The 114,002-nt window shown below is 70.6% G+C and carries 105 protein-coding genes and 2 riboswitches (2 of these 107 only partly in view); of the genes, 41 read left to right on the top strand and 64 right to left on the bottom strand.

All coding sequences use genetic code 11. The annotated features are described in order from the left end of the window. A protein-coding gene (gene ileS / locus OG302_RS30360; protein ID WP_371529678.1) for an isoleucine--tRNA ligase crosses the window boundary here: on the top strand, window positions 1-1,872 show its 3' portion. 1,278 nt of this gene lie to the left of the window's left edge; only the last 1,872 of its 3,150 coding nucleotides appear in the window; its start codon lies beyond the left edge, outside the window; its stop codon occupies window positions 1,870-1,872. Window positions 1,873-2,077: 205 nt separating this feature from the next. Here ileS and OG302_RS30355 read toward each other — a convergent pair whose 3' ends face one another. From OG302_RS30355 to rsmH, 16 genes are all read right to left on the bottom strand, one after another. After that, a complete protein-coding gene (locus OG302_RS30355) occupies window positions 2,078-3,175 on the bottom strand; it encodes a DivIVA domain-containing protein (RefSeq protein WP_371529677.1) in 1,098 nt (365 codons plus the stop codon). A gap of 46 nt (window positions 3,176-3,221) precedes the next feature. Next, window positions 3,222-3,506, bottom strand: coding sequence for a YggT family protein (locus OG302_RS30350; RefSeq protein WP_249590439.1), 285 nt, complete (start codon window positions 3,504-3,506; stop codon window positions 3,222-3,224). 70 nt (window positions 3,507-3,576) lie between these two features. Beyond that, window positions 3,577-4,221: a cell division protein SepF gene (locus tag OG302_RS30345; protein ID WP_371529676.1), complete on the bottom strand. Its 645-nt coding sequence runs from the start codon at window positions 4,219-4,221 to the stop codon at window positions 3,577-3,579. A 124-nt stretch (window positions 4,222-4,345) separates the two neighbouring features. Beyond that, window positions 4,346-5,065, bottom strand: coding sequence for a YggS family pyridoxal phosphate-dependent enzyme (locus tag OG302_RS30340; protein ID WP_371529675.1), 720 nt, complete (start codon window positions 5,063-5,065; stop codon window positions 4,346-4,348). A 6-nt stretch (window positions 5,066-5,071) separates the two neighbouring features. Continuing rightward, window positions 5,072-5,782 carry a peptidoglycan editing factor PgeF gene (pgeF, locus tag OG302_RS30335; RefSeq protein WP_371529674.1) on the bottom strand — a complete coding sequence of 237 codons (711 nt, stop codon included), beginning with the start codon at window positions 5,780-5,782 and terminating at the stop codon, window positions 5,072-5,074. A 17-nt stretch (window positions 5,783-5,799) separates the two neighbouring features. Continuing rightward, complete coding sequence (ftsZ, locus tag OG302_RS30330) at window positions 5,800-7,020, bottom strand: cell division protein FtsZ (RefSeq protein WP_371529673.1); 1,221 nt, start codon at window positions 7,018-7,020, stop codon at window positions 5,800-5,802. 274 nt (window positions 7,021-7,294) lie between these two features. After that, window positions 7,295-8,092, bottom strand: a complete 798-nt coding sequence (locus tag OG302_RS30325) for a cell division protein FtsQ/DivIB (RefSeq protein WP_371529672.1) — start codon at window positions 8,090-8,092, stop codon at window positions 7,295-7,297. A gap of 32 nt (window positions 8,093-8,124) precedes the next feature. Then, window positions 8,125-9,219: an undecaprenyldiphospho-muramoylpentapeptide beta-N-acetylglucosaminyltransferase gene (gene murG, locus OG302_RS30320; protein ID WP_160504531.1), complete on the bottom strand. Its 1,095-nt coding sequence runs from the start codon at window positions 9,217-9,219 to the stop codon at window positions 8,125-8,127. A gap of 6 nt (window positions 9,220-9,225) precedes the next feature. Then, a complete protein-coding gene (gene ftsW, locus OG302_RS30315) occupies window positions 9,226-10,548 on the bottom strand; it encodes a putative lipid II flippase FtsW (protein WP_371529671.1) in 1,323 nt (440 codons plus the stop codon). 80 nt (window positions 10,549-10,628) lie between these two features. Next, window positions 10,629-12,062: a UDP-N-acetylmuramoyl-L-alanine--D-glutamate ligase gene (gene murD, locus OG302_RS30310; RefSeq protein ID WP_371529670.1), complete on the bottom strand. Its 1,434-nt coding sequence runs from the start codon at window positions 12,060-12,062 to the stop codon at window positions 10,629-10,631. Further along, on the bottom strand, window positions 12,044-13,114 hold the full coding sequence (gene mraY / locus OG302_RS30305; RefSeq protein WP_249590431.1) for a phospho-N-acetylmuramoyl-pentapeptide-transferase: 1,071 nt from the start codon (window positions 13,112-13,114) through the stop codon (window positions 12,044-12,046). The genes murD and mraY overlap by 19 nt, the downstream gene beginning before the upstream one ends. Further along, the gene (gene murF, locus OG302_RS30300) at window positions 13,111-14,523 is read right to left on the bottom strand and encodes a UDP-N-acetylmuramoyl-tripeptide--D-alanyl-D-alanine ligase (RefSeq protein ID WP_371529669.1); all 1,413 of its coding nucleotides are present in this window, start codon (window positions 14,521-14,523) and stop codon (window positions 13,111-13,113) included. Before murF ends, mraY begins: the two co-directional genes overlap by 4 nt. A 4-nt stretch (window positions 14,524-14,527) precedes the next feature. Then, window positions 14,528-16,180: a UDP-N-acetylmuramoyl-L-alanyl-D-glutamate--2,6-diaminopimelate ligase gene (locus OG302_RS30295; protein WP_371529668.1), complete on the bottom strand. Its 1,653-nt coding sequence runs from the start codon at window positions 16,178-16,180 to the stop codon at window positions 14,528-14,530. Between the two features lie 34 nt (window positions 16,181-16,214). Then, window positions 16,215-18,179 (bottom strand): peptidoglycan D,D-transpeptidase FtsI family protein, encoded by a 1,965-nt coding sequence (locus OG302_RS30290; protein ID WP_371529667.1) that lies wholly within the window; start codon window positions 18,177-18,179, stop codon window positions 16,215-16,217. Between the two features lie 5 nt (window positions 18,180-18,184). Further along, window positions 18,185-18,739, bottom strand: a complete 555-nt coding sequence (locus OG302_RS30285; protein WP_371529666.1) for a septum formation initiator family protein — start codon at window positions 18,737-18,739, stop codon at window positions 18,185-18,187. Between the two features lie 48 nt (window positions 18,740-18,787). Further along, entirely contained in the window at window positions 18,788-19,744 is a 957-nt protein-coding gene (gene rsmH, locus OG302_RS30280) for a 16S rRNA (cytosine(1402)-N(4))-methyltransferase RsmH (protein ID WP_371529665.1), read from the bottom strand. A 359-nt stretch (window positions 19,745-20,103) separates the two neighbouring features. Between rsmH and OG302_RS30275 the strand changes: the two genes are divergently transcribed. From OG302_RS30275 to OG302_RS30260, 4 genes are all read left to right on the top strand, one after another. Continuing rightward, window positions 20,104-20,724 carry a beta-class carbonic anhydrase gene (locus OG302_RS30275; protein ID WP_371529664.1) on the top strand — a complete coding sequence of 207 codons (621 nt, stop codon included), beginning with the start codon at window positions 20,104-20,106 and terminating at the stop codon, window positions 20,722-20,724. A gap of 227 nt (window positions 20,725-20,951) precedes the next feature. After that, window positions 20,952-21,971, top strand: a complete 1,020-nt coding sequence (locus OG302_RS30270) for a MoxR family ATPase (protein ID WP_361826904.1) — start codon at window positions 20,952-20,954, stop codon at window positions 21,969-21,971. Beyond that, window positions 21,971-23,338, top strand: coding sequence for a DUF58 domain-containing protein (locus tag OG302_RS30265; protein WP_371529663.1), 1,368 nt, complete (start codon window positions 21,971-21,973; stop codon window positions 23,336-23,338). The genes OG302_RS30270 and OG302_RS30265 overlap by 1 nt, the downstream gene beginning before the upstream one ends. 73 nt (window positions 23,339-23,411) lie before the next feature. Continuing rightward, complete coding sequence (locus OG302_RS30260) at window positions 23,412-25,850, top strand: DUF3488 and DUF4129 domain-containing transglutaminase family protein (protein WP_371529662.1); 2,439 nt, start codon at window positions 23,412-23,414, stop codon at window positions 25,848-25,850. An 84-nt stretch (window positions 25,851-25,934) separates the two neighbouring features. Here the strand turns inward: OG302_RS30260 and OG302_RS30255 are convergent, their stop codons facing one another. From OG302_RS30255 to OG302_RS30245, 3 genes are all read right to left on the bottom strand, one after another. After that, window positions 25,935-26,345 (bottom strand): DUF3040 domain-containing protein, encoded by a 411-nt coding sequence (locus OG302_RS30255; protein ID WP_361826913.1) that lies wholly within the window; start codon window positions 26,343-26,345, stop codon window positions 25,935-25,937. 274 nt (window positions 26,346-26,619) lie between these two features. After that, the gene (locus OG302_RS30250) at window positions 26,620-27,396 is read right to left on the bottom strand and encodes a class I SAM-dependent methyltransferase (RefSeq protein WP_371529661.1); all 777 of its coding nucleotides are present in this window, start codon (window positions 27,394-27,396) and stop codon (window positions 26,620-26,622) included. 127 nt (window positions 27,397-27,523) lie between these two features. Next, on the bottom strand, window positions 27,524-28,060 hold the full coding sequence (locus tag OG302_RS30245; RefSeq protein WP_371529660.1) for an SAV_6107 family HEPN domain-containing protein: 537 nt from the start codon (window positions 28,058-28,060) through the stop codon (window positions 27,524-27,526). Between the two features lie 163 nt (window positions 28,061-28,223). Here OG302_RS30245 and OG302_RS30240 point away from each other — a divergent pair, with 163 nt between their 5' ends. The 5 genes from OG302_RS30240 (at window position 28,224) to OG302_RS30220 (ending at window position 34,348) form a co-directional block, all read left to right on the top strand. Beyond that, window positions 28,224-29,057: an ATP-binding cassette domain-containing protein gene (locus OG302_RS30240; RefSeq protein ID WP_371529659.1), complete on the top strand. Its 834-nt coding sequence runs from the start codon at window positions 28,224-28,226 to the stop codon at window positions 29,055-29,057. Continuing rightward, a complete protein-coding gene (locus OG302_RS30235; protein ID WP_371529658.1) occupies window positions 29,029-31,113 on the top strand; it encodes a YhgE/Pip family protein in 2,085 nt (694 codons plus the stop codon). Before OG302_RS30240 ends, OG302_RS30235 begins: the two co-directional genes overlap by 29 nt. Before the next feature lie 50 nt (window positions 31,114-31,163). Continuing rightward, window positions 31,164-31,781 (top strand): TetR/AcrR family transcriptional regulator, encoded by a 618-nt coding sequence (locus tag OG302_RS30230; RefSeq protein WP_371529657.1) that lies wholly within the window; start codon window positions 31,164-31,166, stop codon window positions 31,779-31,781. A gap of 380 nt (window positions 31,782-32,161) precedes the next feature. Then, window positions 32,162-32,776 (top strand): DUF4126 domain-containing protein, encoded by a 615-nt coding sequence (locus tag OG302_RS30225; RefSeq protein ID WP_361826931.1) that lies wholly within the window; start codon window positions 32,162-32,164, stop codon window positions 32,774-32,776. 45 nt (window positions 32,777-32,821) lie between these two features. Beyond that, the gene (locus OG302_RS30220) at window positions 32,822-34,348 is read left to right on the top strand and encodes a phytoene desaturase family protein (protein WP_371529656.1); all 1,527 of its coding nucleotides are present in this window, start codon (window positions 32,822-32,824) and stop codon (window positions 34,346-34,348) included. Between the two features lie 40 nt (window positions 34,349-34,388). On the opposite strand, the gene OG302_RS30215 is transcribed toward OG302_RS30220, so the two are convergent. From OG302_RS30215 to OG302_RS30195, 5 genes are all read right to left on the bottom strand, one after another. Further along, the gene (locus tag OG302_RS30215) at window positions 34,389-35,264 is read right to left on the bottom strand and encodes a hypothetical protein (protein WP_371529655.1); all 876 of its coding nucleotides are present in this window, start codon (window positions 35,262-35,264) and stop codon (window positions 34,389-34,391) included. A 45-nt stretch (window positions 35,265-35,309) separates the two neighbouring features. Further along, complete coding sequence (gene metF, locus OG302_RS30210; RefSeq protein ID WP_361826940.1) at window positions 35,310-36,230, bottom strand: methylenetetrahydrofolate reductase [NAD(P)H]; 921 nt, start codon at window positions 36,228-36,230, stop codon at window positions 35,310-35,312. A gap of 89 nt (window positions 36,231-36,319) precedes the next feature. Then, complete coding sequence (gene thiE / locus OG302_RS30205) at window positions 36,320-36,970, bottom strand: thiamine phosphate synthase (protein WP_371529654.1); 651 nt, start codon at window positions 36,968-36,970, stop codon at window positions 36,320-36,322. Window positions 36,971-37,087: 117 nt separating this feature from the next. Continuing rightward, entirely contained in the window at window positions 37,088-37,453 is a 366-nt protein-coding gene (locus OG302_RS30200; protein ID WP_249590410.1) for an Rv2175c family DNA-binding protein, read from the bottom strand. A gap of 79 nt (window positions 37,454-37,532) precedes the next feature. Next, on the bottom strand, window positions 37,533-38,699 hold the full coding sequence (locus tag OG302_RS30195; RefSeq protein WP_371750279.1) for an NAD(P)/FAD-dependent oxidoreductase: 1,167 nt from the start codon (window positions 38,697-38,699) through the stop codon (window positions 37,533-37,535). Between the two features lie 184 nt (window positions 38,700-38,883). Then, window positions 38,884-38,996: riboswitch (TPP riboswitch) on the top strand. Between OG302_RS30195 and thiO the strand changes: the two genes are divergently transcribed. The 6 genes from thiO (at window position 38,994) to OG302_RS30165 (ending at window position 44,886) form a co-directional block, all read left to right on the top strand. Further along, window positions 38,994-40,184 (top strand): glycine oxidase ThiO, encoded by a 1,191-nt coding sequence (gene thiO, locus OG302_RS30190; RefSeq protein WP_371529653.1) that lies wholly within the window; start codon window positions 38,994-38,996, stop codon window positions 40,182-40,184. Its footprint overlaps the riboswitch before it by 3 nt. Beyond that, window positions 40,181-40,399 carry a sulfur carrier protein ThiS gene (gene thiS / locus OG302_RS30185; protein WP_371529652.1) on the top strand — a complete coding sequence of 73 codons (219 nt, stop codon included), beginning with the start codon at window positions 40,181-40,183 and terminating at the stop codon, window positions 40,397-40,399. The genes thiO and thiS overlap by 4 nt, the downstream gene beginning before the upstream one ends. A 6-nt stretch (window positions 40,400-40,405) precedes the next feature. Continuing rightward, window positions 40,406-41,200, top strand: coding sequence for a thiazole synthase (locus OG302_RS30180; RefSeq protein ID WP_371529651.1), 795 nt, complete (start codon window positions 40,406-40,408; stop codon window positions 41,198-41,200). Between the two features lie 91 nt (window positions 41,201-41,291). Then, complete coding sequence (gene pknB, locus OG302_RS30175; protein ID WP_371529650.1) at window positions 41,292-43,271, top strand: Stk1 family PASTA domain-containing Ser/Thr kinase; 1,980 nt, start codon at window positions 41,292-41,294, stop codon at window positions 43,269-43,271. Window positions 43,272-43,347: 76 nt separating this feature from the next. After that, entirely contained in the window at window positions 43,348-44,247 is a 900-nt protein-coding gene (locus OG302_RS30170) for a deoxyribonuclease IV (protein ID WP_371529649.1), read from the top strand. Between the two features lie 96 nt (window positions 44,248-44,343). Continuing rightward, window positions 44,344-44,886 carry a DUF4396 domain-containing protein gene (locus tag OG302_RS30165; protein ID WP_371529648.1) on the top strand — a complete coding sequence of 181 codons (543 nt, stop codon included), beginning with the start codon at window positions 44,344-44,346 and terminating at the stop codon, window positions 44,884-44,886. Between the two features lie 55 nt (window positions 44,887-44,941). On the opposite strand, the gene OG302_RS30160 is transcribed toward OG302_RS30165, so the two are convergent. Then, window positions 44,942-45,574, bottom strand: coding sequence for a sulfite oxidase-like oxidoreductase (locus OG302_RS30160; RefSeq protein WP_371529647.1), 633 nt, complete (start codon window positions 45,572-45,574; stop codon window positions 44,942-44,944). Window positions 45,575-45,748: 174 nt separating this feature from the next. On the opposite strand from OG302_RS30160, the gene bfr reads away from it, so the two are divergent. Next, window positions 45,749-46,228 carry a bacterioferritin gene (gene bfr / locus OG302_RS30155; RefSeq protein ID WP_160504564.1) on the top strand — a complete coding sequence of 160 codons (480 nt, stop codon included), beginning with the start codon at window positions 45,749-45,751 and terminating at the stop codon, window positions 46,226-46,228. A gap of 7 nt (window positions 46,229-46,235) precedes the next feature. Here bfr and OG302_RS30150 read toward each other — a convergent pair whose 3' ends face one another. Beyond that, window positions 46,236-46,511 (bottom strand): bacterioferritin-associated ferredoxin, encoded by a 276-nt coding sequence (locus OG302_RS30150; protein ID WP_371529646.1) that lies wholly within the window; start codon window positions 46,509-46,511, stop codon window positions 46,236-46,238. A gap of 135 nt (window positions 46,512-46,646) precedes the next feature. Beyond that, window positions 46,647-47,999, bottom strand: a complete 1,353-nt coding sequence (locus tag OG302_RS30145) for a class II 3-deoxy-7-phosphoheptulonate synthase (RefSeq protein ID WP_361826961.1) — start codon at window positions 47,997-47,999, stop codon at window positions 46,647-46,649. 93 nt (window positions 48,000-48,092) lie between these two features. Here OG302_RS30145 and OG302_RS30140 point away from each other — a divergent pair, with 93 nt between their 5' ends. Next, window positions 48,093-48,149 carry a trp operon leader peptide gene (locus OG302_RS30140; protein WP_351162541.1) on the top strand — a complete coding sequence of 19 codons (57 nt, stop codon included), beginning with the start codon at window positions 48,093-48,095 and terminating at the stop codon, window positions 48,147-48,149. Between the two features lie 112 nt (window positions 48,150-48,261). Beyond that, window positions 48,262-50,190: an anthranilate synthase family protein gene (locus tag OG302_RS30135; RefSeq protein ID WP_371529645.1), complete on the top strand. Its 1,929-nt coding sequence runs from the start codon at window positions 48,262-48,264 to the stop codon at window positions 50,188-50,190. A 17-nt stretch (window positions 50,191-50,207) separates the two neighbouring features. Here OG302_RS30135 and OG302_RS30130 read toward each other — a convergent pair whose 3' ends face one another. From OG302_RS30130 to OG302_RS30110, 5 genes are all read right to left on the bottom strand, one after another. Next, entirely contained in the window at window positions 50,208-51,212 is a 1,005-nt protein-coding gene (locus OG302_RS30130) for a 2-hydroxyacid dehydrogenase (RefSeq protein WP_371529644.1), read from the bottom strand. A gap of 92 nt (window positions 51,213-51,304) precedes the next feature. After that, window positions 51,305-52,333, bottom strand: coding sequence for a 6-phosphofructokinase (locus OG302_RS30125; protein WP_371529643.1), 1,029 nt, complete (start codon window positions 52,331-52,333; stop codon window positions 51,305-51,307). Between the two features lie 156 nt (window positions 52,334-52,489). Continuing rightward, window positions 52,490-53,191, bottom strand: coding sequence for a response regulator (locus OG302_RS30120; protein WP_371529642.1), 702 nt, complete (start codon window positions 53,189-53,191; stop codon window positions 52,490-52,492). Continuing rightward, window positions 53,188-54,450: a MacS family sensor histidine kinase gene (macS, locus tag OG302_RS30115; protein WP_371529641.1), complete on the bottom strand. Its 1,263-nt coding sequence runs from the start codon at window positions 54,448-54,450 to the stop codon at window positions 53,188-53,190. Before macS ends, OG302_RS30120 begins: the two co-directional genes overlap by 4 nt. Before the next feature lie 60 nt (window positions 54,451-54,510). Beyond that, window positions 54,511-55,257, bottom strand: coding sequence for a lysophospholipid acyltransferase family protein (locus tag OG302_RS30110; RefSeq protein WP_371750278.1), 747 nt, complete (start codon window positions 55,255-55,257; stop codon window positions 54,511-54,513). Between the two features lie 156 nt (window positions 55,258-55,413). On the opposite strand from OG302_RS30110, the gene OG302_RS30105 reads away from it, so the two are divergent. Continuing rightward, window positions 55,414-56,193 carry an alpha/beta fold hydrolase gene (locus tag OG302_RS30105; RefSeq protein ID WP_361826977.1) on the top strand — a complete coding sequence of 260 codons (780 nt, stop codon included), beginning with the start codon at window positions 55,414-55,416 and terminating at the stop codon, window positions 56,191-56,193. Next, window positions 56,105-56,818: a hypothetical protein gene (locus OG302_RS30100; RefSeq protein WP_371750277.1), complete on the top strand. Its 714-nt coding sequence runs from the start codon at window positions 56,105-56,107 to the stop codon at window positions 56,816-56,818. The genes OG302_RS30105 and OG302_RS30100 overlap by 89 nt, the downstream gene beginning before the upstream one ends. Before the next feature lie 5 nt (window positions 56,819-56,823). Here the strand turns inward: OG302_RS30100 and OG302_RS30095 are convergent, their stop codons facing one another. From OG302_RS30095 to OG302_RS30070, 6 genes are all read right to left on the bottom strand, one after another. Continuing rightward, window positions 56,824-57,579 (bottom strand): endonuclease/exonuclease/phosphatase family protein, encoded by a 756-nt coding sequence (locus tag OG302_RS30095; RefSeq protein WP_371529640.1) that lies wholly within the window; start codon window positions 57,577-57,579, stop codon window positions 56,824-56,826. A 98-nt stretch (window positions 57,580-57,677) separates the two neighbouring features. Next, on the bottom strand, window positions 57,678-58,619 hold the full coding sequence (locus OG302_RS30090) for an ROK family glucokinase (protein ID WP_361826983.1): 942 nt from the start codon (window positions 58,617-58,619) through the stop codon (window positions 57,678-57,680). Window positions 58,620-58,673: 54 nt separating this feature from the next. Continuing rightward, window positions 58,674-59,144, bottom strand: coding sequence for a DUF5304 domain-containing protein (locus OG302_RS30085; protein WP_371529639.1), 471 nt, complete (start codon window positions 59,142-59,144; stop codon window positions 58,674-58,676). A 71-nt stretch (window positions 59,145-59,215) separates the two neighbouring features. Further along, window positions 59,216-60,352: an ArsA family ATPase gene (locus tag OG302_RS30080; RefSeq protein ID WP_371529638.1), complete on the bottom strand. Its 1,137-nt coding sequence runs from the start codon at window positions 60,350-60,352 to the stop codon at window positions 59,216-59,218. A gap of 85 nt (window positions 60,353-60,437) precedes the next feature. Next, window positions 60,438-60,881: an SRPBCC family protein gene (locus tag OG302_RS30075; protein WP_371529637.1), complete on the bottom strand. Its 444-nt coding sequence runs from the start codon at window positions 60,879-60,881 to the stop codon at window positions 60,438-60,440. Window positions 60,882-60,971: 90 nt separating this feature from the next. Next, window positions 60,972-61,742: a metallophosphoesterase gene (locus OG302_RS30070; RefSeq protein WP_371529636.1), complete on the bottom strand. Its 771-nt coding sequence runs from the start codon at window positions 61,740-61,742 to the stop codon at window positions 60,972-60,974. Between the two features lie 317 nt (window positions 61,743-62,059). Here OG302_RS30070 and OG302_RS30065 point away from each other — a divergent pair, with 317 nt between their 5' ends. Next, window positions 62,060-63,856, top strand: a complete 1,797-nt coding sequence (locus OG302_RS30065) for a long-chain fatty acid--CoA ligase (protein WP_371529635.1) — start codon at window positions 62,060-62,062, stop codon at window positions 63,854-63,856. A gap of 195 nt (window positions 63,857-64,051) precedes the next feature. Here the strand turns inward: OG302_RS30065 and OG302_RS30060 are convergent, their stop codons facing one another. Beyond that, the gene (locus tag OG302_RS30060) at window positions 64,052-65,194 is read right to left on the bottom strand and encodes a glycosyltransferase family 4 protein (RefSeq protein ID WP_371529634.1); all 1,143 of its coding nucleotides are present in this window, start codon (window positions 65,192-65,194) and stop codon (window positions 64,052-64,054) included. 85 nt (window positions 65,195-65,279) lie between these two features. On the opposite strand from OG302_RS30060, the gene OG302_RS30055 reads away from it, so the two are divergent. After that, window positions 65,280-66,548 (top strand): glycosyltransferase 87 family protein, encoded by a 1,269-nt coding sequence (locus OG302_RS30055; RefSeq protein WP_371529633.1) that lies wholly within the window; start codon window positions 65,280-65,282, stop codon window positions 66,546-66,548. Here OG302_RS30055 and OG302_RS30050 read toward each other — a convergent pair. The 5 genes from OG302_RS30050 to OG302_RS30030 form a co-directional block, all read right to left on the bottom strand. Next, window positions 66,505-67,719 carry a hypothetical protein gene (locus OG302_RS30050; protein ID WP_371529632.1) on the bottom strand — a complete coding sequence of 405 codons (1,215 nt, stop codon included), beginning with the start codon at window positions 67,717-67,719 and terminating at the stop codon, window positions 66,505-66,507. The genes OG302_RS30055 and OG302_RS30050 overlap by 44 nt on opposite strands. Before the next feature lie 38 nt (window positions 67,720-67,757). After that, complete coding sequence (locus OG302_RS30045; protein ID WP_371529631.1) at window positions 67,758-68,786, bottom strand: NlpC/P60 family protein; 1,029 nt, start codon at window positions 68,784-68,786, stop codon at window positions 67,758-67,760. Between the two features lie 230 nt (window positions 68,787-69,016). Beyond that, window positions 69,017-70,048 carry an NlpC/P60 family protein gene (locus OG302_RS30040; protein WP_361827006.1) on the bottom strand — a complete coding sequence of 344 codons (1,032 nt, stop codon included), beginning with the start codon at window positions 70,046-70,048 and terminating at the stop codon, window positions 69,017-69,019. A gap of 316 nt (window positions 70,049-70,364) precedes the next feature. Continuing rightward, complete coding sequence (locus tag OG302_RS30035; RefSeq protein WP_371529630.1) at window positions 70,365-71,714, bottom strand: NYN domain-containing protein; 1,350 nt, start codon at window positions 71,712-71,714, stop codon at window positions 70,365-70,367. A 34-nt stretch (window positions 71,715-71,748) separates the two neighbouring features. Continuing rightward, the gene (locus OG302_RS30030; protein WP_361827010.1) at window positions 71,749-71,988 is read right to left on the bottom strand and encodes a hypothetical protein; all 240 of its coding nucleotides are present in this window, start codon (window positions 71,986-71,988) and stop codon (window positions 71,749-71,751) included. A 138-nt stretch (window positions 71,989-72,126) separates the two neighbouring features. Here OG302_RS30030 and OG302_RS30025 point away from each other — a divergent pair, with 138 nt between their 5' ends. Beyond that, window positions 72,127-72,858 (top strand): rhomboid family intramembrane serine protease, encoded by a 732-nt coding sequence (locus OG302_RS30025; RefSeq protein ID WP_371529629.1) that lies wholly within the window; start codon window positions 72,127-72,129, stop codon window positions 72,856-72,858. Further along, window positions 72,855-73,136 (top strand): Lrp/AsnC family transcriptional regulator, encoded by a 282-nt coding sequence (locus tag OG302_RS30020; RefSeq protein WP_058850481.1) that lies wholly within the window; start codon window positions 72,855-72,857, stop codon window positions 73,134-73,136. Before OG302_RS30025 ends, OG302_RS30020 begins: the two co-directional genes overlap by 4 nt. A 238-nt stretch (window positions 73,137-73,374) precedes the next feature. Here OG302_RS30020 and OG302_RS30015 read toward each other — a convergent pair whose 3' ends face one another. The 6 genes from OG302_RS30015 to OG302_RS29990 form a co-directional block, all read right to left on the bottom strand. Next, window positions 73,375-74,775, bottom strand: a complete 1,401-nt coding sequence (locus tag OG302_RS30015; RefSeq protein WP_371529628.1) for an aminotransferase class V-fold PLP-dependent enzyme — start codon at window positions 74,773-74,775, stop codon at window positions 73,375-73,377. Window positions 74,776-74,956: 181 nt separating this feature from the next. Next, a riboswitch (SAM riboswitch) is annotated at window positions 74,957-75,073 on the bottom strand. Between the two features lie 74 nt (window positions 75,074-75,147). Beyond that, entirely contained in the window at window positions 75,148-76,212 is a 1,065-nt protein-coding gene (trpD, locus tag OG302_RS30010; RefSeq protein ID WP_371529627.1) for an anthranilate phosphoribosyltransferase, read from the bottom strand. 160 nt (window positions 76,213-76,372) lie between these two features. Next, on the bottom strand, window positions 76,373-78,004 hold the full coding sequence (locus OG302_RS30005; protein WP_371529626.1) for a cytochrome bc complex cytochrome b subunit: 1,632 nt from the start codon (window positions 78,002-78,004) through the stop codon (window positions 76,373-76,375). Continuing rightward, a complete protein-coding gene (locus tag OG302_RS30000; RefSeq protein WP_371529625.1) occupies window positions 78,001-79,056 on the bottom strand; it encodes a Rieske 2Fe-2S domain-containing protein in 1,056 nt (351 codons plus the stop codon). Before OG302_RS30000 ends, OG302_RS30005 begins: the two co-directional genes overlap by 4 nt. Beyond that, on the bottom strand, window positions 79,053-79,862 hold the full coding sequence (locus tag OG302_RS29995; protein WP_361827025.1) for a c-type cytochrome: 810 nt from the start codon (window positions 79,860-79,862) through the stop codon (window positions 79,053-79,055). Before OG302_RS29995 ends, OG302_RS30000 begins: the two co-directional genes overlap by 4 nt. Before the next feature lie 82 nt (window positions 79,863-79,944). Next, window positions 79,945-80,565: a heme-copper oxidase subunit III gene (locus OG302_RS29990; protein WP_160504601.1), complete on the bottom strand. Its 621-nt coding sequence runs from the start codon at window positions 80,563-80,565 to the stop codon at window positions 79,945-79,947. A 178-nt stretch (window positions 80,566-80,743) separates the two neighbouring features. Between OG302_RS29990 and OG302_RS29985 the strand changes: the two genes are divergently transcribed. Then, the gene (locus OG302_RS29985) at window positions 80,744-81,145 is read left to right on the top strand and encodes a hypothetical protein (protein ID WP_361827027.1); all 402 of its coding nucleotides are present in this window, start codon (window positions 80,744-80,746) and stop codon (window positions 81,143-81,145) included. Between the two features lie 58 nt (window positions 81,146-81,203). Here OG302_RS29985 and OG302_RS29980 read toward each other — a convergent pair whose 3' ends face one another. From OG302_RS29980 to coxB, 4 genes are all read right to left on the bottom strand, one after another. Beyond that, window positions 81,204-82,451: an Ig-like domain-containing protein gene (locus tag OG302_RS29980; protein WP_371529624.1), complete on the bottom strand. Its 1,248-nt coding sequence runs from the start codon at window positions 82,449-82,451 to the stop codon at window positions 81,204-81,206. Window positions 82,452-82,593: 142 nt separating this feature from the next. Then, window positions 82,594-82,992: a cytochrome c oxidase subunit 4 gene (locus tag OG302_RS29975; RefSeq protein WP_371529623.1), complete on the bottom strand. Its 399-nt coding sequence runs from the start codon at window positions 82,990-82,992 to the stop codon at window positions 82,594-82,596. Beyond that, a complete protein-coding gene (gene ctaD / locus OG302_RS29970; RefSeq protein ID WP_371529622.1) occupies window positions 82,989-84,725 on the bottom strand; it encodes a cytochrome c oxidase subunit I in 1,737 nt (578 codons plus the stop codon). The genes OG302_RS29975 and ctaD overlap by 4 nt, the downstream gene beginning before the upstream one ends. Beyond that, complete coding sequence (gene coxB, locus OG302_RS29965) at window positions 84,722-85,684, bottom strand: cytochrome c oxidase subunit II (protein WP_361827036.1); 963 nt, start codon at window positions 85,682-85,684, stop codon at window positions 84,722-84,724. Before coxB ends, ctaD begins: the two co-directional genes overlap by 4 nt. A 332-nt stretch (window positions 85,685-86,016) precedes the next feature. Here coxB and OG302_RS29960 point away from each other — a divergent pair, with 332 nt between their 5' ends. Beyond that, window positions 86,017-87,396, top strand: a complete 1,380-nt coding sequence (locus OG302_RS29960) for a cysteine desulfurase/sulfurtransferase TusA family protein (RefSeq protein ID WP_371529621.1) — start codon at window positions 86,017-86,019, stop codon at window positions 87,394-87,396. Here OG302_RS29960 and OG302_RS29955 read toward each other — a convergent pair whose 3' ends face one another. Beyond that, window positions 87,397-88,371, bottom strand: coding sequence for a carbohydrate kinase family protein (locus tag OG302_RS29955; protein WP_371529620.1), 975 nt, complete (start codon window positions 88,369-88,371; stop codon window positions 87,397-87,399). It abuts the gene before it with no gap. Between the two features lie 135 nt (window positions 88,372-88,506). On the opposite strand from OG302_RS29955, the gene OG302_RS29950 reads away from it, so the two are divergent. Beyond that, window positions 88,507-88,725 carry a hypothetical protein gene (locus OG302_RS29950; protein ID WP_371529619.1) on the top strand — a complete coding sequence of 73 codons (219 nt, stop codon included), beginning with the start codon at window positions 88,507-88,509 and terminating at the stop codon, window positions 88,723-88,725. Between the two features lie 169 nt (window positions 88,726-88,894). Continuing rightward, complete coding sequence (locus OG302_RS29945; protein WP_371529618.1) at window positions 88,895-90,448, top strand: hypothetical protein; 1,554 nt, start codon at window positions 88,895-88,897, stop codon at window positions 90,446-90,448. 87 nt (window positions 90,449-90,535) lie between these two features. On the opposite strand, the gene OG302_RS29940 is transcribed toward OG302_RS29945, so the two are convergent. Continuing rightward, window positions 90,536-90,892, bottom strand: a complete 357-nt coding sequence (locus OG302_RS29940) for an iron-sulfur cluster assembly accessory protein (RefSeq protein WP_030933606.1) — start codon at window positions 90,890-90,892, stop codon at window positions 90,536-90,538. Window positions 90,893-91,200: 308 nt separating this feature from the next. On the opposite strand from OG302_RS29940, the gene nadA reads away from it, so the two are divergent. Beyond that, window positions 91,201-92,400: a quinolinate synthase NadA gene (gene nadA, locus OG302_RS29935; RefSeq protein ID WP_371529617.1), complete on the top strand. Its 1,200-nt coding sequence runs from the start codon at window positions 91,201-91,203 to the stop codon at window positions 92,398-92,400. 67 nt (window positions 92,401-92,467) lie between these two features. Here nadA and OG302_RS29930 read toward each other — a convergent pair whose 3' ends face one another. The 5 genes from OG302_RS29930 to OG302_RS29910 all read right to left on the bottom strand — a co-directional run bounded on the left by OG302_RS29930 (window position 92,468) and on the right by OG302_RS29910 (window position 98,897). After that, window positions 92,468-95,596, bottom strand: coding sequence for an efflux RND transporter permease subunit (locus OG302_RS29930; protein ID WP_371529616.1), 3,129 nt, complete (start codon window positions 95,594-95,596; stop codon window positions 92,468-92,470). A gap of 153 nt (window positions 95,597-95,749) precedes the next feature. Continuing rightward, window positions 95,750-96,430, bottom strand: a complete 681-nt coding sequence (locus OG302_RS29925; RefSeq protein WP_371529615.1) for a response regulator — start codon at window positions 96,428-96,430, stop codon at window positions 95,750-95,752. Beyond that, window positions 96,427-97,665 carry a sensor histidine kinase gene (locus OG302_RS29920; protein ID WP_371529614.1) on the bottom strand — a complete coding sequence of 413 codons (1,239 nt, stop codon included), beginning with the start codon at window positions 97,663-97,665 and terminating at the stop codon, window positions 96,427-96,429. The genes OG302_RS29925 and OG302_RS29920 overlap by 4 nt, the downstream gene beginning before the upstream one ends. Window positions 97,666-97,799: 134 nt before the next feature. Continuing rightward, on the bottom strand, window positions 97,800-98,078 hold the full coding sequence (locus OG302_RS29915) for a hypothetical protein (RefSeq protein ID WP_371529613.1): 279 nt from the start codon (window positions 98,076-98,078) through the stop codon (window positions 97,800-97,802). Window positions 98,079-98,105: 27 nt separating this feature from the next. Continuing rightward, complete coding sequence (locus tag OG302_RS29910; protein ID WP_351159509.1) at window positions 98,106-98,897, bottom strand: PspA/IM30 family protein; 792 nt, start codon at window positions 98,895-98,897, stop codon at window positions 98,106-98,108. Window positions 98,898-99,117: 220 nt separating this feature from the next. Here OG302_RS29910 and OG302_RS29905 point away from each other — a divergent pair, with 220 nt between their 5' ends. The 3 genes from OG302_RS29905 to OG302_RS29895 all read left to right on the top strand — a co-directional run bounded on the left by OG302_RS29905 (window position 99,118) and on the right by OG302_RS29895 (window position 101,962). After that, window positions 99,118-99,792: a DUF3043 domain-containing protein gene (locus OG302_RS29905; RefSeq protein WP_361828473.1), complete on the top strand. Its 675-nt coding sequence runs from the start codon at window positions 99,118-99,120 to the stop codon at window positions 99,790-99,792. A gap of 74 nt (window positions 99,793-99,866) precedes the next feature. After that, the gene (locus OG302_RS29900; RefSeq protein WP_371529612.1) at window positions 99,867-100,574 is read left to right on the top strand and encodes a class I SAM-dependent methyltransferase; all 708 of its coding nucleotides are present in this window, start codon (window positions 99,867-99,869) and stop codon (window positions 100,572-100,574) included. A 332-nt stretch (window positions 100,575-100,906) separates the two neighbouring features. Further along, entirely contained in the window at window positions 100,907-101,962 is a 1,056-nt protein-coding gene (locus tag OG302_RS29895; RefSeq protein WP_371529611.1) for a S1C family serine protease, read from the top strand. 64 nt (window positions 101,963-102,026) lie between these two features. On the opposite strand, the gene OG302_RS29890 is transcribed toward OG302_RS29895, so the two are convergent. Continuing rightward, window positions 102,027-102,251 carry a hypothetical protein gene (locus tag OG302_RS29890; RefSeq protein ID WP_361827065.1) on the bottom strand — a complete coding sequence of 75 codons (225 nt, stop codon included), beginning with the start codon at window positions 102,249-102,251 and terminating at the stop codon, window positions 102,027-102,029. 90 nt (window positions 102,252-102,341) lie between these two features. Here OG302_RS29890 and OG302_RS29885 point away from each other — a divergent pair, with 90 nt between their 5' ends. Continuing rightward, window positions 102,342-103,541, top strand: coding sequence for a bifunctional adenosylcobinamide kinase/adenosylcobinamide-phosphate guanylyltransferase (locus OG302_RS29885; RefSeq protein WP_371529610.1), 1,200 nt, complete (start codon window positions 102,342-102,344; stop codon window positions 103,539-103,541). 50 nt (window positions 103,542-103,591) lie between these two features. Here OG302_RS29885 and OG302_RS29880 read toward each other — a convergent pair whose 3' ends face one another. Beyond that, the gene (locus OG302_RS29880; RefSeq protein ID WP_371529609.1) at window positions 103,592-104,329 is read right to left on the bottom strand and encodes a class I SAM-dependent methyltransferase; all 738 of its coding nucleotides are present in this window, start codon (window positions 104,327-104,329) and stop codon (window positions 103,592-103,594) included. 203 nt (window positions 104,330-104,532) lie between these two features. Here OG302_RS29880 and cobT point away from each other — a divergent pair, with 203 nt between their 5' ends. From cobT to OG302_RS29865, 3 genes are read left to right on the top strand one after another with little or no spacing between them, the layout of a single operon-like run. Continuing rightward, entirely contained in the window at window positions 104,533-105,687 is a 1,155-nt protein-coding gene (gene cobT, locus OG302_RS29875) for a nicotinate-nucleotide--dimethylbenzimidazole phosphoribosyltransferase (protein ID WP_371529608.1), read from the top strand. Window positions 105,688-105,744: 57 nt separating this feature from the next. Continuing rightward, window positions 105,745-107,532, top strand: coding sequence for a phosphatidylglycerol lysyltransferase domain-containing protein (locus OG302_RS29870; protein ID WP_371529607.1), 1,788 nt, complete (start codon window positions 105,745-105,747; stop codon window positions 107,530-107,532). Beyond that, window positions 107,529-108,257 carry a hypothetical protein gene (locus OG302_RS29865; RefSeq protein ID WP_371529606.1) on the top strand — a complete coding sequence of 243 codons (729 nt, stop codon included), beginning with the start codon at window positions 107,529-107,531 and terminating at the stop codon, window positions 108,255-108,257. Before OG302_RS29870 ends, OG302_RS29865 begins: the two co-directional genes overlap by 4 nt. Here OG302_RS29865 and OG302_RS29860 read toward each other — a convergent pair. Beyond that, window positions 108,200-108,961, bottom strand: coding sequence for a hypothetical protein (locus OG302_RS29860; RefSeq protein WP_371529605.1), 762 nt, complete (start codon window positions 108,959-108,961; stop codon window positions 108,200-108,202). The genes OG302_RS29865 and OG302_RS29860 overlap by 58 nt on opposite strands. A 67-nt stretch (window positions 108,962-109,028) precedes the next feature. On the opposite strand from OG302_RS29860, the gene OG302_RS29855 reads away from it, so the two are divergent. The 4 genes from OG302_RS29855 to sucB form a co-directional block, all read left to right on the top strand. Then, window positions 109,029-109,811: an adenosylcobinamide-GDP ribazoletransferase gene (locus OG302_RS29855; protein WP_371529604.1), complete on the top strand. Its 783-nt coding sequence runs from the start codon at window positions 109,029-109,031 to the stop codon at window positions 109,809-109,811. A 188-nt stretch (window positions 109,812-109,999) separates the two neighbouring features. Then, window positions 110,000-111,532 carry a leucyl aminopeptidase gene (locus tag OG302_RS29850; RefSeq protein WP_371529603.1) on the top strand — a complete coding sequence of 511 codons (1,533 nt, stop codon included), beginning with the start codon at window positions 110,000-110,002 and terminating at the stop codon, window positions 111,530-111,532. A gap of 313 nt (window positions 111,533-111,845) precedes the next feature. Continuing rightward, entirely contained in the window at window positions 111,846-113,234 is a 1,389-nt protein-coding gene (gene lpdA / locus OG302_RS29845) for a dihydrolipoyl dehydrogenase (RefSeq protein ID WP_371529602.1), read from the top strand. A gap of 61 nt (window positions 113,235-113,295) precedes the next feature. Then, on the top strand, window positions 113,296-114,002 hold the 5' end (the start) of the coding sequence (gene sucB / locus OG302_RS29840) for a 2-oxoglutarate dehydrogenase, E2 component, dihydrolipoamide succinyltransferase (protein ID WP_371529601.1). The gene runs 1,093 nt beyond the window's last position; only the first 707 of its 1,800 coding nucleotides appear in the window; its start codon is at window positions 113,296-113,298; the stop codon falls past the right edge of the window.

The raw sequence follows: 114,002 nt of genomic DNA, 5'->3' as shown, positions 1-114,002 counted from the left end.
CTCCTCCAGGAGAACGAGAAGACCAACTGGTTCCCCGACTCGGTCAAGCACGGCCGCTTCGGCGACTGGCTGACCAACAACGTCGACTGGGCGCTGTCCCGCAACCGCTACTGGGGCACCCCGCTGCCCATCTGGCGCTGCGAGGAAGGCCACTTGACGTGCGTCGGTTCGCGCGCCGAGCTCTCCGACCTGACGGGCACCGACCAGTCGGAGCTCGACCCGCACCGCCCGTACATCGACGCAGTGACGTTCCCCTGCCCGACCTGCCAGGAGACCGCGACGCGCGTCCCCGAGGTCATCGACGCCTGGTACGACTCCGGCTCGATGCCGTTCGCGCAGTGGGGATACCCGTACAAGAACAAGGAGCTCTTCGAGAGCCGGTACCCGGCGCAGTTCATCTCGGAGGCCATCGACCAGACGCGCGGCTGGTTCTACACGCTGATGGCGGTGGGCACGCTCGTCTTCGACAAGTCGTCGTACGAGAACGTGGTCTGCCTCGGCCACATCCTCGCCGAGGACGGCCGCAAGATGTCCAAGCACCTGGGCAACACCCTGGACCCGATCCCGCTGATGGACCGGCACGGCGCGGACGCCGTGCGCTGGTTCATGGCGGCCGGCGGCTCCCCCTGGGCGGCCCGTCGCGTGGGCCACGGCACCATCCAGGAGGTCGTCCGCAAGACGCTCCTCACGTACTGGAACACGGTCGCCTTCCAGGCCCTGTACGCCCGTACGTCGAAGTGGGCCCCCAGCGACGCCGACCCGGCGCCCGCGGAGCGTCCGCTCCTGGACCGCTGGCTGCTCAGTGAGCTGCACGCGCTCACCGACCAGGTCACCCAGGCCCTGGAGAGCTACGACACCCAGCGCGCGGGCAAGCTCCTGTCCACGTTCGTCGACAACCTCTCCAACTGGTACGTACGCCGTTCCCGGCGCCGCTTCTGGCAGGGCGACAAGGCGGCCCTGCGCACCCTGCACGAGGTCCTGGAGACCGTCACGCGCCTCCTGGCACCGCTGACGCCGTTCATCGCCGAGCGCGTCTGGCAGGACCTGGTGGTGCCGGTCACCCCGGGCGCCCCGGAGTCGGTCCACCTGACGTCCTGGCCCGAGGCCGACCTGTCGGCGATCGACCCGGACCTCTCGAAGCAGATGGTGCTCGTACGCCGTCTCGTCGAGCTGGGCCGCGCCACGCGCGCGGAGTCGGGGGTCAAGACCCGCCAGCCGCTGTCCCGCGCCCTGATCGCCGCCACGGGCTTCGAGTCACTCAACCCGGAGCTGCACGCCCAGATCACCGAGGAGCTCAACGTCTCCTCCCTTGCGTCGCTCTCCGAGGTCGGCGGGTCACTGGTCGACACCACCGCGAAGGCGAACTTCCGTGCCCTGGGCAAGCGCTTCGGCAAGGGCGTCCAGGCGGTCGCCAAGGCCGTCGCCGACGCCGACGCGGCCGCGCTGTCCCTGGCCCTGCGCGAGGGCACGGCATCGGTCGAGGTGGACGGCGAGACGGTGACGCTGGCCCCGGATGAGGTCATCATCACAGAGACCCCGCGCGAGGGCTGGTCGGTGGCGTCCGACTCCGGCGCCACGGTCGCCCTCGACCTGGAGATCACCGAGGAGCTGCGCCGGGCCGGCCTCGCCCGTGACGCGATCCGCCTGATCCAGGAGGCCCGCAAGAACAGCGGCCTGGACGTCGCGGACCGTATCGCCCTGCGCTGGACCTCCACGGACCCGGCGGTGATCACGGCCCTGTCCGACCACGCCGAGCTCATCGCGGACGAGGTGCTCGCCACGGACTTCAGCCAGGGCGAGGCGGACGGCGCGTACGGCGAGACATTCACGGACGAGTCACTGTCGCTCACGTTCCGTCTCCGCAAGGCGTAGCCACCAGGAAGCAGCGAAGGCCCGGTCCCGCCAAAGATCTTGGCGGGACCGGGCCTTCGGCGTTGCGTCCGCACGCACAGATGAACGTTTCTGCACCTGCCGGTCCGCACCTGCCGGGCCATGGGCACGCAAAAGGGCGAGGCCCCCAGAAGAACTGGGGGCCTCGCCCTGAACGCTGCCGACGCCTAAGGCGTGGAAACGGCCGTCAGTTGTCGTCCTCGTCGATGAGGAAGCCACGCATCGGCGACGGGGCCTGCTGCATGGGCTGCGGGGCCTGCGGCCGCACCGGCGCCATCGGCTGGGTCATCGCCGGCGACATCTGCTGCTGGCCGCCGTAGGACGGACCGGCTGCGGGCTGGTTGCCGCCCATCGACTGGTTGCCGCCGTACGACGGGGCGCCCGCGCCGGCCGGTGCCATGGAAGGCGCCGGGGACGGCGGAAGGGAAGCCGTCGCCGGGGTCCGCGGCGGGGCCAGCGAGTCGTCGGCCTGGGTCTCCAGCTGACGGAGCTGCGACTCCAGGTAGGACTTCAGACGCGTGCGGTACTCGCGCTCGAAGCCGCGCAGGTCCTCGACCTTGCGCTCCAGCGTGGCGCGGGCGGACTCCAGGGAGCCCATCGCGACGCGGTGCTTCTCCTGCGCGTCCCGCTCCAGGGCGTCGGCCTTGGCACGGGCGTCACGCTCGAGGCCCTCGGCACGCGAACGCGCCTCGCCGACGATCTTGTTGGCCTCGGAACGGGCCTCCGCGATCGCCTGGTCAGCGGTCTGCTGCGCCAGGGAGAGCACACGCGCGGCGCTGTCGCCGCCGGGGCCCTGACCGGGCTGCGGCATCTGCGGACCGTGGCCGCCCATCGGACCACCCATGGGGCCGCCCATCGGACCCTGACCCATGGGGCCGGGACCCTGCGGACCGCCCTGCGGGCCGTGCCCACTGGGGCCTGCGGGGAGCTGCGGCGCACCACCGGGAAGCTGCGGCGGGCCGCCCATCTGCTGGTGCTGCTGCGGGTGCTGCTGCTGCGGCGGCACCGGCTGCGGGCCCGATATTGCGGCGGGCACCGGGGCTCCTGGACCACGTTGGTCCTGGGGTTCCGGAGGCTTTCGCATCCCGCCCTGCTGCTGGTTCTGCGCAGCGGCGCGGGTCGCTGCGGCCAGTTTGGCGCGCAGGTCTTCGTTCTCGCGGAGCAAGCGAGTCAGTTCGGCTTCGACCTCGTCGAGGAAGGCATCGACCTCGTCCTCGTCATAGCCTTCTCGGAGGCGGACGGTCGTGAACTGCTTGTTCCGCACGTCCTCGGGGGTCAACGGCATCTCTTCACCTCAACGTAGTCGTCGGCATTCGGCAAGACCGTATCGTTCACAAGCCGCTCACGACGGTGATCAGGATGTAGACGATGATCATCAGTACGAAGAAGGACAGGTCGAGCGCCACGCCCCCGAGACGCAGCGGCGGAATGAACCGCCGCAGAAGCTTGAGCGGTGGATCAGTGACAGTGTAGGTGGCCTCCAGAACGACCACCATCGCCTTGCCGGGTTGCCATGAGCGGGCGAACTGGAAGACGTAGTCCATGACCAACCGGAAGATCAGCACGATGAGGAAGCACATCAGCGCGATGTAAAGCACCTGCAAGACCACGCTCATGTCCGCGGTTCCCTCTCCCCTGTTACTCGTACTGCGTTCGCCGGTTCTGCGTTACTGCATCACTTACGTCTCAGCTCTGGTTGAAGAACCCGCCCTCTGCGATGCGAGCCTTGTCCTCCGCCGTTACATCGACGTTAGCAGGCGACAACAGGAACACCTTCTGCGTCACTCGCTCAATGCTGCCATGGAGGCCGAACACCAGACCGGCGGCAAAGTCGACAAGTCGCTTCGCATCGGTGTCGTCCATCTCGGTCAGATTCATGATCACCGGAGTGCCTTCGCGGAAGTGTTCCCCGATGGTACGGGCCTCGTTGTACGTCCGCGGGTGCAGCGTGGTGATGCGGTAGGGCTCCCGCTCGGACACGACCTTGGGCATGATCACCGGTGCGTTCTTCTCCAGGCTCTGACGTTCAGGTGTGATGGATGCCACGGGGGCGATTCGCGCCGGACGTCCGGATTCCGCGCCTAGCGAAGCGGAATGGGCGACCGGCTCACGCTGTGCGGGGGGCTGTACCACTCGTACCGATTCGTCCCGATCTGACGCGTGGGCCTGACGGGACTGGTGCGACTGGTGGGGCGGTTCATGCCGCCTGCGGTCCCGCTCGGGCTCCGGCTCGGGTTCGAACTCGTCATCGGGGTCGAACCCCGGACCGTCGTACCCATCGTCCTCCACGAGGCCGAGGTAGACCGCCATCTTGCGCATCGCGCCGGCCATGCTCTGAGTCCTCCGCTCTGTGGTGGATCGGCTGTCGTCACCAACTGCCCGCGATCCACGAGGTCTCCCCGCCCAACAGCGAGAATGACCATATTTTCTGCTGTGGTCCGACTTCTTGGCGACGTTACCCGAGCCCGGGTCGGACTCCGAGTACCGCCGTACCGACGCGCACATGTGTCGCTCCGGCCGCCACGGCCTGTTCGAGGTCCGCACTCATCCCTGCCGACACCATGTTCGCAGCCGGATGAGTCGCGCGCATGAGGGTTGAGAATTCCATCAGCCGCTCGAACGCCGCCTGTTGCCGTCCCGCGTACGGACCGGTGAGCGGCGCCACGGTCATCAGACCGTCAAGACGCAGCCCCGGGGCCTGCGCCACCAGCCCGGCCAACTCTTCGATTCCGCCGGGGCCCACGCCCCCGCGCTCGCCCCGCCCGTTCTCCTCCGCGTCGAGCGCGACCTGGATCAGACAGCCGAGTTCCCGCTCCGCGCGCACGGCACCGGCCGACAGGGCCGTGACGAGCTTGGGACGGTCCACGGACTGCACCACATCGGCATAACCGACCACGGAACGGACCTTGTTGGTCTGCAATTGACCGACAAAGTGCCAGGAAAGGGGAAGATCCGAGCAGTCGGCGGCCTTGGGGGCCGCGTCCTGGTCGCGGTTCTCGGCGACATGGCGCACGCCCAGCTCCGAGAGGATCCGCACGTCGCTCGCGGGATAGGTCTTGGTGACCACGATCAGGGTCACCTCCTCCCGCTTGCGCCCGGCCGCCGCGCACGCCGCGGCGATGCGCTCTTCGACCTCCGCCAGATTTGCGGCGAGTTGAGACTTACGGTCCGTCATGCCCTATCAGTCCAGCCAGACATAGCCCGCGAGACGACCGGTGGTCCGGTCGCGGCGGTACGAGAAGTGGTCACCGGATTCCAGGGTGCACACCGGCGACTGCTCCCGGTCGCGCACCCCGAACCGCTCCAGCTGGGCGTGCACCCCCGCGGTCACGTCGACCGCCGGAGTGCCCCAACTCGTCTCGGCGTACGCCGCCGGCTCGATCGCCGCGGCGTCGGCGCGCATCTCCTGCGGCACTTCGTAGCAGCGGCCGCAGACGGCGGGGCCCGTGCGGGCGATGATGCGGGCCGGGTCGGCGCCCAGTTTCATCATGGCCTCGACCGCGGCGGGGACGACCCCCGCCAGCATGCCCGGCCGCCCCGCGTGGGCCGCCGCCGCGACCTTGGCGACCGGGTCGGCGAGCAGGACGGGCGTGCAGTCCGCGGTGAGGACCGCCAGGGCCAGGCCCCGGCGGGCGGTCGCCACGGCGTCGACCGCCGGGATCTCGGCATCGGAACCCCAGGGCCCGTCGACCACGACGACGTCGGGGCCGTGCACCTGGTTCATCCAGACGACCCGCGCCGGGTCGATGCCGAGCGAGGTGGCGGCCAGCGCACGGTTCGTCCGCACGGCCTGGGGGTCGTCGCCGACCGCGCCGCCGAGATTGAGCTCTTCGTACGGAACGGCGCTCACCCCGCCCCACCTGTCGGTGAAGGCGAAGTGCGCGCCGCTCACGGTGCTGTGCTCGCTTATCACTTCAGGAAGTCCGGCACGTCCAGCTCTTCGGCCTGGCTGTCCGAGTACGGACGGGCCGGGGGGACCTGCGGCGGGGACACGGGCGCGGAGGGGGCCTCGTTGACCGGAGTCACCTCGGCGGGCTCCGGAGCCGACGGCTCCTCGTGCGACGTGACGCTGCCGAGGCCGCCGTAGGGCGAACGGGACTCGGCCGGACGGCTCGTGGCGGGCGGCTGCTCGTCACGCTGCTTGGACGCCGAACCGAGGACGGTGTCCCGCTTGGACGGCGGCTGTCCGCCGTCGAAGCCCGCCGCGATGACGGTGACCCGGACCTCGTCGCCCAGGGCGTCGTCGATGACGGCGCCGAAGATGATGTTCGCCTCGGGGTGGGCCGCCTCGCTGACCAGCTGGGCCGCTTCGTTGATCTCGAAGAGGCCGAGGTCGGAGCCGCCGGAGATGGAGAGCAGGACTCCCCGCGCTCCGTCGATGGACGCCTCCAGGAGGGGCGAGGAGATCGCCATCTCGGCGGCGGCCACCGCGCGGTCGTCGCCGCGCGCCGAACCGATTCCCATGAGGGCCGAACCGGCCTCGGACATGACCGACTTGACGTCGGCGAAGTCGAGGTTGATCAGACCCGGGGTCGTGATGAGGTCGGTGATGCCCTGGACACCGGAGAGCAGGACCTGGTCCGCCGACTTGAAGGCGTCCAGAACGCTGACCTGGCGGTCCGAGATGGACAGGAGCCGGTCGTTGGGGATGACGATGAGGGTGTCGACCTCTTCGCGCAGCTCCGCGATCCCGTCCTCGGCCTGGTTGGCGCGACGACGGCCCTCGAAGGTGAACGGCCGGGTCACGACGCCGATGGTCAGGGCGCCCAGGGAGCGAGCGATGTTGGCGACGACAGGTGCGCCGCCGGTGCCGGTGCCACCGCCTTCGCCGGCGGTGACGAAGACCATGTCGGCCCCCTTGAGGACCTCCTCGATCTCCTCGCGGTGGTCCTCTGCCGCCTTACGGCCGACTGCCGGGTTGGCGCCGGCGCCGAGGCCACGGGTGAGTTCACGGCCGACGTCGAGCTTGACGTCGGCGTCGCTCATCAACAGGGCTTGCGCGTCGGTGTTGATGGCGATGAACTCGACGCCCTTGAGACCGACCTCGATCATCCGGTTGATGGCATTGACACCACCGCCGCCGACACCGATGACTTTGATGACTGCGAGGTAGTTCTGCGGTGCTGCCACGTCGAAGGCCTCTCGCCTCGAGTTACGTGTCGCCGCCTCGCGGTCAAGCGCCGCGACGACTGATGCCGAATGGGACGGTCCGAACGCCGACCCGAACCCTAACGCTGAAGTTTAGGGTTACCAGTGTGTCTGTTCCTTGGACTCTCCGAACAGGACACTAAGTCGACAAGTGGCGCACGTTCAACGAACACGCCGAACCTCCCGTTTTTCTTTTCACCCTATGTGATCAGCCGTAGCGCTGCCGAACCAGGGTGCTGGCCTGCGACGATATGCGTCAACTCGCCGATGAAGCAGGGGCGGTGGGGACACTCACATCGAAGTGACGTGCCTCGGGGGCGGCTTTCATCAGGGCGGTGAGTGTGCTTGCCTTCGTCCGGCCCTTCTCGCTGCTGCCCCACTCCACGGTGCGTCCGCGGCTCAACTCCAGCGAGATCGAGTCGTACGAACGGACCTTGACGGCCCGTGTATCGCGGGCCACCGGCGTCGGCAGTGCGCCCGCGACCGCCACCGCTTCACGCCGCAAGCGGTGCGAGTCGAAACGGCGCAGACTCGCCTCCGCGTTCTCCCGGTCCGGCCTCAATTCGAGCAGCGGAACGCCCTTCGGCGCATGTCCGACCGTGGCGAATCGCACGCCCTTGGCGTCCACTTCGACGAACTTTCCGCCCTTTTCGATAAGCAGAACCGGCTTGCGTTCGGTCACTTTCAGACTGATTCCGTGCGGCCAGGAACGGACGACGTCGACCGAGTCGATACGCGGAAGTTTCTTCCGCAGCCGTTCCTCAAGGGCTTCGGTGTCGACCGAAATCAGTGGGGCCCCGACGGGGGCCGCGGCCGCCTCGCGCACCTCACCGGGCGTCAGGATCCGTGTCCCGGACGTCGTCACACGCTCCACGCGCAGCCACTGCGAGCCGTAGAACAGCCAGACTCCTCCCGCGCCGAGCAGCACGAGCGCGATCAGCGAGAGGATCAGGGTGCGCGGCCGCGGCATGCGTACGCGGGACCGTGGAAGGCGGGGAGGGCGGGACCCACCAGAAGCAGACTTCTGCCGTTCGGCGGTGGTCGGTCCGGCCACGGTCCCCTGCCTTCTGCGTCTCTAGTGCCGCCTCACCCGTTGCGGCGTGACGCGATCGCCTCGTACACCATGCCGACGAGGAGGTCGTCGGCATCCCTGCGGCCGAACTCCGATGCGGCGCGGGACATCTCGTACAGCCGGTGCGGATCGGCGAGCACCGGGAGCACGTTGCCCTGCACCCACTCGGGCGTCAGTTCCGCGTCGTCCACGAGGAGTCCACCGCCCGCCTTGACCACCGGCTGGGCGTTCAGCCGCTGTTCGCCGTTGCCGATGGGCAGCGGTACGTAGGCGGCCGGCAGCCCGACGGCGGAGAGTTCGGCGACGGTCATCGCGCCCGCACGGCAGAGCATCATGTCCGCCGCGGCGTACGCGAGGTCCATCCGGTCCACGTACGGTACCGGGATGTAGGGCGGCATACCGGGCATGTTCTCGACGTACGGCATTTCGTTCTTCGGGCCGACCGCGTGCAGGATCTGGATCCCGGCGCGCTGCAGGACCGGAGCGACCTGCTGGACGACCTCGTTGAGCCGCCGGGCGCCCTGCGAGCCGCCGGAGACGAGCAGCGTCGGCAGGTTCGGGTCGAGGCCGAAGGCGGCGCGCGCCTCCGGGCGGACCCGGGCCCGGTCGAGCGTGGCGATGGTGTGGCGCAGCGGGATGCCGATGTAGCGGGAGTTGCGCAGCTTGCTGTCGGGCGTGGCGACGGCCACCCCGTGCGCGTACCGCGAACCGATCTTGTTGGCGAGGCCGGGACGCGCGTTGGCCTCGTGCACGACGATCGGCGTCCCGGTCCGCTTGGCCGCGAGGTACCCCGGCAGCGCGACGTAGCCGCCGAAGCCGACCACGCAGTCCGCCTTCGTCCGCTCCAGGATCTGCTCGGCCGCCTTGATCGTGCCGCGCAGCCGTCCCGGGACGGTGATCAGCTCAGGGGTGGGCTTGCGCGGCAGCGGAACGGCCGGGATCAGCGCGAGTTCGTAGCCCCGCTCGGGCACGAGCCGGGTCTCGAGTCCACGCTCCGTGCCCAGGGCCGTGATGCCCACGGTCGGGTCCTGCCTCCGCAGGGCGTCCGCGAGGGCGAGCGCGGGCTCGATGTGGCCGGCGGTCCCCCCACCGGCGAGTACGACATGCACCGAAATTCACCGCTCTCCGGACGAACGCGCCTTGACGCGCCGTCTCATCGTGTTCCATCTCACCCGAGGTTGCCGCATGGCCAGGGCCGCCTTTGCCGCCGGGTCCTCCCGCGCGAAGGCGATGAGGAGTCCGATGGCGAACATGGTCGGCAGCAGGGCCGAACCCCCGTAGGAGAACAGCGGGAGCGGGACACCGGCGATCGGCAGCAGACCGAGCACCGCACCGACGTTGATCACGGCCTGCGCCGTGATCCAGGTGGTCACGCCTCCCGCGGCATACCGTACGAAGGGGTCCTCCGTGCGTCCGGCCACGCGGATACCCGCATAGCCTAGAGCCGCGAACAGGGCGAGCACCGACAGCGTCCCCGCAAGACCGAGTTCCTCCCCCGTGATGGCGAAGATGAAGTCGGTGTGCGGTTCCGGCAGTTGACCCCATTTTTCCACACTCGCGCCAAGGCCGGAACCGAAGAATCCGCCGGAGGCCAGGGCATAGATCCCGTGCACGGCCTGCCAGCACTGGTCGCCGGGGCCGGGATCCGTGGCGCCGATGCAGGCGAGCCTCGCCATGCGGTTGGGGCTGGTCTTGATGAGGATCACGCCGAGCAGGGCCGCGATCGAGAGCACCCCCGCGAAGAGCCGCGTGGGCGCCCCCGCGAGCCAGAGCAGGCCGAAAAGGATCGCCGTGAGGATGATCGCCGTGCCCATGTCGCCGCCCAGCATGATCAGGCCGAGCAGCATGAAGGCGACCGGGACGAGCGGCACCAGCATGTGTTTCCACTGGGTCAGGAGGCGCTTGTCCTGTTTACGGGCGAGCAGGTCCGCGCCCCACAGCACGAGGGCGAGCTTGGCGAACTCACTGGGCTGGAGCTGGAACGGGCCGCCCAGGTAGATCCAGTTCTGGTTTCCGTTGACGCTGCGCCCTATCCCGGGGACCTGCACGAGCACCATCAGGAAGACGGTCACCGCGAGGATGGGGTAGGCCAGCGCCCGGTGCAGCTTGACGGGCATCCGCATGGCCACGAGCAGCAGGATCGAGCCCAGTACGGCCGCGACGAACTGCTTGCGGAAGAAGTACGCGGCGGGCAGGTCGAGCTGCAGCGCCTGGATCATCGACGCCGAGTAGACCATCACCAGGCCGAGTACGGTGATCAGCAGGCTGCTGCCGAAGATGAGGTAGTACGCGGTCAGCGGCCGGTCCCAGGCCCGCTTGAGCCGGGTGTAGAACCGCCGCACCGCGTTCTCGCTCGGCGGGCGCGGTGCCCGCGGGGAACGGACCGGCGCGGGCCGCCTGGCAAGGCGTGTGGGCGCGCGCCCGCTACTGCCGGCCATCAGGACCCCCGCCCAGCCGCCACGACGCTGCCACGTGCCCTCCTAAGGGTGCCGGGCGCCCCGGACCGCTGGGGCCCGCGTCAGGCGCTCGCGCCGAGTTCGCGGACCGCGTCCGCGAACGCGTCACCACGCTTGTTGTAGTTGGTGAACATGTCCATCGACGCACAGGCCGGAGCCATCAGTACGGTGTCCCCCGGCTCGGCGAGCCGTGCCGCCTGTCGTACCGCCTCGGACATCGCCCCAGTGTCGGTCCGGTCGAGGTCGACGACCGGGACCTCGGGCGCGTGTCGCGCCAGGGCTTCGCGGATCAGCGCGCGGTCGGCGCCGATCAGGACGACACCCCGGAGCCGCTTCGCCGACTTGCTGACCAGCTCGTCGAAGGTGGCGCCCTTGGCGAGCCCGCCCGCGATCCAGACGATCGACTCGTACGCGGCCAACGAGGCTTCCGCGGCGTGGGTGTTGGTGGCCTTGGAGTCGTCCACGTACGCCACTTCGGCCACGTCGGCGACGTGTTCGATGCGGTGGGCGTCGGGACGGAAGGCGCGCAGGCCGTCGCGTACGGCCGTCGCGGGCACGCCGTAGGCGCGCGCGAGAGCCGCCGCGGCCAGGGCGTTGGCGATGTTGTGCGGCGCGGGCGGCTGCACGTCGGAGATCTCGGCGAGCTCCTGCGCCTGCTTCTGACGGTCCGGCACGAACGCACGGTCGACCAGAATGCCGTCCACGACGCCCAGTTGCGAGGGCGCGGGCGCATTCAGCGTGAAACCGATGGCGCGGCAGCCCTCTTCGACGTCGGCCTCGCGGACGAGGTCCTCGGTCGCCTTGTCGGCGAGGTTGTAGACGCAGGCGATCTGATTGCCCTCGTACACGCGGCCCTTGTCGGCTGCGTACGCCTCCATGGAGCCGTGCCAGTCCAGGTGGTCCGGCGCGAGGTTCAGGACGGCCGCGGAGTGGGCGCGCAGCGAGGGCGCCCAGTGCAGCTGGTAGCTGGAGAGCTCGACGGCGAGCACGTCGTACGGCTCGTCTCCGGTGACGACGTCGAGGAGCGAGACCCCGATGTTGCCGACGGCGGCGGTGCGCAGACCGGCCGCCTCCAGGATCGAGGCCAGCATGCGCACGGTCGTGGTCTTGCCGTTCGTGCCGGTGACCGCGAGCCACGGCGCTGCTTTTCTGCCGTCCCGACCGCGCAGGCGCCAGGCGAGCTCGACGTCGCCCCACACCTCGACGCCGGCAGCCGCTGCCGCCGCGAAGAGCGGCTTGTCCGGCTGCCAGCCGGGCGTGGTGACGACGAGCTCGGTGCCTTCGGGCAGGGTGGCCCCGTCGCCGAGGCGGACGGTGATGCCCTCCGCCGTCAGCTCCTCGGCCTGCGTACGGGAGCGCTCGTCGTCGCCGTCGTTGACGACCGTGACGACGGCGCCCAGGCCGTGCAGCACGCGGGCCGCCGGGATTCCGGAGACGCCGAGCCCGGCGACGGTGACGTTCTTCCCCTGCCAGCTGGTCACTTCTTGGCTGCCCATCCTGCGTAGAAGAGGCCGAGTCCGACGATCACGCACATGCCCTGGATGATCCAGAAGCGGACCACCACAAGGACTTCGGACCACCCCTTGAGTTCGAAGTGGTGCTGCAGTGGCGCCATCTTGAAGACCCGCTTGCCGGTCATCTTGAAGGAGCCGACCTGGATCACGACGGACATGGTGATCAGGACGAAGAGGCCGCCGAGGAGCGCGATGAGCAGCTCCGTGCGGGAGCAGATCGCGAGACCCGCGAGCGCGCCGCCGAGGGCGAGCGAGCCGGTGTCACCCATGAAGATCTTGGCGGGCGAGGTGTTCCACCACAGGAAGCCGAAGCAGGCACCCATCAGCGCGGAGGCCACCACGGCCAGGTCGAGTGGGTCTCTGACCTCGAAACATGCCTGTGGGTTGGTCAGCGTGACGGCGTTGGCGCAGGATTCCTGGTACTGCCAGACACCGATGAAGGTGTACGCGCCGAAGACCATCACGGAGGCGCCGGTGGCGAGACCGTCGAGGCCGTCGGTGAGGTTCACGCCGTTCGACATCGCGAGGATCATGAACAGCGCCCAGACCACGAACAGCACCGGGCCGATCGACCAGCCGAAGTCCGTGACGAACGACAGCTTGGTGGAGGCCGGGGTCTGGTTGCGGCTGTCCGGCCAGTTCAGCGCGAGCACGGCGAAGCCGATGCCGACGATCAGCTGTCCCGCCATCTTCGCCTTGGCGCGCAGACCGAGCGAGCGCTGCTTGACGATCTTGATGTAGTCGTCGAGGAACCCGACGAGGCCCATGCCCGCCATCAGGAAGAGCACGAGAAGCCCGGAGAGCGTGGTCTCCGTGCCCGTGATGATCTTCGTGAGGAAGTACGCGATGAGCGTCGCGAGGATGAAGGCGATGCCACCCATGGTCGGCGTACCGCGCTTGCTGTGGTGCTCGCGCGGGCCGTCGTCCCGGATGAACTGCCCATAGCCCTTGCGGGCCAGGAACTTGATAAGGAGCGGGGTTCCGACCAGGGTCAGGAAGAGCCCGATCACACCCGCGAAGAGGATCTGCCTCATCGGCCGGCGACCTGCCCCTCGGACGACGCGGCGTCATCGAGCAGCGCCGTGGCGACCCGCTCGAGACCGACCGATCTGGAAGCCTTCACCAGCACGACGTCTCCCGGGCGCAGCTCGCTGCGCAGCAGGTCGATCGCCGCCTGTGCGTCGGACACGTGCACCGACTCCTCACCCCACGAACCCTCGTTGTATGCGCCCAGTTGGAGCCAGGACGCTTCCCTGCCCCCGACTGCCACGAGCTTGCTCACGTTCAGCCGGACAGCGAGCCGTCCGACCGCGTCGTGTTCGGCGAGCCCCTCGTCACCGAGCTCGGCCATGTGACCGAGCACCGCCCACGTACGACGTCCCTTGGCCATGGCCGCGAGCGCGCGCAGGGCGGCTCGCATGGACTCGGGGTTCGCGTTGTAGGCGTCGTTGACGACCGTCACGCCGTCCGGGCGCTCGGTGACCTCCATCCGCCAGCGGGACAGCGTGCCCGCCTCGGAGAGCGCGCGGGCGATCTCGTCTGCGGACATGCCCAGCTCATGGGCGACGGCGGCCGCGGCAAGCGCGTTCGACACGTGGTGCTCACCGTACAGCCGCAAGGTCACGTCGCCGCACCCGGAGGGTGTGTGCAGCGTAAAGGCAGGCTGTCCGATCTCCGTGAGCCGGACATTCTCGGCACGCACGTCGGCGTCGGCGGACTCCCCGAAGAGGAGCACGCGCGCCTTCGTGCGCGAAGCCATGGCGCGGACGAGCGGGTCGTCGGCGTTGAGGACGGCGGTGCCGTCGGCGGGGAGGCTCTCGACGAGTTCACCCTTCGCCACTGCGATCTGCTCGCGTCCGCCGAACTCGCCGATGTGGGCGGTGCCGACGTTGAGCACGAGACCGATCTTCGGCGGGGTGAGGCCGGTGAGGTAGCGGATGTGGCCGATGCCGCGGGCGCCCATCTCCAGGACGAGGAACTGCGTCTCGTCGGTGGCGCTGAGGGCGGTGAGCGGCAGGCCGATCTCGTTGTTGAGCGAGCCCGGCGTGAAGACCGTGGGCGCCTTGCTCCGCAGGACCTGGGCGAGCAGGTCCTTGGAGCTGGTCTTGCCGACGGAGCCGGTGAGCGCCACGAGCGTCGCGCCGAGCCGCTCCACGACGTGCCGCGCGAGGGCGCCGAGCGCCGCCTGCACGTCGTCGACGACGATGGCGGGTACGCCTACGGGGCGCGAGGCCAGGACGGCGGCAGCGCCCGCTTCGACCACCGCTGACGCGTAGTCGTGGCCGTCGGCGCGCTCGCCCGCGAAGGCGACGAAGAGGCTGCCGGGCTCCACTTCACGGGAGTCCCTGACGACCGGTCCGGTGACCTGGACGGACGGATCCGGTATGTCGTACGTCTGCCCGCCGACGACAGTGGCGATCTCGGCGAGGGAGAGGGCGATCACAGATTCATCCCTGGGTTTGCTGGATTGCTTCGCGAAGTACCTGGCGGTCGTCGAAGGGACGCACCACCCCGGCGATGTCCTGTCCCTGCTCGTGGCCCTTGCCCGCGACGAGCACCGTGTCGCCCGGCTGGGCCCGGGCGACGGCGGCGCGGATGGCGGCGGCACGGTCCTCGAACACGGCGACGTCGCCGCGCTCGTGGGACGGCACGTCGGCGGCGCCCGCGAGCATCGTGGCGAGGATCGCGAGGGGGTCCTCGCCGCGCGGGTTGTCGGAGGTCAGTACGGCGGTGTCGGCGAGCCTGGCCGCCGCGGCGCCCATCGGCATCCGCTTGGTCTTGTCCCGGTCGCCGCCGCAGCCGAGGACGATGTGCAGCTTGTTCTCGGTGACCTTGCGCAGGGCGCGCAGGACCGATTCGACGGCGTCCGTCTTGTGGGCGTAGTCGACGACCGCGAGGTAGGGCTGGCCCGCGTCGATGCGCTCCAGGCGGCCCGGCACACCGGCCACGGCGCCGATGCCGTCGGCGGCCTGCTGCGGGTCGATCCCGGCGACGGCCAGCGAGACGATCGCGGAGAGCGTGTTGGCGACGTTGAACGGTCCGGCCAGCGGGGATTTCGCGGTGATCCGCTCCCCCTGCGGGCCGACCGCGACGAACGTGGAGTCGAACGGCGTGACCTCGACGCCTTCCGCGCGCCAGTCGGCGTCGGGGTGGCCCTCGGCGGAGAAGGTCGTGACGGGGACCTCCGACTCGGTGATGAGCCGGCGCCCGTACTCGTCGTCGAAGTTGACCACTCCGACCTTGGAGCGCTGTTTGGTGAACAGCTGCGCCTTGGCCTGGAAGTAGTCCTCCATGCCGGAGTGGAACTCCATGTGCTCCGGGCTGAGGTTGTTGAAGACGGCGACGTCGAAGACGCAGCCGTCCACCCGGCCGAGCACGAGGGCGTGGCTGGAGACCTCCATGGCGACGGCCTCGACGCCGCGCTCGCGCATCACCGCGAACAGCGCCTGGAGGTCGGTCGCCTCGGGGGTGGTGCGTTCGGACTTGATCCGCTCGTCACCGATGCGCATCTCGACCGTGCCGATGAGGCCGGTCGACCGGACGCCCTTGAGACCGCCCTCGACGAGGTACGCCGTGGTGGTCTTGCCGGACGTGCCCGTGATCCCGATCTGCAGCAGATCGCGGCCCGGATGGCCGTACACGGTGGCGGCGAGCTCGCCCATGGAGCCGCGCGGATCGTCGACGACCAGGACCGGCAGGCCCGTGACGGCGGCGCGTTCGGCGCCCGTCGGGTCGGTGAGGATCGCGGCGGCGCCGAGGTCGGCCGCCTGGGCGACGAAGTCCGCGCCGTGCAGCCGGGCGCCGGGCAGGGCGGCGTAGATGTCGCCGGGCCGGACCGCGCGGGAGTCGTGCGTGATGCCGCTTACCTCCCCCGCGCCCGGGGCGGCGACGCCCAGCTGATCGGCGATCCTGGCGAGCGGGGTCGCGGAGACCTGGACCGGCCGCGGCGGTCCCGGATATGTCACGGGAACGCCCTTCTGGGTGGTTTGGGACTGATCAGCGTGTGGCACGGCGGTGAGCGTACCGGGCTGACCCGCCGTTGGGCGAAGCGGGCGGTGTGGCGGGGGCTGGTTCCCCGGCCCCGGAGTGATCGTTGTCACGGGTACGTCCTGGTAGGGCTCAGTCTGGTGGGGCTCAGGGTTCGAAGGAGACGGGCAGCCGGGCCGGGCCCTTGCCGGTGGGCGGAACCTGGAGCGTCTTGAGGGCGAACTGCATGACTTCCTTGTAGATGGGGCCGCAGATCTGGCCGCCGAAGTAGCTGCCCTTGGTGGCGTTCTGGATCGCGCAGTAGACGGTGACGCGCGGCTTGTCGGCGGGCGCGAACCCGGCGAACGACGAGGTGTAGCCCTTGTACCTGCCGGTCTCCGGGTCGACCCGGTTGGCCGTACCGGTCTTGCCTGCGATGCGGTAGCCGCGGATGCGCGCCTTGGTGCCCGTGCCCTCTTCGTCGTCGACGACCGACTCCAGCATCTGCGACACCGTCTTGGCGGTCTTCGTGCTCACCACGCGGGTCTTCTTGGGCTTGGGCGCGGGCGTGAAGCGGCCGTCGGGGCCCTTCGTGCCGCGCACCAGCGTGGGCTCGATGCGTACGCCGTCGTTGGCGATGGTCGAGTAGACGGAGGCCGCCTGCATGGCGTTGATCGAGAAGCCCTGGCCGAACGGGATCGTGTACTGCTGCGAAGTGGACCACTTGTCGGCGGGCGCGAAGATGCCGGACGTCTCGCCGGGGAAACCGAGCCCGGTCTCCCTGCCGATGCCGAACTTCCGCAGGTACGAGTAGAGCGACCGGTTGGCCTCCCGCTGGGTCTTGCCCAGCTCGCCGGTGGCCAGGATCGTGCCGATGTTGCTGGACTTGGCGAGTACGCCGCTGAGCGTGAGGTGCCAGGTCGGGTGGTCGATGTCGTCCTTGAAGAGCCGGTCGCCGCGGTGCAGCCGGTTGGGCACCGTCACGTGGGTGGCGGGCGTGGCCGCGTTCTCCTCCAGGACGGCGGCCATCGACATGATCTTGGCGGTCGAGCCGGGCTCGAAGGCGTCCTGGAGCGAGGCGTTGCCCAGCGCCGTTCCGTCGGCCTGCGAGAGGTCGTTCGGGTCGAAGCCCGGGGCGTTGGCCATCGCGAGGATCTCGCCGGTCTTGTTGTCCTGCACTATCACGTAGCCGCGGTCCGCCCTGGACTTCTCCACCTGCTCGGTGATGGCGTTCTGCGCGGCCCACTGGATGTCGCGGTCGATGGTGAGCTCGACGTCGGAGCCGGGCACGGCGGGCGTCTCCGTGCTGCCCGCGGTGGGCACCTGGTGGCCGCCGGACTGGGCGTACCTGATCTTGCCGTCCTTGCCCGCGAGCTCCTTGTTGAGCTGCTGTTCCAGGCCGCCGGCGCCCTTGCCCTCGGCGTTGACCCAGCCCAGTATCCCGGCGCCCAGGTCGTCGTTCGGGTACACGCGCTTGCTGCTGGGGTCCTGGAAGACGCCCGCCAGGACGTTGGCGCTCTTCTCGTCGGTGCGCGCCTTGTCGGCGAGCGCGCCGCGCAGGTCCTTGATCTGCTTCCAGACCTGCGGGGTCTGCCGGCGGGCGAGCAGGACGTAGCGGGTCTTGGGGGTCTTGAGCTGCTCGGTGAGCCGGTCGACGTCCTTGTCGAGGATCGGGGCGAGGAGCGCCGCGGCCTGTTCGGGCCCGTCCTTGATGCCCATCTCCTTCGCGGTGAACATCGTGGGGTCGGCCGTGATGTCGTACGCGTCCACGCTGGCGGCGAGCTCGACGCCGCGGCGGTCGGTGATGCCGCCGCGCTCGGCGGTCAGGACATGGCTGAAGTAGCGGTTCTTCTCGGCCTTGGTGGTGTACACGCTCGCGTCGACCGCCTGCACCTGCAGGAGGCGTACGACGAAGGCCAGCATCACCAGGGTCAGACCGAGGCTCACCATGCGAAGGCGGGGCCGCGGGCTGCCGAGCCGGATGGTGCGGGCCTGCTGCTTGGGGGCGGGGCGCGGGCGGCGGGCGGCGGGGCGCGGCCCGCCGCCCGCGCGGCGCTGTTCGCCGGGGCGGGCGGGGCGCGAGGGCCGCGCGGGACCCGGGACCCTGCGTCGCGGGGGTTGGCGGTCCGTCACTTAAGTCACCTGCCGGAGGTCGTGGAGCCGGGCGTCGCGGGGGCGTCGGGCGTGGGCGGGGCGTCCGGGGCGGAGGGCACCGGGGACGCCGGGACCGCCTGGGGCGGTGAGGGCGAGGGCGCCACCGGGATGGAGACCGAGGGCGCCGGGGACGCCACCTCCTGCGGGCGCGGCTCGGGCCGCAGCGCGGAGGACTGCTCGGCGGCCCCGGGAACGCCGCGCACGGTGCCGTCCGGGTTCAGGAAGGCCGGGTCGCCGCCCGGCACCATGCCGAGCTCACGGGCGCGTTGCTGGAGGGCGTCGGGGGCGGCGTAGGCGTCCACGTCCCGCTGGAGCTCCTGCTCCTGGTCCGTGAGCTCCGTCGTCTCCTTCTTGAGCTCGCTCAGCTGGAACGAGCCTTCGTTGAGCGAGGAGTTCAGGATGAGCAGCGTGATCAGGCCGCCGCCGAGCAGCAGCACGACGAGCAGCACGAACGGCGTGCGCGCGGCCTGGCTCGGCCCCGACGGCAGCAGCCGCGCGAGGCGGGCCGCCCTCCCCCGCAGCTCGGGCTTCTTGCTCATGGGGCCTCCTCAGGGACGCCGTTCACGGGTCCTCCCGGCGGGCGCGCTTCACGGGGTCTCCTCGCGGATGCGCTGCGCACCCCGCAGCCGTGCCGGGGCCGCCCGGCGGTTCTCGGCGATCTCTTCCTCGGTGGGGAGTTCGGCGCCGCGCGTGAGCAGCTTGAGCCGGGGCTGGTAGCGCTCGGGGACGATGGGCAGGCCGGGCGGCGCGGTCGTCGCGGCACCGGCCGCGAACACCTGCTTGACCAGCCGGTCCTCCAGCGAGTGGTACGACAGGACAGCGATGCGGCCGTCGACGGCCAGCGCCTTCACGGCCGCCGGGATGGCCGCCTCCAGGACGCTCAGCTCGCCGTTGACCTCGATGCGCAGGGCCTGGAAGGTGCGCTTGGCGGGGTTGCCGCCGGTGCGCTTGGCGGCCTGCGGCAGGGAGTCGCGGATCAGCTCGACGAGCCGCGCGCTGTTGCTGAACGGCTCCTTCTCGCGCTCGCGCACGACGGCGCCCACGATGCGCTTGGCCTGCTTCTCCTCGCCGTACTGACGCAGGATCCGCACCAGTTCGCCCGGTGCGTACGTGTTGAGGACCTCGGCGGCGCTGACGCCGGTCGTCTGGTCCATGCGCATGTCGAGGGGCGCGTCCTGCGCGTAGGCGAAGCCCCGGTCCGCCTCGTCGAGTTGCATCGAGGAGACGCCGAGGTCGAACAGGACGCCCTGGACCTTCGCGATGCCCAGCCGGTCGAGCACCTCGGGCAGTTCGTCGTAGACCGCGTGCACCAGATCGGCCCGGTCGCCGAAGGGCGCGAGGCGCTCCCCGGAGAGCCGCAGCGCTTCCTTGTCGCGGTCGAGGCCGATGAGGCGGGCCGACGGGAAGGTGGACAGCAGGGCCTCGCTGTGGCCGCCGAGTCCGAGGGTGCAGTCGACGACGACCGCGCCCGGCTGGGCGAGCGCGGGGGCCAACAGGTCCAGGCATCGCTGGAGCATCACCGGGACGTGTCGGGTCTGGCTCAAAGGGCCCTCTCAGATCCGGCGCGGCGAGACGTGCACACGGCCGGGTCCCCGCCCGCTCGGGAAGGGGAACGGCCTGCTGGCGCCGGGGAAGTGGCGTCAGCCGACCGGGAGCGGGAGGAGGCCGAGCCGTGCGTACGCGCCGCGCACGCGGGGGGATTCAGGGAATCCCCGGTGTGAACAGTCCAGCGGGGAGCAGGTCACGGCCCTCCCACTTCGCGTCACTTTAGTCCACCGTGTCGCCCGGTCAATCAACTGGCCTGCGCGTCGCGGACCGGTCGTGGAGGAGCCGCAAAACGCCCCTCGTCACCCGTTCGGGGGTAGCCGTCGCGCCCCTGTGGGTTAGCTCACAACAAGACTCATTGACGTTCTTTGTCCCTTCTCACAGCGGGCCCGAGCGATCAGTGCCGACTACCGTCATAGTCATGTCGACTTCCGCATCCCCTACGGGCCGCTTCCCCGCAGAGCCGAGCGGTGACATAGCCGCCGGCACCGTCACGGACCGTCTCGTCGAGGCGAACCAGACGTACGCCTCCGGCTTCACCGATCCCGGCATGGACGCCCGCCCTGTCCTCGGCGTGGCCGTCGTCGCCTGCATGGACGCCCGCATCGACCTCCACGACGCGCTCGGCCTCGAACTGGGCGACTGCCACACGATCCGCAACGCGGGCGGCGTGGTCACCGACGACGTCATCCGCTCCCTGACCATCAGCCAGCGCGCCCTCGGCACGCGCAGTGTCGTACTGATCCACCACACCAGCTGTGGCCTGGAGAGCCTCACCGAGGAGTTCCGGCACGAGCTGGAGCTCGAGGTCGGCCAGCGGCCCTCCTGGGCGGTGGAGGCCTTCCGCGACGTCGACCAGGACGTGCGGCAGTCGATGCAGCGGGTGCGGACCTCGCCGTTCCTCCTGCACACCGACGACGTGCGGGGATTCGTCTTCGACGTGACCACGGGTCTCTTGCGGGAGATCGACCCTGCGTGACGGGCTCCGGACCGGACCTTTCCTGAGCGACGTGGCTACCAAAAGGCCGTAAGACCCGACATATCGCCGCCAGTTATCCGCGGGCGAGTGACACAACCCGGTATGCCCAACAAGAATGCGGGGTGGGGCACCACGCTGAACGATTCGTGCGTGGTGTCCGTGATTCGGGGTGGGCCGGGCCGCACACACATGCGTCGGCCCGGGAGAACGTGTCCGAGGAGGGCCGGGTGACGACCTATGACGATCGAGCGAGCCTCACAGATCTGACCGCCACAGCGGAGCGTGTCCGCAGGTCGGTCGAGGGTGTGATCGAGGGCAAGCCAGAGGTCGTACGGCTTTCGCTGACCGTGCTCCTCGCCGAGGGGCACCTGCTGATCGAAGATGTACCGGGCGTGGGCAAGACCATGCTCGCCAAGGCGCTGGCGCGGTCCATCGACTGCTCCGTGCGGCGCATCCAGTTCACGCCCGACCTGCTGCCGTCGGACATCACTGGTGTGTCCATCTTCGACCAGCAGCGCCGGGACTTCGAGTTCAAGCCCGGCGCGATCTTCGCGCAGATCGTGATCGGCGACGAGATCAACCGCGCGTCTCCGAAGACGCAGTCCGCGCTCCTGGAGTCCATGGAGGAGCGCCAGGTCACCATCGACGGGCAGACGTACGAGCTGCCGAGCCCCTTCATGGTGGTGGCGACGCAGAACCCCGTCGAGATGGAGGGGACGTATCCCCTGCCCGAGGCGCAGCGTGACCGTTTCATGGCGCGCGTCTCGATCGGCTATCCGAACCCGGAGGCCGAGCTGCAGATGCTGGACGTGCACGGGGGCGCCTCGCCGCTGGACGACCTCCAGCCGGTGGCGCACGCGCACGACATCGTGAAGCTCGTCGACGCGGTCCGCACGGTCCACGTCGCCGACTCCGTACGGCGGTACGCCGTGGACCTGGTCGGGGCGACCCGCAACCACCCGGACCTGAGACTCGGCGCGTCGCCGCGCGCGACGCTGCACCTGCTGCGGGCGGCCAAGGCCTCCGCGGCCCTCAGCGGCCGGGAGTTCGCCCTGCCGGACGACGTCCAGGCGCTGGCCGTGGCGGTGCTCGCGCACCGGCTGCTGCCCACGGCCCAGGCCCAGTTGAACCGGCGTACGGCCGAATCGGTCGTCCTGGAGATCCTCCAGCGCACGCCCGTGCCCGCCGCCGCCCAGCCGAACAGCGGCTACTTCAACCAGCAGCCGCCCGGCGCACGGAGGCTGTGATGGCGGCCGGGGGGCCGCAGCCGGCGCAGGCCGAGGAGGGCAAGGGCGGACTGCGGACCGCGCTCGCGGGTCTGACCACGCGCGGGCGTTCGTTCCTCGCGGCCGGGATCGCCGCCGCCATCTGCGCGTACGTCCTGGGGCAGAGCGATCTGCTCCGGGTCGGGCTGCTGCTCGCCGTCCTTCCGCTGGTGTGCGCGACGGTGCTCTACCGGACCCGCTACCGCGTCGCGGGCAGCCGCAGGCTCTCCCCCGCGCGCGTGCCCGCGAGTTCGGAGGCCCGGGTCCACCTGCGGATGGACAACGTCTCGCGACTGCCCACGGGCCTCCTGATGCTCCAGGACCGGGTGCCCTACGTCCTGGGGCCGCGGCCCCGGTTCGTGCTCGACCGGGTGGAGGCGGGGGGCCGCCGTGAGGTGTCCTACCGCGTCCGCTCGGACCTGCGGGGGCGCTATCCGCTGGGCCCGCTGCAACTGCGTCTGACGGACCCGTTCGGGATGTGCGAACTGACCCGCTCCTTCTCCACGTACGACACCCTGACGGTCATCCCGCGGGTGGAGGCGCTGCCGCCGGTGCGCCTCACCGGTGAGGCCAAGGGGTACGGCGACGGGCGCAACCGTTCGCTGGCCCTCGCGGGTGAGGACGACGTGATCCCGCGGGGCTACCGCCACGGCGACGACCTGCGCCGCGTCCACTGGCGCTCCACGGCCCGCTACGGCGAGCTGATGGTGCGCCGCGAGGAGCAGCCGCAGCGGGCCCGCTGCACGGTGCTCCTGGACACCCGGGCGCACGCCTTCCGGGGCGCGGGGCCCGAATCGGCCTTCGAGTGGGCGGTGTCGGGCACGGCGTCCGCTCTGGTGCACATGCTCGAACGGGGCTTCTCGGTAAGGCTGCTGACCGACACCGGGAACTCCGTGCCCGGCGAGGGCTCGGACGGCTTCGCGGGCGCGAGCCAGGAGTCGGCGGACGCGGCGGGACTGATGATGGACACCCTCGCGGTGATCGACCACTCGGACGGCGCGGGGCTCTCCCCCGCGTACGACGTGCTGCGCGGGGGCAACGAAGGCCTGCTGATCGCCTTCCTCGGCGATCTCGACGAGGAGCAGGCGACGGTGGCCGCCAAGATGCGGCAGCGCAGCGGCGCGGCGGTCGCCTTCGTCCTGGACAGCACGGCCTGGGCACAGGGCGCGAACGGCGCTCCCGCGGGCCGCGGCGACGAGCGGGTCCGGATGCTGCGCCAGGCGGGCTGGACGGCCGTGGCGGTGCCTCCCGGGGTCGCTCTGGTGGACCTGTGGCGCCAGGCGGACCATCTGCGGGCCAGCACGGGCCCGGCCCCCGCCGCGGGGACGACCACCGGCGGCTGGGGATGAACCGGGACCGGGGGCCGCGGACGAGCGGCCGCCCGTCCGGCAGGACCACACGCACGACAACAGGGGGACGTTCATGAGTGGGCGCGCGCGACTCGCGCTCTGTGCCACGGCAGCGACGCTGATGGCATCCGGGGCGCTGCTGCCGCTCGTCGATCCGGCGACGTGGTTCGTCCAGGCGGCGATCCTGCTCGCGCTGCAGAGCGGCGTGGGCGCGCTCACCCGGCGCGTGCCGCTGGCCCGGCCGGTCACGGTCGCGGTGCAGGCCCTGGTGACGCTGCTGCTCCTGACGCTGGTGTTCGCCCGTGAGCAGGCGATCGGCGGGGTGCTTCCGGGCCCGGACGTGTTCCGGGAGTTCGGGCTGCTCCTCCAGGCGGGCGGCAACGACGTCGGGCAGTACGCGATTCCGGCGCCGCTCAGTGACGGCATCCGGCTGATGCTGGTCGGCGGCGTCCTGGTGATCGGCCTCGCGGTGGACGCCCTCGCGGTGACGTTCCGTACGGCGGCGCCCGCGGGTCTTCCGCTGCTCGCGCTGTACTCGGTCGCCGCCGGGCTCTCCGGGAACGGGGCCGGGTGGCTGTGGTTCCTGCTCGCGGCGGCCGGATATCTGCTGCTGCTCCTGGCGGAGGGCCGCGACCGGCTCTCCCAGTGGGGGCGGGTCTTCGGGGGCGCGGCGCGTGCGCCCGGCCGGATCTCCGGGGGCCTGGAGACCGACAGCGGCGCGATCGCACCGGTCCGCACGGGGCGGCGCATCGGCGCGGTGGCCCTGGGCATCGCCCTGGTGGTGCCGCTCGCGCTGCCCGCCCTGGACGGCGGGCTCCTGGACGGTTCCGGCGGTGCCGGGGGCTCGGGTTCCGGCGGTGGCGGCACGATCTCCGCGGTGAATCCGCTGGTCGCGCTCCAGGACAGCCTGAACGAACCGGACGACCGCGAGGTCATCTCCTACAAGACGAACGCCAAGCAGACCGACAACCTCTATCTGCGGATCGTCTCCCTCGACCAGTTCGACGGCACGACGTGGAAGACCACCGTCCGCAGCATCGAGGACGTGCCGCCGCGCCTGGAGGACCCGCCGGGGCTCTACCCGGACGTCCGCAGGAGCGAGATCCAGACGAACATCTCGGCCGCCGACAAGTACGCGCAGAACTGGCTGCCGATGCCCTACCCGGCCAGCGAGGTGAAGATCAGCGGCCGCTGGCGGTACGAGCCGGTGGGGCGCGCCCTGGTGGGCGACCGCGGGCAGACGACGAGCGGCGCGCAGTACGAGGTCAAGAGCCTCATCGTGGAGCCCACGGCCGAGCAGCTGGCCAACGCGGCCGAGCCGCCCAAGCAGATCGCGGAAGAGTTCACCAAGGTGCCCGACACCTTGCCGTCCGTGGTGGCCACCGAGGCCCGCCGCATCACCAAGGGCACGGCGAACGACTACGAGAAGGCGGTCAAGCTCCAGGACTGGTTCGCCTCGGAGGGCGGCTTCACCTACAACACGCAGGTGCGCGCGGGCAGCGGCCCGGCGGCGATCGCCCGCTTCCTGGAGCAGAAGGAGGGCTTCTGCGTCCACTTCTCCTTCGCGATGGCCTCGATGGCGCGGACGCTGGGCATCCCGGCGCGCGTCGCGGTCGGCTTCACTCCCGGTGCCGCGCAGGGGGACGGTTCGATGTCGGTCGGGCTGCGGGACGCGCACGCCTGGCCCGAGCTGTACTTCGAGGGCGTGGGCTGGACCCGCTTCGAGCCGACCCCGAACCGCGGGACGGTGCCGGACTACACGCGCCCGGACACCCCGTCCGACGGCGCGAGCGACCCGGCGGCGCCCGAGGCCAGTTCGTCGGCGGCACCCTCCGACGAGCCCTCGGCCTCCGCGAGCTGCCCGACCGACCAGCAGAAGCAGGGCGGCTGTGCGAGCACGGCCCCGGCGATCGCGGGCGGCTCGGGCGGCGACGGACCGCCGATCGGCATGATCGTGGCCGTGGCCCTGGGGGCACTGGTGGTCCTCGGCCTGCCCTTGCTGCCGATGCTGTGGCGCAAGCGGATCCGTGCGGTGCGTCTTGGCTCGACGGGGCGTACGGACGCGGACGCGGCCTCGCGGACTCTCGCCGCCTGGCTGGAGGTGACCGATACGGCCTGGGACCACGGGATCGCGCCGGACGAGTCACAGACCCCGCGCAAGGCCGCGGCCCGGATCGTGCGCGTCGGACAGCTCACCGCGGCACCCGCGGAGGCCGTCCACCGCCTGGCCGCCGCGGTCGAACAGGTGCTCTACGCGCCACGGCCGCAGCAGGTGGCGGGCCTGGGCGACGACGTACGCCGCGTGTCCGACGGTCTGGGTGCCACGGCGAGCCGTCCGGCCCGGCTGCGGGCGACACTCGCCCCGCGTTCGGCCGCACGGGTGGTGTGGGCGGTCTCGGACCGCTGGACGGCGGTCAAGGTCCGGTGGTCCGAGCGGATCGCCAAGCGGTGGGCGGCACTGCGGAGGCCGTCACAGCCGTCGCCGGCACAGCCTTCGCAGCAGAAGGGCTGAACACGGCAGGCGGGCTGAGCATGCGTAAGGGGTGACCGCCTTGGCGGTCACCCCTTACGCACTACGCACAGCAAGCTGAAAAACTTATTGGCCCTGTTCATCGCGGCGACGCTGCCACCGCTGCTCGATCCGGTCCATCATCGACCGGCGCTGCCTGGTCTGCCGACGGGCCGGGGCGCCGCCCGGTGCCGTGGGCGTGCCGGCGGCCGGCTGTTCACCTGGCTTGGGCGCCTTGCGCCATCCGGTGACGGCGAGCACCGCACATCCCAGCATGACGAGGAATCCCACCACGCTCACCCAAATCTGCTGGGCGACCATTCCGGCCATGAGAAGGGCGATACCCACAAGGAAGCCCGCGACCGCTTGGTAGACCCGTCGCCGGGTGTACGTACGCAGCCCGCTTCCCTCGAGCGCTGTCGCGAACTTGGGATCTTCGGCGTACAGCGCTCGCTCCATTTGCTCGAGCATGCGCTGCTCGTGCTCCGAGAGCGGCACGGAGTCCTCCTCATCGTGCAGTCGCCGGGGCGACCGGGGGTCCCCTTCAGGATAGGCAGGGAATCGCCCCCGTGAAACCCGCCCCTCTGCGCCAACTTCGCCAAACCGGACCACCCTGCCGCTCCGGCTCGCTGAAGCGTGCATTCCCCAGCGGCCGATCCGGCATGCCGGACGGTCTGCCTCGATCATACGGCGCCCATAGCCCGTTCGGGGGGTGTGTGCCGTACTCCATGTGCGGCTGCGTCGCTGATCAGCGGGGCAGCCGTGCCGGACATCAGGCCCCGTCGGCATCCCGGGTCTCACCGAGCACATGCAGCTGGGTGGCCACGGAGTGGAAGGCGGCGAGCTCGGCGGCGGCCGCCTCCAGCTTCAGGAGGGCCTCCAGCGCACCGGGTTCGGTGTCCACCAGGACCCCGGGAACCAGGTCGGCGAAGACCCGCACGCCGTGCACGGCGTCGACCCTGACGCCCGCGCCCTCGACCAGCTCGGTGAGCTGGTCGGCGGTGAAGCGCCGGGGCACGGGGTCGCCGTCGCCCCAGCGTCCGGCCGGGTCGCCGAGCGCCTGCCTGGCCTCGGTGAAGTGCCCGGCGAGCGCCCTGGCGAGCACGGCTCCGCCGAGGCCCGCGGCGAGCAGGCTGAGGGTGCCGGAGGGGCGCAGCGCGCCGACCGCGTTGCGCACGCCCTCGGCGGGGTCGTCCACGTACTCCAGGACGCCGTGGCACAGGACCGCGTCGAACCCGGCGCGCTCCACGACGTCGAAGAGGCCGTGTACGTCGCCCTGGACGCCGCGCACCCGGTCGGCGACGCCCGCCTCGGCGGCCCGGCGCTCGAGCGCGAAGAGGGCGTTCGGGCTGGGGTCGACGACGGTGACGCGATGGCCGAGGCGGGCGACGGGCACGGCGAAGTTTCCGCTGCCGCCTCCGGTGTCGAGCACGTCGAGGGAGTGTGACTCCCGGCCCGTGGCCTTGACCCGGCGGTCGAGAGCGTCCTTGAGGACCTCCCAGACCACGGCGGTACGGAGAGAAGCGCGGGGGCGCATCGGGTCCGACACGGCAGTTGACTCCTCGGCGCGTCCACCGCACGTCCGCGGCGGAGCTAGGGGGTTCCCTCCGCCTGCTGTTGCGGCAGTCAGGAGGGTGCGGGCGCTCCCACCCTATTGCCTTCGGCCGGGTGCCCCGTCACCCGTCTCGGCTCGCGTCCGGCGGCTCCTGCCTGGGCTGGGGCAGCACGGGCTGCAGCACCAGCATCCGCTCGACGAGGCGTAAGAACATCCCCACGTCACGCAGCAGGTCGTCCGCGTCCCGGGTGGTGGCCGCGCCCTGTATGCCCGCCTCCGCGCGGGCCCTGCGGGCCGCGCCGGAGGCGAACAGGGCGCTCCACTCGGTCAGTTCGGGGGCTATCTCGGGGAGCACTTCCCAGGCGCTCCGGATCCGCTGCCTGCGGCGCGGGGTCGCCTCGGGCCGGCCGCGGGCCGCGAGGACCGCGGCGGCGGTGCGCAGGGCGGCGAGGTGGGCCGTGGCATAGCGCTCGTTCGGAGTCTCCAGGTGTGCGGCCTCGTCGATGCCGGCGCGGGCCTGGGCGAGCAGTTCGAGAGCGGCGGGCGGAGCCGTGGCCCGGCGCAGGACGGGGTGCACGTCGCTTGCGGGGCCGGTGGCCGAGGGGGCGGGGCCGACGGGGCGGTGCCGACGTGCGGCTGCTGCGGAAGTGCTGGCCATGACGAACCTCCTGTCGTCGCGTAACGGCTATGTGGCCGTATGTGCACATCGTGTAGTACGCCACTGACAATCGGCCCTGACCTGCGACTTTGCCCCGATCGCGGGTTCGCGTTAGTTTTTGCACTGACCAGTCAGTTCAAAATAAGAGACGCGAGGGGGAACTGTGGACGGGTCGAACGACGGCACGCGGGGAGCCGCCGTCACAGCACGGGGTTTCGGGCTCAAGGGACCGCGGGGCTGGGCGTTCCGCGAGGTCGGGGTCGAGGCCGGACCCGGGTCGCTGATCGCGATCCAGGGGGCGTCGGGGTCGGGACGGACCTGTCTGCTGCTCGCGCTCACCGGGCGGATGCGTCCCACAGAGGGCGAGGCCTCGGTGGGGCGCTTCCGGCTGCCCAAGCAGCTCGCGGCGGTCCGCAGGATCAGCGCTCTCGGGCCCGTGCCCGGCGTGACGGATCTCGATCCGGCGCTGACCGTCGCCGAGCATCTCCACGAACGGGCGCTTCTGGAGCGGCGGTTCGGCGGCTCGCTGCGCACTCTGCTGAGGCCGCGCGCCGAGCGGGCGAACGAGGCACGGCTGCGGATCGACACGGCGCTGGCCACCGCGGGGCTCGACATGGAGGCGCTGCCCAAGGGGCGGCGGACCTCCGTACGCGATCTGGAGCGCCTCGAGGTGCTGCGGCTCTCCATCGCCCTGGCCCTGATCGGGCGGCCCCGGCTGCTGGGCGTCGACGACGTCGACCTCAAGCTGTCGGACGCCGAACGGCGCGAGGCCTGGGCCCTCTTGAAGTCCATCGCGGACAGCGGCACCACTGTCGTCGCCGTGTGCGACGAAGCACCCGATGAGTCGCTCGACGCGATCGCCGTGCACACGGACAAGCGCGACTCCAGCGACTCCGATGACTTCAGCGACACCAGCGACTCCGGCAACTCCAGCGACACCAGCAACGACGACGACAAGGAGACGGCCGATGCGCTCGCCGAAGCTCGCCGCGCTTGAGCTCAGGCGCTTCGGCAGGGGGAAGCTTCCGCGCGCGGCACTCGCCGCGCTCCTGCTGCTGCCCCTGCTGTACGGCGCGCTGTACCTCTGCTCGTTCTGGGACCCGTACGGCCGTCTCGACCGCATACCCGTGGCGCTCGTCAATGACGACAAGGGGGCCACGGCCGCCGGCAAGAAGCTCGCGGTGGGCGACGGCATCGTCGACGGTCTCAAGGACAGCAAGACCTTCGACTGGCACGAGGTGAGTTCCGCCGAGGCGCACAAGGGCGTCGAGGACGGGACGTACTACCTGTCCCTGACGATGCCGTCCGACTTCAGCAAGCGCGTCGCGTCGAGTTCGGGCGACTCCCCGGAGACCAGCGCCCTGCAGGTCCGCACGAACGACGCCAACAACTACATCGTCGGGCAGATCTCCCGGACGGTCTTCTCCGAGGTGCGCACCGCGGCCTCCACCAAGGCCTCGCGCTCCTTCCTCGACAAGATCTTCATCTCGTTCTCCGACATCCACGGGGCGACCGAGAAGGCCGCCAAGGGGGCCGACAAGCTCGACAGCGGCATCGGCGAGGCCAAGAAGGGCACCAAGAAGCTCGCGACCGGCCTCAAGGACGCCAAGAACGGCAGCAGCGACCTGGCCGGGGGCATCAAGAAGCTCGACAAGGGCGCCGGCAAGCTGGAGACCGGCTCGAAGAAGGTCTCGGACGGCACCCAGAAGCTGGCCGACAAGGTCAACGGCACCGCGGACCAGGTGCGGCCCTTCCTGAAGGACAACGGCAAGACCATCGGGGACACGGCCCAGCTCGTCGCCGACTCCTCCAAGGCGCTGCGCGGCAACCTGGACACCTGGGTCAAGCTCGCACCCGGTGCGGCCGAAGGCGCCAAGAACGGATCCGAGATCATCGGCGGCTTCTACACGGAGCGCTGCGAGAACCTCCCGGTGCCCGACCCGGCCTGCCCGCAGATCAAAAAGGCCAAGAAGGCCGCGGAGAACGTGTCGACCATCGCGGACGACATGAACACCGTGGTCAAGGACCAGAACAGCGACGTCAAGAAGCTCGACAAACACCTCGCCGCGCTGCAGGAGAAGTCGCAGGCGCTCGCCGACCGTGCCCCGCACCTCGACGAGGACCTGAACAAGGCCGTCACCCAGATCAACGACCTCAACGCGGGCGCGGGGAAGGTCGCCAAGGGCGCCAAGAAGCTGCACACGGGCCTCGGCACCGCCAAGACCGGCGCCGACGACCTCGACACGGGCATCGGCAAGCTGGAGACGGGCGCGACCGACCTCAAGGGCGGCATGTTCAAGCTGGCCGACGGCTCCGGAAAGCTGTCCGGCGGGCTGCACGACGGCGTCAAGAAGATCCCCGACTACGGCAAGAAGGACCGCGACCAGCGCACCGACGTCATGGCCGACCCGGTCCAGCTCGCCTCCCAGTCGATGCACAAGGCACCCAACTACGGCACCGGTTTCGCCCCGTACTTCATCCCGCTGTCCCTGTGGGTCGGCGCGATGGTGGCGTACATGCTGATCCAGCCGCTCAACCGGCGCGCGCTCGCCGCGGGCGCCTCTGCCTGGCGCATCGCGTTCGCGGGCTGGCTGCCGGTCGCAGCGCTCGGCGTGCTCCAGACGGCGGCCCTGATGTCGGTCCTGCACTGGGGCCTGGGCCTGCAGATGGCGCGGGCCGCCGGGACGGTGGGCTTCCTCTGCCTGGTGACGTGCTGCTTCGCGGCGATCGTCCAGTGGCTGAACGCACGCTTCGGAGCGGCCGGGCGGATCCTCGTCCTCGCGGCCCTGATGCTCCAGCTGACCTCGGCCGGCGGCACGTACCCCGTACAGACGAGTCCGTCCTTCTTCGGCGCGATCCACCCCTTCTTGCCGATGAGTTACGTCGTCGACGCCCTCCGGAGGCTCATCACGGGCGGCGGGCTCGGCCCCGTATGGCAGGCGTGCGTGGTGCTCACGGCCTTCACGGCGGGCGCCCTGGCGCTCACCGCGCTCTCCGCGCGCCGCAAGCAGGTGTGGACCCTGGACCGTCTGCACCCGGAGCTGAGCCTGTGAGACCCCCGACCGCGCCTGTACGGGCGCCGAGACCTGTGAGAATCGGGCCCATGGACAGCAGCGCAACCAGCACCCGGCGTGAGGCCACCCGGCAGAAGCTCTACGAGGCGGCCGTCACCCTCATCGCGGAGCAGGGCTTCTCGGCCACGACGGTCGACGAGATCGCCGAGCGGGCCGGGGTCGCGAAGGGCACGGTCTACTACAACTTCGCGAGCAAGTCGGTCCTCTTCGAAGAGCTGCTGCGGCACGGCGTCGGCCTGCTCACCGCCTCCTTGAAGGAGGCGTCCGAGAAGGTGGCGGGGAGCGGCGGCAGCCAGGTCGACGCGCTGGACGCGATGATCCGGGCGGGCCTGGTCTTCATCGACCGCTATCCGGCCTTCACCCAGCTGTACGTCGCCGAGCTGTGGCGCACCAACCGCGCCTGGCAGTCCACCCTGATGGTGGTCAGGCAGCAGGCGGTCGCCGTCGTCGAGGACGTCCTGCGCGCGGGCGTCGAGAACGGCGAGCTCAGCGAGGAGATCGACATCCCCCTGACGGCCGCCGCGCTCGTCGGGATGGTCCTGGTGGCGGCCCTCGACTGGCAGGCCTTCCAGCCGGAGCGCTCCCTCGACGACGTGCACTCGGCGCTGTCGCGACTGCTCCAGGGCCGGGTGAGCGGCGGGCGCTGACCCGGCCCGCGACCGCGCACCGCAAAGGCGCCGGCCCGGTGCCACCTGATCTCCAGGTGGCACCGGGCCGGCGCTTCTTGCGTTCCCCCGTGGTCCCCCGTTCGGCCCCTCGGGGTGGTCATCCCCCCAGGCACCGCCCGTCTCCCCGCGCCTCACTCCCACCTTCGAGGGGTGGGAGGAGCGGCCAAGGGCGCCGTGCCGTTCCGCCGCCCCGTGTCGGCGGTACGGGCACTGCGCCCTTCTCCGTGCCCCTCACTCTTCCGTCTTCGCAGGTCGGGACCCATCCGCGCTGATACTCATCTCCACCACTAGGTACGGATACTCAGGCCTGGGCGCTCATCCCCAGGCCTAGGAGTTCCCAACTGGTTACGATCGCCTCCGTGTCCGTACTCCCCCTGGTGTTCACCAGCGGCTGGGCCAGCGGGATCAACGCCTACGCGGTGGTCCTGTTGCTCGGTGTCTTCGGCGCGACCGGGATCACCGACGAGGTGCCCGAGTCGCTGCAACGTCCTGATGTGCTGATCGTCGCCGGGGTGCTCTTCGTCTGTGAGGCCGTCGCCGACAAGATCCCTTACGTCGACTCGGTGTGGGACACGGTGCACACCGTGATCCGGCCGGTGTCCGGGGCGGTGGTGGGTGCGCTGCTCGCCGGGCAGAGCGGTTCGCTGCCCGATCTGGCGGCGGGCGCGGTGGGCGGTTCGACGGCGCTGGCCAGTCACTTCGTGAAGGCCGGGACGCGGATGGCGATCAACACCTCGCCGGAACCGTTCAGCAACATGGTGGTGAGCACGGCGGAGGATCTCGGGGTCGGCGGGATCATCAGCTTCGCGATGTTCTATCCGGAGGCGGCGGCGATCATCGCGGCCGTGCTGCTGTTGCTCGGCCTGATCCTGCTGTACTTCCTGATCTCGCGGATCCGGCGGTTCCGGCGGCGCAGGGCCCAGCGGCGCGAGGAGAAGCAGCTCGCGGCGCACGCGGGGCGGCCGCCGGACTGAGGGCTCCCGGCGGCTCTGTCAGTGGTGGCCGATAAAGTCCCTGGCATGGCACGGATTGTGGTGATCGGCGCCGGGATGGGCGCGATGGCGGCGGCCGCCCGGCTGGCCGTCGCGGGCCACCATGTGGTGGTCCACGAGCGGTCGGGGACGTACGGCGGCGCGCTCGGCAGCGTCGAGCGTGACGGCTTCGTCTTCGACACGGGCCCCGGCCTCCTGCACCTCCCCGCCGTCTACCGCGACCTGTTCGTCAAGACGGGCAAGGAGCCGCTGGAGAAGTGCGTCGAGCTGTCCCAGGTGGAGCCCGCCGTGCGGCACGTCTTCGCGGACGGCGCGACGGCCGACCTGCCGAACGCCTCGCGCGCGGGCGTGGGCGACGCTCTGGACGCGGCGCTCGGCAGCGACGCGGGCGCCCGCTGGTCGGCGTACATGAACCGCGCGCGTGAGGCGTGGGACCGCACCCGGCGCCCCCTCCTGGAAGAGCCCCTCTGGCCGAACTGGCAGGTCCTCGCCGAGCGCGAGCCCTATCCCTCGGTGCCCCACAAGCGCCTCCTGCGGCGCGAGCGCCGTGCGACCACCCTCACCGAGGCCGGTGAGCTCGAACTGGGCGGCGACGCACGCCTCCTGGCCCTCCTTGAGCAGTACGCCCTCGCGTGGGGCCTGGACCCCCGGGCGACCCCGGCGAGTGCGGCCGTCCTGCCCTATCTGGAGCACACCTTCGGCGCGTGGTCCGTGCGCGGCGGGATGCGCGCGCTCGCCCGGGCCGTGTACGAGCGGTGCCTCGCCCGGCGGGTCGAGTTCGCGTTCGACTCCCCCGTCACCCGGATCGTCGAGAAGGACGGCCGCGCGGTCGGCGTCGAGCTCGCGGACGGGACGGCGAAGGAGGCGGACTTCGTAGTCGCCGGTGTTGCGCCCGGCGCACTGGACGGCTTGCTGTCCGGTGTATCCGGCATGCCCGGCGGATCCGGTGTGAACATACGGGCGGAGGGTGAGGTGCGGCCCAGGACGGGACTCCCCAGCCGCCTCACGGTCCTGCTCGCGCTCCGCGGCCCCCGCCCGGACGGCACGCCCCACCGCACGGTGCTGCACACCCCCGACCGCCGGGACGAGCTCGACCGGCTCTTCGGGGACCGCCCCGGGCTGCCCGCCGCCCCCACCCTCACGGTGCTGCGCCCGGCCGACCCGGCACTCACGCCCGACGCCGGACACGAGGCGGTCACGCTGACGGTCACGGTGCCCGCGCACACGGAGATCACCGACGCGGACGTGGAGCGGCTCCTGGACCGTGCCGAGGCGGTACTGCCCGGACTCCGGGGCCGCCTGCTGTGGCACGGGGTCCGCACCCCCGCCGACGTCGCGGAGGCCACCGGCGCCGACGGCGGCGCGGTCCCGCCCCCGTCCCTCGCGGCAGGAGAGGGCCGGCTGCTCCACCCGGCCAACAGCACGCGCCTGCCCGGGCTCTTCGCGGTCGGCGGCTGGTCCCACCCCGGCGGCGGTCTTCCGCACGCGGGCATGTCCGGCACGCTGGTCGCCGGGCTCATCGTGGAGGGACCGGACTTCCGGGGCTCGCAGTGAGCGACAGCGGCCCGCGGCGCCATCGCCGCGGGCCTCCGGATCAGTACCGGTACTGCTCGTTGTACCCCGCGTCGTAGCCGTTCCCCTGGGGCTGCTCGCCCTGGTAGGGGTAAGGCTGCTCCGGCGGGAGTTCGCCGCCGTACTGGCCGTAGGGGTCCTCGACATTGCGCTGCTGGGGCACCCAGACCCCGCCGGGCGGCGTGTCGTTGTACGTCCCGGCGTCGCCGCCGTAGGGATCGGCGGCGGGATAGGACGCGTACTGCTGCTGGTCGCCGTACGCGTCGTAGCTCTGCTGGCCGCCGTACGACTGCGTCCCGATGTACGGGTCGGAGTACGCGGCGTATTGCTGCTCCCCCGTCTCGCCGTACGCGTACGGCTGCTGGGGGTCATAGCCCGCGGCGGCATACGTGTCGTAGCCGTAGCCGCTGTCCGCGGCAGCCGACTGCTGCTGTGCGTACGCCGTGTCGCTGTAGACGCCGTACTGCCCGGTGTCGTCGGGCAGCGGCTCCGGCGCGTAGACCCCGGTGCCGGGAGCGGCCTCGGGCGGCGGTCCTGCCGGGCCCGCCTCCTCGTACTCCAGGTCGGAGACCTGGAGCGTCGGCTCCTGGGCGGCTTCCGCGCCACCCCGCCCCGTCGTCTTGCGGCGCTTGCTCAGGCCGGGCTGGCCGCCGAGCGCCCAGCCGGTCGAGAAGCCGCGGCGGAAGGACAGCGTCACGTACGTCTGGCCCGTGGCGAAGGCGATCGCGCCGACCCCGATGACGATCACCGACGGCAGCAGCACGCCGATGACCACGCCGAGGAAGCCGCCGAAGGCGAGCAGCCGCCAGCGCAGCCGCGCCTTGTACTGCAGCAGCACCTCGCCGAGCAGCCACAGCGCGACGCATCCGAACGCGATGTAGAGGACCGTCCAGCCCATGTACGCCCCTCTCCCCGCGGCCGCCGCCCCCAGGGGTACGGCCGGTCAGGCCTGCGGGTGATGCAGGCCCAGATTTTCGTAGATCTCCAGCGTCGCCGTGGAGTTGTTCAGCGTGATGAAGTGCAGCCCCGGCACACCCTCGTCCAGGAGCCGCGCGCAGAACTCCGTCGCGAACTCGATGCCAATGGAGCGTACAGCCGCCGGATCGTCTTTGGCTGTGAGGATGCGCTCTTTGAGCGCCGGAGGGAAGGAAGCGTTGCTGAGCTGGGGCAGCCGCTCCAGCATGCGCACGTTCGTCACCGGCATGATCTCCGGGATGATCGGCGTCGAACAGCCCGCGGCCTCGACCCGGTCGCGAAGACGCAGATACTCCTCCGGATAGAAGAACATCTGTGTGATCGCGTAGTCGGCTCCGGCCCGGCACTTGTCGACGAAGTTCCGGACGTCGGTGTCCCAGTCCGCCGAGCGCGGGTGCATCGCGGGGAAGGCCGCGACGCCCACGCAGAAGTCGCCCGACTCCTTGATGAGCCGGACCAGTTCGGCGGCGTACGTGAGGCCCTCGGGGTGCTTGACCCAGTCGGCCAGGGGGTCACCGGGCGGGTCACCGCGGACCGCGAGCATGTTCCTGATGCCGGCGTCCGCGTACTGCCCGATGATGTTGCGCAGCTCGGCCACGGAGTGGTCGACCGCGGTGAGGTGGGCGACCGGGGTGAGCGTCGAGTCGGCGACGATCTGCTGCGTCTCCTTGACCGTGCCCGCCCGCGTCGAACCGCCCGCTCCGTACGTCACGGAGACGAAGCTGGGGGCCACCGCCTCGACCCGGCGCAGGGCGTTCCACAGGTTCCGCTCGCCCTTGGCGGTTTTCGGCGCCGAGAACTCGAACGAGTACGTCGTCTTGCCGGTCGCGAGCATGTCACGCACGGTGCGTGCGCGATCAGATCTGGTGGAAGCAGTGCCTAGGGCCATACGGGCAGGTTAGCTACGGGGTACCGCTACCGGCCAATTCCCGTCCAACCTGCGGACAACCGACCGGAATGATGGCCGAAGATCGCCGATCAGGCCGTACGCAGCCGCTTCGCGAAGTCGGCCGCGGCGGCGGCCGGGTCGTCCGCCTCCGTGATCGCCCGTACGACGACGACGCGGCGGGCGCCCGCTTCGAGCACCTCGTCGAGGTTGCCCGCGTCGATGCCGCCGATGGCGAACCACGGGCGGTCCGTGCCGAGCGAGGCCGTGTACCGGACGAGGTCGAGCCCGGGGGCGTACCGACCGGGCTTGGTGGGGGTGGGCCAGCAGGGGCCGGTGCAGAAGTAGTCCACGCCGTCCTGCGTGGCCGCGGCGGCGGCCTCGGTGTCGGCGTGCGTGGAGCGGCCCACGAGCACGTCCTGGCCGAGGACCGCGCGAGCCGCGGGGACGGGCAGGTCGCCCTGGCCCAGGTGCAGCACGTCGGCGCCGATGGCGTGCGCGACGTCCGCGCGGTCGTTCACGGCGAGGAGCTTGCCGTGCCGGCGGGCGGCGTCGGCGAAGACCCGCAGGTGGTCGAGCTCCTCGGCCGCCTCCATGCCCTTGTCCCGCAGCTGCACGATGTCGACGCCGCCGCCGAGGACGGCGTCGAGGAACTCGGGGAGGTCTCCCTGGCGCTTGCGGGCGTCCACACACAGGTAGAGGCGGGCGTCGGCGAGCTGCTCGCGGGCAGGCTTGGTGGCCATGAAGAGGTCCCCCCGGGTCGTCGGTGGCCTACGCGCCGTGGGTCCCCGGGGGACCCACGGCCCGTACGCAACGGTTTTCCGTTTCGGTCGGACGCGCCTCGGTCGGACGCGTCCCGGTCAGACGGCGAGCGCCTGGGCGCGGCGCTTCACCTCCGTGCCGCGATTCTCACTGAGTGCCTGCGCGGGGGTGCCGGGCAGGGTCGGGTCCGGAGTGAAGAGCCACTCCAGCATCTCTTCGTCGGAGAAGCCGTCGTCCCGCAGGAGCGTCAGGGTGCCGGTGAGGCCCTTGACGATCTTGTCGCCGTCGATGAAGGCCGCCGGCACGGCGAGCGCGCGGTTCTCACCACGGCGCACGGCGATCAGCTGGCCCTCCTTGACCAGCTGGCGCACACGCGTCACCTCGACGTCGAGCATTTCTGCGATGTCGGGGAGGTGGAGCCACTCGGGGACGAGAGCATCAGTCTTTGCGTCAATCTCGGTCACGGGGACAAGCGTAGCTCCGGGCACCGACAGCGGCCGGGCAGCGGGTCCCCCGCGGTCCCGGCGTCGGTGACGGCAGCGCTTAGGGCAGCACTGCCTTCTTGAGCGGTACGGCGGGGTCCGCCGCCAGCTCGGCGGACAGGCGGGCGCCCGCCTCGATCAGCTTGCGGCCCTGCGCCAGGTCCCTGGGACGGCCCACCGCGAGGAGGGCCACCAGGGCGCCCCGCCGGAGCCAGCACACGCTCCAGGCCGCCCCCGAGGGGTCGCCGCGCCACACCAGCTCGTCGGCGGACGCGTGATGGCCCGCGTACTGGACGAAGCGGCCGAACTGCTCGGACCAGAAGTACGGGACCGGGTCGTACGCCGAAGGGGTCTCGCCGATGATGTTCGCCGCGACCGTGCGCGGGCCCTGGAGGGCGTTGTCCCAGTGGTGGACGAGCAGGCGCTCGCCGTACCGTCCCGAAGGGAAGGATGAGCAGTCGCCGACCGCGTACACGTCGGGTTCCGACGTCCGCAGGTGGTCGTCGGCGAGGACCTCACGGTGGGCGCCCAGGGTGATGCCGGAGTCCGCGAGCCAGTCCGTGGCGGGGCGTGCGCCGATGCCGACGACGACCGCGTCCGCGGGCAGCCGGGTGCCGTCGTCCAGGAGGACGCTGCCGGGCTCGACGCGGTCCACGCGCGCGTGGGTGCGCAGTTCGGCTCCGGAGTCGGCGTACCAGGACGTCATCGGCGCCGCGACCTCCGCGGGCAGCGCCCCGGCGAGCGGACGCGCGGCGGCCTCGACGACGGTGACCGAGCAGCCCGCCTCGCGTGCGGCGGTCGCGAACTCGGCGCCGATCCAGCCGGCACCGACGACCACGATGCGGTGCTGTTCGGCGAGCACGGGCCGCAGCCGCTCGGCGTCGTCGAGGGTGCGCAGCAGATGGACGCCGGGGACCCCGGAGACACCGGGGAGCAGGATCGGGCGGGCGCCGGTGGCGATGACGAGGGCGTCGTAGGGCACCGGGCCGGACGCGGTGTCCAGTTCGTGGTCCGCGGGGCGGACGCCCGTGACCTCGTGGCCCAGGCTCAGCTCGATGCCGAGTGCCTCGAAGTCGATGTCGAAGGCGGAGCCCTCCGCCTTGCCGAGCAGCACGGCCTTGGACAACGGCGGCCTGTCGTACGGCTGATGGGGCTCCGCGCCGATCAGGGTGACCGCACCGGCGAACCCCTGCTCGCGCAGGGCCACGGCGGTCTGCACCCCTGCCATCCCCGCACCGACGATGACGACCCGGCGCTCTTCCTGCCTCCGCTGCTCACTCACCCGATCACTCTAGGGCGGCGGGCGACGCGCGCCTCAGGGACCCGCGAGGAGATCTCTGACACACCGTCACTGCTCCTGACCGCCCAGCTGCCCTACCTACCCCGGGACACCAAGGGCTAAGGTTGCCGTGCAGAGCACTCGCGGGAGCCCGGACGCACCGGGCTGAGAGGGAGGCTGGACGGCCTCCGACCGTACGAACCTGATCCGGGTCATGCCGGCGAAGGGAGGGGCTGGACACCCATGCATCCACGTACACCACCCCGGGAGACGACCGACGTCCTTGTCGTCGGGGGCGGCATCATCGGCCTGGTCACGGCCTGGCGGGCGGCCCAGCGCGGCCTGTCCGCCGCGGTCGTGGACCCCGAGCCCGGCGGCGGCGCGGCGCAGGTCGCAGCGGGCATGCTGGCCGCCGTCACCGAGCTGCACTACGGGGAGCAGGCGCTGCTCGGCCTGAATCTGGCCTCCGCGCGGCGCTATCCCGACTTCGCGGCGGAGCTGACCGAGGCGAGCGGCCGCGATCTCGGCTACCGCGCGTGCGGCACGCTCGCCGTGGCGCTCGACTCCGACGACCGTGCCCATCTGCGGGAGCTGCACGCCCTTCAGCAGCAGTCGGGGCTCGCATCGGAGTGGCTGAGCGGGCGCGAGTGCCGCCGCCTCGAACCGATGCTCGCACCGGGCGTCCGGGGCGGACTGCGTGTCGACGGCGACCACCAGATCGACCCGCGCAGGCTCGCCGCGGCGCTCCTGGTGGCCTGCGAGCGGGCGGGCGTGGTCTTCCACCACGCGTGGGCGGACCGCCTGTCGGTCGTACGGGACCGGGCCACCGGTGTCGTCCTCGCCGACGGCACCGCCCTGGAGGCCGGTCAGACCGTGCTCGCCGCGGGCAGCCTCAGCGGACGCCTCTCCGGCGTCCCGGAGGGTGTCCTGCCGCCCGTACGCCCCGTGAAGGGGCAGGTGCTGCGGCTCACGGTGCCGCAGCGGTACGCGCCGTTCCTGAGCCGCACCGTGCGCGCCGTCGTGCGCGGCAGCCACGTCTACCTGGTGCCGCGCGAGAACGGCGAGCTCGTCGTCGGCGCGACGAGCGAGGAGCTCGGCTGGGACACGACGGTCACCGCGGGCGGCGTGTACGAGCTGCTGCGGGACTCCCACGAGCTCGTACCCGGCATCACGGAACTGCCGCTGACGGAGACCCGCGCGGGCCTGCGCCCCGGCTCCCCCGACAACGCGCCGCTGCTCGGTCCGACCGCGCTCCCCGGCCTCCAGCTGGCCACCGGGCACTACCGCAACGGCGTACTTCTGACGCCCGTCACCGGTGACGTGCTGGCGCACGCCCTGACCACCGGTGAACTGCCCGACGAGGCACGGGGGTTCACCCCTCTGCGCTTCGCCGGCACCCCCCGCACGCAGCGCTTCATGGAGCAGCCCGCATGACCCTCCCAGCAGTGACAGCCGTCTCCGTCAACGGAGAAGCACGCGACGTGGCCGCGGGCACCACGCTCGAAGATCTCGTCGCCACCCTGACCGCGGCCCCGTCCGGCGTCGCCGCCGCCCTCAACGAAACCGTCGTCCCGCGCACGCGCTGGTCGGCCACCCCGCTCAGCGACGGCGACCGCGTCGAGATCCTCACCGCCGTACAAGGAGGCTGAACCGACATGGCAGACGACGCCTTCGTCATCGGCGGGCTCACCCTTTCCTCCCGCCTGATCATGGGTACGGGCGGTGCGCCGAGCCTGGACGTCCTCGAACGCTCCCTCGTCGCCTCCGGGACGGAGCTGACGACGGTCGCGATGCGCCGCCTCGATCCCGGTGTGCAGGGCTCCGTGCTCTCCGTCCTGGACCGGCTCGGCATCCGTGTGCTGCCGAACACGGCGGGCTGCTTCACCGCGGGCGAGGCCGTCCTGACCGCCCGGCTCGCGCGGGAGGCGCTCGGCACCGACCTGGTCAAGCTGGAGGTCATCGCGGACGAGCGCACGCTGCTGCCCGACCCGATCGAGCTCATCGACGCCGCCGAGATCCTCGTCGACGACGGCTTCACGGTCCTCCCGTACACGAACGACGACCCGGTCCTGGCCCGGAAGCTGGAGGACGTGGGCTGCGCGGCGATCATGCCGCTCGGCTCCCCCATCGGCTCCGGGCTCGGCATCCGCAACCCGCACAACTTCCAGCTGATCGTCGAACGCGCGGGCGTGCCGGTGATCCTCGACGCGGGGGCGGGCACGGCGTCCGACGCGGCGCTCGCGATGGAACTGGGGTGTGCGGGTGTGATGCTCGCCTCCGCTGTTACACGGGCGCAGGAACCGGTTCTGATGGCCGAGGGCATGCGGCACGGCGTCGAGGCGGGACGGCTCGCGTACCGTGCGGGGCGCATTCCCCGGCGCCACTTCGCCGAGGCGTCCTCGCCCGTGGAGGGAATGGCCCGGCTCGACCCGGAGCGGCCCGCGTTCTGAGCGTCCCGCGCCTGTTACAGCTCGGCTGCAGTCGGGGCCCGAGTCCGACCGGGCGGGCAACCGTGTCAGCGGTGGCTCGTAGACTCCCTGCGTGGACACGACCCTTCAGGACCCGCTCGTCGGGCAGGTGCTCGACGGCCGCTACCGCGTGGACGGGCGGATCGCGGTCGGCGGGATGGCCACGGTCTACCGGGCCGTGGACACCCGCCTCGACCGCGTGCTCGCGCTCAAGGTGATGCACCCGACGCTGGCCGCCGACGTCTCGTTCGTCGAGCGCTTCATCCGCGAGGCGAAGTCGATCGCCCGGCTCTCGCACCCGAACGTGGTGGGGGTGTACGACCAGGGCGCCGACGGTGCGTACGTCTATCTCGCGATGGAGTACGTCGCGGGATGCACCCTGCGTGACGTGCTCCGCGACCGCGGCGCCCTGCAGCCGCGCGCGGCCCTCGACATCCTGGAGCCGGTCCTCGCCGCGCTCGGCGCCGCACATCGCGCGGGGTTCGTGCACCGCGACATGAAGCCGGAGAACGTCCTCATAGGGGATGACGGCCGGGTCAAGGTCGCCGACTTCGGGCTCGTGCGCGCGGTGGACACCGTCACGAACACGACCGGCACGGTCCTCGGCACCGTCTCCTATCTCGCTCCCGAGCAGATAGAACACGGCACGTCCGACACGCGTGTGGATGTGTACGCGTGCGGGGTCGTGCTCTACGAAATGCTGACCGGCGCCAAGCCGCACTCGGGTGAGTCCCCCGCCCAGGTGCTCTACCAGCACCTCCATGAAGACGTGCCGCCCCCGTCGGCGGTCGTTCCGGGGCTCCCCGTCGAGCTCGACGAGCTGGTCGCCTCCGCCACCGCCCGCACGCCCGACGTCCGCCCGTACGACGCGGTGGCGCTCCTCGGGCAGGCCAGGGCGGCGCGGGCCGCGCTCTCCGTGGAGCAGCTGGACGCGGTGCCGCCGCAGGCGCTCACGGCGAGCGGAAGCGCCGGACACGACAACTCCGACGACCGTACGGACGTGATCCCGCGCGCGGGGCGGTCCGTACAGCTGCCGCTTCCCACGGACGGCACGACGGCCGCCGACGAGGACCGGCAGAACCGGCAGGACCAGCTCAACCGCACGAGCGTCCTGGCGACGCCGCCGCCCGCCCCGCCGGCCGCCCCCGGCCGCGGGCGCCCCAACCCGCGCCGCCGCATGATGACGGTGATCGCCGCCGTGCTCCTCGCGCTGGGCCTCGGCGCCGGTGTCTGGTACATCAACTCCGGCCAGTTCACGAAGGTCCCGCCGCTCCTGGCGAAGACCGAGTCGGAGGCCAAGAAGCGCCTCGACGAAGCCGGGCTCGAAGTGAACGACGTCAAGCACGCGTACAGCGACACGGACAAGCGCGGCACCGTCATGGCCACCGACCCGAAGGCGGGCGAGCGCATCCGCGACAACGACCGGGTGACGCTGACCATCTCCAGGGGACCCGAGATCGTGAAGGTCCCGGACGTCGGGGGCAGCCGCCTGGCCGACGCGAAGGACAAGCTCAAGGACGCCGGGTTCGCTCCCGGGATGACGAACAAGGCGTTCAGCGACGACGTCCGCAAGGGCGCCGTGATCAGCACGGATCCGAAGGCGGGCACGAAGCGCAAGGCCGGCTCCGCCGTCGCGATCGTCGTCAGCAAGGGCGTCGCGATCGACATCCCCGACGTGACGGGCGACTCCCAGTCGGACGCGAAGTCCGAGCTGGAGGACGAGGGCCTCAAGGTCAGGATCGAGAAGGCGCGGGCCCACTCCGAGGAGGACAAGGGCACGGTCGTCGAGCAGTCCCCCCGGGAGGGCCAGAAGCAGCTCGCCGCGGGCGACACGGTCACGCTGACGGTGTCCATCGGCCCCGAGATGATCGAGGTCCCGGACGTCGAGGGCATGAGCGTCGACGACGCGACGCAGGAGCTGGAGGACGCCGGCTTCGACGTCGACGAGGACCGCGGCCTGCTGGGCATCTTCGGGGACACGGTGAAGGACCAGTCCGTGGACGGCGGCGACAAGGCCCCCAAGGGCTCGACGATCACCATCGAGATCCGCTGATCCACCGGTCCGGCCGACCGGCCGGTTCTCTGATCCGCTGACGGGACACTCACGCGCTCGTGCCACCCTTGAGCGCGTGAGCAGCGACAAGTCCCCCAGCACCCCGTCCCGCGGCCCCTCGTCCCGCAATCCCGTCGGCGGCCATGTCCCCGTGGCCGGCGGTCTCGCCAAGGTCGGGCTCTCGTACGCCCGTGAGCTGGGCGCCGAGGCCGTCCAGGTCTTCGTGGCCAATCCGCGGGGCTGGGCCACGCCACCCGGCGATCCGAAGCAGGACGAGGAGTTCCGCGCGGCCTGCGCCGCCGAGGGGATTCCCGCGTACGTCCACGCGCCCTACCTCATCAACTTCGGCTCGCACACCGAGGCGACCGTGGAGAAGTCCGTGGAGTCCCTGCGCCACTCGCTGCGCCGGGCCCGCGACATCGGCGCGCTCGGCGTCGTCGTGCACACCGGCTCCGCGACCGGCGGCCGGGACCGTTCCGTCGCGCTGAACCAGGTGCGCGACCGGATGCTGCCGCTGCTCGACGAGCTGACGCACGACGACGACCCGTTCCTCCTCCTGGAGTCGACGGCGGGCCAGGGTTTCTCGCTCTGCTCCCGCACCTGGGACTTCGGCCCGTACTTCGACGCGCTCGACGCCCACCCGAAACTGGGCGTCTGCCTGGACACCTGCCACATCTTCGCGGCGGGCCACGATCTGGCCGGGCCCGGCGGCATGAAGCAGACGCTGGACCTCCTGGTCGACACCGTCGGCGAGGGCCGCCTGAAGCTGGTGCACGCCAACGACTCCAAGGACGTGGTGGGCGCCCACAAGGACCGCCACGAGAACATCGGCACCGGCCACATCGGCGAGGAGCCCTTCCGCGAGCTGATGACCCATGCCGCGACCGAGAACGTGCCGCTGATCATCGAGACGCCCGGCGGCAAGGAAGGGCACGCGGCGGACGTGGCGCAGCTCAAGGAGCTCAGGAGCCGCTAGCGACCCGCGACCCAGAGATCCCTTGAGGAATACCCCCTAGGGGTATACGGTTCTTGCCAGGCGGCAGGAACCGTTGTCCGACGTTGGGGGATTCTCATGCAGCACGACCACGACACTCACGCCGAGCACGCGCACCACGAGCAGCGCGCGCACCACGGGCACGAGGGGCGGCACGGGCACGAGGGGCACCACGGCCTGGGCAAGGTCAGCTGGCGCATGGCGGCGCAGGCCACCCTTCACTGCCTCACCGGGTGCGCCATCGGCGAGATCCTCGGCATGATCATCGGCACCGCGCTGGGCTGGGGGAACATGCCGACGATGATCCTGGCGATCATCCTGGCGTTCTTCTTCGGGTACGCCCTGACCCTGCGCGGCATCCTCAAGGCGGGCGTCGATTTCCGGACGGCGTTCCGGGTCGCGCTGGCCGCGGACACCCTGTCCATCGCGGTGATGGAGCTCATCGACAACGGCGTGATCGCGCTCTGGCCGGGAGCGATGGACGCCCACCTGTCGGACGCCATGTTCTGGTGGATCCTCGCCATCGCGCTGGCCGTCGCGTTCGTGGTCACCACCCCGGTCAACAAGTGGATGATCGGCCGCGGCAAGGGCCACGCCGTGGTGCACCAGTACCACCACTGACCGGGCTCAGACCGGCACAGACCGGCACAGACCGGCCAGGACACGGGAGCCAGGACTAGAGCTCGGGGCCGTCCCCGGGCTCTTCCTGGTACGAGTAGCGCTGCTCGGTCCAGGGGTCGCCGACGTTGTGATAGCCGCGCTCCTCCCAGAAGCCGCGGCGGTCGGCGCTCATGTACTCGACGCCGCGGACCCACTTGGGGCCCTTCCAGGCGTAGAGGTGCGGCACCACGAGCCGCAGCGGAAATCCGTGCTCCGCGGTCAGCAGCTCGCCCCCTTTGTGGGTGGCGAAAATCGTGCGCTCGTCCATGAAGTCGGCCATCCGCAGATTCGAGCTGAAGCCGTACTCGGCCCAGACCATCACATGGGTGGCCTCGGGCGCGGGCGGGGCGATCTCGAGCAGTGCCCGCGCGGACACACCGCCCCATTCGGCGCCGAGCATGCTGAACTTCGTGACGCAGTGCAGGTCGCCGACCACGGTGGAGTACGGAAGAGCCGAGAACTCCTCGTGCGTCCAGCAGTGCTTGTCCCCGTCGGCGGTGGCCCCGAAGACCCTGAACTCCCAGCGCTCCGGACGGAACTTCGGCACCGGGCCGTAGTGCGTGACCGGCCAGCCCCGCTGCAGTCGCTGCCCCGGTGGGAGCTCCGGCTCCACTGCTTCCCGAGATGCGCGATCCGCCGGCTGACCCATGTCTCCATCCTGACAGACCCGGGTAGGTGGACGTGACCAGGAGGCTGCCGACAGAGGCCGGTCGGACGCCGATTGGGGCAACTCCTACTAAGCGTGCACTTACTGGACGGCCTCTCACACCGATGCAAGGATGCGCGCAACCTGCCCAGTTACCACGTGGAAGGAGCCTCTGCGATGCAGGGCGACCCCGAGGTCATCGAATTTCTCAACGAGCAGCTGACCGCCGAGCTCACGGCGATCAACCAGTACTTTCTCCACGCCAAGATGCAGGAGAACTTCGGCTGGCCCAAGCTCGCCAAATACACCCGGTCCGAGTCGATCGACGAGATGAAGCACGCGGAGATCCTCACCGACCGGATTCTCTTCCTCGACGGCCTGCCCAATTACCAGCGGCTCTTCCACGTACGCGTGGGTCAGACCGTCACGGAGATGTTCCAGGCCGACCGGCAGATCGAGGCGGAGGCGATCGACCGCCTCAAGCGCGGGATCGAGGTGATGCGCGGGAAGGGAGACATCACTTCCGCGAACATCTTCGAGTCGATCCTGGAGGACGAGGAGCACCACATCGACTATCTCGACACTCAGCTCGAACTGGTCGAGAAGCTGGGCGAGCCGCTCTACATCTCGCAGCTCATCGAGCAGCCGGAGAGCTGACAGCGGGCTAGGCGGCCTCGTTCAGGGTGGCGTCGAGGCCCGCGTCCAGTCCGGCGAGGACGGGCTGCCCCTGGTCGGCGAGCTCCCTGCGGGGGCACGCGCCCCGGCCCAGGAGCGCCTGAATGCTCCGTACACACGAACCGCAGTCGGTGCCCGCCTTGCTGGCGGACGCTATCTGGCGGGGCGTGCAGGCACCGTCCGCCGCGTGCTGCTTGACCTGCGCCTCGGTAACCCCGAAGCAGTTGCAGACGTACACGCGGTTCACCTCCCGGGCAGGATTCATCGGCGGCGCCGTCCCGATTGATCGGTGAGGCTAACCTAACCTTACCCAGGACCTCCGGTCCACAAAAGCCCCGATACGACGGTGGGGCACGGATCACATGGATCCGTGCCCCACCGTCGCGTCTCGCGGGAATACCTACTGGTCGCGGTACATCTCCGCCACCAGGAACGCCAGGTCCAGGGACTGGCTGCGGTTCAGGCGCGGGTCGCAGGCCGTCTCGTAGCGCTGGTGCAGGTCGTCGACGAAGATCTCGTCGCCGCCGCCCACGCACTCGGTGACGTCGTCACCGGTGAGCTCGACGTGGATGCCGCCCGGGTGCGTGCCCAGGCCCTTGTGGACCTCGAAGAAGCCCTTGACCTCGTCGAGCACGTCGTCGAAGCGGCGGGTCTTGTGACCGGAGGCCGCCTCGAAGGTGTTGCCGTGCATCGGGTCGGTGACCCAGGCGACGGTCGCGCCGGAGGCGGTGACCTTCTCGACCAGCTCGGGGAGCTTGTCCCGGACCTTGTCGGCGCCCATGCGGACGATGAAGGTCAGCCGGCCGGGCTCACGGTCCGGGTCGAGGCGCTCGATGTACTGGAGCGCCTCCTCCGCGGTCGTCGTCGGGCCGAGCTTGATGCCGATCGGGTTGCGCACCTTGGAGGCGAACTCGATGTGCGCGCCGTCCAGTTGACGGGTGCGCTCACCGATCCAGACCATGTGGCCCGAGGTGTCGTAGAGCCGCCCGGTGCGCGAGTCCACGCGGGTGAGCGCCGACTCGTAGTCGAGGAGGAGCGCCTCGTGCGAGGCGTAGAACTCGACGGTCTTGAACTCCTCCGGGTCCGTCCCGCAGGCCTTCATGAAGTTGAGGGCGTTGTCGATCTCGCGGGCGAGCTGCTCGTAGCGCTGGCCCGAGGGGGACGACTTCACGAAGTCCTGGTTCCAGGCGTGCACCTGGTGCAGGTCGGCGTAGCCACCGGTGGTGAAGGCGCGCACCAGGTTGAGCGTGGACGCGGAGGCGTTGTACATCCGCTTCAGGCGCTCGGGGTCCGGGATGCGGGACTTCTCGTCGAAGTCGAAGCCGTTGACCGAGTCACCGCGGTACGTCGGCAGGGTCACGCCGTCGCGGGTCTCGGTGCCCTTGGAGCGGGGCTTCGAGTACTGCCCGGCGATGCGGCCGACCTTCACGACGGGCACGGAGGCCGCGTACGTCAGGACGGCGCCCATCTGGAGCAGCGTCTTCAGCTTGTTGCGGATGTGGTCGGCCGACACGGCGTCGAAGGCCTCGGCGCAGTCGCCGCCCTGAAGCAGGAACGCCTCTCCCTTGGCGACGGAGGCCAGTCGGGCGCGCAGCTGGTCGCACTCGCCCGCGAAGACGAGCGGCGGATACGACTCGAGGTCCGCGATCACATCGCGCAGAGCCTCGGCATCGGGGTACTCAGGCTGCTGCGCCGCGGGAAGGTCTCGCCAGGTGTTGCCACCCGTAGGGGTGGTCTTAGCGTTCACGGTCACCCGCACCACATTACGGGGTGACGTCAGCTGTCCATCCCCCCGCTCACGAAGTGAGACGGACCAGACACGGCGTGATGCGCTAGGGTGCGGGACATGCACGCGCAGACGACTCGTAACTGGTGGTGGCCCGCTCATCCGGCGGCCCACTGATTCTGCGCGTATCGAGACTCGCGAAGGCCGCCCGAGGGGCGGCCTTCAGTGTTTTCCGGACCATGACCTCCGGGCCGGGCCGTTCCTCTCCGAGTGAGAAGGAACCGACCCCATGCAATCCAAGCAACCCGAGCATTCCCAGACCTCCCCGACGCATCTGCTCGATCTCCTCGACGACGGCCGTCCGTTCGCCGTGCTCCGCCGCCGCACGCCCGGCCACGACCACGACACGGTCGAGGTGATCGTCGGCTCCGTCGGCACGTACGACCGGCTCGCCGACATCCCCGACGAGGGCCTCGCCCTGATTCCCTTCCGGCAGATCAGGGAGCGCGGATTCGACGTACGCGACGACGGCACGCCGCTCGCGGTCCTGACCCCGGACGAGACGTACGCACTCCCGCTGGCCGAAGCCCTGTCCGCGCTGCCCACGCATGACGTGCGCGTCGAGGGCGGGTCCTTCGACGTCGACGACGCCGCGTACGGGGAGATCGTCGGGCGGGTGCTCCGCGAGGAGATCGGGCGCGGCGAGGGCGCGAACTTCGTCATCCGGCGCACGTACGAGGGTGAGATCCCCGGCTTCTCCAGGGCGGACGCCCTGGCCCTCTTCCGCAGGCTGCTCGTGGGTGAGCGCGGCGCCTACTGGACGTACGTCGTGCACACCGGCGACCGGACCCTGGTCGGGGCGAGCCCCGAGGTGCATGTGCGGATGTCCGGCGGGACGGTCGTCATGAACCCGATCAGCGGGACCTACCGCTACCCCGCCGAGGGCCCCACGGCGGACGACCTGCTCGGGTTCCTCGCCGACGGCAAGGAGACCGAGGAGCTGTCGATGGTCGTCGACGAGGAGCTCAAGATGATGTGCACCGTCGGCGACATGGGCGGTGTCGTGGTCGGCCCGCGGCTCAAGGAGATGGCCCATCTCGCGCACACCGAGTACGAGTTGCGGGGCAAGTCGTCGCTCGACGCGCGCGAGGTCCTCAGGGAGACGATGTTCGCGGCGACCGTCACGGGCTCGCCGGTGCAGAACGCCTGCCGCGTCATCGAGCGCCACGAGGCGGGCGGGCGCGGCTACTACGCGGGCGCCCTCGCCCTCGTCGGCCGCGATTCCGGCGGCGCGCAGACCCTCGACTCCCCCATCCTGATCCGCACCGCCGACATCTCCGCGGACGGAAAGCTGCGGGTCCCGGTCGGCGCGACGCTGGTGCGGGGCTCGGACCCGGCGGGTGAGGTGGCCGAGACGCATGCGAAGGCGGCCGGGGTGCTCGCCGCTCTCGGGGTGCGTCCCGGGCGGCCCCGCGACGAGCGCGTACGCCCCGCCCTGGCCGACGATCCGCGGGTGCGGGCGGCCCTCGACAGCAGGCGGGCCGGACTCGCGCCGTTCTGGCTGCAGATGCAGATTGGGGCCTCGCCTGCCCGAACGGAGTCGAGCGCTTGGGGAAGGACGGCGGAACTGACCGGGCATGCCCTGGTGATCGACGGCGAGGACACGTTCACGGCGATGCTGGCGCACCTGCTGCGCTCCTCGGGCCTCACGGTGACCGTCCGCCGCTACGACGAGCCCGGCCTGCGGGAAATGGCGCTCGCCCACGAGGGCCCGCTGATCCTGGGCCCCGGGCCCGGTGATCCCGCGGACCCGGCCGACGCGAAGATGACGTTCCTGCGCTCCCTGGCCGCGGAGGCGCTCCGCGATCACCGCCACGGCGTGCTCGGCGTCTGCCTCGGCCATGAGCTCCTGGCCGCCGAGCTCGGCCTGGAGATCGTCCGCAAGGAGGTCCCGTACCAGGGTGCCCAGACGCGGATCGACCTGTTCGGGCGGCCGGAGACGGTCGGCTTCTACAACAGCTTCGTGGCCCACTGCGACGAGGAGACGTCCCTTGAGCTGGCCGCGCACGGCATCGAGGTCAGCAGGGACGAGGCCACCGGGGAGGTGCACGCGCTGCGCGGGCCCGGGTTCGCGGGCGTCCAGTTCCACCCGGAGTCGGTGCTCTCGCTGCGCGGGACGGCGATCGTGCGGGAGCTGCTGTCCGGGGTGCTGGTGTAGGCCGGGCTAGAGCTGGGCTAGAGCTTGGGGGCCGCCGGGACCAGCACGTTCTCGCTGCGGCGGCCCTCCTTGTAGTCCAGGACGTTCCGCACCGTGGTGTCGATGATCTGGCCGACCGCGTCCACGGTGTAGTACGCCTGGTGCGAGGTGACCACGACGTTCGGGAACGTCACGAGACGGGCCAGCGTGTCGTCCTCGACGACCTCGAGCGACCTGTCGAGGAAGAAGAGCCCGGCCTCCGCCTCGTACACATCGAGACCGACACCCGCGAAACGCCCCAGCCGCAGCTCCTGGACCAGGGCGTCGGTGTCGATCAGGCCGCCACGGCTGGAGTTCACCAGGATCGCGTCGTCCTTCATCATCCGCAGCGAGTCGGCACCGATGATGTGCTCCGTCGCGGGGAGCAGCGGAACGTGCAGGCTGATCAGGTCGGCGTCGGCGAAGAGCTCCTCCTTCGCGACGTACTTCATGCCGAGCTCGACGCACGCGGGGTTCTCCGCGACGTCCCAGCCGAGCAGATTCATCCCGAATCCGTGCGCGATCCGGGTGAACGCCTCGCCGATCTTCCCGGTGCCGAGCACGCCGACCGTGCGGCCGCGCAGGTCCCGGCCCATCAGGCCGTCGAGCCTGAAGTCGAAGTCGCGGGTGCGGTTGCTGGCGCGGACGATGCGGCGGTTGACGGCCATCGCCAGGGTCCAGGCGAACTCGGCGACGGAGTACGGCGAGTAGTACGAGACGCGGGCGATGGTGAAGCCGAGGCGCTCGGCGACCTGGAGATCGATGTTGTTGAACCCCGTCGAGCGCTGGGCGATCATCTGCGTGCCGCCGGCGGCGAGCGTCTGCAGGACGCGGTTGCCGAGATCGGCGTTGACGCTGGTGGAGATGATCTCGTAGCCCGCGGCGATGGGGGCGGTGTCCTCGGTGAGGAAGACGTCCAGGCAGCGGACGTCGTGGTGCCCCTCGAAGGCCTTCTCGATGAGCGGCTTCTCGTCGGCCTGCACTCCGAAGGCGAGGATCTCCATGCGGCGAGTCTAGGTTTCTTCGGGTGGGACGGCACTGCGGGGAGAGGCGTGGTGGGCGGGTGCGAGTGAACCGGGCACCCGCCCACCGGGGATCAGCCGAAGAAGACCCCGACCTCGGAGTACAGCTTCGGGTCCACCGTCTTCAGCTTCGCCGTCGCGTCGGCGATCGGTACCCGCACGATGTCCGTGCCCTGCAGCGCGACCATCTTCCCGAAGTCGCCGTCGTGCACGGCATCGATCGCGTGCAGCCCGAAGCGGGTGGCCAGCCAGCGGTCGAAGGCGCTGGGCGTACCGCCGCGCTGGACATGTCCGAGGACGGTCGTCCGCGCTTCCTTCCCCGTACGCCCCTCGATCTCCTTCGCCAGCCACTCCCCCACGCCGGAGAGCCGCACATGCCCGAAGGAGTCCTGCGTCCCGTCCTTGAGCACCATCTCGCCGTCCTTGGGCATGGCCCCTTCCGCGACGACGACGATCGGCGCGTACGACGCCTTGAACCGCGAGGTCACCCAGGAGCAGACCTGGTCGACGTCGAAGCGCTGCTCGGGGATGAGGATGACGTTCGCGCCCCCGGCGAGCCCGGAGTGCAGCGCGATCCACCCCGCGTGCCGCCCCATGACCTCGACCACGAGGACGCGCATGTGCGACTCGGCGGTCGTGTGCAGCCGGTCGATCGCCTCGGTGGCGATGCCCACCGCGGTGTCGAAGCCGAAGGTGTAGTCCGTGGCGGACAGGTCGTTGTCGATGGTCTTCGGTACGCCGACGACATTGATGCCGTACTCGTCGGTGAGCCGGGCGGCGACGCCGAGGGTGTCCTCGCCGCCGATCGCGATGAGGGAGTCGACCTCGTATTTGGTGAGGTTCTCCTTGATCCGGCGGACGCCGTTCTCCGCCTTGAGCGGGTTGGTGCGCGAGGAACCGAGGATGGTGCCGCCGCGGGGCAGGATGCCCCGCACGGCCGGGATGTCGAGGGGAACGGTGTCGCCCTCCAGTGGACCGCGCCAGCCGTCCCGGAAGCCGACGAAGTCATAGCCGTACTCCTGCACGCCCTTGCGGACGACGCCCCGGATGACGGCGTTGAGCCCGGGGCAGTCGCCGCCTCCGGTCAGTACTCCGACCCGCATGGAAAAGTCCCTTCCGTCAGTGACCTGATGCGAGTCACGCTAATGGTGATCCAGGTCACTCAGGGACGGTCCGGATGGTCAATTCCTGTCCGGAACAGGGCAGTTGATCACTCGGGTTCACTCTTATGAGGGGTTGTCCGAGCGCTGCCCGGGCATTCACGCGTCGTCGAGACCCCGCTCTATCGCGTAGCGCACGAGCTCCACGCGGTTGTGCAGCTGGAGCTTGCCCAGGGTGTTCTGCACGTGGTTCTGCACGGTGCGGTGCGAGATGACCAGGCGCTCGGCGATCTGCTTGTAGCTCAGTCCCTTGGCGACGAGCCGCAGCACCTCGGTCTCGCGGTCGGTCAGCTGCGGTGCCTTCGGCTCGTCCGGGGCGCCGGGCGCCGGATCGGACGCCAGGCGGCGGTACTCGCCGAGGACGAGGCCCGCGAGGCCCGGCGTGAAGACCGTGTCGCCGACCGCAGTGCGGCGCACCGCGTCGGTCAGCTCGGCGGTGGACGCCGACTTCAGGAGATAGCCGGTGGCGCCGGACTTGACGGCCTCCAGGACGTCCGCGTGCTCACCGCTCGCCGAGAGGACGAGGACGCGCAGGGCCGGGTTGGCGGCGACGAGTTCCTTGCAGACCTGGACGCCCGGCTTCAGGGGCAGGTTCAGGTCGAGCACGAGGACGTCGGGCGCGACGGCCTGTGCGCGGCGCACGGCCTGCTCGCCGTCGCCCGCCGTGGCGACCACGTCGAACCCGGCCTCGGCGAGGTCGCGGGCGACCGCGTCCCGCCACATCGGGTGGTCGTCGACGACCATGACCCTGACCGGCTTCCCGCCGCCCTCGCCGTCCTGCTGTCGCTGCTGCTCGCTCATCGTTCCCTGCCTGCCTTCCCCCGTGTGCTGCCTACGTTCTCCGGGGCCGCCGCTACCCGCGGGACCCTCAGTTCCACTTCCGTGCCCTGGCCCGGCACCGAGATCAGCTCGGCCGTGCCCCCGATGTCCCTGAGCCGCCCCCGGATCGACAGGGCGACACCGAGCCGGCCCTCGCCCTCGGCCTCCGCGAGCCGCCCGTCGGGGATGCCGGGGCCGTCGTCCCGCACCGTCACGATCACGGCGTCCGGCTCGTCCTCGACCAGGATCCAGGCCCCGGCGTCCGGCCCCGCGTGCCGGTGGACGTTGTCCAGGGCGGCGCCCACCGCGGCGGCCAGTTCCCGCGCGGCCTTCGGCGCGAGGGCGACCGGAGCGCCCGGCTCCGAGACGGTCACCTTCGCTCCCGCGTACGGGAAGAGCAGCGACCGCAGGTCACAGGGCTCACCGTCAGAGGTGTCCTCATCGTCGTCCGGCTCCTCCACCGCGCGCACCACGGCACCCAGCGAGGCGTCCTCCGACTCGTGCGACGTCCGGACCAGGCCGCCCGCCACCAGCGTGCGCAGCGCGACCTCCTGCTCCCCCGCCATCCTGCCGAGCTCCGCCGCCTCGCCGCCGAGCGCGCTGCCGCGCCGCTGCACCATCGCGAGGACCTGGAGCACGCTGTCGTGGATGTCGCGGGCGAGCCTCTCCCGCTCGCGGGTCGCGGCCTCGATCTCCAGGGCGCGGGCCAGGGTGCGCTCGGAGGCGCGGGCCACCTCGACGACGTATCCGATCGCGATGGACGCGATGCAGACGAGCAGGACGTTGTGGAGCGTGTCCTGGGTGGGCCTGCCGCGCTGTGCGATGTTGGCGACGCCGACGAGCGCCGACGCGAACGCCGCCCACCGCCAGCCGCCCTTGATCGCGAAGGCGAGCACCGCGCCGGCCGTCCATATCGACGGCAGCGTCGGGCCGTCGTGGACGATCCGCTGGTGCGAGTCGGCGACCGGGGTGAGCAGGATGCCGGCCAGCGCGATCGTCAGGTCGGTGATCAGGAACCGCTTGGTGCAGTTCGCCGCGTTCGCGACCTTCGGCAGCGTGCCGATGGTCCAGCCGGCGAGCACCGCGTAGTACCCGACGGCCACCCAGGGGCGGTCGAAGTTCTCGTACGCGGCGACGAAGAGGCCGATCGCGTACAGCATCGTCAGTACGCGGTAGCCGGTCAGCGCACGCCACAGCGGCTGCTCGACCGACATCCTCATGACGCGCACGCGCTTGGTCATGTCCCCCACCCCTTGGCCACCCGTCAGGGTGCCCACCAGCTCCCCCATGCAGCGACGCGGTTACGCGCCGGACCGTTCCTTCTCGGCCGCCGCTGCCGCCTTCTCCGCCTTCTTCTCCGCTTCCTTCTCGGCCTTCGCCGCGTCCGCGAGGCGGCGCTTGGCCGCCGTCGCGTACTCGTCCACGTACTCCTGGCCGGACAGCTTCATGATCTCGTACATGACCTCGTCGGTCAGCGCCCGCAGGACGAACCGGTCGTGCTCCATGCCGTGGTACCGGCTGAAGTCGAGCGGCTTGCCGATCTTGATGCCGGGCCGCATCAGCTTCGGCATCACCTTGCCCGGCGGCTGGATCTTCTCCGTGTCGATCATCGCCACGGGGAGCACGGGCGCCCCGGTGGCGAGGGCCACACGCGCGAGGCCTCCCGGCTTGCCACGGTAGAGCCTCGCGTCGGGCGAACGCGTGCCTTCCGGGTAGATGCCGAAGAGCTCACCGCGCTCCAGTACCTCGATGCCGCTCTTGATGGCCGCCTCGCCCGCGCCGCGTCCGCCGGAGCGGTCCACGGGGAGCTGGCCGACGCCCTTGAAGAACGCCGCCGTGAGCTTGCCCTTCACGCCCGGGGACGTGAAGTACTCCGCCTTCGCGATGAAGGTGACCTTGCGGTCGAGGACCGCGGGCAGGAAAAAGGAGTCCGAGAAGGAGAGATGATTGCTCGCCAGGATGGCCGGTCCCTCGGCGGGTACGTTCTCAAGGCCCTCCACCCAGGGCCTGAAGCCGAGCTTCAGCGGCCCTCCGATGGCGACCTTCATTGCGCCGTAGATCAAACCGAGTGCCTCCTGTTAAGTGTGGATCAGACCTTAACCCGCAGTAAGCCCAAAGGGCCCGACGACCCTGGTCGGTGTCAGTCCGGTCGCGTACGGTGAAGTACTCCCACCCCGCAGCCACATCTCACGAAGGAGACCGAAGTGCCGGTCCTCCCCGGAGCCGAGCCGTACCGCCACGAGGGCGGCGAGGTCGGCGTCCTCCTCTGTCACGGCTTCACCGGATCCCCGCAGTCCCTGCGCCCCTGGGCGGAGTATCTGGCGGGCCGCGGCCTGACCGTCTCGCTCCCGCTGCTGCCCGGGCACGGCACACGCTGGGAGGACCTCCAGGTCACCGGCTGGCAGGACTGGTACGCGGAGGTGGAGCGGGAACTGCGGGCGCTCCTGGAGCGGTGCACGGAGGTCTTCGTCTTCGGCCTCTCCATGGGCGGGGCGCTGGCGCTGCGGCTCGCGGCGAAGCACGGCGACGCGGTGCGCGGGATCGCCGTGGTGAACCCGGGGAACAAGGTGCACGGCCTCGCGGCGCACGCGCTGCCGGTCGCCCGGCATCTGGTGCCCTCGACGAAGGGCATCGTGAGCGACATCGCCCTGGAGGGCTCGGAGGAGGTCGGCTACCACCGGATCCCGCTGCACGCCGCGCACTCCCTGCGCCGGTTCTTCCAGCGAGTGGACGGTGAACTGCCGCAGGTGACCCAGCCGTTGCTGCTGCTGCACAGCCCGCAGGACCACGTCGTACCGCCGGCCGACTCGGCCAGGATCCTCGGCCGGGTGTCGTCCACGGATGTCACCGAGATCATCCTGGAACAGAGCTACCACGTCGCGACGTTGGACCATGATGCGGACCGGATCTTCGAGGAGAGCTACGCGTTCATCGGCCGGCTCGCCCCCAGTGTCGGTAAGGAAGGGACGGCCACCGGTGGCTGAGCAGGACAAGATCGAACCCGACGGCGACGAGAGCCGCGAGCCCGAGAAGCGCGAGGAGCCTTCCGAGGGCCTGCCGCTCGACGAGGACGCGGCCTGGCAGGCGATCGTCGCGGGGTACGGCCAGGAGCCGGCGGACCCGCCGGGCGCCAAGCCGTTCAAGTCCATCGAGGATCTTGCGCTGCTGGAACCCGAGACGAACGAGACGCCGGGGCCGGGCGGCAAGGGCACCAAGAACCCCACGGCCCCCGACGACCCGGACGACTCCGGATCCAGGAAGACGCTCGGCGGCTCCGTCTCCTTCGCCCCGGGTGTCGGCGGCCCGCGTGACTACGCCGCCCCCGAGGCGTCGGACGACGACCTGGGCGCGGACGACGAGGGCCACTTCGTCCCGCCGGAGCCGCCACCGCTGCCCGCCGCGGACGTCACGGCGAAGTTCGCCTGGCTCGCGGTGCTCGGCGGCCCGCTGCTGCTCCTGCTCACCGTGCTGCTCGGCTGGACGATGACGTGGTGGCTGGCGACGCTCAGCATCGGCGGCTTCCTCGGCGGCTTCGCCACCCTGGTGTCGCGGATGAAGGGCGACGACGACGAGGAGAACGAGGACCCGGGCCGCGGCGCGGTGGTCTGACGGAGCTACGCGCTCGCGGCGGCGGGGATCCGGAGGGCGGCGAGCACCGGAAGATGGTCGGTGGCCGCCCGCAGGTCCGCCTCGCTCACGCCGTCGAGCTCCAACGGCACACCGCAGCCGAGGACTTCGACCCCCGGAGTAGTGAAGATCGCGTCGATGCGCTGATGCGGGTCCCACGGCGTCGAGGTGTTCTCGCCGCCCCAGGGCGTGGTCGCCCAGCAGTCCCGCAGCTCCGAGGCGAGCCTGCGGAACGTACGTCCCTTGGGCCGGTCATTGAGGTCACCGCCCGCGACGGCGTGCTCCACACCCATCCCGGCAAGCCGGTCGAGGAGCATCCCGCCCTGCTCGTACCGCTCGTCGGTCTGCAGGCTCAGATGGCAGCTCAGGACGCCGAGCCGGGCGCCCCCGAACCGCACGACGGCGGTAGCGAAGCCGCGCCGGTGCAGCCCTGGCGTCAGCGGAAGCAGCACGTCCTCGGTCCGCTCGACGGTGGCCCGCAGCGAGCAGAGCAGCGCGGGCCCCGATGCGGTGGCGCCGCCCGAGAGCAGCACCAGGTCGGCGGCGCGGGCGAGCCGCGCGAGCTTCTTGCGCCACCGGAAGAAGCGGGGCGCCTCCTGGACGAGCACGAGGTCGGGTGCGCAGGCGGCGATGACCCGGGCCAGCGCGTCGGTGTCGTCCCGCATCGACCGGATGTTGTAACTGAGCACCCGGATCACGGCTGAACCGTCGTCTTCGGTCCGGGAGTTGGGCAGCGTCACCATGGGGATCAAGATACGCGCCGCGGGGTGCTGTCACGACGAGGCCCGCCGCCCCGGAAGGGGACGGCGGGCCTCGTACAGAATCCGCGTACGAGCGGGGGCTAGCCCTGGCGGGCCAGGTCGGCGGCGCCCACGAGCCCCGCCTTGTTGCCGAGCTGGGCGGCGAGCACCTGCGCGTGCGGACGCCACTGTCCGCCGATGAGCCACCGGCGGAACGACTTGCGGATCGGGTCGAGCACCAGCTCGCCCTCGTCCGAGAGGCCGCCGCCGACGATGAACGCGGAGGGGTCGAAGAGCGAGGCCAGGTCGGCCAGGCCCGCGCCGACCCAGCGGGCCAGCTCGCGGTAGGAATCCACGGCGACCGGGTCTCCCTGGCGCGCTGCCTCGCTGATGTGCTTGCCCTCGATGCCGTCCACCGAGCCGTCGCCCAGGCCGAGGAGGATCTCGGCGGACTCGGGCGTCGCGTTGGCGCGCTGCTTGCCGTAGCGCAGGAGGGCGCGTCCTGAGGCGTACTGCTCCCAGCAGCCCTGGCTGCCGCAGCCGCACAGCAGGCCGTCCGGGACGACCCGGATGTGGCCGAACTCGGCGGCCACCCCGAAGCGTCCGCGCCGCAGCTTGTTGCCGATGATGATGCCGCCGCCGAGGCCGGTGCCCAGCGTGATGACGATGACGTCCTCGTGGCCCTGGCCCGCGCCGAAGCGGTACTCGCCCCAGGCAGCGGCGTTCGCGTCGTTCTCCACGACGACCGGCATGCCGACCCGCTGCTCGACCTTGTCCTTGAGCGGCTCGTGGCGCCAGTCGATGTTCGGTGCGAAGAGAACGGTGGCGCGCTTGTCGTCGACGTAACCGGCGGCACCGATGCCGACGGCCTCCACGTCGTTCCCCTTGCCGGCCCCGGAGACGGCGGCACAGATCGCGTCCACGATGCCTTCGGCGGTCGGCGGAGTGGGCACCGTGTGCGTGTCGAGAATGGTGCCCTCTTCGTCGACCACTCCGGCCGCGATCTTCGTGCCGCCGATATCGACGCCGATGGTGAGTCCCATGTGTCCCTCAGTTTCGGTCGAGCCCCGCTACGGCCAACCGTACCCGAGGGGGGCTCAGTCCAAGTCGATGTGTTCCGCGGGGCCGGGCCCCTCGTCGCGCGGGTCAGGGCCCTTCGCCGCGTCGCTCCCGCGGGTCCAGCGGCCCTCCTGGCCCTCGACCGCGGAGCGGTAGGCGGCGAGCAGTTCGCTGCCGGCGGTGGCGAGGTGGTCGAAGACGTCGGGGTTGCGTTCGATGACCGGCTCGACGGCGGCCTTCGCCTGCTGGACGACCTGCCGCACGGTCTGCTCGACGGCGCCCTGGGCGACCGCGCCGAGCAGCGGCGTCTGGAGTCCGGACAGCTTCTCCGACACGGCGTCGACGAGCTTGCGCAGCTCCTCGCCGGCCGATCCGGGCGGCGGACCGTACTGGGCACGGCGCCGGGCCTTCTCCGCCGCGAGGTCCTCGGCGCACGCCTTCGCCCACGCGTCGGCGTCGGTGTCGGCCGCTTCGGGTTCGGGCACTTCGTGCTCGGTGGCATCGCTCATGACGGACAGACTCCTGCGGAGGGCGGCTATGGATTCGTACTCTCGACGTTACCCGAACGGCGGTTGCCCGTTCACGGTGTCTGCGGCCACAGATCGGGGTCGGGCGCGAATCGCACCCGCAGCTCGCCCTCGCGCAGTCCGGCGCCCGCGACGGTGCAGCGGCGCAGGGCCGACGGCAGGGTCACCATGCGCCGGAAGGGACCCGCGGTGACGACGAGTTCGTCCCCGCGCCGGATCAGTCCGAGCTCCTCGCGTACGGCGCCGGGGAGCGGGATGTGCCAGACCAGTACGCCGTCGTCGGCGAGGGCGTCGACGACGGGCCACCGCACGGGCTCCGGTGCCCCGGCGGGAACGGGCACGGCGAGGGCGGCCAGGTCGTCGGCGCCGCGGGGATCGCGCCCCAGGTGCGGAAGCGGGAGAAGGTCTTCGCCGTACGTCTCCCGCCACGCGTCCAGCGTCTTGCGCTGCTGGGCGATGAGCCCGGCGAACCAGGTGTCGGCGGTGTCGGCGGGCAGGACGCGGTTGGCGTGCAGGGCGTCGGTGCGCAGGCCCTGCAGGGCGAGGCCGGTGACGGCGGCGCGCACGGCGTCGGCACCCGCGGGTCCGGGCTCGGCGACCAGGCGGACCGTGGTGCCCGGGGCCTCGATCACGGCCTGCGCGGCGGCGAGTTCGGTGTCCCAGCGGGCCGCGGTCTCGTACAGCCAGGCCGAGGGCATCGGGACGCCCGCGATGCGGCCGAGCATGGGGCGCAGGGCGCGGGCCGCCTGCCGCTCGGGCGGCAGGAGCCTGCGGAGGTAGCGGCGCAGCTGCTCGGGGAGGGCGAGGACCGCGAGGGCGCGGGGTGCCGGGGGCAGGTCCACCACCACGGTGTCGTACGCGCTCTGTCCGGCGTCGCGCAGGGCGCGCAGCAGGGCCAGCTCGTCGCTGCCGGGCAGGGGGGTGAGCTCCTCGTCCTCCAGGCGTCCGGCGCCGAGCAGGTCGAGCGCGGAGGAGGCGCGGTCCTGCAGGGCCAGGAGATCGTCGCGGAACTCGTCGCCGGGGGCCAGTCCCCTGACGGTGAGGTTCGCGTGGTCCGCGCCGAGGGGGTCGGCGCGGTCGGCGGAGATCAGCAGGGTCCGGTGCCCTTCGCGGGCGGCGGACAGCGCGGTGGCCGCGGCGACAGTGGTTCGGCCTGAGCCGCCGGGGCCGGTGAGCAGAAGGGTGCGCATAAGGGTGAACCGTACGTGAGCTGGCGCGGGTGCCTTTGACCCCGTGAGCCGAAACCCGTTCCGCCCGCCCCTTACTCCGCGGTGATCACTTCTGAGCGCCCGACTCCACTCGCTTCTTCAGGCCCGCGAGCGCCCGGTCGATGATGACCTTCTCCGCCTTGCGCTTGATCATCCCGAGCATGGGGATCTTGACGTCGACGATCAGCTTGTACGTGACCTCCGTGCCGGTCCCCGAGGGCTTCAGGAGGTACGACCCGTCCAGCGAGCGCAGCATCTGCGACTTGACGAGGGTCCAGCTGACCTCGTTCTCGCCGGTCCACGTGTACCCGAGCGTCTGGTCGTCCTTGATCGCGCCCGCGTCCATGACGAGGCGGACCTGCTTGGCGCGGCCCTGGTCGTCGGTGTCGAGCACCTCCGCCTCCTTCACCTCACCCGTCCAGTCCGGGTAGCGCGCGAAGTCGGCGATCACCCCCATCACCTCGGCCGGTGCCGCCTCGATCGTGATGCTCGAGCTGGTGTGTTCCGCCATCTCTGTGGCTCCTCCAGATGCGGTCCGGTACGGGGGGTGGTGTGTACATGTGTGACGCGTGAAGGCTACCGCGCACGAAGTGGCCCACGGTCACCACTCCAGGGCCCACGGCCTGCCCGAGCTCGCGAAGTGCCCCACGTTCACACACTCCGTCGCCCCGATCCGCATCCGCCGGGTCAACGGCTGGTGAACGTGGCCGAAAAGTGCGTACCGCGGGCGGGTCTTGTGAATGGCTGCGAGGAGGGCGCGACTGCCCCGCTCGAAACGGCGCGCGACGGTGTCGTACACGAGCTCGGGGACGTCCGGCGGGATGTGCGTGCAGAGCACGTCGACCTCGCCCACGGCCTCGATCTTGGCCGCGTACTCCTCGTCACTGATCTCATAGGGCGTCCGCATGGGCGTGCGAAGGCCGCCGCCGACGAACCCGAAGACACGGCCGCCGATCTCGGCACGGGCGCCGTCGAGGACGGTGGTGCCCGGGCCCGCGTACTCGGACCAGAGGGTCGGTATGTCGACATTGCCGTAGGTGGCGTACGTCGGGACGGGGAAGGCGGCGAACATCTCGGCGTACTGCTTTCGCACCGCTCTCTCGATGGCCGGACCGCGGTCTATCCCGGCCCACAGCCGGGCTCCGAACTCCCTGGCCTCGTCGAAACGGCGGGCGGTGCGCAGCTCTACGAGGCGGTCCGCGTTCTCCTTGCCGAAGAGGTCGGGGAAGATGCCGCGCGCGTGGTCGGCGTAGTCGAGGAACAGGACCAGGTCGCCGAGACAGACGAGCGCGTCGGCTCCCTCGCCCGCGCGGGCGAGATCCTTTGTGTTGCCGTGCACGTCACTGACCACATTGACCCGGAAAGCTGGCATGCCGATCACCCTAGAACGAGCGGGCAGAGGTGGGTAGAGGCCCCGAGAAGCATGGAGAAGGGGGCGGACCTGCGGTTACTTCCGAGTCGGGAATGGCGTGGCGTACTGTGCGGTTCAGACCACAAACGTCGTGTGACGCACCGAACATCTGGCCCGGACCCCCTACCGAACAAGCCATACCCATGGGTAACGTCCGGGCAGTCCAGTAGTGCTCCAGTTCTCTTTCCCCCCAGTCACGGAGCACCTGCCCGATCTTGGACCGCACCGTCGCATCGCACAACGTCGTGGCGCCGGCGCCCTATGTAGGAGCAGCAGTCTTGCGCGAGTTCAGCCTTCCGGCCCTGTACGAGGTCCCTGCGGACGGCAATCTGACCGACATCGTCCGCAGAAATGCCGCGCAGCACCCGGATGTCGCCGTCATCGGCCGCAAGGTGGACGGCGCCTGGCAGGACGTCAACGCCAAGACCTTCCTCGTCGAGGTGCGCGCCGCCGCCAAGGGGCTCATCGCCTCCGGAGTGCGCCCCGGCGACCGCGTCGCCCTGATGTCCCGCACGCGGTACGAGTGGACGCTCCTCGACTTCGCGATCTGGAGCGCGGGCGCGGTCACCGTGCCGGTGTACGAGACGAGCTCGGCCGAGCAGATCCAGTGGATCCTTGGCGACTCCGGCGCCGTCGGCATCATCGTCGAGCTCGACGCGCACAGCGCCGCCGTCGACTCCGTGCGCGACCGCCTTCCCGACCTGGTCAACGTCTGGCAGATCGACCGCGGCGGCGTCGATGACCTGAACCGCGCGGGCGCCGACGTCCCGGAGGAGACCGTCGACGAGCGCGGCGCGGTCGCGGGCGCCGACGACCCGGCCACCATCGTCTACACCTCGGGCACCACGGGCCGTCCCAAGGGCTGTGTGCTCACCCACCGCAGCTTCTTCGCGGAGTGCGGCAACGTGGTGGAGCGCCTCAAACCGCTCTTCCGCACCGGCGAGTGCTCGGTGCTCCTCTTCCTTCCCGTCGCGCACGTCTTCGGGCGTCTGGTCGAGGTCGCCGCCCTGATGGCGCCGATCAAGCTGGGCCACGCGCCCGACGTCAAGAACCTCACGGACGAGCTGGCCTCGTTCCGGCCGACCATGATCCTGGGCGTCCCGCGCGTCTTCGAGAAGGTCTACAACTCGGCCCGCGCCAAGGCGCAGGCCGACGGCAAGGGCAAGATCTTCGACAAGGCCGCGGACACGGCGATCGCGTACAGCCGCGCGCTCGACACCCCGAGCGGTCCTTCGCTCGGCCTGAAGATCAAGTACAAGACGTTCGACAAGCTGGTCTACAGCAAGCTGCGGGCCGTTCTCGGCGGGCGCGGCGAGTACGCGATCTCGGGCGGCGCGCCGCTCGGCGAGCGCCTGGGCCACTTCTTCCGCGGCATCGGCTTCACGGTCCTGGAGGGCTACGGCCTGACGGAGTCGTGCGCGGCCACCGCGTTCAACCCCTGGGACCGCCAGAAGATCGGCACGGTCGGCCAGCCGCTGCCCGGCTCGGTCGTCCGGATCGCCGACGACGGCGAGGTACTGCTGCACGGCGAGCACCTGTTCACGGAGTACTGGAACAACACGGGCGCGACCGAAGAGGCGCTCGCCGACGGCTGGTTCCACACCGGTGACATCGGCACGCTCGACGAGGACGGCTACCTCCGGATCACCGGCCGCAAGAAGGAGATCATCGTGACGGCGGGCGGCAAGAACGTCGCTCCCGCGGTGATCGAGGACCGGATCCGCGCGCACGCGCTGATCGCGGAGTGCATGGTCGTGGGCGACGGCAGGCCCTTCGTGGGCGCGCTCGTCACGGTGGACGACGAGTTCGTGGGCCGCTGGGCCCTGGACCACGGGAAGCCCGCGGACTCCACGGCGGCGTCGCTCCGGGACGACCCGGACCTTCTCGCGGAGATCCAGAGCGCGGTGGACGACGGCAACGCGGCCGTCTCCAAGGCGGAGTCCGTGCGCAAGTTCCGTGTCCTCGCTTCGCAGTTCACGGAGGAGTCGGGCCATCTGACGCCGTCCCTGAAGCTGAAGCGGAACGTTGTCGCGAAGGATTACGCGGACGAGATCGAGGCGATCTACCGCGGGTAGCGTTGACGGTTCCGCCCACTCGCCGTGGGGGGGACCCGTTCCTTGGCGACTCACGGTCGCTCGTGGTTGCTCGCGCAGTTCCCCGCGCCCCTGACGGGGCCCAGCTGAGCGCCCCTTAAGGGGCGCGGGGAACTGCGCGACAAGCCCATGACGGCGGTCAGTCGCGCAACACCCCCGGCGGCACCCCACTAGGCGCTACAGCAGCTCCCGCAGCTTCTCCGCCAGGAGATCCCAGCGCCACTTCTCCTCGACCCACTCCCGGCCACGCTCCCCCATACGCCGCCGCAACTCGCCGTCGCCGAGCAGGGTGACGATGCGGTCCGCCGCGGCCTCCGGGGAGCCGCCCCGGACCACCCAGCCCGTCTCACCGTCCAGCACCGCGTCCGGCGCCCCGCCAGAATCCCCCGCGACCACGGGAAGACCGGTCGCCGAAGCCTCCAGGTACACGATTCCGAGGCCCTCCACGTCCAGGCCGCCCCGCCGGGTCCTGCACGGCATCGCGAAGACGTCACCGGCGCCGTAATGCGCGGGAAGTTCCTCCCATGGCACCGACCCGGTGAACCGCACGGAGCCCGAGACCCGGGTCTCGGCGGCCAGCCTGCGCAGGTCCTTCTCGTAGGGGCCGCCCCCGACGATCAGCAGCACCGCCTCGGGCTCCTGGGCCAGGATCCGGGGCATGGCCAGGATCAGCGTGTCCTGCCCCTTGCGCGGCACGAGCCGCGAGACGCACACCACGACCGGCCGGTCCGTGAGACCGAGCCGGGCCCGCACGGCGTCCCCGCCCGATCCGGGGTGGAAGGTCTTCTCGTCGACGCCGGGCGGCAGTTGGACCATCCGTCCCGCCGCCGCGGGCGTCAGCGCCGCGGCGATGCGAGAACGCGTGTACTCACCCAGATAGGTGATCGTGTCCGTCGACTCACCGATGCGGCGGAGCAGTTGGCGTGACGCGGGCAGCTGCGCCCACCCCGCCTCGTGTCCGTGCGTCGTGGCGACGAGACGCCGCGCGCCCGCCTTCCGCAGCGCGGGCGACATGAGCCCCAGCGGTGCCGCGGCCCCGAACCACACCGACTCGCAGCCGTGTTCCCGCAGGAGCGAGACCGCGCGCCGCGTGACGCGCGGGGTCGGCAGCAGCATCGTCGTGGGGTCGCGTACGACCTGGAAGGGCTGCTCCGCGTCGAAGGCGGCCGTAGCCTCGGCGCCCTCGCGGCCCCGCTTCCACGTGGAGGCGTAGACGACGAGCTGTTCGGGGTCCAGGCGCAGCGCCATGTTGTGCAGGAACGCCTGGATGCCACCGGGCCTGGGCGGGAAGTCGTTCGTGACGATCAGGGTCTTGTGCATCGTCGCCGACAGTACCGAAAGCCCGGCAGAGCGTGCCTCTTGGCCCATTCGCCGCCACGCCCGGCATCATGGCTCACGAACCACAATGAAGTATCCGAAAAGGGGCGTGGTGCGCGTGGCGCGGATCCTGACCGTCTGGGTCCTGACCAGGACCATGCTGCTGCTCTGCGTCCTCAAGGTGCTCACCGCCCCCGGCCCCGACGTGACCAGCGACGTCGCCGTCATCTACCAGGGCTGGTACGAGGTCCTGCGCACCGGCACCTTCCCCCTCGACGACGTCACCTGGCAGTACCCGCCCGCCGCCGCGCTCGCGGTCCTCTCCCCCGCCCTGCTGCCCTTCATGGACTACACGTCGGCGTTCTTCGTGCTCGCCCTCCTCGCCGACACGCTCGTCTGCGGACTGCTCCTGTACGCGGGCAGGCGGCCCGGCAAGTCCCTCCGCGGGGCCTGGGTGTGGGTCGTGGGCGTGGCACTGCTCGGGCCGACCGTGTACGCCCGTTACGACGTGATGGTGACGGCCGTGGCGGTCGCCGCGCTGCTCGCCGGGGCGCGCCATCCCCGCACGATGGGCGCGCTCGCGGGGTTCGGGGCGCTGCTCAAGGTGTGGCCCGCCCTGCTGCTCGTCGGCGCGCCACGCGCGCGTGCCACCCGCAGTTCCTGGGGAGCGGCCCTCGCCACGGCCGTCGGCCTGTCCCTCGCCTTCCTGGTGACGATGCCCGGCGCGCTCGCCTTCCTGACCTTCCAGCGCGAGCGCGGCACCGAGGTCGAGTCGCTGGGCGCGCTCGTCTTCCATGTCGCGCGCCACTTCGGCTGGCAGGGCGACGTACAGCTCAACTACGGCTCGGTGGAATTCCTCGGCCCCTACGTCCCGCTGGTCAGCACGGTGGCGCAGGGGCTCTCCGTGGCCGCCTTCTGCTGGCTCCTGGTGTGGCGGCTGCGCGCACGCGTGTGGTCCGCGAGCACGGTCGCGGACGCGGCCTTCGTCGCCGTGCTGCTGTTCACGACGACGAGTCGGGTGATCAGCCCGCAGTACCTCCTGTGGCTGGTCGGCATCGCGGCCGTGTGCATGGCGTTTCGCGCGAGCCGTATGGAGCTGCCCGCGCGCCTGGTGCTCGCGGCCACGTTCGTCACGTTCCTGGAGTTCCCCGTCTGGTTCTCGCACGTGGTGGCGAGCGACCCGCTGGGCATCGCCCTGCTCCTCGTGCGCAACGGACTGCTCGTCGCCGCGGCGCTGCTGGCCTGCCGGAACCTGTGGCGGCAGACGGTGTCCGAGCCCCGGACCCGTGAGCGTGCTCCGGCGCCCGAAGAGGTCAGCCGAGCTCCGCGCGCAGATACGTACGCCAGCGCGCCGTGAACTCCTCCGGAGTGGTGTCCAGGACGTCTCGCAGCGCGTCCTCCAGGGCACCCGGCCTCTTCTTGTGCGCGCCGACCGCTTCGTAGAACTCCGTCAGCTCCTTCTCGCCCCACTGGTCCGCGATCATCCGGCAGGCCAGCCACGACCCTTCGTACGCCTGGGCCAGCTTCCCCGCGTCCCCGCTGAAGCCGAAGGCGTCGTCCTCGGGGAGCGTGCCGGGCAGCTGCTCCCGCTGGGCGGCCCGGCGCAGTTCGGGGGCGGCCTGCGTGGCGGTGCGGCCCGTGCCGCGGTAGCCCACCCAGTCGGCGAAGCCCTCGGAGAGCCACAAGGGGGTCGCCGGTGAGGTGCGCGCGCGGGTCGCGACGTGGGTCGCCTCGTGGGTGAGCACGACCTGCTTGCCGAAGTCACCGAGCACGCCGTACGCCTCGGGGTTGACGATGATCCGGTCGGCGGGCGCCTCCCCGGAGCCGCCGGTCTCCCCCGTGGTCACCGCCGCGATCCCCCGGTAGCCGGAGGCGGGCGCCCCCAGGAGCCCCGCCATGCCGTCCAGGGACCCCGGCACCATGACGACGACCCGCTCCGGCCACTTCCCCCGCCAGGCGTCCCGCACCTGCGGAACCGCCCGGTCGGCGAGCTCCGCGTACTCGCGCAGCGTCGTCTCGTCCCGCTCACCGCGCCTGATGCCCAGCACGAGGCTGTGAGCGCCCCGTACGGACGTCACGGGCCCCTGGTCCCAGAGTTGCTGCGTGGCCTTCTTCGCGGGCCGCTCAGAGGCGACGTACCACCGTCCGTCGCGTTCCTCCAGCGTGAGCGAGCGCGAGGTGACGAGCGGCTCGCTGTCGTAGCCCTTGATGCGGTAGCGCAGGTCGGCGGTGGCCGTGGCGCGCGCCCCGTTCCGCCGGAAGGCGGTCAGGCGGTACTGCCAGGACTGGAGCGGCACCTCGCGCAGGTTGTCGTAGGCCTCGGCGGCCCCGGTGCCCCCGGAGGACCCGGCAGCGCGGCCCGTCGCGCGGAACGCCGCCGCGTCCCGGTCGAGCACCGCTTCCGCACGCCGGTCGAGCAGCCTGCGCACGTCGCCGGGCGCGGCATCGGTCGCCGAGGGACCGCCGCACCCGACGAGCAGAGCGAAACAGATCCCCAGCACCCACGACCCACGCCCGCGACCAGCCACGTTTCAGATCGTACGGGCAGCGGGCGGCGGACCGCCGGTCAGATCCGCGTCACCGACGACACCGGCATCATGCCGACGGGGTCGTATCGCACGGGGGCGCCGGGGTAGGGCGCGTGCACGACCTGGCCGTTGCCGACGTACATCCCGATGTGGCTGGCGTCGTCGCGGTAGGCGACCAGGTCACCGGGCTTCGCCTGGGACAGGGGCACCTGGCGTCCCGCGTACCGCTGGGCCTGCGAGGTGCGCGGCAGGCCGACGCCCGCCTGCGCGTACGACCACTGGGTGAGGCCCGAACAGTCGAATCCGGACGGGCCGTTGGCGCCCCACACGTAGGGGCGGCCGATCGCCGACCGCGCCGCCGCGAGAGCGGCGGCGGCCCGCCCCGAGGTGGGCCCGGCGCTGCCGAGGTCCGGCATCTCGTCACGCCCCGAGCGCGACGTCCTGTCGTACTCCTCGCGGTCCCGCGAGGACAGGGAGTTGAGCAGCTTGCGCGCCTTGGCGAGCTTGTGTTCGACGCTCCGCTTGTGGCGGGCCACGGCGGTGCGGCTCTTCTCCAGCTCAAGGAGCTTGCGGCCGGCTTCCGTGCGCTCCTGCGCGAGGCTGCGCTGGGCCTTCTGCAGGTCGGTCAGTTCGCCTGCCTGCCGAGCGCTGATGCGGTCGAGCGCCGCCGCCTTCTCCAGATAGCCGTCCGGGTCGGAGGAGAGCATCAGGGCGACGGAGGGGTCGATGCCGCCCGAGCGGTACTGCGCCCCGGCGAGCGAACCGAGCGCGCCGCGCATCGTGTTGATGCGCTCCTGGCCGCGGGCGACGCTGTCCTTGGCCCGCTCGACCTGCTCGCGCAGCGTGTCCGCGCGCTCGTCGGCCTTGTTGTACGCCTCGGTGGCCTGCTCGGCCTCCTCGAAGAGGCGGTCCACCTTGGCCTTGGTGGTCGCCGGGGTGTCCTGAGGTGCGGCGCCGGCCGGTGTGGCGGCGAGGGCGGCCGCGGCGGTGGCCGCGGCGGCTGACAGGACGGTTACGCGCGTGCTCCGGTCAAGGCCGGACAGCGCGGGACGACGATGGGACCCCACGGGAAGCCGCTCTCCCTCCGCTGACGGACCCCCGGACAATGGACGAACCGGGGGAAGTCCCCCCGATCCGTCGGGGGAATGGGCGCGACAGTAGCCGTGGGATCACGTCACGGCCAAAGACCCCGCCGTGTACGCAAAGTGACGCCCCGCCGGAGACGCAGGTCACCGACGGGGCGTGGGGTCAGCTCGAGTTACCGGAATTCGCCCGTTTGGGCGGCACGCCGGTCGTTTCAGATGCGGACGCCGAACTGGAAGGAGCCGACGGTGGACATCGACTCGTAGCGCACCACGGCGCCCGGCTTGGGAGCGTGCAGGATCTGGCCGTTGCCCGCGTAGAAGCCGACGTGCGCCAGGCTGTTGAAGAACACCAGGTCGCCGGGCTTCAGCTCGCCGCGACCGATCTTCGTGCCGTCGTTCTGCTGGGTGTACGTGGTCCGGGTGATCTGCACACCGGCCTGGTTGTACGCCCACTGCGTGAGGCCGGAGCAGTCGTAGGAGTTGGGGCCGCTGCCGCCGGAGACGTAGGGCTTGCCGAGCTGCGTGGCGGCGGCGCTCAGGGCGGCCTGGCCGCGCTGCGATGCCGGGACCTCCTTGCCGAGGTCCACGCGGTCGCCGGCGCTGCGGCTGGCGCGCTGCTCCTTGGCGGCGAGGTCCGCCTTCTCCTTGGCGCTGAGGGTGTTGAGCAGCTTCTGGGCGGCGCCGAGCTTGCTCTGGACTTCCTTCTTCTTCTTGCCCAGTTCCTTGCGCGTGTCGGCGAGGTCCTTGAGCTTGTCGGAAGCCTCCTTGCGCTCCTGCGCGAGGGTCCGCTGCTTCTCCTGGACCTTCTTGAGCGCCTCGACCTGCTGACCGCTCAACTGGTCCATGGTGGACGCCTTGTCGAGGTAGTCGTCCGGGTCGGCGGAGAGGAAGAGCTGGACGGAGGGATCGATGCCGCCGGTGCGGTACTGCGCGCTGGCCATCGAACCGAGCCCGCCGCGGAGGTCGTTGAGGTCCTCCTGGCCGCGGGCGACCTTGTCCTGAAGCTCGCCGATCTCCTTCTCGAGCTTCTCCTGCTTCTCCTTGGCGCCGTTGTACCGGTCGGTGGCCCGGCCGGCGTCTTCGTAGAGCTTGTCGACCTTGGACTTGACCTCGTCCTTGCTCGGCTTCTCGCTGGGCGCCGCGTTGGCGGCCTGGGAGGTGAGTGCCACGGCAGCGGCGGCGGTCGCGGTGAGCACGGTCACGCGGGCTCGACTCGGCTGCTTGGGTCGACGATGGGACGCCACGAAGGCGGCTCCTTCTTCCTCCAGCCGCCTACCGAGATCCGGTGGGCGGGTACCGCCGCTGTCACCCCGGATGGGTGATCAACCGAGCGGAGGTTCGAGCCGTGACCTTAGTGACCTCCTTGTGATCAGTTCAAATCCTGAAGGGCAAAAAGTGGGGTGCCCGGCGCATATTTTACCGATATCACACAGGCGGTGAGGGGGGATTGACGCTGCGTCGCGAAGACGGCATCTCAATTCGGGCATAGGGAACAGGAGTTACTTGCGACCCTTAGCCCCGCGAAAGCGACGTGCGTCAGCCCCGCGAAAGCGGCCTGCGTCAGCCCCGCGAAAGCCGCTTCAGGAGCACGGCCGAAGCGACCGGCCGCGCCCCCGCCTTCGCGATCCCGTCGGCCACTTCGCGGTCGGTCGAGACGACGACCACGGGGCGCCCGGGAGGCTCGGCGCGCACCAGCTGGCGGATCAGTTCGTCCGCGGTGACGCCCGGCTTGGAGAACAGCACCCGTACCCCGCGCGGCGGCGCGAGCAGTACGGGCGCGGCGAGTTCGGCCCCGTCGAAGACGCAGGTCATCTCGGCGCCGGTCTGCGCGGCGAGCTGCGAGAGCGAGCCGAGCAGCCGCAGCCGCTGCTTCTCCAGGGGCATCGTCGGATAGCCCGTCTTGGTGACGTTGTAGCCGTCCACGACCATGTGCGCCTGCGGCAGCGCGAGCAGCTGGTCGAGGATGGCCGGATCGTTCTCGGAGAGCGCGCGGGCGGCGATGTCCTTGGGCGTCATCCGCCCCGGCTCGACGGCGTCCACGGTCTCCGCGGGCCGCACGGAGACGGGCGGCAGGGCCAGTTCGCGGCGCAGCCCCTGGGCGGACTCCAGGACCGTGTCGAGCAGCAGCCGCACCCGCATGTCCTCGACGCTGCGGCCCTCGCGCGCCGCCCTGCGGCTGGCCTCTAGGGCGGCCTCGGTCTCGCTCAGCCGCGCCTTGAGCCGCCGGGACTCGCTCTCGGCGGCGGACAGCTGCGCCTGGCCATCGGCGCGTGCGGCGTCGTACTCGGCGGCGGCCTTGCGCAGGGCGGCCTCACCGCGCTTGACGTCACTGAGGGCACCGCGCAGCTTGCGATGCATCGATTCGGCTTCCTTCTTCGCCGACTCCAGCTCCGTGCGCAGCCGTTCGGTCTCGGCCTTCGTCTGGCCGCGGGCCGCGGAGAGTTCCTGGCGCAGCCGTTCGAGCTCGGCGCGGGTCTCGTCCTCGACGCGCTCGGCGTCCGCCCGCAGGGCTTCCTCACCCGCGGCGGTCACCAGCTTCACCCATCCGGTGGGACGCAGTACATAGGCCGCGGCCGCCACATCGAGGGGGTCCGCGGCCGGGGGCGGTGAGCCCGCGTCCAGGGCGCCGGTGAGCTCGGGCTGCGCCTCTCTGAGACGTTCGCCGATGCGCTGCCGGAAGAGCGCGTCGCCCTCCAGGGCCGCCGCCATCGCGTTGCCCGCGAACTTCGTCCGCCGGGTCGGCGTGAAGCGGGCGTACTGCCGCAGCTGTGCGGGCAGTTCGCTGACCGTGAGCCCGCCGAAGCCGTCCGAGACGATCTGGACGACCCGCCGTCGCACTCCGTCGGGCAGCGGGCGGTCGAGCACCTCAGCGGTGCCGTCGTCCGGCTCCCCGCTTGCGCTCTCCACCATCCGTCACCCCACTAGCTGTGCGGGGCCCGCTCCCTCAGGAGCCGGCGCCCGGCCTGTCCACGAGTTCCACCTGGTCCACCGCGTTGCACCAGCGGCAGCGCACCGACTCGATGGTCTCACTGACCACCTCGCGTTCCTCGACGTTCGACTCACCGGCCAGGTCGAGGTGCACATATTCGACGACCTTCGACGTGCGGGTCACGTCGAAACGCGTGAGGTTGCCGCAGAGCGCGCAGCGCCACCGGGTGGTGTCGGTCGGCAGAGGAACCGTCATCGTGGCTGTTCGCTTTCCTTCGGAATTCCATGGTGCGTGGTGCCCGTAACCCTAAGGCCTGTAAGGGTCTCCATGCGGCGGCCTCCCACGCGGCGGGGCGGTCTGTACGGTTTGCTGCACTTACGTCATGCTCTGTTCATGATCAAGACATGGGGTTCGACGGCGGGCCGGATGCTCAGGGGGCAGTCCGCCCCGGTGACGTACGGACTGATCGCCGTCTGCTGTCTGGTCTTCGTGATCTCGCCCGTGTCGGGGCTCAATCCCGGGTACGGCACCGGCGATGAGCTGCTCGCCGCACAGCAGGACTACTTCGAGCGCTGGGGCGTGGTCCCCTCGGAGCTGTTCAGCGGGGCGCTGCGGCCCGTGCTCGCCCCGGCCACCGCGCTCTTCGTGCACGGGAGCTGGCTGCATCTGCTGGGCAACATGCTGTTCCTCTTCGTCTTCGGGGCGATGACCGAGGAGCGGATGGGACACCTCCAGTTCGCGTTCTTCTATGTCGGCTGCGGCTATCTCGCCCTGTTCGCGTACGCGGTCGCGCACGCGGGCTCGCATCAGACCCTGGTGGGCGCGTCGGGGGCGATCTCCGCGGTGCTCGGTGCCTTTCTCCGTCTCTTCCCCAAGGCGCGGGTCACCAGCCTCTTCCCGTTCCTCTTCTTCCTGCCGCTGCGGTTTCCGGCCTGGGTGGTGCTGCCGTTCTGGGTGGTACTGCAGTGGCTCGCGGCCTGGCAGGGCGCGCAGGGGCCGGGGGTGGCGTATCTGGCCCACCTGGTCGGGTTCTCCCTCGGCTTTCTGTACGCATGGGGGCGCTACAGGAGGACAGCTAGAGTGAAGAAGCCAGCACCGGTTACCGAGGGAGACAGTCAGCCGTGATCACCGCGATCGTGCTCATCAAGACCAGCGTGGACCGGATCCCGGAGATCGCCGAGTCGATCGCCGCCCTCGACTGTGTCAGCGAGGTCTTCTCCGTGACCGGTACGTACGACCTGATCGCCATGGTGCGCGTCACGCGCCACGACGACCTGGCCGACGTCATCCCCGGCAAGATCAGCAAGATCCCGGGCGTGGAGGGGACGGACACGCATGTCGCGTTCCGTACGTACTCGCAGCACGACCTCGAAGCGGCGTTCGCGATCGGCCTCGACTCCTAGCGTCCGCTCCCGTCCTGGGCGTAGAACTCCCGCACGGCGGGCGGAAGTTGACCCGCCTGAGCCGGGTCGACCCCTCGGGCCTCGACCCCCGCCTGAAGGACTCCGAGATCCGCGTCGCCTGCAACCCCCCACAACGGCCTGGGAGCCGGTCAGGACGCGCACCACATCCGGGCGGAGGGCGCGAGCGGGCCCTGCGGATGATCGTTCTGGGGTCATGCCTGAGGGGACTGCCCAGGGCTCAGGCGGCCGTGGTGTCCGGGACGCAACGCCCGTCCTCCGTACGGTAGTTCCAGCGCGCGCCGTCGGCCACGAGCTCCTTGCAGGCGCGCACGAAGCGCTCCACGTGCTCGTCCGGGGTGCCCGCGCCGAAGCTGACGCGGATCGCGTTCAGGGACTTCTCGCCGGGCGCGGCCTCGGGGGCACCGCACTCGCCCTGGGTCTGCGGGTCGCTGCCGAGCAGGGTGCGCACCAGCGGGTGGGCGCAGAAGAGACCGTCGCGTACGCCGATGCCGTACTCGGCGGAGAGCGCGGCGGCGAAGTGCGAGCTGTTCCAGCCGTCGACGACGAAGGAGATGACGCCGACGCGCGGCGCGTCGTCGCCGAAGAGCGAGAGCACCTTCACGGCGGGCACTTCAGCGAGACCCTCGCGGACCTTGGCGATGAGGTGGCGCTCCCGGGCGACGAGCTCGTCGAAGCCCGCCTCGGTGAGCGCCTTGCAGGCGGCGGCGATCGAGTAGACGCCGATGACGTTCGGCGAGCCGGCCTCGTGCCGCGCGGCGGTGTCGTGCCACTCGACGTCCACGCCGCCGTCCGTACGCCGTGCGACCTTGCGCGAGGCGCCGCCGCCCGCGAGGTACGGCTCGGCCGCCCGCAGCCAGTCGGAGCGTCCCGCGAGGACACCCGAGCCGAAGGGCGCGTACAGCTTGTGGCCGGAGAAGGCGACCCAGTCGACGTCGAGCTCGCTGATCGAGACGGGGTGGTGGGGCGCGAGCTGCGCGGCGTCCAGGACGATGCGGGCGCCGTGCGCGTGGGCGGCGGCGGCGAGCTCCTTGACCGGCCACAGCTCACCGGTGACGTTCGAGGCGCCGGTCACGCACACCAGGGCGGGCCCGTAGGGGTCGCGGTCGGCGAGTGCGCGCTCCAGGGTGGCGACGGCCTGATCGGCGGTGCGCGGGGCGTTCAGGTAGGTCACGCGGGCGTCGCGCCAGGGCAGCAGCGAGGCGTGGTGCTCGGTCTCGAAGACGAAGACCTGGCAGTCGGCGGGCAGCGCGGCGGCAAGGAGGTTGAGCGAGTCGGTGGTCGAACGGGTGAAGACGACCTGGTCGTCCTCGCGGCAGCCGAGGAACTCCGCGACGGTGACGCGGCTGTTCTCGAAGAGGTCGGTGGAGAGCTGCGAGAGGTACCCGGCGCCGCGGTGCACGCTGCCGTAGTACGGCGCGTACGCGGCCACGTCGTCCCACACCCGCTGGAGCGCCGGGGCGCTCGCGGCGTAGTCGAGCGCCGCGTAGGTCACCTCGCCGCCGGTGACGAGCGGCACGGTGACGTCACGGCCGAGCACCGGCAGCGGCGCGGCGCAGCAGGGGTCGGCGGACTCGGTGGAGGAGGCGTCGGTGACGGTGGCGACAGAGCGTGCGGACATGGCGAACTCCCGTGGGAAGGCAGGCGAGTTCACTGCGAGGGCGCACATACGGCGCTGCAGTGATGAAGAGAAAAGGGGGTGCGGAAAAGGGGCCGGGAAGCCCTATCGCATTCGCTTGCTCACGAGACTGCTCCCTTGAGGACCAGGACCCCAGGGGTACGACACTCATCGAGTGCGCAGGGGTCCGCGCTTGCCATACGCCTTGCTGCGTACGGCCTGGTCTTCACCCGGGGCACCCCGCCACGGACGGAGGGTTGCCGGACAGCGAGCCGGGGCCTAATCGCTGTCACTCATGACCTGCGCAGCATCTTGCCACACGATCTTCCCGGTGCACACCGCAGTCCGGCATCCGGACTGCGGTGTGCGCCACACTCACCTGTTGCTGGCCGCCACCCACCGCTCCAGGGCCTTCTTCGCGGAACCGGAGTCGATGGCCTGGGCCGCCTTCGCGATCCCGGCGCCGATCTGCTCCACGAGGGTCCCCTCGCCCGGCGAGAGGGCCACCAGGGCCGCCGCCGTGTTGAGCAGCACGGCGTCCCGCACAGGGCCCTTCTCTCCGTCCAGGAGACGCAGCGCCACCTCGGCGTTGTACGAGGCGTCAGCGCCCCGCAGTGCCTCCACGGGGACAAGGTCGATGCCGACGTCGCGCGGGTCGAAGGCCTCCTCGCGCACGGCTCCGTCCCGTACGACCCAGACCCGGGATGTGGCCGTGGTCGTCAGCTCGTCGAGCCCGTCGTCGCCGCGGAAGACGAGGGAGGAGTTCCCGCGCTCGGCGAAGACCCCGGCCACGATCGGCGCCATCCGCGGGTCGGCGACCCCGACCGCCTGGGCGCGCACCTTGGCCGGGTTGGTGAGCGGGCCGAGGGCGTTGAAGACGGTCCTGATGCCCAGCTGGCTGCGGGCCCCGCCGGCGTGCCGCAGCGCCGGGTGGAACTTCACGGCGAAGCAGAAGGTGATCCCGGCCTCCTCGGCCACCTCGACGACCCGGTTCAGCGGCAGCTCCAGGTTGACCCCGAGCTTCTCCAGGACGTCGGAGGCCCCCGAGGCGCTGGAGGCGGCGCGGTTGCCGTGCTTGACGACCTTCGCGCCGGCGCCCGCGGCCACGATCGCGGACATCGTGGAGATGTTGACGGTCTTCGCGCCGTCGCCGCCGGTGCCGACGATGTCGACGGTCTGCCCCGGCACCTCGATCACGTTGGCGTGCTCGTACATCGTGCGGACGAGGCCGGAGATCTCCTCCACGGTCTCGCCCTTGGCCCGCAGCGCGACCACGAAGCCGGCGATCTGCGCGTCGGTCGCCTCGCCGCGCATGATGCGGTCCATCGCCCACGCGGCGTCCTCGGCGCTCTGGTCGCGCCCTTCCAGCAGCCCGTTCAGCACACCGGGCCAGGAACGGGCCGCCGCGGTGTTGCCTCCTGCGGGGGTCACAGCGCTCATCTGCCGCTCCTGGGTTCGTCTAGGCAAGGGTCAGGAACACCTTATCCAGCCCGGGGGACGGCAAAGAGCCCCGTCCATGCACTGGATGCAGGGACGGGGCTCTCGCCGTGGCGACCTGGTGGTCAGACCTTGCGGTCAGAACGTCGGAGCGTTCAAGGGATCAGTGGTGGCCGTGGCCGCTGGTGATCTCCTTGTACTCCTCGGTGGTGGGCTTGGGGATCTGGTTGTCCTCCCCGTAGTAGCCCTTGCTGAGCTTGGCCCGGAGCTTCTGCGAACCGGACACCTTGCGCTCGACGCCGTTCTCGTCGACCGAGGGGCCGATCTCGAGCGGCGCGTACTGCTCGTGCGCGGTGAGCGTGTGCAGCTGCTCCTGGTTGAGCGGCTCGTGGACCTCGATGAACTCACCGTGCGGCAGGCGCTTGATGATGCCGGACTCGCGACCGTGCAGCACCTTGTCCTTGTCGCGCCGCTGCAGACCCAGGCAGATCCGCTTGGTGATGATGAAGGCGAGGACCGGCGCCACGAAGAACGCGATGCGCACGAACCAGGTGATCGAGTTGATCGACAGGTGGAAGTGCGTGGCCCAGAGGTCGTTTCCACCACCGATCAGCAGCACCATGTACCAGGTGATCCACGCGACGCCGAAGCCCGTACGGGTCGGGACGTTGCGCGGGCGGTCCAGGATGTGGTGCTCGCGCTTGTCCCCGGTGACCCAGGACTCGATGAACGGGTAGACCGCGATCGCGACCAGGACCAGCGGGAAGATGACCAGCGGGATGAACACGCCCAGGACGAGCGTGTGACCCCAGGCGTTGATCTCCCAGCCCGGCATGACACGGATCAGGCCCTCGGAGAAGCCCATGTACCAGTCGGGCTGCGCTCCGGTGGACACCTGGTCCGGACGGTAGGGACCGAGCGCCCAGATCGGGTTGATCGTGGCGATCGCCGAGATGGCCGCGATCACACCGAAGACCAGGAAGAAGAAGCCTCCGGCCTTCGCCATGTAGACGGGCAGCAGCGGCATGCCGACGACGTTCTTGTTCGTCTTGCCGGGGCCCGCGAACTGGGTGTGCTTGTGGTAGAAGACCAGGATCAGGTGCGCCACCACGAGCCCGAGCATGATGCCCGGCAGCAGCAGGATGTGCACCGAGTAGAACCGGGCCACGAAGTCGCCGCCGGGGAACTCCCCGCCGAACAGGAACATCGCCAGGTACGTGCCCACGATCGGCACGGACAGGACGGCGCCCTGCATGAAGCGCACACCGGTACCGGAGAGCAGGTCGTCCGGGAGCGAGTAACCGGTGAAGCCGGTGAACATGCCCAGGACGAACAGCAGGAACCCGAAGACCCAGTTGACCTCACGGGGCTTGCGGAACGCACCCGTGAAGAAGACGCGCATCATGTGCACGAACATCGCCGCGAGGAAGATCAGCGCCGCCCAGTGGTGGATCTGCCGGATCAGCAGACCACCGCGCACATCGAAGCTGATGTGCATGGTCGAGTTGAACGCCTCGGACATCAGCTGGCCCTGCAGCGGGATGTAGCTGCCGTGGTACTCCACCTCGTTCATCGAGGGGTGGAAGAACAGGGTCAGGTACACACCCGTGAGGATGATGATGATGAAGCTGTAGAGGCAGATCTCACCGAGCATGAAGGACCAGTGGTCCGGGAAGATCTTGCGCATGTTGGCCTTGGCCAGGGAGTAGATCCCCAGACGTCCGTCGGCCCAGTCGGCGACCCGCTCACCTGCGGGCGCCTCCTTCTTACGCGTATCAGTCGTCGTAGTGCTCATCCGCGCTCCCAGAAAGCAGGACCGACGGGCTCAGCGAAGTCGCCGAGCGCCTCGAGATAGCCCTCTTCGTTCACGCCGATGCGCAGCTGCGGCAGCGCGTGACCGGCCGGGCCGAAGATCACTCGGGCACCGTCGGAGAGGTCGAAGGTGGACTGGTGGCACGGGCAGAGGACGTGGTGCGTCTGCTGCTCGTACAGGGAGATCGGGCAGCCGACGTGGGTGCAGATCTTGGAGTACGCGACGACACCGTCGTGCGACCACTCGAGCTCCTGCTTGTCCTTGATGTTGTCCGGCTGGATGCGGACGATCATCAGGGCCGCCTTGGCGATCTCCTTCTGGAAGTCGTGGGCGTCCTCTTCCAGGCCCTCGGGCTTGGCGAAGGTCAGCGAGCCGACCTGGACGTCCGACGGGCGCAGCGGCTCGTTCGTGTTCATGTTCACGAGCAGCTTGCCCTTGGACCACAGCGTGTGCCGCAGCTTGTCCTCGGGCAGCGGACCGAGGTCGCGCAGCAGGACGACACCGGAGAGCGGCACCATGGCCAGCGCACCGAACATCGTGTTCCGGATCAGCTTGCGCCGGCCGAACTGCGACTCCGCGGCACCGGCCTTGAAGTCGGCCATGACCTTGGCCTTGACCTCGGGCTCGGCCTCGATGGGGTGCCGCTCGTCGGCGACCTCCACGTCGGACATCAGAGTGCGGGCCCAGTGGACCGCGCCCGCGCCGATGCAGAAGAGCGCCACGCCCAGGGTCATGCCCAGGGAGAAGTTCAGCGCACTGATGTGGCCGATCGGGAAGATGTAGATGCGCTTGTCGACCGGGAACGCCACGTACGAGGCGATGAAGCCGATCGTGGCCAGCATCGACAGTGTGAACAGGAAGGCGACCGCACGCTCGGACCGCTTGGCGGCCCGCTCGTCGATGTCCTGGACACGGTGCTCATGGGGCGGAAGGCCCGGGTCGGCGAACGGGTTCTCGTCCTTCACCGCTACCGAGCCGTGCTCGGTCTCCTGCACGCTGGGCAGGTTCTCTTCTGATTTCTCTTGGCTACTCATGACTTCTTGGCCTTTGCGGTCCGAGCGGCGACCCACACGGCGACCGCGATCAGCGAGCCGAGACCGAAGATCCAGCCGAACAGGCCTTCACTGACCGGACCCAGACCACCCAGCTTGAGACCGCCAGGGCTCTCGGTCTGTTCGCCGTTGACCGCGTCGAGGTACGCGATGATGTCCTTCTTGTTCTTCTCCGGCATCGTCGTGTCGGGGAAGGACGGCATGTTCTGCGGGCCGGTCTGCATGGCCTCGTAGATGTGCTTCGGGGAGACATCCTCCAACGAAGGAGCGAACTTGCCCTTCGTCAACGCGCCGCCCTCACCGGTGAAGTTGTGGCACTGCGCGCAGTTGGTGCGGAACAGCTCGCCACCCTTGGCGATGTCCGCCCCCTCCGGGCTGTACTGCTTCTCGGTGGGGATGGTCGGGCCCGCGCCCAGCGAGGCGATGTACGCCGCGAGCTGGTCGATCTGGGCCTGGTTGTAGATGGCCTTCTTCTTCGGCGCCTGGGCGCCCGGCTGCTGGAGCGGCATGCGGCCGGTGCTGACCTGGAAGTCGACGGCGGCTGCGCCGACGCCCACCAGGCTAGGACCGTCGGAGGACCCCTGACCGCCGGTTCCGTGGCAGCTGGAGCAGCCCACGGAGTACAACTTCTTGCCCTCGTCGATGGCGAGGGACTGGGCGGTGTCGTCGGCCTGCGCCTTGTCCGCGGGTGCGAACGCGGCGTACAGCCCCCCGGTGGCCGCCAGCGCGAGGAGTAGGACGACGACCGCCGCCAGCGGGTGGCGTCGTCGTGCGGAGAGCTTTTTCACGGATTACCCCGGTGTCAGGATCTTCTGCGTCGATGCTTCTGGAATGAGTCGGAACGTCGGGCCCGGCTGGGCCCGGCCCCGTTTACTTGATCATGTAGATCGTGGCAAAGAGACCGATCCAGACAACATCGACGAAGTGCCAGTAGTAGGACACGACGATGGCTGCGGTCGCCTGCTCATGGGTGAACCTCTTGGCCGCGTACGTCCTGCCGAGGACCAGCAGGAAGGCGATGAGGCCGCCTGTCACGTGCATGCCATGGAAGCCAGTGGTCAGGTAGAAGACCGAGCCGTACGGGTCGGACGAGAGCGAGAGGCCCTCGTGCTTGACCAGCTCGGTGTACTCGTACACCTGACCGCCGATAAAGACCGCACCCATGATGAAGGTGACGATGAACCACATCCGGAGCTTCTTCACGTCACCACGCTCAGCGGCGAACACGCCTAGCTGACACGTGAGAGAGGAGAGCACCAGGATCGTGGTGTTCGTCGCCGAGAACGGGAAGTTCAGCGCGGACGCCATTTCCTTCCAGTGCTCAGGTCCTGTCACCGATCGCAGGGTGAAGTACATCGCGAAGAGGGCCGCGAAGAACATCAGCTCGGAACTCAGCCAAATGATGGTTCCGACGCTGGTGAGGTTCGGTCGATTGACCGGCGGGTGCGCGTGCCCGGTATCTACTGTCGTTGCTGTCGCCACGACCGACATTATGTCGGTCGCTTATCCCGCCCTCACCCCGGGGGGTGCCGTTCGGAGTGTCTGTGGGGTGTGTCCTGCCCGTATGGCCCATCGAAGGGCTGTCCGAACCGCTGTTGACGGGGTGTCCGGAGGAGTAGCATCCGCGCATCGGTCCCCGGCCGAATGCCCTCAACGAAGCGGAGGAACAATGCAGCCGACCGCCACGGTGCTGGTCTACAGCGACAACGCGAGCACCCGCGAGCAGGTCCGGTTGGCCACCGGACGCAGGCCGGCGGCGGACGTTCCCGCGGTCGAGTTCATCGAGTGCGCGACGCTGCCCGCCGTGCTGAAGGAACTCGACCGGGGCGGCATCGACGTCTGCGTCCTGGACGGCGAGGCCACGCCCATCGGCGGCATGGGGGTCTGCCGTCAGCTCAAGGACGAGATCTTCAACTGCCCGCCCGTGCTCCTGCTCATGGGACGCCCGCAGGACGCCTGGCTGGCCACCTGGAGCCGTGCGGAGGCCGCAGTGACCCTTCCGGTCGACCCGGTCGAGTTCGCGGGCTCCCTGGCCTCCCTGCTGCGCCGGCGGCTGGCCGTCCAGGCCTGAGGCGCGCGGAAGGCCCCGCGCTCCGGCGCGGGGCCTTCCGTGCTGTTCTGCGGCCCTGTCAGACCTGCGGACGCAGTCGGGCCGCGTCGACCGCCGTGGGGCCTTCCTTGGCCCCGTCCAGCAGTGCGCTGCCGCTGCGCCAGCTCTTCCAGCCGACGTTCCAGTCGCCGAAGCCGTTGCCGAACGGATCCATGTCCGCGCCGTAGCTGTTGACGACCTTCACGATGTCGCCCTGCCGAACGGTCTCGTAGAACCAGGCGGCGTCACCGGTGCTCATGCCCGTGCAGCCATGGCTGGTGTTCGCGTACCCCTGCGAGCCGACCGACCAGGGAGCTGCGTGCACGTACTCGCCGGAGTCGGTGACCCTCGTCGCGTAGTAGACCATCTTGTCGTAGAAGTCCGATGCGCCGATGCTGGCACTGGTCATGCGTACGGAGTACTCCTTGCCCAGCACCACCTTGACGCCGTTGCGGGTGGAGTAGCCGGGCTTGCCCGTCGTCACCGGCATGGAGTTGATCTCCTCGCCGTTGCGGTAGACCGTCATGTAGTGCGAACCGGCGTCCGTCACGGCCTCGATGCGGTCGCCGATGGTGATCTTCACCGGCTTCGCGTCGCCGCCCCAGAGCTTGTCGCGGACCTTGATGCCCTCAAGGTTGCTCCGTACGTGGATGGTCGCGCCCGTGGGCCAGTACTCCTTGGGGCGGTAGTGCAGCGTCTTGCTGTCCACCCAGTGCCACACGCCTTCCGTGGCGGGCTGCGTCTCCACCTTCAGCGAGCGCTCCACGATGGCTCTGGCCTTCTTGTCCTTCACCTTGGCACTGAGCTTGGCCGTGATCGGCTGGCCCACGCCGTACTTGCCCGAATCGGGACCGAAGGTGACGTCGAGGCGCTTCTTCTTGGCCGGCGCGTCGGTGTCGAACGCCAGGACCTTGCGGCCCGGCGCGCCGTCCTCGTCCTCCGTGCTCACCCGCACGGTGTAGTGCGTGCCCGCCGCCAGGGGCTCCGTGCTGTGCCAACGGGCGCCGTCGGCGGCGAGTTCGCCCTTCACGTACCGCCCGAGGGCGTCGGTGGCCGTCACATCGGTGATGCGCCCGTCCTCGCCCTGGGAGGTGACCTCAAGGGGCTTGTCGGGATCCGCCTTCTGGCTGCCCACAGGGCCGTTGAAGGCGATCTGGCCCGCCGCGTCGTACGGCTTCGCCGAGAGCGGATGGCCGTCGGAGCTGCCGCACGCCGTGGTTCCCACCCCGAGGGCGGCCACCAGCAAGGTGCAGCTCAGTACCGTGCGGATTCGCGGTGAGTGGCTCATGAACACACGGTATGGAGGTTCATCGGCTCCGGCGCGCCGAGTGACCCGTACGAGGGTCGGCCGCGACACGCCGAGGGGCCCGGACTCTCCTGACGGAGTGTCCGGGCCCCTCGGTGAAGCGGGAAATCAGTGACTCAGTTGCTCACTGGGTCTGGTTCTCGCCCCGGTAGTACTCGAAGACCCAGCCGAAGAGGCCGATCATCAGGATGGGGGCGGAGAAGTACAGCAGCCACCAGCCGAAGACGACGCCCATGAAGGCGAGCGCGCCACCGATGGCCAGCGAGAGCGGCTGCCAGCTGTGCGGGCTGAAGAAGCCCACCTCGCCGGCCTCGTCCGCCACGTCGGCTTCCTTGTTGTCCTGTGCGGCCGCGTCGACACGCCGGGCCGTGAAGGCCAGGTAGTAGCCGATCATGATGCACAGACCGAAGGCCAGGAACAGCGCGGTCGTACCCGCCGGCTCCTTGGACCACCAGCCGTAGACGATCGCCATGGCGAGCACGAAGACGCTCAGCCAGATGAACATCTTGCCTTGGACCTTCACTTGCCGGCCTCCTTGCCGCCCGCGAGCGCCTTGTCACCGTGGCCGCTGTTCTCGAGCTGGTCGAGAGCCGCGATCTCAGGGTGATGCAGGTCGAACGCCGGGGATTCGGAACGGATCCGCGGCAGGGTGAGGAAGTTGTGCCGCGGCGGCGGGCAGGACGTCGCCCACTCGAGCGAACGGCCGTAGCCCCACGGGTCGTCGACCTCGACCTTCTTGCCGTACTTGGCGGTCTTCCAGATGTTGTAGAAGAACGGCAGGATCGACAGGCCGAGGAGGAACGAACAGATCGTCGAGATCGTGTTCAGCGCGGTGAAACCGTCGGCCGCGAGGTAGTCCGCGTAACGACGCGGCATGCCCTCGGCGCCCAGCCAGTGCTGCACCAGGAACGTGCCGTGGAAGCCCACGAACAGCGTCCAGAAGGTGATCTTGCCGAGCCGCTCGTCCAGCATCTTGCCGGTCATCTTCGGCCACCAGAAGTGGAAGCCGGAGAACATCGCGAAGACCACGGTGCCGAAGACGACGTAGTGGAAGTGCGCGACCACGAAGTACGAGTCGGAGACGTGGAAGTCCATCGGCGGCGAGGCCAGGATCACGCCGGTCAGACCACCGAAGGTGAAGGTGATCAGGAAGCCGACGGCCCAGAGCATCGGTGTCTCGAAACTCAGTGAGCCCTTCCACATCGTTCCGATCCAGTTGAAGAACTTCACGCCCGTTGGCACGGCGATCAAGAACGTCATGAAGGAGAAGAACGGCAGGAGCACTCCACCGGTGACGTACATGTGGTGCGCCCACACGGTCACGGAGAGACCCGCGATGGCGATCGTCGCGCCGATCAGACCCATGTAGCCGAACATCGGCTTCCGGGAGAAGACCGGGATGACCTCGGAAATGATTCCGAAGAACGGCAACGCGATGATGTACACCTCTGGATGGCCGAAGAACCAGAAGAGGTGTTGCCATAGCAGCGCGCCACCGTTGGACGCGTCGAACACATGGGCACCGAACTTACGGTCCGCCTCCAGGGCGAACAGCGCGGCGGCCAGGACCGGGAAGGCCAGCAGGACCAGTACGGCGGTCAGCAGGACGTTCCACACGAAGATCGGCATCCGGAACATCGTCATGCCGGGTGCGCGCATGCAGATGATCGTGGTGATGAAGTTGACCGAACCGAGGATCGTGCCGAAGCCGGAGAAGGCCAGACCCATGATCCACATGTCGGCGCCGATGCCCGGCGAGCGGACGGCGTCCGACAGCGGGGAGTAGGCGAACCAGCCGAAGTCGGCCGCACCCTGCGGGGTGAGGAAGCCCGCCACCGCGATGAGCGAGCCGAAGAGGTACAGCCAGTACGCGAACATGTTCAGCCGCGGGAACGCCACGTCGGGCGCGCCGATCTGCAGCGGCATGATCCAGTTCGCGAATCCGGCGAACAGCGGCGTCGCGAACATCAGCAGCATGATCGTGCCGTGCATCGTGAACGCCTGGTTGAACTGCTCGTTCGACATGAGCTGCGAGCCGGGACGAGCGAGTTCGGCGCGCATGAAGAGCGCCATGACGCCGCCGATGCAGAAGAACGCGAACGACGTGACCAGGTAGAGCGTGCCGATCGTCTTGTGGTCGGTGGTGGTGAGCCACTTGATGACCACAGCGCCCGGCTGTGCGCGCCGTACCGGCAGCTCGTTCTCGAACGAGTCTTCTGCTGCCGCGGCACCCTGAGGTTCGTTGAGGATGCTCACAGGTTGTTCGTCTCCCGGTTCTTCTCGTGCTTCGTCTGCTCGATGCCGGCCGGGATGTAACCGGTCTGGTTCTTCTTCGCCAGATCCTCGAGGTGCTTCTGGTAGCGCTCGGGGGAAACGACCTTGACGTTGAAGAGCATCCGGGAGTGGTCGACACCGCAGAGCTCGGCGCACTTGCCCATGAAGGTGCCCTCCTTGTTGGGAGTCACCTCGAAGGCGTTGGTGTGGCCCGGGATGACGTCCTGCTTCATGAGGAACGGCACCACCCAGAAGGAGTGGATGACGTCACGCGAAGTCAGGACGAAGCGGACCTTCTCGCCCTTGGGGAGCCAGAGGGTCGGACCCGGGTTGCCGTTCTGCGGGTTCCGCTGGCCGGGCGTGCCGACGTCGTAGACGCCACCGGCGTTGGACGGGAACGCATCACGGAACTTGTCCGGGATGGCCTCCAGCTCCTTGGACGTCTTCGCCTCGCCCTTGTCGGAACCCGGCACGTCCTCGATGTAGTTGAAGCCCCAGCTCCACTGGTAGCCGACCACGTTGACCGTGTGGGCGGGCTTTTCGTCGAGGTGGAGAAGCTTCGACTCATCACGTGCCGTGAAGTAGAAGAGCACCGAAACGATGATGAGGGGGACCACGGTGTACAGCGCCTCGATGGGCATGTTGTACCGGGTCTGCGGAGGTACCTCCACCTTGGTGCGGCTGCGCCGGTGGAAGATGACGCTCCAGATGATCAGTCCCCACACCAGCACGCCCGTGACGAGCGCTGCCGCCCACGAGCCCTGCCAGAGGGAGAGGATCCGCGGAGCCTCCTCCGTTACCGGGGTAGGCATTCCAAGGCGGGGGAAATCCTTGTATGTGCAACCTGTAGCGGTCGCCAGGATCAGGCCCGCAGTCAGCACCTGCGGCAGCTTCCGCCGCATCGGGCGCCGCGACGAGCGGTCGGAGCCGTTGGGACTCACGTAGCGCCTTCCCGAGAGTCTCGGCCCGCGCGGTCGGGTGCGGCCTTCTCGGTCGTCGGTCGCCGCCCTGCGGCGGGCAGGGGTTTGGATGTTTATGCGGGCCAAACCTTACTGGACGCTATTTGGGGTCGCGCGGGGAGGGTGCCTAACGCGCCGCGGGTCACTCCGAAGGGTGGGCGCCCTGCCGCCGACGGCTTTCTGACGGGGGGTCTGGGCGCCCGATGACTCGGGGCGGTCTCTCGGTACGCGACCGCGGGTCCGCCGTGGCTTGTCGCGTCGTTCCCCGCGCCCCTTCGGGGCGCTTCCTCGGGGGCACGCTTTAGCGTTGCGGCGTGTCCTACTTCGATGTCGCGTCCTCCGCTCCCCTCCACCCCGTGGCCCGCCAGGCCCTGCAGGCCTCGCTGGATGAGGGGTGGGCCGATCCGGCGCGGCTCTATCGCGAGGGGCGGCGGGCCAGGCTGCTGCTCGATGCCGCGCGGGAGGCCGCCGCGGACGCGGTCGGGTGCCGCCCCGACGAGCTCTCCTTCACCCCCTCGGGGACCCGGGCGGTGCACTCCGGGATCGCCGGGGCACTCGCCGGGCGTCGGCGTGTCGGGCGGCATCTGGTGGTGTCGGCGGTCGAGCACTCCTCGGTACTCCATGCGGCGGCGGCCCTCGAGGCCGACGGCGGGGCGGTGACGGAGGTCCCGGTGGGCCGGTCCGGCGCGGTGTCGCCGGCCGCGTACGCCGCCGCCCTGCGCCCCGGCACGGCGCTCGCCTGCCTGCAGTCCGCCAACCACGAGGTGGGCACCGAGCAGCCGGTGGCCGATGTCGCTTCGGCGTGTCGCGCCGCCGGGGTACCGCTCCTGGTGGACGCGGCACAGTCGCTGCCGTGGGGCCCGGTGGGCGGGGAGTGGTCGCTGCTGGCCGCCAGTGCCCACAAGTGGGGCGGGCCCGCGGGGGCCGGGCTGCTCGTGGTCCGCAAGGGGGTGCGGTTCGCCCCGCAAGGCCCCGCGGACGAGCGGGAGTCGGGGCGCTCCCCCGGCTTCGAGAACATCCCGGCGGTGGTCGCCGCAGCGGCCTCGCTGCGTGCCGTGCAGGCCGAGGCCGTCGAGGAGGGCGCACGCCTGCGGGAGTTGACGGAGCGGATCAGGGCCCGGGTGCCTGGCCTCGTGCCGGACGTGGAGGTGGTGGGCGATCCGGAGCGGCGGCTGCCCCACCTCGTCACCTTCTCCTGTCTCTATGTCGACGGGGAGACAGTCCTGCACGAGCTGGACCGGGCCGGTTTCTCGGTCTCCTCCGGCTCCTCCTGCACCAGCTCGACACTGACCCCGAGCCACGTCCTGAAGGCGATGGGCGTACTGAGCGAGGGCAACGTCCGGGTGTCACTCCCACGGGGGACCCCGGAAGCTGACGTCGAGCGTTTTCTGGAGGTTCTGCCGGGTGTGGTGGCAGGCGTACGCGAACAACTGGGCGCGCCGGTGGCGACGGCGAAGCGCGCGGAATCGGCCTCGCTCGTCGTGGACGCGCTCGGCAAGCGCTGCCCGCTCCCCGTCATCGAGCTCGCCAAGGTCATCGGGGACGTGCCGGTGGGCGGCACGGTCACGGTCCTCGCCGACGACGAGGCGGCGCGGCTCGACATCCCCGCGTGGTGCGAGATGCGCGGGCAGGAGTACGTGGGCGAGGAGCCGGCGGACCACGGCTCCGCCTATGTGGTCCGCCGGAGCTCCTGACTAGGCCAGGCGGGCCTGGACCTCGGACGCCGCCGCCTCGCCGTACGCCTTGGTGAAGCGGTCCATGAAGTCGCTGCGGTGGAGCTCGTACTCCTGGGTGCCGACGTTCTCGATGACGAGCGTGGCGAGCATGCAGCCGAGCTGCGCCGAGCGCTCCAGGGAGACGCCCCAGGACAGGCCCGAGAGGAAGCCCGCGCGGAACGCGTCGCCGACGCCGGTCGGCTCGACCTTCGCCTTCTCCTCGGGGACGCCGACCTCGATCGGGTCCTGGCCCGTGGACTCGATGCGCACGCCGCGCGAGCCGAGGGTCGTCACGCGGTGGCCGACCTTGGAGAGGATCTCGGCGTCGGTCCAGCCGGTCTTGGACTCGATGAGGCCCTTCTCGTACTCGTTCGAGAAGAGGTACGTGGAGCCGTCGAGGAGGGTCCGGATCTCCTCGCCCTCCATGCGCGCGATCTGCTGGGAGAAGTCGGCGGCGAAGGGGATCCCGCGCGTCCGGCACTCCTCTGTGTGGCGCATCATCGCCTCGGGGTCGTCCGCGCCGATGAGGACCAGGTCGAGACCGCCCACGCGGTCGGCCACGGTCTTCAGTTCGATGAGGCGGGCCTCGCTCATCGCACCCGTGTAGAACGAGCCGATCTGGTTGTGGTCGGCGTCCGTGGTGCACACGAAGCGGGCCGTGTGCAGCGTCTCGGAGATGCGGACCGACGCCGTGTCCACGCCGTGCCGGTCGAGCCAGGCGCGGTACTCGTCGAAGTCCGAGCCGGCGGCGCCCACCAGGATCGGTCCGGTGCCGAGCTGGCCCATGCCGAAACAGATGTTGGCGGCGACGCCTCCCCTGCGTACGTCTAGGGCGTCGACCAGGAAAGAGAGAGAAACCGTGTGCAGCTGATCCGCGACCAGTTGGTCGGCGAAGCGGCCGGGGAAGGTCATCAGGTGGTCGGTGGCGATGGAGCCGGTGACTGCGATACGCACGACGGCATGCTCCTGTGGAGGAGAGGCAAGGGGTTGACACTTCACGCTACCGGGTCGGTACACCCCCACTGAAGAGGCCAAACTACCCGTTAGTAGGTCTTTTTTCGCGAGGTGTGCGATGCGTACGGTGCGGTTATGGCCGTTATCTCGAAGCATGTCGTCACCACCCGTCCCGTCGAACTGCCTTCCGAGTCCCTGGAGACCTTGCGCGGCGACTGCGCACGCATGGCCCCGCACTGGGTGACCCCCGCCGCCGCGGCGGCCGCCCCGGTGTCGCCCGCACTGATCCACGGCGTCAGCGTTCCGCCCGCCTCCGCCCGGCTGATCGACGGCATGTCCGAGTACGGCGACTGACGCGAGGGCCCGAGACGAGGGCTTGAGACGAGGCCCTCGGCGCACGCCGAGGGAACCGCGCGCTCCCCCGCCGCGTCCCACCGCTGTCCCCCGTAAAGGGGACGTGGAATACGAACGAGGCCCGCCCATGGGCCTCCAGGGACAGCAGTGCAGTCGAAGGAGCGATGCGGTGAGCACCGACCGATCCGTTCATGACGCGGCCGATCAGCCCCGGCGGCGTTCCCGCCTCGCCGTCGCGTCGGTGGCGGCCACGGTGCTGCTCGTCGGTGGCGGCGGCGCCTACTTCGCCGCGACCGCGTCGGGCGGCAGCAGCGGCAACGGCAGTTCTCCGGCCGGCGACGGTGGCGCGCCTCCCCCACTCGCCCTGGACGGACACACGGACGGCGACCGGCAGGAAGGCGGCACCTCGGGCACCGGGAGCAGCGGCGGCACCAGCGGCATCGCCCCGGGAGAGCCCGACCCGAGCGGCGCCACCTACCGCGCCGAGGGCAAGCTGCCCGGCGGCCCCGATTCGGCGGCCGTGTACCACGCGCGGGGCACCGTCAGCCAGGACCAGGTCACCGAGCTGGCCAAGGCCCTGGGCGTCACGGGGAAGCCGGTCTCCGAGGGCGGCGCCTGGAAGATCGGCCCCACCAAGGACGGTTCCGGGCCCTCGCTCCAGGTGGGCAAGCAGGCTCCGGGGACCTGGACGTTCACGCGGTACGCCACCGGCGGCAGCGACAACTGCCCCAAGGGCAAGCCGTGTTCGGAGACGTCCACCGCGCCCAACGGCGAGGGCGACCCGGTCGGCGAGGGCGCGGCGAAGAAGGTGGCGGCGCCGGTCCTGAAGGCCGTGGGCCAGGACGACGCGAAGCTGGACGCGGGCCAACTCATGGGCGGCGTACGGGTGGTGAACGCCGACCCGAAGGTGGGCGGCCTCCCGACATACGGCTGGTCGACCGGCATCCAGGTCGGCTCGGACGGTGAAGTGGTAGGCGGCAGCGGCCAGTTGAAGGCCCCGGAGAAGGGCGCCACGTACCCCGTCATGAGCGCCCAGGAGACCCTGGACCAGCTCAACAAGTCGGGCGGTGGCGACGGCCGCGTCGGCATCGGCGGCTGCGCGTCGGCGGTGCCGAACGCCAAGGGCGACACGGCGGACAGCACCGAGAGCACGGACGGCGCGAAGGACAACCCCGCGGCCGACGAGAAGACGACGGCGCCCTGCGAGGAGCCGTCCTCCGCACCCCCGAAGCCGCAGCCGGTCACGGTGAAGGGCGCCACCTTCGGGCTCGCGACGCACTTCGTGGAGGGGCGCCAGACGCTCGTGCCGTCCTGGCTGTTCGACGTGCGGCCGCAGGGCGCGCAGGACACCTTCACGGTGACGCACCCGGCCGTGGAGCCGAAGTTCCTCACCTCGCCGAGCACGCCGTCCGGCCCCCCGGAGCCGACCGAGAAGCCGGGCGCGGGCAAGGGCGAGCAGGACCGGACCGCACGCGTCGAGTCCTACCGCGCGGACGGCACGTCCCTGACGCTGCACTTCTGGGGCGGCGTCTGCAGCGACTACGCGGCGTCGGCCGACGAGAGCAAGGACAGCGTGCGCGTGAAGGTGACCGAGACCCACAAGAAGGGCGAGGTCTGCGTGATGATGGCCAAGGAGTTCACGAAGACCGTCACCCTCGACAAGCCGCTCGGCGACCGCGAGGTCGTGGACGCGACGGGCGGGGAGACGGTGAAGCGCAAGTAGCGCACCACCCCGTACACACGAAGGCGGCCCCCGAAGTTCTTCGGGGGCCGCCTTCGTACGTGCCGGTTCAGCTCATCACGTACGGATCTAGCTGAACGAGTCGCCGCAGGCGCAGGAGCCCGTGGCGTTCGGGTTGTCGATCGTGAAGCCCTGCTTCTCGATGGTGTCGACGAAGTCGATGGAGGCGCCGCCCAGGTAAGGAGCGCTCATCCGGTCGGTGACGACCTTCACGCCGTCGAAGTCCTTGACCACGTCGCCGTCGAGCGAGCGCTCGTCGAAGAACAGCTGGTAGCGAAGGCCCGAGCAGCCGCCGGGCTGCACGGCGACGCGCAGCGCGAGATCGTCCCGGCCCTCCTGCTCAAGAAGGCCCTTGACCTTGGCCGCGGCGGCGTCGGACAGGAGGATGCCGTCGCTCACGGTGGTGGTCTCGTCCGATACGGACATCTACTTCTCTCCCGGGTTGTACGGAGACTGCTTGCCGACGGTTGCAACCGGCGGGGCCGCGGATTCATTCCGGGCCGAGTGCTCTGTCTTTGCTGTCTTTCCCTTCATGCTCGCACATGCCGCCGCGCGGGGCAGCGGCCCGTCGAAGGCGAACGCGTCACATCGACACAATGGCCATCGTCAAACTGACGTGAAGCGGTTATGATAGATAACGTCAATTAGACGAAAAGGCTCCCCGGTGCAAGCACCGGCTCCACTGGAGCGGCTAGCGCCGCGCTCATCAATTTCGAAGAAAGGGTGCGTGTCTCGTGACCACCGCCCAGTCCCCCGTGGACCTCGACGTCCAGCCGACGCCGCTCGCCCTGCTGCTGCTCGGCCGCGAGGCCGACCCCAGGAGCGAGCGCGGCGTGGAGTGCCCCGGCGATCTGCCGTCGCCCTCCGACCCCGACCTCGTGGAGCGCGCACGCGCCGCCAAGGAGAAGCTCGGCGACAAGGTCTTCGTGCTCGGCCACCACTACCAGCGCGACGAGGTCATCCAGTTCGCCGATGTCACCGGCGACTCCTTCAAGCTGGCCAAGGACGCGGCCGCCAGGCCGGAGGCGGAGTACATCGTCTTCTGCGGCGTGCACTTCATGGCCGAGTCCGCGGACATCCTGACCACCGACGACCAGAAGGTCGTCCTGCCCGACCTGGCCGCCGGCTGCTCGATGGCCGACATGGCCACCGCCGAGCAGGTCGCCGAGTGCTGGGACGTGCTGACCGAGGCCGGGATATCCGAGCAGGTCGTGCCCGTCTCGTACATGAACTCCTCGGCCGACATCAAGGCCTTCACCGGCAAGCACGGCGGGACGATCTGCACCTCGTCCAACGCCAAGCGGGCCCTGGAGTGGGCCTTCGAGCAGGGGGAGCCCAATTCAACGAAGGTCCTGTTCCTTCCCGACCAGCACCTCGGTCGCAACACCGCGGTCCGGGACATGGGCCTCACGCTGGAGGACTGCGTCCTCTACAACCCGCACAAGCCGAACGGCGGCCTGACGCCCGAGCAGCTGCGTGACGCGAAGATGATCCTGTGGCGCGGGCACTGCTCGGTGCACGGGCGCTTCTCGCTGGACTCCGTGGAGGACGTGCGTGCGCGGATTCCCGGCGTGAACGTCCTGGTGCACCCCGAGTGCAAGCACGAGGTCGTGGCAGCGGCGGACTACGTGGGCTCCACGGAGCACATCATCCAGACCCTGGAGGCGGCTCCCGCCGGTTCGAAGTGGGCGATCGGGACCGAGCTGAATCTCGTACGCCGCCTGGCGAACCGTTTCGCCGCCGAGGACAAGGAGATCGTCTTCCTCGACAAGACGGTCTGCTTCTGCTCGACCATGAACCGGATCGACCTGCCGCACCTGGTCTGGGCCCTGGAGTCCCTCGCCGAGGGCAAGCTGGTCAACCAGATCGAGGTCGACCGCGAGACCGAGCAGTTCGCGAAGCTGGCGCTCGAGCGGATGCTGGCGCTTCCGTAGTCCCGCCTTTTCCCATGCGTAAGGGGCGCCCGCAGTGGCGGGCGCCCCTTACGCGTTCTCTGCGCCGCTAGACGGCCGAGTCCGCGAACTCCTGCGCCGGGACGCCCGCCTTCTTCGCCCGCTTCGCCTCGCGCTTCGTGCGGCGGCGCTCCTTGCGGAGCTCCACCATCGCGTACAGCGTCGGGACGAGGAGGAGGGTGAGGAGCGTCGACGTGATCAGGCCGCCGATGACCACCACCGCGAGCGGCTGGGCGATGAAGCCGCCCTCGCCCGTGATGCCGAGGGCCATCGGGAGCAGGGCGAAGATCGTCGCCAGGGCCGTCATCAGGATCGGGCGGAGACGGTGGCGGCCACCTTCGATGACCGCCTCGACCACGCCGTGGCCCTGCCTGCGGTACTGGTTGATCAGGTCGATCAGGACGATCGCGTTCGTCACCACGATGCCGATCAGCATCAGCATGCCGATCATCGCCGGGACGCCCATCGGGGTGTCCGTGGCGATCAGCAGGCCGATCGCGCCCGTGGCCGCGAACGGGATCGAGACCAGCAGGATCAGCGGCTGGACCAGGGAGCGGAACGTCGCCACGAGCAGCATGAAGACGATCGCGATCGCCGCGAGCATGGCCAGGCCGAGCGACGCGAACGCCTCGTCCTGGTCCTGCGAGACACCGCCGATGGACGCCGTGGCGCCGTCCGGCAGCTTCAGCGCGTCGAGCTTCTTGGTGAGGTCGGCGCTGACCGCGCCCGTGTTCTCGCCGGTGGGCTTCGCGGTGATCGTCGCGGCGCGGGCGCCGTCGATGCGGGTCATGGAGACCGGGCCGTCGACGAGCTTGACCGAGGCGATGTCACCGAGCTTCACGGAGCCGAGGTTCAGCGCCCGCAGCTGGGCGAGTGTCTTCGCCGGCTGCTCCGACTTCACCACGATGTCGCGCTCGGTGTCGTCCAGGATCGCCTTGCCGCTCTCGGTGCCGCGGACCGCCTGGGCGACGGCCTGACCGAGGGTGGTGTCGTTGAACCCGGCCGCCGCGGCCCTGGAGTTGGCCTTGACCGAGATCCGCGGGATGCTCTGCGACAGGTCGCTCTGCACGTCCGTGACGTCGTCGATCTTCGCGACCTCGTCGCGCACCTCGTCGGACGCCTCGCGCAGCACATCGCCGTCGGCGGCCTTGACGACCACGCTCAGGTCCTGGCTGCCGAAGCCGTCACCGGCCGCGATGGACGTCTGGCCGATGCCGGAGAGCTTGCCGAGCTCCTCCTCGACCTTGTCCTGCGTCGTGTCGTACGACGACTTGTCCTTGAGCGTCAGGGTGTACGAGGCCTGGTTGGTGTCCGTGGAGCCGCCGAAGGCCGCCATGAAACCGGAGGAGCCGACCGTGACCTGGTAGTCCTTGATCTCGTCGAGGCCGTCCAGCATCTTCTCGATCTTCTTCGCCGAGGCGTCGGACGCCGCCAGGCTGGTGCCGGGCTTCAACTCCTGCTTGACGGTCAGGACTTCCTGCTCGCCCTGGTCGAAGAAGTTGGTCTTCAGGAGCGGCGCCATGCCGAAGGTGCCCACGAGGATCACGATCGCGATGACGAGGCTGGTGAAGCGGCGCCGGGTCGCGAAGCGGAGCACGGGCACGTAGAAGCGCTGGAGCCTGCTGCGCTCCTCCTTCTCCTCGGCCTTGCGGCGGGCCTCCTCCGGGTCGGCGCCACGGACGTCCTTGGGGGGACGCAGGAACCAGTACGAGAGGACCGGCACGACCGTCAGCGAGACGAGCAGGGACGCCAGGAGCGCCGCCGTGACCGTCAGCGAGAAGGAGCCGAAGAGCTCGCCCACCATGCCGCCGACCAGGCCGATGGGGAGGAAGACCGCGACGGTCGTCAGGGTCGAGGACGTCACGGCGCCCGCGACCTCCTTGACCGCCGTGATGATCGCGGCCTCGCGCTCCTCGCCGTAGCCGAGGTGACGCTTGATGTTCTCCAGGACCACGATCGAGTCGTCGACGACGCGGCCGATGGCGATGGTCAGCGCGCCGAGCGTGAGCATGTTGAGGGACAGGTCCCGCGTCCACAGCACGATCAGGGCGAGCACGACCGAGAGCGGGATGGAGACCGCGGTGACCAGCGTCGAGCGGATCGACGCCAGGAAGACCAGGATGACCAGGACCGCGAAGACCAGACCGAGGGCGCCCTCGGTGGTGAGGCCGTCGATGGACTTGGAGACGGCCGGGCCCTGGTCGCTCGCGACCGTCAGGTCCGAGCCCGCGCCCAGGTCCTTGCGCAGGTCGGGGAGCTTGTCCTTGACCGCGTCGGAGATGGCGACGGCGCTGCCGTCCTGGTCCATCGTGATCGCGACGGCGAGGCTGGGCCTGCCGTTGGTGCGCGTGATGGAGGTGGCCTCGGACGGCTGCTGCTTCACCGTGGCGAGGTCACCGAGGCGCACCGGCTTGCCCGGCCGCTCCCCCGGCTTGGCCTCGGGGGTGACCATCAGGTCCTGGATCTGCTTCAGGGAGGAGTAGCCGCCGCCGACCTGGACGGTGCGGTTCTTGCCGTCCTCGTCGAAGGAGCCCGCGGGCAGCGTGGCGCCGCCGGCCTGGAGCGCCTGGCCGAGCGCGGCCGGGGTCAGGCCCGCCTTCGCCAGCTTCTTGTCGTCGGGGGTGACGTCGACCTGGAGGTCGCGTACGCCGTCGACGGTGACCTGGGCGACGCCGTCGATGTCCTCCAGGGCGGGGACGACGGTGGTGTCGAGGCGGTCGGAGAGCGCCTGCTGGTCCTTGTCGGAGGTGACGGAGAGGACCACGGTCGGGATGTCGTCCGTGGAGCCCGCGATGACCTGCGGGTCGACGTCGTCGGGGAGCTGGGCCCCGGCGCGGTTCACGGCCTGCTGGACATCGGCGACGAGCTGCTTGGAGCCGCTGCCGTAGTCGAACTGGGCCATGATCACGGCGTTGCCCTCGCTCGCCGTGGAGGTGATGCCGGTGATGCCGTCGACCGCGTCGATGGAGGATTCGAGGGGTTCGACGACCTGCTTTTCGACCACATCGGGGGACGCGCCCTGATACGGGGCCAGGACGGACACCATCGGCAGTTCGATGGAGGGCAGCAGCTGCTGCTTGAGCTGCGGGATCGCGATCGCGCCGAAGACAAGGGCGATGATCGATATCAGCCCGACAAGGGCCCGTTGGGCGAGGCTGAAGCGGGACAGCCAGGACATGGTGGTCTCTCTCTGTGGCGTACTGCGCAGGAACGGGGCACCGGCAGGCCAGTGCCCCCTACACGATCTGCCATGTCCAGAGCAGGAATCGTCACTCCGAAGACCCGTTCTTATGCGCCGCATACTGCGGGTGCAGTACGTACCGCCCCGCGCTCACTCCACCCTTGGACGTACCAGGCCCGATTCGTAGGCAATGACGACGAGTTGCGCCCGGTCGCGCGCGCCCAGCTTCGCCATCGCACGGTTCACATGGGTCTTCACCGTGAGCGGGCTGACCTCGAGGCGCTCGGCGATCTCGTCGTTCGAGTGCCCGCCCGCGACCTGGACGAGGACCTCGCGCTCGCGCCCGGTGAGCGCGGCGAGCCGCTCGCCCCGCGCCCCGCCGTCACCGTCCGAACCGTCGCCCTGCGCGAGGAACTTGGCGATCAGGCCCTTCGTCGCCACCGGGGAGAGCAGGGCGTCACCGGCGGCCGCGATCCGGATCGCGCCGAGCAGCTCGTCCGGCTCCGCGCCCTTGCCGAGGAAACCGGAGGCGCCGGCGCGCAGCGACTGCACCACGTACTCGTCGACCTCGAAGGTCGTCAGCATGACCACGCGTACGTGGGCCAGGGCGGGGTCGGCGCTGATCAGACGGGTGGCGGCCAGACCGTCCGTGCCGGGCATGCGGATGTCCATCAGGACGACGTCGGCACCGCTGGTCCCGGCCAGCTCGACGGCTTCCGCGCCGTCCGACGCCTCGGCGACGACCTCCATGTCGGGCTCGGAGTCGACGAGCACCTTGAACGCGCTGCGCAGCAAGGCCTGATCGTCGGCGAGCAGCACCCGGATCGTCACGCGGTCCCTCCCTCTGCCGGGGTGACCGGCGTTGCCGTGACGGGCAGGATCGCATGGACGCGGAAGCCGCCGCCGTAGCGGGGTCCGGCGGTGCAGCGGCCGCCCACGGCACTGACGCGCTCGCGCATGCCGAGGAGTCCGTGCCCGCCGCCGTCGCTCGGCCCGCCCTGTTCCTTCTTCTCGCCGCCTCCGTCGTCCAGGATCGTGACCTCGGCGTTCGGCCCTACGCGGATGACGCTGACCTCGGCCTTGGCGCCCGCCCCCGCGTGCTTCTGCACGTTCGTGAGGGCCTCCTGGATGATGCGGTAGGCGGCCAGGTCCACTCCGGCGGGCAGGTCCGTCACGGTGTCACCGACGGCCACCTCCACGGGGAGGCCCGCGTGGCGGAACGTCTCGACGAGGTCGTCGAGGCGGGCCAGGCCCGGGGCGGGCTCGGTGGGCGCCTCGGGGTCGCCGGTCTGCCGCAACAGGCCGACGGTGGCGCGCAGTTCGTTGAGCGCGGAGCGGCTGGCGTCGCGTACGTGGGAGAGGGCTTCCTTGGCCTGGTCGGGCCGTTTGTCCATGACGTGGGCGGCCACTCCCGCCTGGACGTTGACGAGGGCGATGTGGTGGGCGACCACGTCGTGCAGATCGCGGGCGATGCGCAGCCGCTCCTCGGCGACGCGCCGCCGGGCTTCTTCTTCCCGGGTGCGTTCGGCGCGCTCGGCCCGCTCGCGTATGGCGTCCACGAAGGCGCGGCGGCTGCGGACCGCGTCGCCCGCGGCGGCGGCCATGCCGGTCCAGGCGAAGATGCCGAGGTTCTCCTGGGCGTACCAGGGCAGGGGGCCCGCCAGCATCGCGACCGCCGTGAGCCCGGTCATGGTGACCAGGCCGACGCGCCAGGTGGTGGGGCGGTTGGTGGTGGCGGCGACGGTGTAGAGCGCGATGACCGCGCTCATGACGACGCTGCCGCGGATCGTGCCGGTGACCAGGTCGACGACGGTGAAGGTGCAGGTCGCCGCGAGCACGATCCAGGGGGCGCGGCGGCGGAAGACCAGTGCGGTGGAGCCGAGCACCATCAGGACGAGGCTGAGCGCGCTGGGGGTGCGGGTGCCCCAGGTGGGGCCGCCGTCGTGGCCGTACGGCTCGGCGAAGGAGCCGATGACCATGCATACGAGGACGGCTGCCGCGAGGGCGGCGTCCACTGCCAGGGGGTGCGCCTTGGCCCAGCAACGGCCTCGCACGAGAGTGGTCACGCCTTAAACCGTACGGGGCCCTGCGGGCGGTTGGGACCGGTCTGAACAGCTCGCCCCCGCGGGGCGACGCCCGTCTCCGGGCCGAGCCTCGTCTCCGGTTGTCCTGTCCCGCCCACCCACCCGGTGCCCCGGATCTAGCCCGGGATCAGGCCGTCGTCGCTCAGCATGTCCCGGACCTCGTCCAGCGTCGCGTCCGGGGCCGGGAGGATCAGCTCCGAGGGCTCAAGGGCGTCGTCCGGGAGGGGTGTGCCGAGCTCCCGGACCTTGTCCAGCAATGCGTTCAGCGTGCGGCGGAAGCCGGACTCGTCGCCGCTCTCCATCTCTTCGAGCAACTCGTCGTCCAGCTTGTTCAGTTCGGCGAAGTGGCCGTCGGCCAGCTTCACCTGCCCCTCCCCCATGATCCGTACGATCATGTCGCCCTCCTTGGAGCCACTGCTCAGCTACTGCTTGTCGAAGCGCGGGGTGTCCTGCGGCTGCTGGGCCTGGGGCTGTCCCTGACCCGGCTCGATGGCCTGCTTGGACGTCGAGCCGCCTGCCAGCTCGGCCTTCATCCGCTGCAGTTCCAGCTCTACATCAGTACCACCGGAGAGGCGATCCAGCTCGGACTGGATGTCGTCCTTGGCGAGCCCGGAGGAGTCGTCGAGGGCTCCGGAGGCAAGGAGCTCGTCGATCGCGCCCGCCCGCGCCTGGAGCTGCGCGGTCTTGTCCTCGGCGCGCTGGATGGCCATGCCCACGTCGCCCATCTCCTCGGAGATGCCGGAGAAGGCCTCGCCGATCCGGGTCTGCGCCTGGGCGGCGGTGTACGTGGCCTTGATCGTCTCCTTCTTCGTGCGGAAGGCGTCGACCTTGGCCTGCAGACGCTGCGCCGCGAGGGTGAGCTTCTCCTCCTCGCCCTGGAGCGTCTGGTGCTGCGTCTCCAGGTCGGTCACCTGCTGCTGCAGGGCCGCACGGCGCGAGAGCGCCTCGCGGGCCAGGTCCTCACGGCCGAGGGCGAGGGCCTTGCGGCCCTGGTCCTCCAGCGTGGAGGACTGCTTCTGGAGCTGGCTCAGCTGCAGCTCCAGGCGCTTGCGCGAGGTCGCCACATCGGCGACACCGCGGCGCACCTTCTGCAGCAGCTCCAGCTGCTTCTGGTACGAATAATCGAGGGTTTCGCGCGGGTCCTCGGCCCGGTCAAGGGCCTTGTTCGCCTTCGCGCGGAAGATCATCCCCATACGCTTCATGACACCGCTCATGGGCTTCGCGCGCCCCCTTCTGACGGACTTCCAGCTCCAGGTACTGCAACAGAACCCACAGTACGGGCCCTGCATCCATTACCGCACTGTTCGCGTGCGGATGCGCTCATCCCCAAGGACGACTGTGTCCGGCCGGGCTCAGGCGTAGGGAGTAGGTGCACCCCCGGGAACCGCCCGAAAACCGCTTGTAAACCACACGGAACGTCCCCTTAGCCACACAATCAAGACGCCCGGTGTTGCCGGATCGTTCCCCGTCGGGCTGGGGCCCACACGTCCGCACCCCGTACCCTTGGGTTTTGTGTTCCGTAGCCGATCCAAGGACGAGAAGGCCCCGGCGAGCAACGCCCCGGTGACCGACTCCCAGCAGCCCCGTGACCCGCAGGCCCCGAAGGGCCGCCCCACGCCCAAGCGCAGTGAGGCCCAGACCCAGCGCCGCAGCGTGGCCAACACGCCTGTGACGCGCAAGGAGGCGGCGAAGCGGCAGCGCAACGAACGCCGCGTCCAGATGGACAAGCAGCGCCAGGCTCTCGCCAGCGGTGACGAGCGCTATCTGCCCGCCCGCGACAAGGGTCCCGTGCGCAAGTTCGCGCGTGACTTCGTCGACTCGCGGTTCTGCATCGCCGAGTTCTTCCTGCCGCTGGCCGTGATCATCCTCGTGCTGAGCATGGTCCGGATCCCGCAGCTGCAGAACATCGCGCTGCTGCTCTGGCTCTTCGTGATCGTCCTGATCATCGTGGACTCGGTGACGACGGCGGTCCGCCTGAAGAAGCGCCTGAACGAGCGCTTCCCGAGCGAGAGCAAGAAGGGCGCTGTCGCCTACGCCCTGATGCGTACGCTCCAGATGCGCCGTCTGCGACTGCCGAAGCCCCAGGTCAAGCGTGGGGAACGGCCCTGAGCGGATTCGCCGGCGGGGCCGCGGCCTGGCTGGAGAAGCTGGGCGGCCTGCGTAACGCCGTACGCCAGGAGCTGGTGACCCGGCAGCTCGACGAGCAGATAGCCGGGCGCTTCCCCGTGGGACAGCGCCTTCGGGTGCTCGACGTGGGCATGGGCCAGGGCACACAGGCGCTGCGGCTGGCCCGCGCCGGGCACAAGGTGACGGGCGTCGAGCAGGACGCGGCGATGGTGGCCGCGGCGCGGTCCGCGCTCGCCGCCGAGCCCGAGGGGATCCAGGGCCGGGTGCGCATCGTCGAGGGGGACGGGCGCGAGACCGGGGTGCATTTCCTGCCGGGGAGCTTCGACGTCGTGCTGTGCCACGGCGTCCTGATGTACGTCGACGAGCCGGACGCCCTGCTGGCGGGCCTCGCCCGGATGCTGGCCCACGGCGGGCTGCTCTCCCTCCTCGTGCGGAACGCGGACGCGCTGGCCATGCGGCCGGGGCTGGCCGGGGACTGGGCGGGGGCGATGGCTGCCTTCGACACCACCTCGTACCGCAACCGGCTGGGGCTTGAGGCGCGGGCGGACCGGCTCGAAGCGGTGACCGCCTCCCTCGCGGGGATCGCCGCGCCGTTGCACGCCTGGTACGGGGTGCGGGTCTTCACCGACGGGGCGCCGGACGGTGCGGCCGTGCCGGACGAGGCGGAGTTGGGGGCGCTGCTTGCCGCCGAGGAGCGGGCGGGGCGGACGGATCCCTATCGGCGGGTCGCCGCGTTGCTGCATGTCTGCGGCGTGCGGGACTGAATTGTGCCTGCGGCGTGCGGGACTGGTTGAACCGCCGCTTCTGCCTGCGGCGTGGGGGCTGATTGAACCGCCGCTTCGCGGCGGAGGTTTCCCGCCCACCCACCCGATTACCCCGCGGCGGACTGGGTGGGTAGGGGCCGATTGCCCTGTGGCGGACCGAGTGGGCAAGGGCCGATTTCCCCGCGGCAGGTTGGTTGGGCAAGGGCCGGTTGCCCCCTGGCCGATCGGGTGAGTGGGGGACGATTGCCCCGGCATTGGCCGGGAGTGGCCGCCACCCCTGATCGGCCCCCTAATTCAGGGCGGCATACCAGGGGCAAAGCGACACTCGGGGCATGAATGCCTTGCGTATCCGTGCCGCCGTCACCGTGACCGTCTCCCTTGCCGCCGCGCTCATCGTCGCGGGGTGTTCCAGCCCCGGGTCCGGGGACTCCGGTGAGTCCACCACCCAGGCCGCGCCCATGGCCGCGGGCGATCTGCAGGACGACTACCAGCAGGTGATCGAGAACGTCCTGCCGTCGGTCGTCCAGATCGACGCCTCCGACAGCCTCGGCTCCGGCGTCGTCTACGACGACGAGGGCCACATCGTCACCAACGCCCATGTCGTGGGCAAGGAACGGACCTTCAAGGTCACGACGGCCACCGGCGAGCAGGCGCTCACCGCGAAGCTCGTCACCTCCTACCCCGAGCAGGACCTCGCCGTCATCAAGCTCGACAACCCGCCGGGCAAGCTCAAGCCCGCGAAGTTCGGGGACTCCACGAAGGCGAAGGTCGGGCAGATCGTGCTCGCCATGGGTTCGCCGCTCGGCCTGTCGTCCAGCGTCACGCAGGGCATCGTCTCCGCCACCGGCAGGACCGTCAGCGAGCCCCGCACGGAGGGCGCGGCCGGAGCCACCATCGCCAACATGGTCCAGACGTCCGCAGCGATCAACCCGGGCAACAGCGGCGGCGCCCTGGTCAATCTCGACAGCGAGGTCATCGGCATCCCGACGCTCGCCGCCACCGACCCGCAGATGGGCGACAGCGCGGCGCCCGGCATCGGGTTCGCGATCCCGTCCTCGATGGTGAAGACCGTCGCCGACCAGATCATCAAGGACGGCAAGGTCACCGACTCGGGCCGGGCCGCCCTCGGCATCACGGGACGCACGGTCCTGGGCAACGACTACAAGCCCGCGGGAGTCGCCGTCGCCGAGGCGCAGAAGGACGGTGCAGCGGCGAAGGCGGGCATCGAGGCCGGCGACATCATCACCAAGCTGGGAGACACCCCGATCACCACGATCACGTCGCTCTCCGAGGCGCTCGCCGGGGAGAAGCCGGGCGATAAGGCGCAGGTGACGTACACCAGGGACGGCTCCGACAAGACCGCCGACGTCACGCTGGGCGAGATGTAGCGCGAGGGGCCGGAACGCGCGAGGGGGCGCCCGCTTCAAGCGGGCGCCCCCTCGCGTTCAGCCGTCACTCAGCCTGCGCCGCTTCCTCCGCGTGCAGGCTCATCGGCCCATAGATCTTGTTCGCGTCCTCGAAGAGCGACACCTGGTCGGCGCCGCCTTCCGCGAGCTCTTTCCAGAACTCGCCGACCCACGACTCCGCGTCCCCCTGAGTCGTGAACTCCTCGGGCGTCAGAGCGGGCTGGACCTCCGTCCCGTCCGCCTTCTCGAACCGCCACGTCCATGCCGCCATGCCAGCCTCCCGATGGTCCGACAGCTGTGTGAAGCCCTTGGAAGCCTAGCCGGGCGAGCGGCGCTCGCGGTGACGCGGGAGGATCTTCCTGTGGAACTGACTCTGCTCGGCACCGGCGCCCCCGAAGGCCTGCCCCGTCCCGGCTGCCCCTGCGCGGCCTGCGCGACCGCACTCGGCGGCGCCGCGCGGGCCGCCACCGCGCTTCTGGTGGACGGCGTCTTGCTGCTCGACCTCACCCCTGGTGCCGCCTTCGCGGCCGCCCGCTCCGGGCACTCGCTCGGCGGTGTGCGCCAGGTGCTGCTCTCCCATCCGCACGACGGCCCCTCGGTGGAGGTACCGGCCGGGCTGCCGCAGCCGGGCCGGGTACCCGACGGGCGGGAGCTCGCGCTGCTCACCGGGCACCGGGTGCGCGCGGTGGCGATGGACCACCCCGGCACGGGGTACGAGGTGGCGGGCCCCGACGGGGAGCGGCTGCTGTATCTGCCGCCGGGGGGTGCGCCCGCCGGGCTGCCGGACGAGCAGCCCGCGTACGAGATGGTGCTCGCCGATGTCGTCGGGCGCCCCGACGCGCTCGCGCGGCTGCGGGCCACGGGGGCGATCGGCCCGACCACGGACGTCGTCGCCGTCCATCTGGGGCATGAGGTGCCGCCGGGCGCGGAGCTGGCCCGCAGGCTGGCCGCCGCCGGTGCGCGGGCCGTGCCGGACGGGACGACGCTGGTGGTCGGCGCCTACGAGGACGTACCGGACGTGCCGCGCCGCACCCTCGTCGTGGGCGGCGCCCGGTCCGGGAAGTCGGTGGAGGCGGAGCGCCGCCTGGAGGCGTTCCCCGAGGTGCTGTACGTGGCCACGGGCGGGACCAGGAACGGCGACTCGGAGTGGGCGGACCGGGTGAGCGCCCACCGCGAGCGGCGGCCCGGGTCGTGGAGCACCGCCGAGACCTGCGACCTCGTGCCGCTGCTCACCGAGAACGGGCCTCCCCTGCTCATCGACTGCCTCTCGCTGTGGCTGACGTACGCCATGGACGAGGTGAACGCGTGGGACGACGACGAATGGGCGGGCGGTGGCGAGCGGGCGCTGCGCAAGCGGGTCGCGGAGCTCACGGACGCGGTGCGCGCGACCCGGCGCACGGTCGTCGCCGTGTCGAACGAGGTCGGCTCCGGCATCGTCCCCGCGACCGCTTCGGGCCGCCGCTACCGCGATGAACTGGGCCGCCTGAACGCGGCGTTCGCGGCGGAGTGCGAGCACGTCCTGATGGTCGTGGCGGGCCAGGCGCTCACCCTGCGCGGCTGACCGGTGCGGCGCTGACCCGGTGCGGCTCCCGGCGCGCCGGACCCGGCCGGTCAGGCGTCCGGGTTCCGGCGGGCGATGACGCGGTAGGCGTTGGAGAAGCGGGTGCGGCTGACCAGCGGGGCCAGCGCCCGGTCGGCCAGGGCGGCGGCGGCCAGGAGCGGGACCGCGAGGCGGGCCGCGGCACGGATGCGGCCGAGGCCGACGGCGAGGCGCGCGGTGAGGTCGAACGGGACGTGCGGCTCGCGCCGGTCGGTGGCCACGACGGTGTAGCCGAGGCTCTCCAGCTCGCGCCGGAGGTCGGCGAGCGGGATGCGGTGGTAGGGCCCGGGCCTGATCCACCCCAGGTCGAGGACCCTGGCGTACCGGCTCTGCGGGACGGGGACCTCGATCATCAGATGGCCGCCGGGCCGCAGCACCGTGCGGGCGGCGATGAGTTCGATGCGCGGGTCGGCGCTGCGCTCCAGGTAATGGAACATGCTCAGCGCGTCGTAGCGCCCCGCGAGCTTCGGTGCCAGGTCGGCGAGCAGCCCGCGGTGGGCCTCCTCCACACGGCCGGCCCGGCGGCCGTCCTCCACGCGCGCGGTCAGGTCGAGGCCGTCGAAGGCGGTGTAGGGGTGCACCTCCCGCGCGACGGCGGGGAAGTGCCCGTGCCCGGTGTCGATGTCCAGCCAGCTCTCGGGCTCGATGAACCGGCCCATCGCGCGGGCCCGTGCCTGGTGGCGGCGGGTGGAGCCGGTGACGGCGAAGATCTTCTCGGCCTGTACTGCGGTGGCCTGTGCGGCGTCCATGGGCGTGGCAGGCTCCTCTGTCGGGCGGTGCGAACGGTGCGCATGCGAGTAGCACGAACCCACCCCGAACGGTACGTAAAGGATCATCGGCACCGGCGCAACGACACCGTGCGGGCGCCGCGTTCCGTGGTCGCGACCGCGCGGGGATGTCCGCTGCCGGGCCGTTCGAGCCGGGCCCGGGCCCTGCCGGTACTGTTCGGCGAATGAGCTCGCTGAATCTCGACGACTTCACCGACCTGATCGAGCGGCCCGACGGCGGGATCCGCCGCGACGCCGAGGAGCGCAGGGAGCGGCAGGGCGTGCCGCCCGGGGCGCTCGGCCGCCTGGACGAACTGGGCGAGTGGCTGTCCGCGGCCCAGTCGTCGGTGCCGGTCAAGCCGATCGAGCGACCGCGCGTGATCCTCTTCGCCGGTGACCACGGCGTGGCCCGCCTCGACGTCTCCGCGCGGCCCGCGGGCAGTGCGGCCGAACTCGTCCGCGCCGTGCTCTCCGGCGCGAGCCCCGTGTCCGTCCTCGCGCGCCGTCTCGACGTGCCCGTCCGGGTCGTCGACATGGCCCTGGACTGCGACCCGGCCGAGCTGCCCGCGGAGGTGGCGGGGCACCGGGTGCGTCGCGGTTCGGGGCGCGTCGACATCGAGGACGCTCTGACGGCCGAGGAGGCCGAGGCCGCGGTGCGGGCGGGGATGGCCGTCGCCGACGAGGAGGCGGACTCCGGGACCGACCTGGTCGTGCTCGGCGATGTGAGCGTGGGCGGCACGACTCCCGCGGCGACGCTGGTCGCCGCGCTGTGCGGGACCGACGCGTCCGTGGTGACCGGGCGGGGCGGCGCGCCGATCGACGACCTCGCGTGGATGCGCAAGTGCGCGGCGGTCCGGGACTCGCTGCGGCGGGCGCGGCCCGTCCTCGGCGATCAGCTGGAGCTGCTCGCGGCGGTGGGCGGTGCGGACATCGCCGCCATGACCGGGTTCCTCCTGCAGTGCGCGGTGCGGCGTACGCCGGTCGTCCTGGACGGTGTGGTGGCGTCGGCCGCGGCACTGGTGGCCCAGCGGGTCGCCTTCCGGGCGCCGGACTGGTGGCTGGCGGGGCACAGCAGCGGGGAGCCCGCGCAGGCCAAGGCCCTTGACCGGATGGCGCTCGACCCCGTGCTCGAACAGGGCGTACAGGTCGGGGAGGGCGTGGGGGCGCTGCTCGCGCTGCCGCTGGTGCGGGCGGCCGCGGCGCTCTCCGCGGAGCTGCCCGAGCGGGAGCCGGAGCCCGAGCCGGAGGCCGAGCCGGACCCCGAGCCCAGGACCGGGACCGAGCCCAAGAAGACCGGGACCGGGGTCCCGGCCAGGGCCGGGGATCCCGAAGCGGAGTAGGCGGCGCGTCCGCGCGCAGCCGATTACGGCCCGGCATGGCCCATATGATCCCTTTTCATGGGAGATGAACAATCTGCTGCCGGGCGCCGTCGGCGTCTCGCCGCGGCCTTCAGCGTCTGGTACCTCCGCGCCGTCACCTTCATCAACTTCCTGAGCGCGGTCTGGGTCTCCCTGGGGCAGGATCTGCGGCGGCACAACACCGAGAACTACTTCACGCCCTACCTGCTCACCGCGGGCTTCGCGTCCGGTGCGTTCACGATGTTCCTCGCGATCACGATGCGCCGCCGCAAACGCGCCGCCTGGATTCTCAACCTCGTGCTCAGCGGGCTCTTCCTGCTCCTCTTCGCGTTCGCGATGATCTTCCCGGAGATCCGCGGGTACGCGCAGAACTGGATCTCCCTCGCCCTGACCGCCGCCTTCGTCGCCTCGCTGGTAGTCGGGCGGCGGGAGTTCTACGCCAAGGGCGACCGCTCCAACCCGAAGCTGGCCGCGGCCGTCGCCGTCGGCGGGCTGCTCGTGACCTCGCTGATCGCCGCGCTCCTGGTCACCGTCACCAACCGCGCGCACGACGACTACCGTTCGACCTTCCTCGACCGCTGGCGCTACGGCACGATGCGCCTGGTGTCCCTGGCCGCCGACGACCGGCGGTTCGAGGGCATCACCACGCCCGGCTGGGTCAACGTCAGCATCAACGTGCTCAGCACCCTGCTCCTCCTGGCCGTCCTGTACGCCGCGTTCCGCTCGCGCCGGGCGGTCGACCCGCTCACCGAGGACGACGAGCGCAAGCTGCACGAACTGCTCGACCGGTACGGCGAACGCGACTCGCTCGGCTACTTCGCGCTGCGCCGCGAGAAGAGCGCCGTGTGGTCGCAGAGCGGCAAGGCGGCGGTCGTCTACCGGGTGGTCGGAGGCGTCTCGCTGGCCTCCGGTGACCCCATCGGCGATCCGGAGGCCTGGCCCGGCGCCATCGAACCCTGGCTCGCCGACGCCCGCGAACACGGCTGGATCCCCGCCGTGATGGGCGCGAGCGAGGAAGCGGGCACGATCTACGCCCGGCACGGCCTTGACGCCCTCGAACTGGGCGACGAAGCCATCGTCGAGACGGACGAGTTCACCCTGGAGGGCCGGGCCATGCGGACGGTCCGTCAGGCGTACAACCGGGTCAAGCGGGCCGGTTACGAGGTGCGGATCCGGCGCCACGAGGACATTCCGGCCGACGAGATGGCATACCTCATCAAGCGCGCCGACGACTGGCGGGACGGGGCCACCGAGCGGGGCTTCTCGATGGCGCTCGGGCGGCTCGGGGACCCCGCGGACGGGCGGTGCGTGATGCTCGAATGCACCGATGGGGAAGGGGAGTTGAGAGCGGTGCTCTCCTTCGTGCCGTGGGGGCCGAACGGGCTCTCGCTCGACCTGATGCGGCGCGACCGCGACTCCGAGAACGGCCTGATGGAGTTCATGGTCATCGAGCTGCTCCAGCGCGCCGCCGAGATCGACATCACTCAGGTCTCCCTCAACTTCGCGATGTTCAGGTCGGTCTTCGAACGTGGCTCCCGGCTCGGCGCGGGCCCGGTCCTGCGGCTGTGGCGCTCCCTGCTCACCTTCTTCTCGCGGTGGTGGCAGATCGAGTCGCTGTACCGCGCCAACGCGAAGTACCGCCCGATCTGGGAGCCCCGCTTCCTTCTCTTCGAGAAGAGCGGCGACCTGCCGCGCATCGGCATCGCGTCGGCCCGCGCGGAGGGCTTCCTGGAAGCGCCGGGCCTGCCAGGGGGGTCCCTCCCTGTTCGAGCGAAGCCGAGAACTTGGGGGCGGCTGCACCGCAAGCATCTGGAGTCCCGACGATGAGCACCCCGGCCCCGGCCCGCCCGGCCGTCCAGACCCGCATCGCCCGGCTGGCCCGCCGCGAGTGGGGGCCGCTGTACGCCACCGTGCGCGACGGCATCGCCGAGCGGCGGTGGCGGGCGGCACCCATGACGCTGGCCGCCGTCTGCCTCACCGCCCTCTTCCAGTTCACGCAGAACCAGTCCTGGGGCTATCAGTTCGTGCAGAACATCGGCTCCGTACGGGCCGAGGAGCCGCTCTGGCTCTCCCTGCTCCGCACCCCGCTCTCGATCTTCGTGCCCGCGCTCGACCTGCCCGTCTGGGGTGCGCTGGCGCAGATCCTCCTTGTGTTCGGCATCGCGGAGATCTGCGTCGGCTGGTGGCGCACGCTCGTCGTCGGCTACGTGGCCACCCTCGCGGGAACGCTCTACGCGCGCGTGGGCATCGAGTGGGGGCCCGGCAGCCCGCTGGGGCTTCCCGCGTCCGACGCGCAGGTCGTCGACACCGGCCCCTCCGCGGCGGTGGTCGGCCTCGCGGTCTACGTGTGCTGGCGCTACCGGGCCTGGTTCACGGCGGGGCTCGTGATCGCCGTGATGGTCGTGGAGGTGCTGGTCAAGAACAACCTCGCGGGCAAGGAGCATCTGGCGGCGATCGCGGCGGTGGTCGTGCTGTGCGCCTGCTCGGAGATGCTTCAGCGGCGTGGTGGGCGGGCCAGTTCCGGGTCGGGTTTGCCGCCGATCAGGTCCTGAAACCTGCGGCGCGGTCCCGCCCAGCGGCGGTCGTGGTGGAAGGCGCGCAGGGCCGAACGGGCGCGGGCGCGGTGCCGTTTGCGGTAGAAGCGCCTGGCCCAGGCCGACCCCGGGCGGGCGAGGCGGATGGCACCCACCATCGCGACCAGCGGGACCACCATGCCGATCACGGCCGTCTGCAGCTTGCCCTTGGCCAGCGCGACCAGGGCGAAGCAGCAGTTGACGGCGACGTTCAGGGCGAGGCCCGCGCGGTTGCCGCGTTCCTCCGGGGTCAGGTCGTTCACGCCGAACGGGGTGAAGCCGGTGAGCACGAGCACCACCAGGGCCGCGGTCAGCATCACCACCTCGACGCTCTTGCGGCCCTGTTCGCTCCAGTAGACGTCGTCGAGGTAGAGGATCAGCGCGAACTCGTCGAGCACGAGACCGGCGCCGATGCCGAAGATGACCGCCGCGAACATCGAGGCGAGGCTGTGCCGGCCCGCGGCGACCGCCCAGAATCCGCCGACGAGCATGAGGAAGATGCCCGGTACGACGTGGTGGATGTGGACGTCACCCGAGCTGATGTTCCGGAAGGGGCCCCTGCCCGCGCGGATGAGCCGCGTGATGGTGCGGGTGACGAGGAACGAGCCCACGAAGGAGAGCAGGGCGAGGAGCAGCGGGAGCTTTCCCGGCTCCACGATGTTCCGGTACCACCAGTCGGCCATGGGGCCATCCTGCGGGGCGGTGCCGCGTTCCGCAGGTGGAGAAAAGGCAGCGGGGTAACCTTCCGCGGTGCCCCGAACCTCCCCCGCCGACGGCCTGCGCTTCGCCTTCGGCACCCTCACCGCGCTCCCGGTCCGCGTCACCAAGTGGGACCGTGAGGCGGCCCGCGCCGGGATGCTCTGCGCCCCGGCGGCCGGTCTCGTCGTCGGGCTCTGCTCGGCCGCGCTCGGCGGTGCGCTCATGGCCCTGGGAGCGGGCCCCCTCCTGGCGGCCGTGGCGACCGCCGCCGTTCCCGCGGCGCTGACCCGAGGCCTCCACCTCGACGGCCTCGCGGACACCGCCGACGGCCTCGGCAGCGCCAGGCCCGCCGAGGACGCGCTGCGCATCATGAAGCAGTCCGACGTCGGCCCCTTCGGCGTGATCACGCTGCTCTTCGCCCTGCTCGCCCAAGTGGCCGTCCTCTTCCAGCTGTACGAGGCCTCATGGACCCGGGGCGCGCTCGCCGCGGCCGTCTCGGCGGCCGCGGCCCGCCTCGCCCTCACCCTGGCCGCCCGCCGCGGTGTCCCCCCGGCCCGTCCGGAGGGGCTCGGGGCGGCGGTTGCAGGAACGGTTCCGCACGGCGCGGCCCTGCTCGCCGTGGGGCTCGTCACCGCGCTGGCCGCGCTCGCCGCCGTGCCCTTCGGGCCGCACGGGAGCGTGCGGTACGCGGCTGCCGTCGTCCTCGCCCTCTGCGCCGCCGAGCTGCTCCTGCGGCACTGCGTGCGCCGCTTCGGCGGCGTCACCGGCGATGTCTTCGGCGCTCTGGCCGAGACCGCGGCCACGACGGCCCTGGTCGTCCTCGCCTTCGGCTGATTCGCGGATGCTTCGGCTGAAACATAAATGTGCCGACACGAACGGATGAATCTGCGCCGACACGATCGAATGGGCGCGACGCGCGTAGGCTCATGTCCGGTGCCTTTCCGGCCCGTTCTAGGCTGGCGCCGGGCGGGCCGACCCACCCCATCGGCCAAGGAACTCAACGGAAGCGAGAATTCACCACCGTGACTGCTCTGACTCTCAGCACCGCCGCCGCGTCCGGCCTCCGTGCCGACGCGATCGTCATCGGCGTGGCGAAGGGCGGCAAGGGCCCGGTCGTCGCCGCCGGCGCCGAAGCCGTGGACAAGGCGTACGACGGCAAGCTCGCGTCCGTCCTGGAGACCCTCGGTGCCTCGGGCGCCGAGGGTGAGGTGACCAAGCTGCCCGCGCCGTCCGGCTTCAAGGCGCCGGTCGTCCTCGCCGTCGGCCTCGGCACGGTGCCGGAGAAGGACGAGACGTACGGCACCGACGCCCTGCGCCGCGCCGCCGGTACCGCCGCGCGCGCCCTGTCCGGCTCGAAGAAGGCCGCGTTCGCGCTGCCCGCCGAGGACGCCGAGGACACCGGTGCGATCGCCGAGGGCGCGCTGCTCGGCGCGTACTCCTTCGACGCCTACAAGGAGAATGGTTCCGCCAAGGGCAAGAACGGCAAGGACGCCAAGGGCCCCCTCGCCGAGATCGCCCTCCTCGGCGGCAAGCCCCGCGACAAGGCGTACAAGACCGCCGTCGAGCGCGCCATCGCCGTGTCCGAGGAGCTCAACCGCGCCCGCGACCTGATCAACACCCCGCCGAACGACCTGAACCCCGAGGCCTTCGCCGCGGTCGCCTCCGCGGCCGGCAAGGAGCACGGCATCAAGGTCCAGGTCCTGGACGAGAAGGCGCTCACCAAGGGCGGCTACGGCGGCATCCTCGGCGTCGGTGTCGGCTCGGAGGCCCCGCCGCGCCTGGTGAAGCTCTCGTACACGTCGTCCAAGGCGAAGAAGCACCTCGCCTTCGTCGGCAAGGGCATCACGTACGACTCGGGCGGCATCTCGCTGAAGCCCGCCGGTCACAACGAGACCATGAAGTGCGACATGGCCGGTGCCGCCGCCGTCTTCGCGGCCGTCGTCTCCGCCGCGCGCCTGGGCCTCGAGGTGAACGTCACCGGCTGGCTGGCGCTCGCCGAGAACATGCCGTCCGGCTCCGCGACCCGCCCCGGCGACGTCCTGCGGATGTACAGCGGCAAGACCGTCGAGGTCCTGAACACGGATGCCGAGGGCCGCCTGGTCCTGGCCGACGCGATCGCCAAGGCGTCCGAGGACGCCCCCGACGCGATCGTCGACGTGGCCACGCTGACCGGCGCCATGATGATGGCGCTCGGCAGCCGCACCTTCGGCATCATGGCCAACGACGACGCGTTCCGCGCCGCGATCCACGACGCTTCCGAGGAGGCGGGCGAGCCCTCCTGGCCGATGCCGCTTCCCGAGCACCTGAGGAAGGGCATGGACTCCCCCACCGCCGACATCGCCAACATGGGCGAGCGCATGGGCGGCGGTCTGGTGGCCGGTCTCTTCCTCCAGGAGTTCGTCGGCGAGGGCATCACCTGGGCGCACCTGGACATCGCGGGTCCGGCCTACAACGAGGGCGGCGCGTTCGGCTACACCCCCAAGGGCGGCACCGGCACCGCGGTCCGCACCCTGGTCCGCCTCGCCGAGCGGACGGCCGCGGGCGACCTCGGCTGACCGGTTGATCCTTCGTACGCAGGCCGGGGCCCGGACGTCCAGATGTCCGGGCCCCGGGCTGCGTCTGTCCGATTTCGCCCTCAACGAAATCCGTACGTTCCTACGCCTGGGTACGCCCCGACGTGGCGAATCAGACGTCTCACAGCCCGGCCCGCCGTCCCACCTCCCGCCGACAAGTGCGAAGATGGGTTCTCGGCAGGACAGGGCCCCCACCACAGGGCCGAAACAAGAGCGGCCGAATACCAGCCGACCGACCGGTCGTCCCCCGGGAAGAGCGGTCCGGCGTACGGCGCACATGCATGGAGGACGTGACGTGGCGAACGACGCCAGCACCGTTTTCGACCTAGTGATCCTCGGCGGCGGTAGCGGCGGTTACGCCGCGGCACTGCGCGCGTCGCAGCTGGGCCTGGACGTCGCCCTGATCGAGAAGGGCAAGGTCGGCGGTACCTGCCTGCACAACGGCTGCATCCCCACGAAGGCGTTGCTGCACGCCGGTGAGATCGCCGACCAGGCTCGCGAAGCCGATCAGTTCGGCGTGAAGGCCACCTTCGAGGGCATCGACATGGCGGCCGTCCACAAGTACAAGGACGACGTGATCTCCGGGCTCTACAAGGGCCTGCAGGGACTCATCGCCTCGCGCAAGGTGACGTACATCGAGGGCGAGGGCAAGCTTTCCTCCCCGACCTCCGTGGACGTGAACGGCCAGCGCGTCCAGGGTCGCCACGTGCTGCTCGCGACCGGCTCCGTGCCGAAGTCGCTGCCGGGCCTGGAGATCGACGGCAACCGCATCATCTCCTCGGACCACGCCCTGACCCTGGACCGCGTGCCGAAGTCCGCGATCATCCTGGGCGGCGGCGTCATCGGCGTCGAGTTCGCCTCGGCGTGGAAGTCCTTCGGGTCCGAGGTCACCGTCGTCGAGGGCCTCAAGCACCTCGTGCCGGTCGAGGACGAGAACTCCTCGAAGCTTCTTGAGCGCGCGTTCCGCAAGCGCGGCATCAAGTTCAACCTCGGCACCTTCTTCGAGAAGGCCGAGTACACGCAGGACGGCGTCCGCGTGACCCTCGCCGACGGCAAGACGTTCGACGCCGAGGTGCTGCTCGTCGCCATCGGCCGCGGCCCGGTCTCCCAGGGCCTCGGCTACGAGGAGCAGGGCGTCGCCATGGACCGTGGCTACGTCCTCGTCGACGAGTACATGCAGACCAACGTCCCGACCGTCTCGGCCGTGGGCGACCTGGTGCCGACCCTCCAGCTCGCGCACGTCGGCTTCGCCGAGGGCATCCTGGTGGCGGAGCGCCTGGCCGGTCTCAAGACCGTCCCGATCGACTACGACGGCGTGCCGAAGGTGACGTACTGCCACCCCGAGGTCGCCTCCGTGGGCATCACCGAGGCCAAGGCCAAGGAGATCTACGGCGCGGACAAGGTCGTCGCCCTCAAGTACAGCCTGGCGGGCAACGGCAAGAGCAAGATCCTCAAGACCGCGGGCGAGATCAAGCTCGTCCAGGTCAAGGACGGTGCCGTGGTCGGCGTCCACATGGTCGGCGACCGCATGGGCGAGCAGGTCGGCGAAGCCCAGCTGATCTACAACTGGGAAGCGCTGCCGGCCGAGGTCGCCCAGCTCATCCACGCCCACCCGACGCAGAACGAGGCGATGGGCGAGGCTCACCTGGCCCTCGCGGGCAAGCCTCTCCACTCCCACGACTGACCTTCAGTTTCGGGCGCGACGACCTAGACTTCCCGCAATTTCGTAAGGAGCAACTGAAACCATGGCGGTTTCCGTATCCCTTCCGGCGCTCGGCGAGAGCGTCACCGAGGGCACTGTCACCCGTTGGCTGAAGGCCGAGGGCGAGCGCGTCGAGGCCGACGAGCCGCTGCTCGAGGTCTCGACCGACAAGGTCGACACCGAGATCCCCTCCCCTGCCGCCGGCATCCTGGCCTCCATCAAGGTCGCCGAGGACGAGACCGTCGAGGTCGGCGCCGAGCTGGCCGTCATCGACGACGGCAGCGGCGCCCCCGCGGCCGAGTCCGCCCCGGCCGCCGAGCCCGCGCAGGCCGAGGCTCCGGCCCCGGCCGCCGAGGCCCCCGCGGCTCCGGCTCCCGCCGCCGAGGCCCCGGCCGCTCCGGCCGCCCCGGCCGGTGGCGCCTCCGGCACCGACGTCACGCTGCCCGCACTGGGCGAGTCGGTCACCGAGGGCACCGTCACCCGTTGGCTGAAGGAGGTCGGCGAGGAGGTCGCGGAGGACGAGCCCCTGCTCGAGGTCTCCACGGACAAGGTCGACACCGAGATCCCCTCCCCGGTCGCGGGCGTGCTGCTCGAGATCGTCGTGGGCGAGGACGAGACCGCTGAGGTCGGCGCCAAGCTCGCCGTCGTCGGCGCTCCCGGCGCGGCTCCGGCCGCCGCCGCTCCGGCTGCCCCGGCCGCTCCGGCCGCCGAGAAGCCGGCTCCGGCCGCCCCCGCCGCGCCGGCCCCCGC

Source organism: Streptomyces sp. NBC_01283 (genome assembly GCF_041435335.1).
Lineage (GTDB): Bacteria > Actinomycetota > Actinomycetes > Streptomycetales > Streptomycetaceae > Streptomyces.
Note: the sequence above shows the minus strand (reverse complement) of the source record. Positions and strands in the feature narration are given on the sequence as shown.

What these genes read in the sequence shown, in the direction of transcription:
- OG302_RS29865 (WP_371529606.1), top strand. Translation starts at nt 107,529, where the DNA reads ATGAGCACCCCGGCCCCGGCCCGCCCGGCCGTCCAGACCCGCATCGCC.
- OG302_RS30060 (WP_371529634.1), bottom strand. Translation starts at nt 65,194, where the DNA reads ATGCACAAGACCCTGATCGTCACGAACGACTTCCCGCCCAGGCCCGGT.
- OG302_RS29890 (WP_361827065.1), bottom strand. Translation starts at nt 102,251, where the DNA reads ATGGCGGCATGGACGTGGCGGTTCGAGAAGGCGGACGGGACGGAGGTC.
- OG302_RS30055 (WP_371529633.1), top strand. Translation starts at nt 65,280, where the DNA reads ATGAAGTATCCGAAAAGGGGCGTGGTGCGCGTGGCGCGGATCCTGACC.
- OG302_RS30075 (WP_371529637.1), bottom strand. Translation starts at nt 60,881, where the DNA reads ATGGCGGAACACACCAGCTCGAGCATCACGATCGAGGCGGCACCGGCC.
- OG302_RS29985 (WP_361827027.1), top strand. Translation starts at nt 80,744, where the DNA reads ATGCAGCCGACCGCCACGGTGCTGGTCTACAGCGACAACGCGAGCACC.
- mraY (WP_249590431.1), bottom strand. Translation starts at nt 13,114, where the DNA reads ATGAGGCAGATCCTCTTCGCGGGTGTGATCGGGCTCTTCCTGACCCTG.
- OG302_RS30235 (WP_371529658.1), top strand. Translation starts at nt 29,029, where the DNA reads ATGCGCTCGCCGAAGCTCGCCGCGCTTGAGCTCAGGCGCTTCGGCAGG.
- OG302_RS30015 (WP_371529628.1), bottom strand. Translation starts at nt 74,775, where the DNA reads ATGTCCGCACGCTCTGTCGCCACCGTCACCGACGCCTCCTCCACCGAG.
- OG302_RS29930 (WP_371529616.1), bottom strand. Translation starts at nt 95,596, where the DNA reads ATGTCCTGGCTGTCCCGCTTCAGCCTCGCCCAACGGGCCCTTGTCGGG.
- trpD (WP_371529627.1), bottom strand. Translation starts at nt 76,212, where the DNA reads ATGAGCGCTGTGACCCCCGCAGGAGGCAACACCGCGGCGGCCCGTTCC.
- OG302_RS30135 (WP_371529645.1), top strand. Translation starts at nt 48,262, where the DNA reads ATGCAATCCAAGCAACCCGAGCATTCCCAGACCTCCCCGACGCATCTG.
- OG302_RS30085 (WP_371529639.1), bottom strand. Translation starts at nt 59,144, where the DNA reads ATGAGCGATGCCACCGAGCACGAAGTGCCCGAACCCGAAGCGGCCGAC.
- OG302_RS29940 (WP_030933606.1), bottom strand. Translation starts at nt 90,892, where the DNA reads ATGTCCGTATCGGACGAGACCACCACCGTGAGCGACGGCATCCTCCTG.
- OG302_RS29895 (WP_371529611.1), top strand. Translation starts at nt 100,907, where the DNA reads ATGAATGCCTTGCGTATCCGTGCCGCCGTCACCGTGACCGTCTCCCTT.
- OG302_RS30195 (WP_371750279.1), bottom strand. Translation starts at nt 38,699, where the DNA reads ATGGCAGGGGTGCAGACCGCCGTGGCCCTGCGCGAGCAGGGGTTCGCC.
- OG302_RS30030 (WP_361827010.1), bottom strand. Translation starts at nt 71,988, where the DNA reads ATGACGGTTCCTCTGCCGACCGACACCACCCGGTGGCGCTGCGCGCTC.
- OG302_RS30340 (WP_371529675.1), bottom strand. Translation starts at nt 5,065, where the DNA reads ATGACGGACCGTAAGTCTCAACTCGCCGCAAATCTGGCGGAGGTCGAA.
- OG302_RS30355 (WP_371529677.1), bottom strand. Translation starts at nt 3,175, where the DNA reads ATGCCGTTGACCCCCGAGGACGTGCGGAACAAGCAGTTCACGACCGTC.
- OG302_RS30095 (WP_371529640.1), bottom strand. Translation starts at nt 57,579, where the DNA reads ATGGTGACGCTGCCCAACTCCCGGACCGAAGACGACGGTTCAGCCGTG.
- OG302_RS30005 (WP_371529626.1), bottom strand. Translation starts at nt 78,004, where the DNA reads ATGAGCACTACGACGACTGATACGCGTAAGAAGGAGGCGCCCGCAGGT.
- OG302_RS29950 (WP_371529619.1), top strand. Translation starts at nt 88,507, where the DNA reads ATGGCCGTTATCTCGAAGCATGTCGTCACCACCCGTCCCGTCGAACTG.
- OG302_RS30230 (WP_371529657.1), top strand. Translation starts at nt 31,164, where the DNA reads ATGGACAGCAGCGCAACCAGCACCCGGCGTGAGGCCACCCGGCAGAAG.
- bfr (WP_160504564.1), top strand. Translation starts at nt 45,749, where the DNA reads ATGCAGGGCGACCCCGAGGTCATCGAATTTCTCAACGAGCAGCTGACC.
- OG302_RS30090 (WP_361826983.1), bottom strand. Translation starts at nt 58,619, where the DNA reads ATGGGACTCACCATCGGCGTCGATATCGGCGGCACGAAGATCGCGGCC.
- OG302_RS30220 (WP_371529656.1), top strand. Translation starts at nt 32,822, where the DNA reads ATGGCACGGATTGTGGTGATCGGCGCCGGGATGGGCGCGATGGCGGCG.
- OG302_RS30150 (WP_371529646.1), bottom strand. Translation starts at nt 46,511, where the DNA reads ATGAATCCTGCCCGGGAGGTGAACCGCGTGTACGTCTGCAACTGCTTC.
- OG302_RS29915 (WP_371529613.1), bottom strand. Translation starts at nt 98,078, where the DNA reads ATGATCGTACGGATCATGGGGGAGGGGCAGGTGAAGCTGGCCGACGGC.
- OG302_RS30265 (WP_371529663.1), top strand. Translation starts at nt 21,971, where the DNA reads ATGGCGGCCGGGGGGCCGCAGCCGGCGCAGGCCGAGGAGGGCAAGGGC.
- OG302_RS30125 (WP_371529643.1), bottom strand. Translation starts at nt 52,333, where the DNA reads ATGCGGGTCGGAGTACTGACCGGAGGCGGCGACTGCCCCGGGCTCAAC.
- OG302_RS30080 (WP_371529638.1), bottom strand. Translation starts at nt 60,352, where the DNA reads ATGCGCACCCTTCTGCTCACCGGCCCCGGCGGCTCAGGCCGAACCACT.
- thiS (WP_371529652.1), top strand. Translation starts at nt 40,181, where the DNA reads ATGACCCTCCCAGCAGTGACAGCCGTCTCCGTCAACGGAGAAGCACGC.
- OG302_RS30215 (WP_371529655.1), bottom strand. Translation starts at nt 35,264, where the DNA reads ATGGGCTGGACGGTCCTCTACATCGCGTTCGGATGCGTCGCGCTGTGG.
- OG302_RS30345 (WP_371529676.1), bottom strand. Translation starts at nt 4,221, where the DNA reads ATGGCCGGCGCGATGCGCAAGATGGCGGTCTACCTCGGCCTCGTGGAG.
- metF (WP_361826940.1), bottom strand. Translation starts at nt 36,230, where the DNA reads ATGGCCCTAGGCACTGCTTCCACCAGATCTGATCGCGCACGCACCGTG.
- OG302_RS29880 (WP_371529609.1), bottom strand. Translation starts at nt 104,329, where the DNA reads ATGGACGCCGCACAGGCCACCGCAGTACAGGCCGAGAAGATCTTCGCC.
- thiE (WP_371529654.1), bottom strand. Translation starts at nt 36,970, where the DNA reads ATGGCCACCAAGCCTGCCCGCGAGCAGCTCGCCGACGCCCGCCTCTAC.
- OG302_RS30130 (WP_371529644.1), bottom strand. Translation starts at nt 51,212, where the DNA reads ATGGAGATCCTCGCCTTCGGAGTGCAGGCCGACGAGAAGCCGCTCATC.
- OG302_RS30245 (WP_371529660.1), bottom strand. Translation starts at nt 28,060, where the DNA reads ATGGCCAGCACTTCCGCAGCAGCCGCACGTCGGCACCGCCCCGTCGGC.
- OG302_RS30350 (WP_249590439.1), bottom strand. Translation starts at nt 3,506, where the DNA reads ATGAGCGTGGTCTTGCAGGTGCTTTACATCGCGCTGATGTGCTTCCTC.
- OG302_RS30120 (WP_371529642.1), bottom strand. Translation starts at nt 53,191, where the DNA reads ATGAGCGAGCAGCAGCGACAGCAGGACGGCGAGGGCGGCGGGAAGCCG.
- ftsW (WP_371529671.1), bottom strand. Translation starts at nt 10,548, where the DNA reads ATGGCCGGCAGTAGCGGGCGCGCGCCCACACGCCTTGCCAGGCGGCCC.
- murD (WP_371529670.1), bottom strand. Translation starts at nt 12,062, where the DNA reads ATGGGCAGCCAAGAAGTGACCAGCTGGCAGGGGAAGAACGTCACCGTC.
- OG302_RS30025 (WP_371529629.1), top strand. Translation starts at nt 72,127, where the DNA reads ATGATCAAGACATGGGGTTCGACGGCGGGCCGGATGCTCAGGGGGCAG.
- OG302_RS30070 (WP_371529636.1), bottom strand. Translation starts at nt 61,742, where the DNA reads ATGCCAGCTTTCCGGGTCAATGTGGTCAGTGACGTGCACGGCAACACA.
- OG302_RS29870 (WP_371529607.1), top strand. Translation starts at nt 105,745, where the DNA reads ATGGGAGATGAACAATCTGCTGCCGGGCGCCGTCGGCGTCTCGCCGCG.
- OG302_RS30180 (WP_371529651.1), top strand. Translation starts at nt 40,406, where the DNA reads ATGGCAGACGACGCCTTCGTCATCGGCGGGCTCACCCTTTCCTCCCGC.
- OG302_RS29860 (WP_371529605.1), bottom strand. Translation starts at nt 108,961, where the DNA reads ATGGCCGACTGGTGGTACCGGAACATCGTGGAGCCGGGAAAGCTCCCG.
- OG302_RS30100 (WP_371750277.1), top strand. Translation starts at nt 56,105, where the DNA reads ATGCGGACCGGATCTTCGAGGAGAGCTACGCGTTCATCGGCCGGCTCG.
- OG302_RS30000 (WP_371529625.1), bottom strand. Translation starts at nt 79,056, where the DNA reads ATGAGTAGCCAAGAGAAATCAGAAGAGAACCTGCCCAGCGTGCAGGAG.
- OG302_RS30035 (WP_371529630.1), bottom strand. Translation starts at nt 71,714, where the DNA reads ATGGTGGAGAGCGCAAGCGGGGAGCCGGACGACGGCACCGCTGAGGTG.
- OG302_RS29990 (WP_160504601.1), bottom strand. Translation starts at nt 80,565, where the DNA reads ATGTCGGTCGTGGCGACAGCAACGACAGTAGATACCGGGCACGCGCAC.
- thiO (WP_371529653.1), top strand. Translation starts at nt 38,994, where the DNA reads ATGCATCCACGTACACCACCCCGGGAGACGACCGACGTCCTTGTCGTC.
- OG302_RS30260 (WP_371529662.1), top strand. Translation starts at nt 23,412, where the DNA reads ATGAGTGGGCGCGCGCGACTCGCGCTCTGTGCCACGGCAGCGACGCTG.
- OG302_RS30285 (WP_371529666.1), bottom strand. Translation starts at nt 18,739, where the DNA reads ATGAGCAAGAAGCCCGAGCTGCGGGGGAGGGCGGCCCGCCTCGCGCGG.
- OG302_RS29910 (WP_351159509.1), bottom strand. Translation starts at nt 98,897, where the DNA reads ATGAGCGGTGTCATGAAGCGTATGGGGATGATCTTCCGCGCGAAGGCG.
- OG302_RS29980 (WP_371529624.1), bottom strand. Translation starts at nt 82,451, where the DNA reads ATGAGCCACTCACCGCGAATCCGCACGGTACTGAGCTGCACCTTGCTG.
- OG302_RS30165 (WP_371529648.1), top strand. Translation starts at nt 44,344, where the DNA reads ATGCAGCACGACCACGACACTCACGCCGAGCACGCGCACCACGAGCAG.
- macS (WP_371529641.1), bottom strand. Translation starts at nt 54,450, where the DNA reads ATGACCAAGCGCGTGCGCGTCATGAGGATGTCGGTCGAGCAGCCGCTG.
- cobT (WP_371529608.1), top strand. Translation starts at nt 104,533, where the DNA reads ATGAGCTCGCTGAATCTCGACGACTTCACCGACCTGATCGAGCGGCCC.
- OG302_RS30110 (WP_371750278.1), bottom strand. Translation starts at nt 55,257, where the DNA reads ATGAAGGTCGCCATCGGAGGGCCGCTGAAGCTCGGCTTCAGGCCCTGG.
- OG302_RS30160 (WP_371529647.1), bottom strand. Translation starts at nt 45,574, where the DNA reads ATGGGTCAGCCGGCGGATCGCGCATCTCGGGAAGCAGTGGAGCCGGAG.